Source organism: Paraburkholderia sp. RL17-337-BIB-A (assembly GCF_046025895.1).
GTDB lineage: Bacteria > Pseudomonadota > Gammaproteobacteria > Burkholderiales > Burkholderiaceae > Paraburkholderia > Paraburkholderia fungorum_C.
In genome coordinates this window covers 4,252,833-4,368,175 of record NZ_JARESY010000001.1, presented here as the reverse complement: position 1 = coordinate 4,368,175, position 115,343 = coordinate 4,252,833, and the positions used below count along the sequence as shown (strand labels likewise).

The window sequence follows — 115,343 nt, the reverse complement described above, 5'->3', positions numbered from 1 at the left end:
AGCACCGAGGCGAGCCGCGTGACGCCGGCGTTGCTGCCGGACTATGTGCCGTCGGTCGGCGCGGTAGCGGACATGCTGTCTCAGTACGTCGGCCATGAAACCGGCGATCCCGCGAAGGTGGCGCAAGTGGTACTGAAGCTCGCATATCACGATGCTTTGCCGGCCCATCTCTTACTCGGCAGTGATGCATTGCACTATGCCGGCGAAGGTGACAAGGCGCGCGCTGCAAGCGAGCAAGCGTGGCGAGCGGTCAGCATCGCGACCGACTTCTCCGCGCCGGCGCCGTTGCCGGCGTTTCCGGTCGCTGCGGCGAAAGCCTGAACACCAATCAACGCCCGCTGGCCGAGCGCGATCATGGAGCAAGCATCATGAAGGTTCTGATATTTGGCGCGACCGGCATGGTCGGACAAGGTGTATTGCGCGAATGCCTGCGAGCGGCCGACGTCGAGGCGGTCCTGACGATTGGCCGCACCGGCACCGGCCAGCTCGATCCGCGGCTCGTCGAGCTGATCCAGCCGGATCTGATGGACTACCGCGCGGCAGAGCCTTCGCTGAAGGGCTTTGACGCGTGCTTTTTCTGTTTGGGCGTCTCGTCCGCCGGCTTGTCCGAGGCCGACTATGCGCGCCTCACCTATGACCTGACGCTGGCGGCCGCGCAGACACTCGCCCGTCTCAATCCGCAAATGACCTTCGTCTACGTGTCCGGCGCGGGTACCGACAGCACAGAACGTGGCCGCAGCATGTGGGCGCGGGTCAAGGGCAAGACCGAGAACGCGTTGCGACGACTGCCGTTCAAGGCGGTCTACCTGTTTCGTCCCGGCGTGATCGAGCCGCTGAACGGCGCTCGTTCGAAGACCCGTGCGTACCGGCTGTTCTACACAGCGGCCAGACCTTTCCTGTCGACCCTGCGCGCGCTATTCCCCAACCACATTGTGAGCACCGAAGACATTGGCCTGGCAATGCTGACGGTTGCGCGGCATGGCGCGGCCAAAGCTGTGCTCGAGGTCGCCGATATCCGCGCGCTCAGCCGCCTCGCCTCCGAACCGGCGCTCGATCTGCCTGCCCGTTGAGGGTGCTGGTATCGCGCAATCCGCCGAAAACCCCATCGTCTCCTCCGTTTGACGCGTCTCGGCGTCTGGTAGGCTACCGGTTCACGGGACGCGCCTTCCGGCAGCGGCCAACCTCTTCACGCGCGTAGGTCAGCGCATGCTCGAATGCAAAACGCATGGTTACGCGCCGACCGAACATCGTGATTGCCATCAGTATCGTGGTGGCCAGCGCGATCCTTGCGATTGCGGTCTGGATATTGGCGCAGATGCGCGATGACGCGTTGCGGCGTGCACAGGACTCGGTTTTCAACGTGTCGTTGCTGATCGAGCGCGAAGTGTCGCGCAATCTCGAGATCTACGATCTGTCGCTACGGGCAGTACTCGACGGCCTGAAACAACCCGGTGTGCTGAACTTGTCGCCGGCGATCCGCCAGATGGTGCTGTTCGACAGCTCCGCCAGCGCAAAAGACCTCGGTTCGGTCCTGGTGGTCGACGCCGCCGGCAACGTCGTGTTCGATTCGCAAGCCTCTCCGCCACGCCCCGTCAATCTCGCCGATCGCGATTACTTCAAGGTGCAGCGCGACTCGTCGAACGCAGGCCTGTATGTCAGCCATCCGTTCATGCCCAAGATCACCGGCAAGGACATGAGTATTGCGCTGAGCCGGCGCGTCTCGAAGCCGGACGGAAGCTTCGGCGGCGTGGTGGTCGGCACGATGCGGCTCACTTACTTCAGGCGCCTGTTCGACGGCATGAATCTGGGCGCGGGTGGTTCGATGGCGTTGATGCTGAGTGACGGCACGATGCTGATGCGGCGTCCTTACGATCCAAAGATCATTGGTCGGAGTCTGATCGGCACCTCGAACTATTCACGCTTCGCCGTGCAGCCGAGCGGAGACTTCTTCGGCATCGCGGCGATCGACGGTGTCGAACGCTGGTACGCGTTCCGCCATATCGAGATGTATCCGCTGATCCTGGATGTCGCACTTTCGACGCGCGATATCTACACGGAGTGGCGGCGTCGTGCGTGGATTATCGGCACGCTGATCGCAGCGCTCGACGTGGCGATCATCGTGCTCGCCATGCTGTTCTCGCGGCAACCGCGACAGCGCCGCGTGGCCGTGCATCCGCCGCCGGGGTGATTTTATCCGGGTAATATATTGCGCTTTATTTATACCCGGGTATAATTCGACAAATTCATCGATCTGGAGTTTGTCATGACCCCCCATCCTGCTACCTGCACTGCCTTCGAGGGGCACCGCCGCATCGCTGCGGGCTCCTTGTCCGAGGTAGCGCTTGCTGTGCGAGCGGTGCTGGCGCGTGGCGAACAGGCACCTGTACTGATTTTCGACGACATCACGGGCCGTCTGGTCGAACTTGATTTGCGTGGCACGCCTGAGGAGATTCTGGGGCGGCTGGCAAACCAGGCGCCCGGCGAGCAACCCGCACCTACCGCTGAGGCTGAAGAAGAAGACATCCCGCGCGGCCGTGGCCGGCCCAAGCTCGGTGTGGTGGCGAGAGAGGTGACGCTGCTGCCGCGTCATTGGAGTTGGCTCAACGGGCAATCGGGCGGCGCCTCGGTTGCGCTGCGCAAACTGGTCGAAGCGGCGCGCTTGGCGAGCGAGGACAAGGACCGCAAACGCGCAGCGCAAGAAGCGGTGTATCGCTTCATGACCGCGCTCGCCGGCAATCTGCCTGGTTATGAAGATGCAACTCGCGCGCTCTACGCCAGCGATAGAACGCGGTTCGATCACATCGTCGCAGCATGGCCGGAGGATGTGCGCAGTCACACGCTCCGGCTTGCCGAAGCTGCACTCGTCACGCATCTGTAAAGTCGAGCGCACTTTGACGAGTGCGAGGCCACGAAGTGTAAGGACAAAAAAAAGCCGCTCACGCCGGGGGAGCGTGAGCGGAAAGTCGGAGAGTTACAACAACATCGCATGCGTTTACTCATGGGGTGAAACGCAGCAAACAAAGTTTAAGAGTTCGACTCGCTCCGATATATCGGACAAATCCCAATCAGTGCGCCAGCGAGCAAAGCGCATTGATGTAGCGAATCGGCCCCCTCCGCCAGGCATCCCTTACATCATCTTGTCCCGGTTATTCCCGCCATTTGTTGCTTCAAGTCTCTGCTACGGCCGCCGTAAAAGAGATGGGAGCGTCGCCACGCATCTGAGAAATCGCGAAATGTTCGCCATGGCGCAGCGACGCGATCGTCCCGTCAGGACTTTTGAAGGATGGTGAGATGAAGTGGTTTGACCGCATGACCGTATTCAGGAAGCTGCTCCTGGCATTTGCCGTTGTGATCGGATTCTGCGTCGTGATCGGCGGGAGCTCGCTGAAGACGTTGTCGTCGATGCATGACATTACCGACGCCATTTGCAACCAGCACATGAACGGCCTCTACTGGATGGAAGAGGCCAACCGCCACAAGATCGATTCCGATCTTGCCGCCGCGAATCTCGGCTACGCAACCGACGATGCCGGCCGACAAAAGTTGAAGGACGGCATCGTCGCATCGCTCAAGGAGATGCACGGCGCCTACGATCAGTATCGTGCGACCATCGCGACCAGCAAGGGTCAGGAGATGTTCGACGAAGTGCTGCGCAAGTCGGTCGTGTGGGAGAGCATCGTCCATCAGCAGATCGGTCTCGAACCGATTCCGGCCGGCGTCGACAACAACGAACTCGTGCGCCGCGCGATTGCGTCGAGCGAGGTGCTGCGCGATCGCATCACGGCGCTGATCGACTATCGCCGTCAGCAAGCCAACGAAGCACAGCAGGAGGCGAGCGCCGACTATCAGCACATGCGCATCGTGATGCTGGCGCTGGTGTTGGGCGCGATCGCGGCGGGCACGCTGCTCGCGACGATGATTGCGCGACGCCTCGCGCGTCAGCTCGGCGGTGAACCGGATTACGCAATGCACATCGCCAACCGTATCGCCGACGGCGACCTGAGCGTGCGCGTCGACACTCGTGCGGGCGACACCGACAGCATGCTGTTCGCGCTGCGCAACATGCGTGAGCGGCTGGCCGGCATCGTGTCGGGCATCAGCGAATCGAGCGAATCGATCCTGATGGCCTCGGGCGAGATCGCGCAGGGCAACACCGATCTCTCGCAACGCACCGAAGAGCAGGCCGCCGCGTTGCAGGAAACCGCGTCGAGCATGCAGGAATTGACGTCGACGGTGAAGCTGAACGCCGAGAACGCGCAGCAGGCGGGCGGCGTCGCGCATGGCGCGTCGGAAGTGGCGGCGCGCGGCAGCCACCTCGTCGGCGATGTGGTCGAGACGATGCGCGAGTTGGCGGCCGGCTCGAAGCGCATGACCGACATCATCGCGGTGATCGAGGGGATCGCGTTTCAGACCAACATTCTCGCGCTGAATGCAGCGGTGGAAGCAGCGCGTGCCGGGGAACAGGGACGCGGCTTTGCGGTGGTGGCGGGGGAAGTGCGTTCACTGGCCCAGCGCAGTGCGGTGTCGGCCAAGGAGATCAAGGAGCTGATCGAGAGCTCGACGGCGCGCGTGGGCAGCGGCGCTGAACTGGCCGAGCGGGCTGGTCAGACGATGGCGGAAGTCACGCATGCGGTGAAGCGCGTGACTGACATCATGGGTGAGATTTCGTCGGCCTCGCAGGAGCAGAGCACCGGCATCGAGGAAGTGAACCGCGCGGTCGCGCAGATGGACGACGTGACCCAGCAGAACGCGGCGCTGGTCGAGCAGGCGGCGGCTGCGGCGGCGTCGATGGCGGACCAGGCGAGGCAGTTGCAGGCGGCGGTCACGGTGTTCTCGCTGGACGCGGCACGGCACGGCTGATTGAGTGGCTGATGGTGAGCGGCGCGGCTGATCGCATAAGTTATCGTCAGTGCGTGACTGTGCGCCGGTGATGGATCAGTGGCGTGCTGCTCGCGCTGATGATCGTCGCGGGCATGGCTGCTTGTGTCGGTGATGGATCAGTGGTGTGCTGCTCGAGCTGGTGATCGTCGCGGGAGTGACTGCTTGCGTCGGTGATGGATCAGTGGCGTGCTGCTCGCGCAGGTGATCGTCGCGGGCGTGACTGCTTGCGCCGGTGATGGATCAGTGGGGTGCTGCTCGAGCAGGTGATCGTCGCGGGAGTGACTGCTTGCGTCGGTGATGGATCAGTGGGGTGCTGCTCGCGCAGGCGATCGTCGCGGGCGTGATTGTTTTGCGCCGGTGATGGATCCGTGGTGTGCTAGCTCGCGCTAGTGATCGTCGCGAGGGAGTGACTGCTTGCGTCGGTGATGGATCAGTGGCGTGCTGCTCGCGCAGGTGATCGTCGCGGGCGTGACTGCTTGCGTCGGTGATAGTTCAGGGCGGTGCGTGGTTACCTCCATGATATTCGAGGGCGTGGCGTCCGTAGCGCCCTTTGCGCGGTTTCAGGCATGCAAGTTGCCGCGCTTGCCAGGCCTGGTGGCTCTCCGTACACTCGCGCGTAATTCACCGACGGCGCAGTTCCCGGCGCCGTCCATCAAAACGCCGACAGAGGAGAACCCCCGCCATGGCCGATTCCTACTTCCCACGCTGGCGCGCCCAGCCGAACGCTGCCGAGGGCCGTATTGTCGGCACCGACGAGCGGCTTGCGTGGCCGCAGATGTTTGCAATGGGTATTCAGCACGTCGTCGCGATGTTCGGCTCGACCGTGCTTGCGCCGTTGCTGATGGGCTTCGATCCGAACCTGTGCATCTTCATGTCGGGGATCGGCACGCTGTTGTTTTTCGTGCTGGTGGGTGGGCGCGTACCGAGCTACCTCGGCTCGAGCTTCGCGTTCATCGGCCTTGTGATCGAGGTGACGGGGTATGGCGGCCACGGCCCGAACATGAACATTCCGGTGGCGTTGGGCGGGATCATCGCGTGCGGGGTGGTGTACGCGATCGTCGGCCTGATCGTCTCGGCGGTCGGCACGAAGTGGATTGAAACGCTGATGCCGCCTGTCGTGACGGGCGCGATCGTCTGCGTGATCGGGCTGAATCTTGCACCGATCGCGGTGCATGGTGTGAGCGGCAGCAACTTCGATTCGTGGATGGCGCTGGTGACCGTCTTGTGCGTCGGCGCGGTGGCGGTGTTTGCGCGCGGCATGCTGCAGCGTCTGTTGATTCTGATCGGTTTGCTGATGGCGTATGTCATTTATGCGATCGTGACGAATGGACTTGGCATGGGTAAGCCGATCGACTTTGCGATTGTGGCGAATGCTGCGTGGTTCGGTATGCCGCACTTCACGGCGCCGGTTTTCGATGTGCAGGCGATGACGCTGCTCGCACCGATTGCTGTGATTCTGGTGGCTGAGAATCTTGGGCATATCAAGGCGGTGAGTGCGATGACTGGTCAGAACCTGGATCGTTACGTCGGCCGTGCATTTCTCGGCGATGGACTTGCGACGATTGTCTCCGGTTTCGCTGGTGGCACCGGGGTGACGACTTACGCCGAGAACATTGGCGTGATGGCCGTGACCAAGATTTATTCGACACTGGTGTTTGTTATTGCTGCGGTTATTGCGCTGGTGCTTGGCTTTTCGCCGAAGTTTGGGGCGGTGATTCAGACCATTCCGGGGCCGGTGCTCGGCGGGGTGTCGATCGTTGTGTTCGGTTTGATCGCGGTGACTGGCGCGCGGATTTGGGTCGTTAATAAGGTGGATTTCTCCGACAATCGGAATCTGATTGTTGCGGCGGTGACGCTGGTGCTGGGGGCTGGGGATTTTTCATTGAAGCTTGGCGGGTTTGGGCTTGGTGGGATTGGGACCGCTACGTTCGGTGCGATCATTCTTTATGCTCTCCTGAGGAGGGAGCCGGCGCGGGGGCCGGTGGCTTGATGTTGGTTTTTTGCCTGTGCGGCGCTTGTTTGTCTGTGCTTTTATGGCGTTGGCCTTTCCTTGATTTGGTATTGGTCGATTAGCGTCGCCCCTGTGCGGGGCGGGCACCTACTTTTCTTTGCCTGCCGCAAAGAAAAGCAACCGTATTGGAAGTCAAGCGGGAACCTGTTCCTGGGTGCTGGATTTTCAATGTGGTCGCCAGTTCGTACAGGCGAGCGCAAACCACGCGAGTGATCGCGTTCAGGCACCGCATCCAGGCAAGGCTATACCGCCGGTTAATCCGTCGATGGGCTCCAGGGTGTTGAGTTATGGACCATGGCGTTGAGCGTCACGATGAGCTTGCGGATGCACGCGGTCATGGCCACCTTGAAGGGTTTGCCGGCTTTGCGCAGACGGTCGTAGAAGGCCCTGATCACCGGGTTGAAGCGCAGCGCGGGAATGCAGGCCATATAAAGCGCGCGCCGCACGATGGCACGACCGCCCTGAATGCGCCGCTTGCCGGTGTGCTTGCCGCTGTCGGAATTGAACGGTGCGACACCGGTGAGCGCGGCGATCTCGCGGCGGTTCAGTGAACCGAGTTGCGGCATGAATGCGATCAGCGTGGCCGCCGCACCGGGACCGATGCCGGGCACCGAGCGCAGCAGGTCCTCCTTCTGGCACCACGCGGGCGAAGCGCGCATGAACGAATCGATGTCCTTGTCGGCGACGGTGAGCTGCTGCTTGAGCCATTTGATGTGGTCATTCAGGCTTTCCTTCGCCGCGGCGTGAGCGCGCTCCAGGCGGGCCTTTTCGGCCACGAGCATGTCGATGAGCTGGGCACGGCGCAGCAGGAGTGCCTGCAGCTGCTCGGTCTGCACATCGTTGAGCGGACGCACGACGGGTTTGATGACGGCGGCGAAATGGGCGATGACGAACGCGTCGATGCGATCGGTCTTCGCCCGTTTGCCGGTGGCTTTGGCAAAGTCGCGCACCTGTCGGGGATTGACCGCGACCGCGCGCAGGCCGGCCTGGCAGAGCGCCCTGAGCACGGCGAGTTCGAGCTTGCCGGTGGCCTCCATGACGATCAGGGTGGGGTTCAGCGCGATCAGACGCTGGACCAGCTGGTCGATGGCGGCGGTTTGATTGTCGACACTGAAATGTTCGGTCGTGTCGTGGATGGCAACGTCGAGCGTGCTACCGCTGACGTCGATGCCGATATAAAGGGACGAAGAGGTCTGGTTCATCACGGTACCCATACTTGCAGGAAAATACGAGCTCGGGGCTCAGTCAACTGTTCGGGTTAAGAGGATGAAAAGGACAGTCGCTCAGGCTTTTCTGCGGGCTCGAGGCACTGTAGGCAGACGAGCTGACTGTCCGTGTGGCGACAACTGATCGGGTCGGCGCCACGGAGGGGAATATACAAGTAGGCAAAAGAAAGCGGCTCACACCGCTAATTCTTAAGCGGGTCCCCCGCACAGTCGCGGTAGTGGTGCATCTGGAATCTGTGCTCCCGCACATTTAGCGTGAGTGACAAGGCACTCATACTTCCCGCCTCGCCCTGCGTGCTCGCCGGAAGGAACGATCATGCAAACCAGTGGCTTTGTTCGGGGGTGGTGGGGGTCATCGGCTTCGCCTCGGCGAAATGCCGAATGAGCCAAATGAGTCAAATGAGTCAAATGAGCCGAATGAGCCGAATAAGCCGAATGAGCCGAATAAGCCGAATGAACCGACTAAGCTGATAAGCGCGAGTGGAGCGCGAACGCGAAACGCAGTAATTGGTTTTGAGAGATGCGCTTCGGCGCGCGCAGCGGCGCCGGAAGTATGACGGCTGTGTCACCAGGGCTGAATGTGCGAGGGCACGGATTCCAGATGCACCACTATCGCGACTGTGCGGGGGACCCGCTTAAGAATTTGCGGTGTGAGCCGCTTTCTTTTGCCTACTTTTCTTTGCGGCAGGCAAAGAAAAGTAGGTGCCCGCCCCGCACAGGGGCGACGCTAATAGACCGATAACAAATCAAGGAAAGGCCAACGCCATAAAAGCACAGACAACAAGCGCCGCGTAGGCAAAAAAATCAAGGAAAGGCCGACGCCGCAGGCCAAACAGAAACAAGCGCCGCGCAGGCAAACAGGTCAAGGAAGGGCCAACGCTGCAGGCATATAGAGACCAAGCGCCGCGCAGGCAAAAAAACCAACCTTCAGACGCCCATGATGCGGTAAGGCCGAAGTTTTATCCCGGCGGCGCGTCACGCCAGCGGTCAGCGGTCAGCGGCCAGCGGCCAGCTCCGCGGCGTCCAGCGAGCGCGGACAGCAAGCGTCCCCATAACGCGATGCACCGTAACAGTGCGCGCCACGCCCACAGCCGGCGCATCGCCCCTTTCACCGGTGCAATCTTTGATGCAAATTCCAACCGAATGTGCGCCACCGTGCGCATAGAGCTTGCTTAACATAGATCCATGACGCACATTTTGAGAAACGGTGCCGAGGTTGTTCGCCTCCGCGTTCGGACCGGCCCGGCTCTCGCGTGAGAGGATTGCATGACGATTGCGCAACACGAAAGGACGGCCAGCGCGCCGCATGGCTTCGATGTCGAGGTGACGTCGGGGCTCGAGCGTTTTTCAGCGCAGCATGGCGAGCTGACGTTGACCAGCGTGTTTCAACCGATTTTCAGCCTCTCGCACATGCGGGCGGTGGGCTACGAGGGGCTGCTGCGCGCGCACGATGCGCTCGACCGTCCCGTATCGCCGCTCGATGTCTTCGGCGAAGCGGCGCGTCTTGGCGACGTGCTGCAAGTCGACCGGCTCGCCCAGACTCTGCATCTTGAGAACTTCAAGGTGCTTGGCGCCGAGCGGGAATGGCTGTTCCTGAACGTCCATCCCGGCGCGCTCACCGATCCGTATCTCTCCGCCGCCTTGCTGGCCAACCTCAGACGGCTCGATCTGTCACCGCGGCGGATCGTGCTCGAGGTGCTCGAGCAGCGCGCGGAGGATCTCGAACGTCTCGCCGAGGCGGTACGTCAGTTCCGTGAGCGCGGTTTCCTGATTGCCCTCGACGACTTCGGCGCGGGCCACTCGAATGTCGAGCGGATCTGGCAATTGAATCCCGATATCGTGAAGCTCGACCGCATCATGCTGTCGCACGCCGCGCATCGTGCGGATATGGCAACGATCCTGCCGGGGCTGGTGGCGTTGCTGCACGAAGCGGGCAAACTGGTGCTGATCGAAGGCGTGGAAACAGAGCATGAAGCGCAGATGGCGCTCGCCTGCGACGCTGACTTCGTGCAGGGCTTTTTCTTCGGCCGGCCCAATCCCGGCGCGGCCGATGCGGCGCACGCCGCGACTTGCATCAGCGAAGTCACCGACCGTTATCGCGATCAGGCCGAAGCGCGCGAGCGCCGCAATGCGAGCCGTCTCACACCGTACTTGCGGGCGTTCGAGCGCGCCGCGGAGCGGCTTGCCGCTGGTGAACCGCTCGAGGAAGTGTGCTGGAATTTCCTCGCGCTCGACCATGCCGCGCGCTGCTTCCTGCTCGATGCGAAGGGCAAGCAGGCGGGTCGCAACGTCGTATTGCGCGCCGATCGCGCGGCGCATGAGACGCGCTTTTTGCCGTTGGCCGATGCGCAAGGGGCGAACTGGCTGCGTCGGCCGTATTTCCGCGCGGCGATCAATGCACCGGAACGCGTGCATGTGACGCGTCCGTATCTGTCGATCAACGAGGCGTTGCCGTGCGTGACGCTCTCGGTGGCGACGCGAGTCGGCGAGCAGACGTGCGTGCTGTGCGGCGATATCGATTGGGTTGAGGAATAGCGGCTCTCCGATGGTTCGATTGGGAGAGAGACGGTTCTGGTGGTCCAGATCGAGAAGGTGAGCGGTGGCTTGGTGGTCCAGATCGAGAAGGTGAGCGGCGGTTTTGTGGTCCAGATCAAGAGGGGCGAACAGTGGTTCTGAGATCATGTCGTTTTTAACGACACTCAGCCACGCCTATGTCCGTCCTACTCGAAGTGATCGCCACGACCGTTGCCGACGCCCGGCTTGCAGCGCAGGCGGGTGCGAACCGTCTTGAACTCGTCACCGCGATGGGCGAAGGTGGTCTGACGCCGAGCCTCGGGTTGATCGAAGCGGTGGTTGCCGCGATAGATATCCGGGCGGCTGGCGCACAGGCGGCTGGCGTCCTGGCCGCTGACGTTCCGGCGGCCGGCGTTCCGGTTGCCGGCGTCCCGGCGGCCAGCGCTCCGGTCAACGTCATCGTGCGACCGCATAGCCGCATCGTTCGTCTACGATGCGGACGATTACGCCGTGATGCTGCGCGACGTGCGCGCCGTCAAAGCGGCCGGTGCGAACGGCGTGGTGATCGGCATGCTGACGGCAGACGGTGAGATCGACCGCGAAGGCCTCGCGCGCGCAATCGATGCGGCGGATGGTCTCGCCATCACCTTCCATCGTGCGTTCGACGAAACGCGTGATCTACGAGAGGCGCTCGACGTGCTGCTCGGTTTCGATGCCGTGACGAATGTCCTGACCTCGGGCGGAAAACCATCGGTACTGCATGCAGAGTCGATCATGCGCGACCTGGTGCGGCAAGCGGCCGGGTCACACTGCACGGTGCTGGCGGGCGCGGGTCTGACGATCGATGCAGTGGCCGGCTTCGTGAGCGCGACGCAAGTTCAGGCGGTTCACTTCGGTTCGGGCGTGCGAGTCGGCGGCAACGGCCTCGCGCCGGTCGATGCGGCAAAAGTCGCGCAGGTGCGAGCGCTTCTGGACGCAAAGCATAGCTGATTCATCAGGACGACAATCAGCGCTATTGGACGCAGTGCGTAGCAAAACGATCCGGCAGAAAATCAACGCTACTGGAGGCAACGCGTAACAAATCCATCAGGCAAAAAAATGCCGCTTCGAGGTTCAACTCGAAGCGGCATTTTTCATCCACGGGCGAAAGAATTTACTTCGCCACGACCACCGGAATCCCGCGCAACTGTCCGGCGCCCTTCACCTCTTCCAACGACTTTTTCACCGACGCGCTCGTCGCCGCTTCGATCTGCAAGCGCGCAGCGAGATCAAGCTCGCCGCGCTTCACGCCCGCCAGATTCGCCAGTTTCACGTGACCGTAGCCGCGTATACGAGCATGCAGATCGGCGAGCTTCGCGACGTCTTCGAGATTGTTCGCGTTGAGCTTCGCAAAAGCACGTTGCAGCGTGGCTTCATAGTCGTCTGCAAGTTCGCGTTCCATTTTGCGTTCCAGCGTGCGGCCGAACGGATCGAACATCGTGCCACGCAGACCGCTGAATTTCGCCATCACGCCGAGCACCGGCCACATCCACTGACCGAAAGTCTTCTTGGTCGGATTGACGCCCGGTTGTGGACGCGTAAGCGTCGGCGGCGCGAGGTTGAACTTGATGCCGAAGTCCTTGCCCGCCACGCCTTCGAATTGCGCCTCCAGTGCTTCACGGAACGCGCTGTCCGTATGCAGGCGCGCCACTTCGTATTCGTCCTTCACCGCAAGCAGACGATAGAACGTCGTCGCAACCGCGCGCGTGATGCGCTCGCTCTTTGCATCCACCGCGGTTTCGGCGCGGCGCGCCGCATCGACCAACGCGCGATAGCGCTTCACGTAGCTCGCACCACCGTAGGTCTGGAGACGGCCCTCGCGATGCGCGATCAGTTCGTCGAGCGTATCGACACGCACCGGCTCCTTGGCCAGATGCCGTGCTTGCCACAGCGATTCGAGCGCGGCCGGATCTTCAGCGGCCACGCGGCCGATTGAAAACGCCAGTTGATTCATCTGCACCGCGACGTTGTTCAACTCGATCGCGCGCATCATCGCGCCGAACGAGACCGGCACGAGGCCGAGTTGCCAGGCATAGCCGAGCATCAGAATGTTTGCGCCGATGGTGTCGCCGAGGAAACGTGTAGCGAGCGCCTGGGCGTCGCACGTCGACATGCGGTCAACGCCCGCCGCGTGACGCATCTTGTCGATTAACGCGTCGGCATGCAACGTCGCGTCCGGGTTCTGCACGAAGGTCGCGTTCGGAATGGCGTGCGTGTTGACGACGATCCGCGTGCGGCCATGACGCACCGTTTGCAGCGCATCGGCGCTCGCGCCCACTACCATATCGCAGGCGAGCAGCACGTCGGCCTGTTGCGTGTCGATGCGCACCTGATTGAGCCACTCATCGCGCGCGGCGAAACGCACGAACGACAGCACCGAGCCGCCCTTTTGCGCGAAGCCCATGAAGTCGAGCACCGAGGCGCTCTTGCCTTCCAGATGCGCAGCCATGCTGATCAATGCGCCGACCGTCACGACACCGGTGCCACCTACGCCCGTCACCAGGATGTCATACGGCGCGGCATCGAGATGCGTCGCGGGAATCGGCAACGCGTCGACGCGTGCGGCGAGGGCAACAGGATCGAACGCGGCGCCTGCGGCTTTCTTCAGCTTGCCGCCTTCCACAGTGACGAAGCTCGGACAGAAACCGTTCACGCAAGAATAGTCTTTATTGCACGACGATTGATCGATGCGGCGCTTGCGCCCCAACGCGGTTTCAACCGGTTCAACCGACAAACAGTTCGACTGCACGCCGCAATCCCCACAGCCTTCGCAAACTTCCTCGTTGATGAAGAGACGCTTGTCCGGATCGGGAAACTCGCCTTTTTTCCTGCGACGCCGTTTTTCCGCCGCACAGGTCTGGTCATAGATCAGCACGGTCACGCCGTCGGTATCGCGCAATTCGCGCTGGACGGTGTCCATTTCGCTGCGATGGTGGAACGTCGTGCCCTTCGGAAACTGGTCGTGATGGCCGTCGTATTTCTCCGGCTCATCGCTGACTACGACGAAGCGCGACACGCCTTCGGCCTCCACCTGACGGGCGATTTGCGGCACGGAGATACTGCCGTCGACCGGTTGGCCGCCTGTCATCGCGACCGCGTCGTTATAGAGAATCTTGTACGTGATCGTGGCTTTCGCGGCCACCGCCTGGCGGATCGCAAGAATGCCCGAGTGAAAGTAGGTACCGTCGCCGAGATTCTGGAATACGTGGCGCGTTTTCGTGAACATCGAATGCGAGGCCCAATCGACGCCTTCACCGCCCATCTGAATCAGGCCGGTGGTATCGCGCTCCATCCACGACGCCATGAAATGACAGCCGATCCCCGCATGCGCGATCGAACCTTCAGGCACTTTGGTCGACGTGTTGTGCGGGCAGCCCGAGCAGAAATACGGCGTACGTTTCACGCTATCCGCGGCATTCGAGAGGATCTGCGGCGCTACCAGATCGACCACACGCTCGCGGCGATCCAACGCCGGCTTGTGTTTCGCGAGCCAGTTCGCGAACACCGGCAGAATGCGTGACGGCCGCAGTTCACCCAGCGACGACAGCAGCAGCGTGCCGTCTTCGGCATTCTTGCCGACCACGATCGGCCGCGCGCCTTGCGTGCGGTTGTACAGATAGTCTTTGATCTGCTGCTCGATGACCGGGCCTTTTTCCTCGATCACCAGCACTTCGGACAAACCGGACACGAACGCGTCGATGCGCGTCATTTCCAACGGGAACGACAGGCCCACTTTGTAGATCCGCACGCCGGCCGTTTCGAGATCGGCGACGGTCAGATCGAGCCGGCGCAGCGTTTCCATCAAGTCGAGATGCGCCTTGCCGCACGTGACGATACCCACGTTCGCATGCGGACTCGGCGCAATCCATTTGTCGATGCTGTTGGTGCGCGCGAAATGGCGGACGGCGTCGAGCTTTGCGTGCATCCGCGATTCGATCGTCAGGCTGGGCAGATCGGGCCAGCGGTTATGCAGGCCGCCTGCGGGCGTTTCGAAATCCTGTGGGGTCGCCCATTCGGTTTGCAGCGCGTCGAGGTCTACCGTCGAGCCGGATTCGACCGTTTCCGAGATCGCCTTGTAGCCGACCCAGGCACCCGAGAAACGCGACAGCGCCCAGCCATACAGGCCGAATTCGAGCATGTCGGCGATGTTCGACGGATTCACCACCGGCATGTGCCACGCCATCAGGGCGAAGTCGCTCTGGTGCGGCATCGACGACGACACGCAGCCGTGGTCGTCGCCCGCCACCACCAGCACGCCACCGTGCGGCGACGAGCCGTACGCATTGCCGTGTTTCAGCGCATCGCCCGCGCGATCCACGCCGGGGCCCTTCCCGTACCACATCGCGAACACGCCTTCGACGGTGCGCTCAGGGTCTGATTCCACCCGCTGCGTACCAAGCACCGCGGTGCCGCCCAGTTCTTCGTTGATCGCTGGCAAAAAGCGAATATCACTCGCTGTGAGCAGTTTTTTCGCTTTCCACAACTGCTGGTCGACCATGCCGAGCGGCGAGCCGCGATAGCCGCTGATGAAGCCGGCCGTGTTCATGCCGCGCGCGCGGTCGGCTGCGCGCTGCATCAGCGCGAGGCGCACCAGCGCCTGCGTGCCGGTCAGGAAGATGCGGCCGCGCGTGGCGGTGAGGTTGTCGGACAGCTTGTAGTCGGCGAGAGCGGGCGTGCCGTCGATGGGCAGGCGAGCGGTCATGGGTGAGTCTCCATTTGTCGATCGGAGTTAGTGCTTCAGCACTGACTCCGATCCCATGCAATTTGATTGCTGTTTGCGTCCGCGCGCAGTGGATAGGGACCAAAAGGTGACGCGGCGAAAGAGACTCTATTTTTTAGCGCCGATTGGAGTGAATTTTTTCTACTTGGCTAGGCGTTCAACGAAACAGCGCGACGAGCCACGCGTTTTAATGAAGTTTTGAGATGGATCTCCCAAACGGCGGCCGGGTTCGGGTATGCCCTGGTGTATTTCCGCACGCACGGCGCGCGACTTTAACTCCGCGACCCCGTGGCTGGTTCTGCCGCTGCGGGAGCCTGCGCCACACTCGCGGCCGGCGCAGAGTCGAGCGGCACCACCTCGTCGAAATGCGAGTAATCGATGTGACTCACACCGCCTTCCTCGCGCATGACGTCGACGAAGCGGTGTTGCCAGAGGATCTGCTCGCAAGGCCACATGTGGCGAGCTTGCATGGTCTGCGAGGTCGATTCGTCGACTCCTTCGAGCGTGAGCAGCAGCGACGCGTCGCGGCCCTTGAGCGTTTCGGCGGTTTCGCCGAACAGCGGGCTGTTTTCGTCGATGACATGCATCATGACCCAGCCCAGTTTGAACACGGGATGCTGGTCGCGTACCAGCGTCAGATCGTAGAGCTTGCGAAGCGTATAACCTTCGACGGTGGTGTCCAGCCGCATCATGCGCAGCTTCGCACGCGCTTCGGCGATGACATTCTGGCGCGCGTTGGCGGCGCGCACCATCAGCGTCATACGGCCTTCGAGCGGCCGTACGACTGCATAGCGGGCGAACATGATCTTGGCGTGCGGGCGGGAGAAGCGCGCGAAGATCAGCCCCGTCGCCAACGCGATGCTGGACATGCCGACAAAGATTTCGAGCGTCGCGATCCAGTGCGCGTAGACGGTTTGCGGGTGCATGTCGCCATAGCCCACCGTCGCGAGCGTTTCGACGCTGAAGAAAAACGCGCCGTTAAAGCCCGCTGGAAACTGATTGGCGATCGGCGCCCGGCCGAGCATGTAGAGCGCGGCAAACGCGGTGTTGAGCAGCACGAACAAAACCCCGAGCGAGACAAAGAACGTCGGCCAGCGGACGACGAGTGCACGGTGGTAGAGATCCTGCCAGAGCGGCGTCGGCATGCCGTGCGCGATGACTACGCGATCGTCCAGACGCAATTCCCGGCTGCCGCGCGCGCGACGTTTCTGCGCACGCGCTTCGTCGTCGCCGATGCTGGAAAAGCGGTCTGACGGTTCAGTAGCCATCGCGTGCTCGTGGAGAAGAAAACGCGCAAAGCGTAGCACGCTGGTTAGCGCGCGGAAGGTGATTTTCGGCGCGCTGCAGGAAGGTCGGAAGGAGCGCCTCTACGGCGTGCCGCAGGGGCGTGGGCGATGCTTCCAAGGCGTGCTTGCGGCGCTTGCGGCGCTTGCGGTGTTTCGGGCAAGCGCACGGCGAATCCTGCGATCTCGCTCGCTTAACGCACACGCCGCCATCAATGCGCTCGCCGTGGGTCTACGGAAAGGCTCGCGGCTTCGGAATGCCGGCGCCGTGTTCGATGTCGTCGACGGCTTGCTGGTGCGCTGCGGCGACGGCTTCCGCCTGGTCGCCGTAGCCGCTATCGCCACCGATGGTGGTCCACGGCTTGACGGCTTTCTCGCGATGCCGGATTTCGTATTCCGCGTCCCAGCGTGCGCCGTTGAGTTCGAGAGGGCGGACGTGAATCGAGTACACGCCGTAGAGGAAGAGCTGTTCAGCCATGATCGCCTCCAGCCGGTTGATTCAGAGGCGGCGCAGTGCGACGGGCGCGGCGCCGGGTTGCCTAGAGTTCGATTTCCCCGAGGATGCGGTGCGCGAGGGCCTTGGCTTCCTCGAGCGCTTCCTCCGGCGTGGACGAGGTGGCGTCGACTTCGTAGACCGTATTCTCCTGGTCGGCGTCGCCTTCGTCGCGGGAAAGGGTGACCACACCCTGCCACGTGTCGCTCTTTACTTCTCGTGTTGATGCGGTGGCCGTGTAGATGCCTTTGGTATAAGTGATGTCATCCATGGCGACGCTCCTTCTTCCAAAGGGTTGGGTTTTTTCATCCTAGCACGATGGTCACGCTTCGGTTACAGCAGCGCCACAACCTCATCCAATGAAGGTGCATGCGCACCCGCGTGGCGGCAAGCCGCGGCGCCGGCGGCCAAAGAAAAGGCAAGGTGCTCCGGCCACGTCCGCTGTGGCGCGGTCATCAAGCTGAACAGCAAGCCGCCGATAGAAGCATCCCCGGCACCCACGGTATCGACAACTTCAACCCGAGGCGGCCGAGCCTCCACCATCATCGCGCCGTCGATCAGCATGGACGTCTCCGGCCCGCGCGTCACCAGCGCAGTGGCGGCCGGATTCATGGCCCGCAACTGGGCAAGTGCGCCGGCTTCGTCGTCCGTCTTGAACAGCATCCGCAAATCCTCATCCGACACCTTGATCAGATCGGCCAGCGCGGCCATCTTCCGCAACGTCGGCTCGTAACCCTGCTCCATCAGGTTCCGGTAATTCGGATCGAAGCTGATCTTCACGCCACGTGCTCGCAACTCGGCAGCCAACCCGGCAAGCGTGTCGCCTAGCGGCTGACGCACCAGGCTGATGCAACCAAAATGCGCCCACTTCACCTGTTCGATCCAGCCAGCCGGCAAGCGCGCGGGATCGAAGGCCAGGTCGGCGCCGTGCTCGCCCATGAAAAAGTAGGCCGGCGGATGGGTCTGATGAACGATCGCCAGAAGGGGCGGGCGCTCCACGCGCTGCATGAAGCGCATGTCGAGCCCCGCGGCGACGCTTGCGTTCCACAGGTCGTCGGAGAAATTATCGACGCCCAGCGAGCCGGCACACGCGGTCGGCAAACCGAGCCGCGCCACGCAGCGCGCGACGTTCCAGCCGGCGCCGCCAGGACGCGAGAGCCATTGCGAGGCGCCGGTCCGTACGAGATCGGTGAGGATGTCGCCGGCCGAGACGAAGAAGGGGAATTCGGTGGTCGCGCTCAGGTTGCTCATTTTGCTTACTCCGCGGATTCGGACGCAGTGGCCGCGCTGTCAGGCAGGGCGTGCGCCAGCACCTCATAGCACGCGCCCATCGTGTGATAGTCGGTCTTGCCGGCAGGACTCTTTTCGTCGCTGTACTTACGGTTGTCGCACGTGAGGATGCGGTACCACGCGCCGTACTTATGATCGACGAAATGTGCCCAGCTGTAGCGCCAGATCTCGTCGTACCAGTCCCAGAAGCGTTCGTTGCCGGTGCGCTTGCCGAGCAGCGCCGCGGTCGCGAAGGTCTCCGCCTGGACCCAGAAATACTTGTCGTGGTCGCACACGGTGCCGTCCGGGCCGAAGCCGTAGTAGAGGCCGCCGTGATCTTCGTCCCAGGCATGCGCCATCGCGGCGTCGAATAGTTCGATCGCGCGCGGCAGCAGCCACGGCAATGGACGATAGCGCTCGAGAATCAGCAGCAGCTTGGCCCATTCGGTCTGGTGCCCCGGCTGGAATCCCCACGGACGGAAGATGTTCGAGCTGTCCTCCTCGTTGTAATGCCAGTCGACCGACCAGTCCGCGTGAAAGTGCTCCCACACGAGGCCCTGCGAGAGCTTCGCCTGACGCAGCGTGATGTTCGACGCCACCCGTTCCGCGCGATCGAGATAGACCAGGTGGCCGGTCGCCTCGTGCGCGGCCAGCAGCGCCTCGGTGGTGTGCATGTTCGCGTTCTGGCCACGGTACGAACTGACGCGCCAGTCGGGCGTCGCTTCGTCCGCGTAGAGGCCGGCGGCGGCGTCCCAGAAGCGGTGTTCCATCAACTCGAAGGTCGCGCCGATCATCGGCCTGGCTTCCTCGATGCCGGCCATCGCCGCATGCGAATACGCGAGCAGCACGAACGCGAGGCCGTAGCAGTGGCGCGTTGCGTCGAGCGTGCGTTTGTGGCCGTCGCGCCATTCGAGTTCCCAGTCGTAGCCTTCGTGCCCGGCGTCCCAATGCGCTTCGCGAAGGAAGCGCAAACCGTGGCGCGCGTACTCGAGATGCTGCGGGTCGCCGAACTGGCGATACGCCATCGCGTAGTTGAAGACGTAGCGGCACGTGCTCACCAGATGCCGCGTGGTCTTGTCGTAGACGGAGCCGTCGTCGCGGAAGAAATGGAAGAAGCCGCCGCTCGGATCGAACACGTGCGGCGCGTAAAAGCGCAGCGTGTCCTGCACATGAGAGAGCAGAAAGTCGCGGCTGCGGAAGCTGTCGACGGCCGGCACGGCGGCGCCGTCGGCGGGGTGAAGCGGATCGGATTGCGTCATGGCGTTTTCACCAAAGTACTGGCACGGGCAATGAGATGGACGGGCAAGTGGACTTCGAGTTCGGCGGGCGTGTCTTCAAGCAGCAGTTCGACGCCCCGCCGGCCGAGCGCTTCCTTGTCGACCGAAATGGTGGACAGCGGCGGCGTGGCATGAGCGGCGGCGGGAATGTCGTCGAAGCCGATGATGGCGATGTCCTCGGGCACGCGGATGCCGCGCGCGAGGCACGCGCGCAGCGCGGCGAGCGCGGCGGCGTCGTTGTAGGCGAATACGGCGTCGGGGCGCGGGCCGGGCGCGTCGAGCAAGCGGTGCATCGCGCGCGCGGCGCCGCTGTCAGGGTCGAGGCCGGCGTCGATGGTGACTTCCAGCGACGGGTCGAACAATAAGCCTGCTTCGAAAAACGCGCGCCGGTAACCGAGCGCGCGCTGGGCGATGCTGAAGTGCGCGAGCGAGCCGCCAATGAACGCGACGCGCTTGCGCTGCTGTTCGAACAGATGCCGCATGGCGAGCGTGGCGCCGGCGGCGTTGTCGAGATTCACCGAGCGCAGGCCGGGCGCCCACAGGTCGATCAGGACGAGTGGGCGTTGCATGGCCACCAGGGTGCTCAGCGTTTCAGGTTCGACAAAACCGGCGATCGCCACCGCATCCGGTGCATGCAACCGCATCTGCTGGATCACGTCTTCTGTCGGACCGGCGGTCAGCACCGAAGGGACGATGCCGCGTTCGCGGCACGCGTCTTCCACGCCGTGCAGCACGTGCGAGAAGAACGGGCTGACGGCGAAGTTGTTGTGCTGACGATGCAGCAGAAAGGTGAGGCGGCGGATGCGCGGGCGCAGTTGGGCGGCGTCATAGCCAAGCTGCCGCGCCGCTTCGATGACGCGTTCGCGGGTGGCCTCGGAAAGGCCGGGCTGGTTCTTCAATGCGCGTGAGACGGTGCCGATCGACACGCTGGCCGCGCGGGCGACGTCGCGGATGGTTGTGGCCATCGAATGAAGCGGCCGCAAGCGGGGCGGCTGCACGGTGTTTGGGTTCGAGCGATTGTATAGTAAAACGTGGCTAAAACAGCTCCATAAACACCTGATCTACACTCGGAAATACCCGTAGATGGTATATCAGGCTTGATTTATGTTGTTTAGTAAAATTCACTAAACAAGGCGTGTCGCGGCCCTGAATCGATCGTCCCGTCAGGCGGGCCGCACGCATCGGACTCGATTTTTTTTCATCTACAGGTTCGCTGCGGGCTAGTTTCGCCATGGCCACGGACTTTGCCTATGCCATCCGGCTGAGGCGACAGCGGCAGCGTTTGAGCGTGAAATAACAAAAAAAGCCGCACGAGGCGGCTTTCTTCAAATGACGCTCAGGGAGGGCGCTTATGAATGTCCTGTTTGCATTGCGCGCGTATTCAACGGCGCGCGACGGCGGCGGCGGGCCGCTCGCGCAAGGCAGCGCGGGTTTCGCCGCTCATGTCGCGAGCACCCCAGCGCTGCGAGAGCGCGGCGCACACCATCAGCTGGATCTGATGGAACAGCATCAGCGGCAAGACCACGGCGCCCACCGCATGCGAGGCGAAAATCACCTTGGCCATCGGTACGCCGGCGGCGAGGCTCTTCTTCGAGCCGCAGAAGATGATGGTGACCTGGTCGGCGCGGTTAAAGCCGAGCCGCTTGCTGACGAAAATCGTCACGGCCAGCGCGAGCGCCAGCAGCACCACGTTGATCACCAGCAGGCCCCCGAGCGCGGACAACGGGATCTGATGCCACAGGCCCTCGGTGACGGCCTCGCTGAAGGCGCCGTACACCACCAGCAGGATCGAACCCTGGTCGACGTACTTCAGCACGCCACGATTACGTTCGATCCACTTGCCGATCAGCGGGCGCAGCAACTGCCCGGCCACGAACGGCACCAGCAGTTGCAGCACGATGTTACCCACCGTATGCCACGGCGAGGCGCCGTTACTCGCAGCCTGATTGGTGACCACGAAGCTGACGAGTGCGGGGGTGATGAAGATGCCCAGCAGGCTCGAGGCCGACGCGCTGCATACGGCGGCCGGCACGTTGCCTTTACCAATGGACGTGAACGCGATCGACGATTGAACCGTCGACGGCAGCGTGCAGAGGAAGAGGACCCCCGCATAGAGCGTCGGCGTGACAAGTGGCGAAAGGAGCGGCTTAAGCGCGAGGCCGAGCAGCGGAAACAGCGCGAACGTGCTGAGCAGCACTACCAGATGCAGGCGCCAATGCGTCGCCCCCGCTACGATCGCCTCGCGTGAGAGCTTGGCGCCGTGCAGGAAGAACAGCAGGCCGACCGCGAAGTTCGTCACCCAGTTGAAGCCAACAGCGGCCTGCCCGTGCACCGGCAGGAAGCTGGCAAGGATCACGGTGCTCACGAGGCACAAGGTGAAATTGTCGGGAAGCAGTTTCGGGCGAGCCATGGCGGAATCTCGATTCAGTGATGCGTAAAGCAAAGGCATGCGCAATGCGCCTGCCTCGAGCTAGGGAAAACGCCTATTGTTGTCGAAAACCGATTGAATAGGCAAATTCATTTGCTGTATTGATTGATGAGCTTTGCGCATCGAATCGCTGCATCGATCCGCCTTGGGCGATGCCCGAGGCTAATTTCAGTATTGGCGACCACATCTGTTTGGTCCACTGCCGTTTGACAATCGGGCGAAGAAAAACGGCGGTAATTCCTCATACGCAAGGACCCTCGGCGAGCCTGAGATAGCGGCGCCAGCAAGCTGTTTGAAGGCTTTCGCGCAAGGGCTCTGTCGCGGAAAAACGTCGCAGTAACAAGGTGTTACAACAGCGCTCGAGGCCTAACACTTTTTGCCTCGACACCCTTTGCCCGCGCCCATAAATTACTGCTCAAAGGCCATCGGGATGCCCCGCGCCGCGCCAGGTATGCAGCGCTCGTGTCGGTCCCAGAAACAAGTTCACCGCAGCTCGAACGGTGGGCTTCAGGCAAGTCTTCGGGCATGTGAGTCACTGGGTGGACGGGTTGTCGAGAACGAAGCACTGGGCGTTGGGCGCGGTTATCGCTGCGCTGTGCTCGTTCGCCTATGCGAAAGGGCCGGGCATGCCGCATGGTGGCGAGGGTGGTAGTAGTCACTCGCATGCACCTGCGGGCCACGCGATAGGGTATCCGCATGCCGCTACGGGCTACGGCATGCGCGGCGATGCGCGCGACGGCGGTTATTCCTATGGCGCTGCCAATGTAAGGTCGGCTCGCAACAACGTGGCGGACGCTCCCATGCGCCTGCCACATGGCGGAGCGAACTTTGCCGCCAATGGCTTAGGCGGTTACAACCCGGGCATGCGTCGTGTCGCCGGATCGCTCGGATATCCTAACGACGGCCGCGGCGGTATGCAGTACGCCGGCGCTATTACGCCTGTCAGCGCCGAATCTCGCTCGGTTCCGCGGCCACCGGCCAATGCACCGGTTCGCGCGGGCTCGATTCGCGCCGATGTGGCCCGCTACAACGAAGAGCGCGGTGCCTCGCGCGCCATGCAGCGCCAAGGGGACGATCCGCGTCAGCCGGAAGGTTCGCCGTACCGTAACTGACGGCACCGTTTTCTCGCCTGACCGGACACCTTCGCGTCACCGGATGCCATTCGCCTCACCGAATGCCCTTCGCCTCACTGAACGCCCTTCGCCTCACCGAATGCCCTTCGCCTCACTGAATGCCCTTCGCCTCACTGAATGCCCTTCGCCTCACCGAATGCCGTCCGCCTCACCGAACGCCCCTTCGCCTCACCCAACGCCTTCGCGTCACCAAACTCCCCCGTCTCGCCAAACTCCCCTCCCACGCTTCGCTCAATCCGCTTCCCGGCTTTGAAACCGGTTTTCAGCAGCACTCGGCGTCCCTGCGGTCCAAAAAGCCCTGTCAATGTGACGTTTCGACACCACACTTTTTTGAAAACGTTCGGCAGTAAAACGCCTCCCGTCGTCAAATTTGGTCGTTTCTCCCGCGGCGCGTCATCCGTCTGTCAGCTGGACCGTTATCACCCGGTCGGGTGCAATGTCAGTAACGCTTTGCGCCGGACCACCAGGTTCGCGGCGATGCGGTGACGGCGTACACGGCCATCGCGTTATCAGGCCGATAAGCGACAAAACTAATCAGATCGCTATACCCGCAATAAGCCACGATATTTTTGTTCATAAAAATGGTCCGCAAAGATGGTCCCGCCCAGATTGGCTCGATGATCGAACGGACAACAACAATGGTTCGCGCGAGCTCCCCCCTTCGCACAGCCACCCCCTTTTTGACAAAGACAGGAGAACCCATGAAAACAAGCATCAGCAGTGCGCTGAAGACCACCCTCAAGGCAACCGCGTGTGCCGCTCTGCTGGCCAGTGCATCGTCTGCTTTTGCGCAATCGAGCGTGCAACTCTACGGTCAGGTCGACGAATGGGTCGGCGCGCAGAAATTCCCGGGCGGCAAGTCGGCTGCTGAGGTGTCTGGCGGTGGCATGTCGACGTCGTACTGGGGCTTCAAGGGGGCCGAGGATCTGGGCAACGGCTACAAGGCGATCTTCACGGTGGAAGGCTTCTTCCTCGCGCAGAACGGCCAATACGGCCGCTTCACGGGCGACACGATGTTCTCGCGCAACGCGTACGTCGGTATCGAATCGCCGTACGGCACGGTGACGGCAGGCCGTCTGACCACGCCGCTGTTCGTGTCGACGATTCTGTTCAACCCGTTCGTCGACTCGTACCAGTTCTCGCCGATGGTATGGCATACGTATCTCGGCCTTGGCACGTTCCCGGCGTATTCGACCGATCAGGGCGTGACAGGGGACTCGGGTTGGAGCAACGCGGTGTCGTACTCGTCGCCGAACTTCAACGGACTGTCGGCAACGGCGATGTACGCGCTCGGCAATACGGCGGGTGAGAATGGCGCGAAGAAGTGGAGCGGCCAGGTGCTGTATTTCCACGGTCCGTTCGCCGCGACCGCGGTGTATCAGTACGTGAACTTCAACAATGTACCGGGCGATCTCGGCAGCTTCGCTACGTCGGGCGTTCCGGGTCTGAAGAGCCAGAGCGTGGCGCAGGCCGGCGTCACGTACGACCTGAAGTTCGTGAAGTTCTTCGGCCAGTACATGTACACGTATAACCAGCAGACCATTTCGAGCTGGCATGTGAATACGGGGCAGGGCGGCGTCACGGTACCGGTTGGCCCGGGCACGGTGATGGCGTCGTACGCCTATTCGCGTGACGGTGGCGGCCTCGACCAGACCCGTCAGACGGCGTCGCTCGGCTACGACTATCCGCTCTCCAAGCGCACGGATGTCTACGCGGCGTATATGTACGACAAGATCAGCAGTCAGTCGAGCGGCAACACGTACGGCGTCGGCATGCGCGCGAAGTTCTAGGCGTGCCGGGGCGAGGCGAGCGGCGCCTGCTTGCGGGCAGCGGCTGAAGCAGCCCCGCTGAATCAGGCTACTCCAAGGTCGCCCGGCTGAATCAGGCAACCTCCCAAGGCCGCCCTGCCGAATCAGGCAACACCCCAAAGCCCACCTTCTCCGGAAGGTGGGCTTTGTCGCTTCTGGCGCCTGCAGCGCCCCGATTTGGCGACCAATTTTTGATAAACCCGGCAAAATGGCGTCGATTGATTCCTCCAGCGAGCGATTGAGATGGATACCCTCGTCAGCATGAAAGTGTTTCGCCATGTGGTCGAAGTCGGCAGCTTTGTCGGCGCGGCCGAACGGATGGAGATGTCGGCGGCGATGGCGAGCAAGCACGTGATGCACCTCGAACAGCAGCTCGGCGCGCGCTTGCTGAACCGCACCACGCGGCGTGTCGCGCCCACCGAGGCGGGCCGCGAATACTACGAGCGCCTGAGCCAGGCGCTCACCGAACTCGAAGAAGCCGGGCAGGTGGTCGGCGCGGCGAGCGTCGTGCCGCAAGGGCGCCTGCGGGTGTCGTCGCTGTCGGCATTCGGTTTGAGCCACGTGATGGCCGCGGTGGCCGACTATGCCTCGCAGTACCCGCAGGTCACCGTCGACATGACCCTGTCGGACCGCGTGGTCGAACTGATCGACGAAGGCTTCGACGTCGCGATCCGGGCTTCGCCGAGCGGGCTGAAGTCGTCTTCGCTGATCGCGCGGCAGATCGCGACCGCCCATCTGGTGTTGTGCGCGTCGCCGGCCTATCTGCGCCGGCACGGTACACCGAAGACCATCGCCGATCTGGCGCGCCACAACTATCTGCAATACGCGGGGGTGTCCGCGCTCGAAATCGCCTCCGCGACCGGCGATGGCTCGCCGCGCGTGCGGCTGTCCGGCAATCTGATCGTCAACCACCTGGAGGCGCAGCGCGTCATCGTGCTGCAGGGCGCGGGCATCGCCATGCTCGGCACCGAGGTGATCGGCGAAGATCTGGCCGCGGGGCGCCTTGTGCCGCTGCTGGTGGATGACGTGCCGCCGCGCGAGTTGCCGATCTATGTGGTCTACGCGAGCCGCCGGCATCTGTCGGCCAAGGTGCGCTCGTTTGTCGACTTTCTTGCCGAGCGGTTTGCGAACGAAGCGCTCTGGCCTTCGCTCGAGCAGATCAAGGCGCTGGCGGTGCGTTAGGCGCTCACACCCATTTGGCTATACTGGTTGCCAGCACCCATACGCGTAACGATCCGGGGGAGACATGACCGATCTGTCCACGCCGCAGCGCGCTGGCGGCCACAAGCTGCCCGCGGGCCGGCGCCTGCGCTTTGTCACCGCCGCCGCCTTGTTCGACGGCCACGACGCGTCGATCAACATCATGCGGCGCATTCTGCAAACGAGCGGCGTAGAGGTGATTCACCTCGGCCACAACCGCTCGGTCGATGAGGTCGCCACCGCTGCCCTGCAAGAAGACGCCGATGGCGTTGCCGTGTCGAGCTACCAGGGCGGCCACAACGAATACTTCCGCTATCTCGTCGATCTGCTGCGTGCGCGCGGCGGTGAGCGTATCAAGGTGTTCGGCGGCGGTGGGGGCGTGATCGTCCCTGAAGAAATTGCCGAACTCGAACGTTATGGTGTCGAGAAAATCTATTCGCCGCATGACGGCCAGCGGCTCGGCCTGCAAGGCATGATCGACGACATGATCGGGCGCTGCGCTGAAGTTGCGCGAGCCGCTGCCTCCGTACGGGCGAGTCCGGTTGGCGAGTGGGTGGCGGATCTGTCGGCGTGCGGGTTGCCGCGTTTCGAAGCGCGCGCCGAGTCGCTCGTCGAGACACGGGCCGACGATCACGCCAACGTGCGCGATGTTGCCGGCAAGACGCGACAAGCAGGCGGGTCTCTGAGCGCTAACCAGGTCGGCGACACTGCTAGTACCGCTGACACTGCCAACGCCAACGCCAACGCCAACGCCAACGCCAACGCCAACGCCAACGAACAGCCAGACCCCGCCGCCTTCACCTTCCGCCGCCTCGCGCAACTGATCAGCGCGTACGAAGCGGGCCGCGTCAGATCGGCCGAGCAGGAAATACTCTCCGTCCTCGCTGAAGCGACCGAGGTGCCGGTGCTCGGCATCACCGGCACCGGCGGCGCCGGCAAATCCTCGCTCACGGACGAGCTGATCCGCCGCTTTCGGCTCGACTATGGTGACGCCCTCACCATCGCCGTGCTGGCGATCGACCCGTCGCGCCGCAAATCCGGCGGCGCGCTGCTCGGCGACCGTATCCGCATGAACGCAATCGGCGATTGGGGCGGTGGCGCGCGCGTCTACATGCGCTCGATGGCGACGCGCGACGCATCGAGCGAAATTACGAGTTCATTGGAAGACGTGCTCACGCTGTGCAAGGCCGCGGGCTTCGATCTGATCATCGTCGAAACGTCCGGGATCGGGCAGGGCGACGCGGCGATCGTGCCGTTCGTCGACGAGCCGCTCTATGTGATGACGCCGGAGTTCGGCGCGCCGAGCCAGTTGGAAAAGATCGACATGCTCGACTTTGCCAGCTTCGTCGCGATCAACAAGTTCGATCGCAAGGGTGCGCCGGATGCATTGCGCGACGTGGCGAAGCAGGTCCAGCGCAATCGCGGCGACTTCACGAAGGCGCCCGACGCGATGCCCGTGTTCGGTACGATCGCTTCGCGCTTTAACGACGACGGCGTGACGGCGCTCTATCACCACGTTGCCGAGGCGTTGAGGTCGCATGGCTTGCGCGCCGGCGGCGGACGTTTGCCGCCGCTCGACGACTTGCGCTTTTCGAGTGGCCGCAACGCCATCGTGCCGCCGGCCCGCGTGCGCTATCTGGCAGATGTCGCGCAAACCGTCCACGCGTACCGCGAGCGTGCCGACGCGCAAGCGCGCGTGGCGCGTGAGCGCTGGCAACTCACCGAAGCGCGCCGGATGCTCGGCGAAACTGATGCAGGCACAGGCACAGGCACAGGCACAGGCACAGGCACAGGCACAGGCACAGGCACAGGCACAGGCACAGGCACAGGCACAGGTGCCGCGGCAAGCTCCGCGAACACGCCCCAAACGCAGCTCGACACCCTCATCGCCCAACGCACCGCCGCCCTCGGCGAACATGAACGCAAGCTGCTCGACGCCTGGCCGCAAACCGTCGCCGCCTATTCCGGCGACGAACACATCGTTCGCATCCGCGACAGTGAGATCCACACAGCGCTCACCGTCACGACACTATCCGGTTCCGAGGTCCGCAAAGTCGCGCTGCCGAAATTCGTGGACCACGGCGAGATTCTGCGCTGGCTGATGCTCGACAATCTCCCCGGCTATTTTCCGTTCACCGCCGGCGTGTTCCCATTTCGCCGCGAAAACGAAGACCCGACGCGCATGTTTGCCGGCGAAGGCGATCCGTTGCGCACCAACCGTCGTTTCAAATTGCTGTCCGAAGGCATGCCGGCCAAACGTCTTTCGACGGCCTTCGATTCGGTCACCCTCTACGGCGAAGAGCCGGACGAACGGCCCGACATCTACGGCAAGGTGGGCAATTCCGGCGTCTCGGTCGCAACGCTCGACGACATGAAAACGCTCTACGACGGCTTCGATCTGTGCGCGCCCGAGACGTCGGTGTCGATGACGATCAACGGCCCGGCGCCGACGATTCTCGCGATGTTTTTCAACGTCGCGATCGATCAGCAGGTCGCGCGCATGGCGCAGCAGCAAGGCCGTCCGCTCACCGAAGACGAACTCGCCGCCGCGCGCCGCACAGCACTGGAAAACGTGCGCGGCACGGTGCAAGCCGACATCCTGAAGGAAGATCAAGGCCAGAACACCTGCATCTTCTCGACCGAGTTCAGCCTGAAGGTTATGGGCGATATTCAGGCGTACTTTGTCGATCACGGCGTGCGCAATTTCTATTCGGTGTCGATCTCCGGCTATCACATCGCCGAGGCCGGCGCGAATCCGATCTCGCAGTTGGCCTACACGCTCGCGAACGGCTTCACGTATGTCGAAGCCTATCTCGCGCGCGGCATGTCGATCGACGATTTCGCGCCGAATCTGTCGTTCTTCTTTTCGAACGGCATGGACCCGGAATACACCGTGCTCGGTCGTGTCGCGCGACGCATCTGGGCGATTGCAATGCGCGAACGCTATGGCGCCAACGAACGCGGCCAGAAGCTCAAATACCACGTGCAAACTTCGGGCCGCAGCCTGCACGCGCAGGAGATCGATTTCAACGATATCCGCACCACACTGCAAGCGCTGATCGCGATCTACGACAACTGCAATTCGCTGCACACCAATGCGTTCGACGAAGCGATCACCACGCCCACTGAGGATTCGGTGCGCCGTGCGGTGGCGATCCAGCTGATCATCAACCGTGAATGGGGCCTCGCGAAGAATCAGAATCCGAATCAGGGCAGCTTCGTGATCGAGGAGCTGACCGATCTGGTGGAAGAAGCCGTGCTGACGGAATTCGATCGACTCACCGAGCGCGGCGGCGTGCTCGGCGCGATGGAAACCGGCTATCAGCGCGGGCGCATTCAGGATGAGTCGATGCTGTACGAGCATCGCAAGCACGACGGCTCGTATCCGATTGTCGGTGTGAACACGTTCTTGAGCGCGCATCCGCATGAAGCGCCGCAGCCGATTGCGCTAGCCCGCTCCACCGATGAAGAGAAGCAGAGCCAGTTGAAGCGTCTACGCGATTTTCAGGCGCGGCATCGCGACGACGCACCCGCGGCGCTTGAGAGTTTGAAGCGCGCAGTGATCGACGACGACAACGTGTTCGCGGTGCTGATGGACGTGGTGCGCGTCTGCTCGCTGGGGCAAATCACGCACGCGTTGTTTGAAGTTGGCGGGCAGTACCGCCGCAATATGTGAATCGTTGCTTGCTGTGCAGCGGCTTCGCCTCAGGCGGCGCCGCTGCAACACCGTCACTCAATCATACTCAACGAGTTACCGTGCGATGCCGAGCCGTGCTTTCGCGTCGTTGTATTCGTTTGTCAAACGCTGAACCAGCTCGCCCACGCTCGGCACATCGTCCATCAGGCCGACCCCCTGGCCTGCGCCCCAGATGTCTTTCCACGCCTTTGCCTTGTCGCTGCCGAAGTTCATCGCGGTCTTATCCGATTCCGGCAGGGCCTCCGGATCCAGCCCCGCGTTCACGATACTTTCGCGGATGTAGTTGCCGTGCACGCCGGTGAACAGGTTCGTGTAGATGATGTCCGACGCGGTGGAATTGACGATTGCCTGCTTATAGCTGTCGACCGCGTGCGCTTCCCTGGTCGCAATGAAGCGCGTGCCCATGTACGCGAGGTCCGCCCCCATGGCCTGCGCGGCGAGAATCGAGCCGCCGTTGGCGATCGAGCCGGACAGCACGATCGGGCCGTCGAACATGCGCCGCACCTCGCCGACCAGCGCGAACGGCGAGATCGTGCCCGCATGGCCGCCGGCACCCGACGCCACCAGGATCAGCCCATCGACGCCCGCTTCCAGCGCCTTCTGCGCATGCCGCAGATTGATCACGTCGTGCAGCACGATGCCGCCGTAGCTATGCACCGCGTCGACGATCTCACGGGCCGGCGCGCGCAGGCTGGTGATGAAAATCGGCACCTTGTGTTCGACGCACACCCGCACGTCGTGCTCGAGCCGCGTATTCGACTGATGGACGATCTGGTTGACGGCGATCGGCCCGATGATCGCATCGGGCTTGGCGGCCTTGTGTTCGGCGAGCTGTGCCTGGATCTGCGTGAGCCATTCATCGAGCAGTTCGGCCGGGCGAGCATTCAGCGCGGGGAACGAGCCGACAATGCCAGCCTTACATTGAGCCAACACGAGTTCGGGATAGCTGACGATGAACATCGGCGAAGCGACGACGGGCAGCGCGAGTTTTTGCAGGACGGCGGGCAATGCCATGGTGCGGGTCTCCTGATGAACGGACCGGTGCGGCGCAGCGCGCCCGGCGAATATGAGTTTAGCGGCACAATGGCCTGTGGTGCGTCGAGGCTGACGAGCGTCATGCTGCCGTCACAACCCCACCACGCATTGCTGCGGTCACTCGAAAATTTAAGAACGATCGTTCGATTATAAGTGAAGCTGCTGCGTCGTGTCTGTTTAGAACGGTTGGAAGGAGTGTTCAGTTTCTATGCTTGCGTGGGCTAACCCACCCCGCGTCGACCCAGTGCACTCCTACAATGCTTTCACTTCCAAACGACAAGAGACCCACTATGGCCTTCGAGGATTTCACGCCCTTTCGCGTCGCCGTGGGCGACGTCGATATTTTCGGAGTGAAGGGCGGGGCAGGGCCGCCCCTTCTGTTGCTGCACGGTCACCCGCAGTCGCATCGGATCTGGCAGCGGTGCGCAGCGCCACTGGCCGAACATTTCACCGTCATCGCCACCGACTTGCGCGGCTATGGCGCCTCGGGCAAGCCGCCCAGCGACGCCGAGCACACGCCGTATTCCAAACGCGTGATGGCGGCCGATCAGGTCGCCGTGATGCGCCACTTCGGCTTCGAACGATTCCTGCTGTGCGCGCATGATCGCGGCGCCCGGGTCGCGCACCGGATGGCGCTCGATCATGCCGACGCCGTCGAGCGTTTGATGCTGCTCGACATCGCACCCACGCTCGCGATGTACGAAGCCACTGACCGCGCCTTCGCGACGCTTTACTTCCACTGGTTTTTCCTGATCCAGCCGGAGCCGCTCCCGGAGACGCTGATCGGCGCGAACCCGGCCGCCTATGTCGACGCGGTGATGGGCAGCCGTCACGCGGGCCTGGCGCCGTTCGCGCCCGAAGCGCTTGACGCGTATCGCAGCGCGCTGGCGCAACCTGGCGCCGTGCATGCGATGTGCGAGGACTACCGGGCGTCGGCGAGCATCGACCTCGAACACGACCGGGCCGACATCGAGCGCGGCCACAAGATCGGCTGTCCGCTGCGTGTGCTGTGGGGCGACAAGGGGGTGATCGAGAAGTGCTTCGACGCGCTGGCGGAATGGCGTCACGTCGCGCGGGACGTGAGCGGGCGTTCGTTGCCGTGCGGGCATTACATTCCTGAAGAAGCGCCGGACGAACTGGTCGCGGAAATGCTGTCGTTCTTCGAAGCGGTCGAAGAGTAAGCCAAATCGTTTATATGCAATGCGGGCGCCGGCTCGCTCATGCGCGACGCGGCCGCCGTTCGTTCACCTACGATGGGGCCGCCGGTCCGTCTACCCGCGACGCGGCCGACGTTCCGTCTACCGCACAACGCGGCCACGGTTTCGCTCAAACGCGGGGTGACGCGACGCGGCCGCGCGTTTCGCTCAGCCAAGCGGCGGCAAACGGCGCGCAACCGGCGTCGACTTAACGATCGCGGTGCTGGTCTCCGCGCGCTCCGTGACCTTCGACAGAATCTCGTCGAGCTGGTCGATAGAATGCAGATACAGGCGACAGATGAAGCAATCGTCGCCCGTCACCTTGTCGCATTCGACAAACTCCGGAATCCGCCGGATCACGTCTTCCACCAGATGCAGCTGCCCGGGCAAGGGCTTCACGCGCACGATCGCCTGTAACGTGAAGCCGAGCGCGCGCGGATCGATCTGTACGGTGAACCGCTCGATCACGCCTTGTGCTTCGAGCCGGCGGACGCGTTCGGCCGTACTCGGGGCCGAGAGGCCGACCAGGCGCGCCAGTTCGCTGACCGGTTGGCGCGCGTCGGCCGCCAGTGCGGCGAGCAGCGCGCGGCCGGTTTCATCGAGTATCGCGGGTATGGGTGACGTAAGGCGTTTGGTCATGATGGCCTTCGATTATTAGGTTGTCCCGGGAGACGACTTAAGTTTAGCCATGTATTCGGGCGCCCGGATTAATTACACTGCTGCTCATACAGGAATCAATTCGAGGATCGGATCATGGCGTCAAACGAAATTCGCCGCGGCGCGGCCGAAATGAGCATGGCCATGCTGATGTCCGGCACCATCGGCTGGCTGGTGGTGTCGTCGCAGCAGAGCCCGTTCAATGTGGTGTTCTTTCGCTGCATCTTCGGCGGCGCGACGCTGGCGCTCGTGTGCGCGGTGCTCGGCCTGTTCAGGCGCAAGCTCTTTTCGTGGAAGATGCTCGGCCTCGCGCTGCTCGGCGGCGCGGCGATCGTCATCAACTGGGTGTTGCTGTTCGCGGCCTATTCGCGTGCTTCGATCTCGATGGCAACCGCCGTCTACAACACGCAGCCTTTCATGCTGGTCGCGCTCGGCGCGCTGGTGTTTCGCGAGCGTATCAGCGCGTCGACGCTCGCCTGGCTGGTGGTCGCGTTCATTGGCCTCGTGTTTGTGGTGAAGGTCGAACCGGCGGTGCTGGCGGTGCCGGGCCAGTATCTGGTCGGGGTCGCGTATGCCGTGGGCGCGGCGGCCATGTATGCGGTCTCGTCGATCATCACGAAGCACTTGAAGGGCACGCCGCCGCATCTGATCGCGCTGATCCAGGTGTCGCTCGGCATCGTGATGCTGGCGCCGTTCGTGCGTTTCGATGCGCTGCCGACCAGCGGCGTGCAGTGGCTCGAACTGATCGTGCTCGGTATCGTCAACACGGGGCTCATGTATGTGCTGCTTTACGGCGCGATCCAGAAGCTGCCGACCTCGATGACCGGTGCGTTGTCGTTCATCTATCCCGTCGTGGCGATCATCGTCGATCGGGTTGCGTTCGGGCAGACGCTCGCGTGGATTCAGGTGCTTGGCGCGGTACTCATTCTGCTCGCGGCCGCGGGCGTGAATCTCGGCTGGCGGATCGTGCCGCAGAAACGTCTGTCCTCCACCTGAGGCGCGCGATGTAGATGCGGTAGCGGAAAATATTACGGATTACGGAACAACTGGATGATGGGCGCATTGTTCATATCGGCGGACCAATGGCGGCCCTTTCGCGCGACTACGCGACTTCGTATCGTTGGCTGTTATGCGTTTAAAAAAGGCCGCGTCAAGCCCTTCTAGGGAAATTACTGATGCGGTCAAAAAACCGGCGCGCGTATCATTCACCTCGACGCTGATCACGTCCGACAGAATTTCCGCCGCTCGCCTTGATGGTCGAGCGGCTTTCTTTTTGTGGCGACGGATTTGGTGTTTTGCGTGTCATATGCGGCCTATGCGCGTGCCCGCGCCCCGCTTACCCGCATCCCTGCTACCTGCTTACCTGCTTACCTGCATCCCCGCTTCTCGCGCTCACCTCACCCGCGCTTTCACGCCTCGCGCGCGACGATGCGCTCGCCATCGATTACCAGCGGGCCGTTCCTGGCCGCCAACTCGTCGACGATCGTGCGGATCAGCGCGGGCCATTCGCCACGCGGCGTAAGCATGGTCGCCGCTGCGCGCATCACGGCGGCGTCGTCGAGCATTTGCAGCAACGTGTCGAAGCTCATCGCGCGGACTTCGAGCAGCTTGAACACGATCAGCACCTTCAGTGCGTTCTTCGCATTGCGCGCCGGATCGGCACGCAGCCACGCGACGCGCGAAAACGCCCGTTCAAGCGCCTGTTCGACATGGGTGAAGGGCGAACCATGGCCGGGAATCACGAGCCGCACATCGAGCTTCGCAATGGCTTCGAGCACCGCCTGTTCTTCGGCGAAACCGCTTTCACCTTCCAGCTCGGGAAAAATCACGCCAAAGCCGTTTTCCCACAGCGCGTCGGCGCTGATCAGGATGCGTTCGTCCGCGCAATACAGCATCAACGAATGCGGATCGTGGCCAGGCGCGCCAAGCACTTGCCAATCCAGCGCGCCGAGCCGCAGTTGCGCGCCGGGCGTGATCGTTTCGGTGAAGCTGAAGCGCTCGCAGCGCTGGCCGGTGGCGCGAAAGGTCAGACGGGTTTCGTCCCAATCGCGTACTGCATCGGCTTCGGATGCGGGAATCGCGGTACGGCACGGCCACGTCGACTGCAATAGCGCGTTGCCGCCGCAGTGATCCGAATGCAGATGCGTGTTGACGATCAGATCGAGCGGTCGCCCGCCTAGCGTTTTTTGCACCAGCGCGACGGTTTGCGGCGCGTGCGTTGCGTAACCGGTATCGACGAGCGCGGCACAGGTGTCGTCGACCAGCAGCACGTTGTTCGACGAAAGCCAGCCGCGTTCAAAGACCCGGATCGATTCCGGCAGTCTGGTCATGGTGCGTTTGTGTTCGTGCGTGTGTTCACGCTTGTGTCCAGGTCCCTGTCCGCGTTCGAACTCTCCGATGCCTCGGGTTTCGCCATCACCAGGATCGTCGACGTGCCAGTCAACATGGTTTCGCCGCGCTGGTTCACCACGCTCCCTTCGAGATGCGTCAGATCGCCGTTCAGACTCGGCTTCCAGTAAGCATCGCGCACGCGCCAGGTGATCGCCAGCGTGTCGTTCGCATGGACCGCCTTCTTCAGCTTGATATCGAATTCGAGGCCGAGCGGCTGCGCGTAGGTCGAGAAGTGCGTGGCCAGCAACGCCATGAAATGCGCGGTGGGTTGCGTGCCGGATGCGATCAAACCGCCAAAGCGGCTTTGCGCGGCGTACGCCTCGTCGTGATGCAGCGGGTTGAAGTCGTTGACGAGCGTGGCGAAAGATTTCACCGAGTCCGCCGATAGTTCGAGCGTCGAGTGGAACGTCTCGCCGATCGTCACGATGCGCGGTGCGGCGTTCATCGCTGCACCTTCGCCGGGTTTGTCTGCTTTGCCATGAACTGCGCGTGACGTTCCTCGATTGCGTCCCAGACTGCGCGCTTCGCGTCGTCGTCGAACAACGACCAGCCCGCGATCTCGTCGATCGTGCGCAAACAGCCTTCGCACCAACTGGTCGACGCATCCATCTTGCACACGCTGATGCAGGGTGAGGGCACGGCCGCCTCGTCGTCTTCGCTATCGATGCCCGCTGTCATGGCTTCATACCGTCTCGCGCAATGCCACGTCGATGACCGGCGCACCCGTCAACGCAATCAGCTCCTGCGTGGTCAGATTGAACACCGCATGCGGATGACCCGCGGCGGCCCACAGGCTGTCGAGCGCCAGCAGATCGGCGTCGATCAGCGTGACCGGGTCCGTGGCGTGGCCGATCGGGCACACGCCACCGATCGCGTAACCGGTTTTCTCGCGGACGAACTTCGCATCCGCACGACCGATCTCGCCAACTTGCGCCGCGACTTTCTTTTCGTCGACACGGTTCGCGCCGCTCGCGATCACGAGGACCGGCGCATCGTCTTCGCGGCGGCGAAACAGGATCGACTTGGCGATTTGTGCAACCGAGCAGCCAAGGCCGGCAGCGGCTTCGGCGGACGTCTTGCCGGTCTCCGGCAGCATCACGATCCGTCCCGCGTGGCCGCGTTCGCGCAACAACAGCGCGACGCGGCGGGCGGAGTCAGGCAACGCGGCGAGATTGTCGGAATCGAGAGAAGCGTGGTCCGTCATCGTTCTATGTCCTGAAGGGATGGCAATAGTCAAACGCAGTTGGCCTGTTCGCTGCGCGCTTTGGCGAGCAGCGCCTTGCCGGCGCGCGATACGTTCGGCCGGCCAATCGACGTCGAGATGAAATCGCCGATTGCGACGACTTGCGCAAGGTCGATGCCGGTCTCGATACCGAGGCCGTTCATCAGATACAGCACGTCTTCGGTCGCGACGTTGCCGGTTGCGCCCTTCGCATACGGGCACCCGCCGAGCCCCGCCACTGAGGCGTGATAGATCTCGACACCTTCCTGCAATGCGGCGTAGATGTTCGCGAGCGCCTGACCGTAGGTGTCGTGGAAGTGGCCCGACAGACGTTCACGCGGAAACACCCTGGTGACGGCCTCGAACACTTCGCGCGTGCGCTTCGGCGTGCCGACGCCGATCGTATCCGCGATATCGATCTCATCGCAGCCGAGCGCCGCAAAACGCTCGACCACATCGACCACCGACGCCACCGGCACTTCGCCCTGATACGGACAACCCAGCGCACACGACACGCTGCCGCGAATCCGCAGGCCATGCTTCTGCGCCGCTTGCGCGACCGGCGCGAACCGATCGATGCTTTGCGCGATGCTGCAATTGATGTTCTTCTGCGAGAACGCTTCGCTGGCCGCGCCGAAGATCACGATCTCGTCCGCGCGCGCGGCGAGTGCGCCTTCGAAGCCGCGCAGGTTCGGCGTCAGCACCGAGTAGATCGTGCCGGCACGGCGTTCGATGCCGGCCATGATATCGGCGCCGTCGGCCATCTGCGGCACCCATTTCGGCGATACGAACGACGCCGCTTCCACGTTGCGAAAACCTGCCGCCGACAAGCGGTTGATCAACTCGATCTTGATCGCGGTGGGGACGAATTCTTTCTCGTTCTGCAGTCCGTCGCGCGGACCGACTTCGACGATTTTGACGTGCTGTGGCAAGGCCATGATGTGTCTCCTGTGTCTCCTGTGTCGACGGGAGTTTGCGCTTTAGCGCATTACTCCGGTCCCATGCAATGAGCCCGCGCGTGGCGGCGCTCCTTCAGTTTGATTCGGTACTGCTCAAAACCGTGTTCGATATCCGTATCCGGTATCGGCTCGGTGTCCACGTCGAATATCCATACCTGCTACCCACGCTCAGTACCCACGCTCAATATCGACCACGCCGCTCACCGTTTCGCCGCGCATCAGCGCCGCCATTTTCCGGGCGACTTGCGCGACACTCTCTTCGCGCAACGTGAGTGCGGACACATGCGGTGTGATCGTAATGCGAGGTTCCTGCCAGAACAGATGATCGGGCGGCAACGGTTCCTCACGGAACACGTCCAGCGTCGCGGCGGCGAGCTGGCCGCTGGCGAGCGCTTCGAGCAGATCCTGTTCGACCAGATGCCCGCCGCGTGCGACGTTGATCAGATACGCACCCTTCGCGAGCTTCGAGAAAGTGCGCCGGTTCAGCACGTCGCCCGTATCCGGCGTGTGCGGCAACAGGTTGACCAGCACTTTCACGCCGTCGAGAAACGCATCGAACTGCGCAGCGCCTGCGAAGGTCGTGATGCCGTCGATTTGCCGCGCACTGCGGCTATATCCGCGCACCGGCATGCCGAAGGCCGCGACTGCTTGCGCGACATGCGCACCGAGCACACCCAGGCCGAGCACGCCGACGGTGAAGGTCTCGCGCGGATGGGCATCGAGTACTTGCCAGCGGCGCTCGCTTTGCAGCGTCTGATATTCGTCGAAGCGGCGCAGGTAGCGCAGCACGGCATGGGTGACGTACTCCGCCATCTGCGCGGCCATACCGGTGTCTTCGAGCCTGATCAACTGCGCGTTGCGCGGCAACGTGCCGGGGTGCTCGTGTTCGAGCGAGAGGATCGCATCGACGCCCGCGCCGAGATTGAAGATGGCGCGCAGATCGTCGCGGCCGGCCAGCATCTCACGCGGCGGACGCCATACGACCGCGAAATCGGCCGGTTCGGTGTCGCCTGTCTGCCATTCACGCAGTTCCGCTTGCGGCAGCGCGCGGCTAAGGTCGTGAAGCCACGCGGCGGCGTCGGAATGCGGCATGTAGAAGAGGATTTTCATACGGTCTGGAAGGCGTGTGCGTTGTCGAGTCTGATGGTGGGAAGGGCCGGGTAGGTGGGCTGCAACGCTCGCGGCGCTGAAGACGACGCTTGCGGCATGGGACCACCTCGTTTTACGGATAGGCTTCATTCTACTTTTTCGAGAGCACTCGCGCGCGTTCGTGCACGGGCGTGCGGTTTGGGCGGCAAAGCTCGCTTGCCCCCATTCCTCACCTCACCTCGGCTCGGCCGCCCCGCCTCGCACCGACTGGCGGGCCGCGGGCAAGGCAAGGGCCGCGGTTACGGCGAGGGCCATGGTTACGGCAAGGGCCATGGTCACGGCAAGGGCCGCTCCGCCGCCCATTTACCCCATAAACAAAGCACAAAAACTTGGTTCGCCCTGGCGACGCCCGGCGGGACAATCATTTCCCGGATTCCGGCAGCGAGGGACTGACATGCTTTCATGCATCAAATCGACATGGCCGCCGCGGCTCGTCACCGTTCCCGGCCTGCACGGTAGCGAGGGCGCGCACTGGCAAACATGGCTCGAACGGCAATTCGCGCGCTCGCTGCGCGTCGAACAGGCCGACTGGGACGCCCCGGACGTCGCCGTCTGGGCGAAATCGCTGCGCGATCTGCTCGCGCGCGAACGTGGGCCGTTCGTGCTGGCCGCCCACAGCTTCGGCTGCCTTGCGACTGCGCACGCGTTGCAGCAGGCTTCGTATGCGAACGATGTGGTCGGCGTGCTGTTCGTCGCGCCCGCGAGCCTGGAGAAATTCGCTTTCGCCGGGCCGTTCGACGCACGGCGTCTTGGCGTGCCGTCGATTCTGATCGGCAGCGAAACCGATCCGTGGATGCCGCTCGCCGGTTCGCGCGATCTCGCGCAGCGTTTCGGCAGCGCATTCGTCAATCTCGGCGACGCGGGACATATCAACACGGCGGCGGGATTCGGCCCATGGCCGCGCGCCAAGTATTTTGTCGACACGCTGGTGCATTGCGCGGCGCCGCTGCGCTTTCGCGAGGAGACGCTCGAGGTCGCGCAGCACGCATTCGTATGAGCGATCAGAAAGCGATCCGCTAGAATCCCGCTTCACGCTGCACGTTCGTGCGGCCGCAGCTTTTTTCATCGATAGGCGGGGATAAGATGGCAGGCAAGACGGGGACATCGCGCTGGCTGGCGGCCGGCATGACGGCAATGACGCTCGCGCTCGGCGGCGTACCGGCAGCGCACGCGGACACATCGCTGCTCAACGTGTCGTACGACGTGACACGCGAGTTGTACAAGGACATCAACGCCGGCTTCATCGCGGCATACAAAGCGAAGAGCGGCGAGACCGTGTCGATTCGCCAGTCACATGGCGCGTCGAGCGCGCAGGCGCTGTCCGTGTTGCAAGGACTGCAGGCTGACGTCGTGACGATGAACCAGCCGAACGACATCGACCTGCTCGCCGAAAAGGGCCAACTCTTGCCCGCCAACTGGCGCACGCGCCTGCCGGACGACAGTGTTCCGTACACCACGACGATGGTGTTCCTCGTGCGCAAGGGCAACCCGAAGCACATCAAGGACTGGGACGATCTCGCCAAACCCGGCATGCAAGTGGTGATCGCCAACCCGAAAACCTCGGGTAATGGCCGCTACGCCTATCTGGCGGCATGGGGTTATCGCAAGCTGCACGGTGGCACCGACGCGCAGGCGATCGACTTCGAGAAGGCGATCTTCAGGAACGTGCCGGTGCTGGACACAGGCGGGCGCGGCGCGACGACGACCTTCACGCAACGCGGTATTGGTGATGTGCTGGTGACGTTCGAAAACGAAGTGTCGTTGATCGCCACGGGCGTCGGCGACGGCAATTTCGAAGCGGTGTATCCGTCGGTGAGCCTGCTGGCTGCGCCGCCGGTGGCGCTTGTCGACAAGGTGGTCGACAAGCGCGGCACGCGCAAGGAAGCGCAGGCGTATCTCGACTATCTGTGGTCGCCGGCCGCGCAGGAAATCATCGCACAGCATCATCTGCGTCCGCGTGACAAGAATGTGCTCGCCAGGCACGCGGCTGAGTTCAAGCCGATCAAGACTTTTACGGTCGAGGACATCTTCGGCAACTGGCAGAAAGCGCAGCAAACGCATTTCTCTGATGGTGGGACGTTCGATCAGATCATCGTCGACAAGAAGTAAATCTTTGCCTCAGAAGTAGAAGGGCCGCCTCGTTTCCGAACGGCACCCCAGATCGTTGGACCATGTCCAACTTCAGGGGGCAGTTCTTTGCGAGGCGGCCTTTTTTGCGCGTGTCTATCACGCGCGGTTGATACTTTGATTCTTTAGTTCGGCGCGCCGTGCTTATCGCAGCCATGCTCGCAGCCGCTCTGATCCAGCGGCATCTGTTGCGCCGCTTCCGCGCGAATGCCGAGGCGTTCGAGCAGCTTGCGGTCCGCTTCGGCTTGCGGGTTGCTCGTGGTCAGCAACTGATCGCCGTAGAAAATCGAGTTCGCGCCAGCGAGGAAGCACATCGCCTGCAGCGCTTCGTCCATCTGCTCGCGGCCCGCTGACAGACGTACCATCGCGCGTGGCATCGTGATGCGGGCAATCGCGATCGTACGGACGAACTCGAACGGATCGATGGCTTCGGTGCCGGTCAGCGGCGTGCCTTCCACCTGCACCAGGTTGTTGATCGGCACCGATTCCGGATACGGCTCCATGTTCGCGAGTTGCGCGATCAGGCCGGCGCGTTCGCGGCGCGATTCGCCCAGGCCGACAATACCGCCGCAGCACACATTGATGCCCGCTTCGCGCACGCGTTCCAGCGTGTCGAGACGATCCTGATACGTGCGCGTCGAAATGATCTGGCCGTAAAACTCGGGCGACGTATCGAGGTTATGGTTGTAGTAGTCGAGGCCCGCTTCGCGCAGACCTTGCGCCTGATGCGTCTCGAGCATGCCGAGCGTCACGCAGGTTTCGAGCCCCATCGCCTTCACGCCGCGGATCATGTCCTTGATCGGCTCGAGGTGGCGGTCCTTCGGATTGCGCCACGCCGCGCCCATGCAGAAGCGCGTCGCGCCGTTGTCCTTGGCGACCTTGGCGGCGGCCAATACTTCATCGACCGGCATCAGCTTGTCGGCTTGCAGGCCGGTGTCGTGATGCACCGACTGCGGACAGTACGCGCAGTCTTCTTCGCAGCCGCCGGTCTTGATCGACAGCAGCGTCGACAGTTGCACGGTGTTGGCGTCGAAATGTTCGCGGTGGGTTTGCTGCGCGCGGAACATCAGGTCGTTGAACGGCAGTTCGTACAACGCGACGATGTCGGCGACGCGCCACTTGGCGACCGGCTTGGCGCCTGCTGCTGCGTGGTTGGCATTGTGGTTCGAAGCAGCCGTATCGGCTGGCGTCGGAGCGATGTTCAGTTGCGTCATGTCGTCGATCCTCATGGATGGATGTGATGGGTTCTCAGCGCTGCGCGTGGCGCAGCGTCTGCAGGAGTCGGTTGATGTCGAGTTGCACGGCCGCGAGTTCGGGCGAAGCCGGAGTCAAATGCGGCACGATGCCGAGCAACGGCGCGTCGTATTCACGCGCAAGATGCTCGCGGATCGAGGCGATGTTTTCGTCGGGGAACGTCATGTCCGGATCGATGCGATTCGCCACCCAGCCGGCAAGCGTCAGCCCACGCGCGGCGATCGCTTCGGCGGTGAGTAATGCGAGGCTGATGCAACCGAGGCGCATGCCGACCACCAGCACGACCGGCAGCTTCAGCGCGACGGCGAGATCGGCGGTGTCCTGCGTCGCGGTCAGCGGCACACGAAAACCGCCGACGCCTTCGACCACGACGATCTCGGCTTGCTTCAAAGCTTGTGCATGACACTCGACGATGTGGTCGAGATCGAATGTGACGTTTTCCAGCGCGGCGGCGATGTGCGGTGCGGCCGGTTCCTTCAACAGATACGGCGTGCGAATCTCCGGCGGCAGCAGGACGCTCGACGCGGCGTCGAGTTGATCGGCGTCTTCGTTATGCAGCACACCGTTCAATTCGAATGCGCCCGCGGCGATCGGCTTCATCGCCGCGGCTTGCAGTCCTTCGCGAACGAAACCGCGCAAAAGCGCTGCGGAGACGAAGGTCTTGCCGATTTCCGTATCGGTGCCGGTGACGAATAGGGACAGCGCCGCGCTCATGCCGCTTTCGCCCCGAGTTGTTGCAAGCCCGCTTCGAGCCGGTCCAGATCCGCTTGCGAGTGCGCAGCGGAGAGCGAAATGCGCAGCCGCGATGTCCCCGCAGGCACCGTGGGCGGACGGATCGCCGGGACCCACAAGCCGGCGCGATCGAGCGTGGCCGCGATGTCCAGCGTGGCGTCGTTTGCGCCGATGATCAGCGGCTGCACGGCGGTGTGCGAATCGACCGGCAACCACGGCGTCGCCTTCAACATCGCGCGCGTGCGTTCGATCAACTGCTGAAGATGCGCACGCCGCGCGTCGCCTTCTTCGCCACCGATGATGCGCAGACTCGCGGACACCGCATGCGCCGCGGCGGGCACGGAAGCCGTCGTGAAGATGTACGGACGCGCGCGCTGCACGAGCCATTCGATCACGGTCTCATGCGCGACGACGAACGCGCCCGACACACCCGCCGCCTTGCCGAGCGTGCCGATCGAAATCAGATTCGGCGAACGTAGCGCGGCTTGTGCAACCGCGCCACGTCCTTGCGGACCGAGCACGCCGAAACCGTGCGCATCGTCGACGATCAGCCATGCGCCATGCTGTTCCGCGAGTTCGAGCAGACGCGGCAAGGGCGCGATATCGCCGTCCATGCTGAACACGGTATCAGAGACGATGACTTTGACGTTCGCGTCCGACGCGTCGAGCATCGCGCTCAATGCGTCCATGTCGCAGTGCGGATAGATCTGCACATCGGCGCGAGACAGGCGCGCGCCATCGATCAGCGACGCGTGATTCAACGCATCGGAGAAGAGCGTCGTGCCGCGGCCCGCGAGCGCGGTGAGCGTGGCGAGATTCGCCATGTAGCCGGTGCTGAAGTAAAGCGCGCGCGCATTGTCGACGAAGCCGCCGGCGAATTCAGCGAGATCGTCTTCGAGCTGCGCGTGCGCGCGCGAGTGGCCGCCGAGCAGATGCGAACCGCCGCTGCCCGCGCCATAACGCTGCGCGCCCTCCGCGATAGCCGCGATCAGTTGCGGATGTGCCGCGAGCCCGAGATAGTCGTTACTGGCGAAGCCGATGATCTCGCGGCCGTCGACGGTCATGTGCGCGGCGCACGGCGTCTCAGCCGTGCGGCGGCGACGGCGCAGGCCGCGCGCGTCGATTTCCTTGAGGCCTTCGGTGAGTGTGTCGAGCAGGTGCATTAGCGCGTCTCCGCGAGCGTGGCTTCGAAGGTTTCGCGCGTGCGCGAGGCGAGCAGCGCGATTTCTTCGTCGTCGAGGATGTAGGGTGGCATCAGATACACCGTCGTCGAAATCGGGCGCAACAGCAGTTCGCGTTGCAACCCGTTTTCGAAGAAGCGGCGCGAGAATGTTTTGGCTTGCTGAGCGTCGTCGATCGCTGCGTCGAATGCGAAGATCGTTCCGCACTGACGCAGATTACGCACCTGCTCGTGGTCGGCGAGCGGCGCGAGCGCGGACTTCAGCTTCGCGGACTTCTGCGCGTTGACGGCGAGTACGTTGTCGCTGGCGAACAGATCGAGCGTGGCGAGCGCCGCGCGGCACGCGAGCGGATTGCCGGTGTACGAGTGCGAGTGCAGGAAGCCGCGCGAGGTGTCGTCGTGATAGAAGGCTTCGAAAATTTCATCGCGCGACAACACGATCGAGAGCGGCAGATACCCGCCGCTGATGCCTTTCGACAGACACAGGAAGTCCGGCCAGATACCGGCTTGTTCGCAGGCGAAGAAGGTGCCCGTGCGTCCGCAGCCGACGGCGATTTCATCGGCGATCAGATGCACGCTGTACTGATCGCAGAGCGCGCGCAATCCGGCGATATACGACGCGTCGTGCATCGCCATGCCGGCCGCGCATTGCACGAGCGGCTCGACGATCAGCGCGGAGATTTTCGTGGCGCGTGCTTCGAACAGTGAGCGGACCTGATCGAGTGCACGGCGCGCGACATCGACCGAGGTTTCACCGGCTTGCGCGAGGCGCGCATCGGGCGAAGCGACGACGTGCGCGTTGCGGATCAGCGGATCGTAGGCGTCCTTGAAGAGAGCGACGTCGGTGACGCCGAGCGCGCCGATGGTTTCGCCGTGATAGCTGTTGGCGATGCAGACGAATTCCTGCTTGTCCGCGAAGCCGCGATTGCGCCACGAGTGGAAGCTCATCTTCAGGGCGATTTCGACGGCGGACGCGCCATCGGATGCGAAGAAGGCGTGGCCGAGCGTGTTGTTGGTGAGCGCGCTGAGGCGCTCCGCGAGTTCGATGGCGGGCTCGTGCGTGCAGCCGGCGAGCATGGCGTGTTCTAGCGTGTCGAGCTGGTTTTTCAGCGCCGCGTTGATGCGCGGGTTGGCGTGGCCGAAAAGGTTGACCCACCAGGAGCTGATCGCGTCCAGATACCGGTTGTTTGTGCGGTCGTAGAGCCATGCCCCTTGGCCTCGCGCGACGGCGATGAGCGGCAGGTGCTCGTGGTGTTTCATCTGGGTGCAGGGGTGCCAGACGGCACGCAAGCTGCGGGTGATCCAGTCTTCAGGGGATGCTGACTTTTCCAAAAGGTACTCCGAGGTGCTTTTTTGCCGTTGCACGGCTGGCTTTTTTAGGGCCTTTTCATTCGCGATGCGTGGTTTTCTTTGCGCTGCGTGCGGCCTTTGGGAGGCTTGCGGGGGTGAGATTAGCGGTTTATTTCGTGCTGCGCACTAGGGGCTGGGGTTCCGTTTTTGCCTCCGGCGCAGGGGTTTGGTGCTGTTCGATGCAGGTGGTTTCAGATTCGGTCCGAAGGGCGCTGATCGGCGGAGTTGACGACGGCAAAGTAGTTGGACCTTGTGGGCGGGAATTGGGGGGAGATGCCTGCGGCGGTGAGGGCTGGTTTGGTTTTTTGCCTTCGTGGCGCTTTTTGTCTGTACGCCTGCGGCGTTGGGGTTTTCTTGATTTGGTTGGCTGCTCGCGCTTGTTTCTGTTTGCCTGCGGCGTTGGGCTTTGCTTGATCTGGTTGCCTGTGCGGCGCTTGTTGTCTGTGCTTTTATGGCGTTGGCCTTTCCTTGAATGATATTGGTCTATTAGCGTCGCCCCTGTGCGGGGCAGGCACCTACTTTTCTTTGCCTGCCGCAAAGAAAAGTAGGCAAAAGAAAGCGGCTCAAACCGCTAGCTCATAAGCGGGTCCCCCGCGCAGTCGCGGTAGTGGTGCATCTGGAATCTGTGCTCCCGCACATTCAGCGTGAGTGACAAGGCACTCATACTTCCCGCCTCGCCCTGCGTGCTCGCCGGAACGGACGATCATGCAAACCAGTAGCTTCGTTTGGCGCGGCGGGGGCCATCGGCTTCGCCTCGGCGAAATGCCGAATGAGCCGAATGAGCCGAATGAGCCAAATGAGCCAAATGAGCCAAATGAGCCAAATGAGCCAAATGAGCCAAATGAGCCAAATGAGCCAAATGAGCCAAAAATGAACGGAATAAGCCGAATGAACCGACTAAGCTGATAAGCGCGAATGGAGCGCGAATGGAGCGCGAATGGAGCGCGAACGCGAAACGCAGCAATCGGTTTTGAGAAATGCGCTTCGGCGCGCGCAGCGGCGCCGGAAGTATGACGGCTGTGTCACTAGGGCTGAATGTGCGAGGGCACGGATTCCAGATGCACCACTACCGCGACTGTGCGGGGGACCCGCTTAAGAATTAGCGGTGTGAGCCGCTTTCTTTTGCCTACTTTTCTTTGCGGCATGCAAAGAAAAGTAGGTGCCCGCCCCGCACAGGGGCGACGCTAATAGACCAATAACAAATCAAGGAAAGGCCAACACCGCAGGCAACCAGATACAAGCGCCGCGCAGGCAACCAGATCAAGGAAAGCCCCATGACGCAGGCAACCAGACAAAATCGCCGCGCAGGCAAAAAACGCCTTAACCGTCAATTCCGGCTAGCAATAGCCCGCCGCCCATTATCAGCCCCCGAAGGGGAGGAGGAAGAGGAGGAAGAAGAATCCGCCGTCTGCGAAGACCCACTCCCCCATACAACGGAGTTATCAACAGCATACAACCGGCAAGGCGCCGAACTCTGCTTCTGGCAATTAGCAATAGCAACCGACATCGGATTATCACCACCTTCAGCCCATGACCAGGCACCCGAATCCGACACAGCAAAAGCCCGGCTAGGATACTGATGCAAAAAATTCCGATATCCATTGCGACCAGCTTCATCCACAAACGGCACAGAGTCGACCGCATCGACAGCAGCAAACCCACTCGCCTTCGGCGCCGAAGGATCATCGACCCGATATTGCACGCCAGTAGGCATCCCCGCCTGAGCAAGGAAAGCCTCGACCGCAGGCCACCACACATGCACGCCATCGCGATCGCCCACAAGCCGATGCGCGTCATTCTTGTAGTTGCCGAAATCCACCATCTTCGCGCTCGCACCGTGCGCGGCATACGCGGCAAACATGCCGGCCACCAGCGGTGCGGTCCACACTGAATCGTTATCGCCATACAACCACAGCGACGGTACCTTGGTCTTCTCGCCATATGCGCCGAATGCGCGCGTCAGATTGGTCTGCCAGTCGGTGCACGCGTCCTGCCGCAAACCGCCCGAAAAATTGATCAAAGCCCGCACGCCCGGTGCGGCCTCGGAGCCGTAAGCCATCGTCGCAAGGCCGCCGTGCGACGTGCCGGCCACCACGATGTGCGTCGCGTCCACGTAAGGCTGCTTCGACATGAAATCGATCGTCGCGGCCACGTCGCCGGCCTGGCCGACGCCGTTACGTGCGACATCGCAACCATCCTGCTGATAAGTGCCGTCGGAATGGCCGAAGCCCTGGCGGTTCGGCGCCACCACCACGTAGCCGCGGCGCACGAATTCGCGCGCGAACGGCAGCGGGTCGCTGCGCTCCTGTGCGCGCGGGTCGCCAGGAATCTTGCCGTGGTTGAAAACAATCATCGGAAACGGGCCTGGACCGTTCGGTTTGTAGATCGTCGTTTCGAGCGTGACCGTGCCGGCAGCGTCGACCGGCACGCGGATGATCTGTTCATTGAGGCCGGCGCTGGGGAGATAGACGTCGTCGTCGAGCGCGATGCGCGGCACGTGCGCGCGAGTGAGAGGCCCCGCCTGGATGTCGGCGAGCGGGTCGGCATGCGCAAGTGCGACAGCGCATATCGCCGTTGCACACGTCACCGCACACTTCGTCAGAACCTTGCTGAACACCATTGACGCACCTGCCTCCAAAACCTGCCCTGAACACCGTGATGCCTTGTCTGTCGAATGTCATTGCTGACAACTACCTTTCGGCGGTGTTCTCGACACACAAAAACACACTCGCGTACGGAATGCGCCAGGCGCACGCACGCTAATCGAGATCGCACGGGATGAACCCAAACGGCCGACGCGACCCCACGCGCCGATGATGAGCGCCACATCTGCCGCCGGAACCGCTGCCGAACCCCCACTGGAGGGCTATCGGCAGGGCGCCTGCGCATTTGCGGAAGCGGTATGGACCACTCCTCGCAACGTGACGTCATGAACCTACGGCCTCATCCTGGCACGACAATTTTGTTTTGTGCAATCAAGGAGAACCCGCGACGAAAAAATCTCCGCGTGGGAAGCACGCCACGTCCGCCCCCCGGAAAGCGGCAAAACGCCCGTCGCGCGGCGCTTGGCTGCACGAAGTAATGTGTCGCAACACACGCGCTGTGGCGTTGAGCCAACACGAAAAAAAGCCCTCGTTTGAGGGGCATATGTGATCACGGCGCGATCTGCGTCGTTGAGTTGTGTAAGGCTTTGGAAGGATTGGGCTATTCGCTCACGTCGCCATCGACATAGCGCCAGCGTGCGTCCTCGCCGCGTACGAAGCGGCTCAACTCGTGCAGCCGGTGGGCGCGGCCGCCTGCCTTGTATCGTGCGACGAATTCGACCGTGGCATGATCGGCGTCAATTTCAGCGAAGGCCTTGATCTGCAGTCCGAGCCAACGCGGCGCGTCGGGGGCGGCAGGGTCCGCGTCGAGATCCGTGGGGCAGGTGTGCGGTGCCCAGGTGGCACGCAAATAATTGGTTGCGCCGACAACATAGGCGCTGTAACGCGAGCGCATCAGTTCGAGCGCGCGCGGCGCCGTTTCTCCGCCGTCGATGTAGCGCCCACAGCATTGTTCGAAACGCGGCGGTTTGGCGCCGTTGCGCTGATCAGGCGCGGCCCCGCCGCAGGGGCATTCGGATGGTCGTTGCGTTGACAACAGTTGCTTAGTCATCAGACTTTCAGCCCAGACCGCGCGCGATCAAAATTTTCTGGATGTCGCTGGTGCCTTCGTAAATCTGGCACACGCGCACATCGCGATAGATGCGTTCGACGGGGAAGTCGCTCAGATAGCCATAGCCGCCATGAATCTGCAAGGCCGCCGAGCAGATGCGCTCCGCGGCTTCGGAAGCGAACAGCTTGGCCATCGCGGCTTCCGTCAGGCAGGGCTGGCCGGCGTCTTTCAGTGAGGCCGCGTGCCAGATCAACTGACGTGCTGCTTCGAGTTGGGTTGCCATATCGGCGAGACGGAATTGCACGGCCTGGTGCGAAAACAGCGGCTGGCCGAAACTCTCGCGCTCCCTGGCATAGCCCAAAGCCGCCTCGAACGCGGCGCGCGCCATGCCGACGCTTTGCGCTGCGATTCCGATGCGTCCGCCTTCGAGCCCCGATAGGGCAATCCGATAGCCTTCGCCTTCCGCGCCAATCAGATTCGCGGCCGGCACGCGGCAATCCTCGAAAATAATCTGCGCGGTGTCCGACGAATGCTGGCCAAGCTTGTCTTCGACGCGCGCAACGACGTAACCCTTCGCATCGGTGGGTACGATGAACGCGCTGATGCCGCGTTTGCCGGCGGCCTTGTCGGTCACGGCCATCACGATCGCGACGTTGCCGTTCTTGCCGCTCGTGATGAACTGTTTGACGCCGTTCAGCACGTAGCTGTCGCCATCGCGTGTCGCGGTGGTGCGCAGCGCGGATGCGTCGGAGCCCGCTTGCGGTTCGGTCAGGCAAAACGCACCGAGCATCTCGCCACGCGCGAGCGGCGTGAGCCAGTCGCGTTTCTGCGCGTCGTTGCCATAGGTCAGCAGAATGCTGCACACCGGGCAGTTGTTGACGGAGATCGCGGTCGAGGTGCCGCCGTCGCCTGCCGCGATTTCCTCGAGGATCAGCGCGAGCGCCAGCGCGTCCATGCCGGCGCCGCCATACGCTTCGGGCACCAGCACGCCGTAGGCGCCGAGTTCGGCGAGCTGGCGATGCACGTCCTTCGGGAAAGTGCGCTCGCGGTCCCATTGCGCCGCATGCGGCATAACGGCTTCGCGCACGAACGTGCGCACCGCATCGCGGACCATCAGATGATCCTGATCAAGCACCATGGCCCGGTCTCCTTGTTAGTCTCGCCATTTGTCTGCTCACCAGTCGAGCGCCGTGCCGTCGTATTGATAGAAGCGGCCGTTGAACGCCTCATGCGATGCCGCGGCCTGCGCGAGCACATCACGCATGCCGGTGACGCTGCGCGCCGGATCGATCGCCGCTTGTGCGCCGCCCATGTCGGTGCGCACCCAGCCAGGATGCAGCGAAATACAGGTTGCGCGCCGTGCTTCCAGCGAGGCGATTTTCAACGCGTCATTCAGCGCGGCCTTACTTGCCCGGTACAGCCAGCCGGTCGTGCCGCTTGCGTCGCCGATGCTGCCCATCTTGCTCGAAATCACCGCGAATACACCGCCGGCTTCTTCGACGAGCGGCAGCAGGATCGGCATCAACTGCATCGGTCCGCGCACGTTGGTATGCATGACCTGGTCGAAGTCTTCGGCGGTGATCGTCTCGAGGCTTTCGGTGCGCGGGCCGTATACGCCCGATACCAGTATCGCCGCGTCGAGCCGTTCACCGTCGAGCTTCCAGCCGAGCGCGGCGATTTCCTCGGGTGCGGTGACGTCGAGTGAAAAGGTCTCCGCGCCGAGCGCCTTCAGCGCGTCGAGCGCGGCGCCGTCGCGCGCGGTGGCGAGCACGCGCCAGCCGCTCTTCTTGTACTGATGCACAAACTCCTGACCGATGCCGCGCGATGCACCGACGATCAACACTGTCTTCATCGAATCACCTCAAGCCCTTAAACCCTCAAACGCCTGCAAACAGCGCGTTAAACCAGTTCAATGCCCATCGCCGTTGCTTCGCCGCCGCCGATGCACAGCGTCGCGACGCCGCGCTTCAGACCGCGCTTTTTCAACGCGCCGATCAGCGTGACGAGAATCCGCGCGCCTGATGCGCCGATCGGGTGGCCGAGCGCACAAGCGCCGCCGTTCACGTTGACCTTGTCATGCGGCAGCTGATGCTCTTTCATCGCCGCCATCGTGACGACCGCGAACGCTTCGTTGACTTCATACAGGTCCACTTCGTCGGCGCGCCAGCCGTTCTTCTCGAACAGCTTGCGAATCGCTCCGACAGGTGCCGTGGTGAACTTTGCCGGTTCTTGCGCGAAGGTCGAATGGCCGACCACACGGGCAAGCGGTTCGACGCCGAGACGCTTCGCGGTCGATTCGCGCATCATCACGAGCGCCGCTGCGCCGTCGGAAATCGACGACGAGTTCGCCGCCGTCACCGTGCCGGTTTTGCTGAACGCGGGCTTGAGCGTCGGAATCTTGTCGAGGTTCGCTTTGAACGGCTGTTCGTCGTGATCGATGGTCACGTCGCCCTTGCGGCTTGCCACCTTCACCGGTGCGATTTCCCAGCCAAACGAGCCGTCTTCATTCGCGCGCTTCGCCCGATTCAGGGACTCGACGGCGAACGCATCCTGCGCTTCGCGCGTGAAGTCGAACGACGCCGCGCATTCCTCGGCAAACGTGCCCATCAAACGGCCCTTTTCGTAGGCGTCTTCGAGACCGTCATAGAACATGTGGTCGATCACCTGGCCGTGCCCCATGCGCATGCCGTTACGCGCCTTCGGCAACAGGTACGGCGCGTTGGTCATGCTCTCCATGCCGCCTGCGACGATCACGTCGACCGAGCCCGCGGCCAGCATGTCGTGCGCGAACATCGCCGCGCGCATGCCGGAGCCGCACATCTTGTTGACGGTGGTGCTGCCGGTGCTCAACGGCAAGCCGGCGCCGAGCGCGGCCTGACGCGCGGGCGCCTGGCCGAGGCCGGCGGGCAGCACGCAACCCATCACGACTTCGTCGATTTGCCCGGGCTTCAAACCGGCGCGTTGCACCGCGGCTTCGATTGCAACCGAGCCCAACTGCGGCGCGGTCAACGAAGCGAAATCGCCCTGAAATGCCGCCATCGGCGTGCGGGCCACCCCTACGATTACGATCGGATCAGACTTTGTCTCGCTCATGTTTGCCTCACTCTTGCGGGTTTATTCATGCTTAAGTTCTTTGATCACACCTTCGACGATGGCCGGCACGTCGCCGAGCTGGGCCGCGTCGGCGGCGACCATATCGTTGTCCGCTTTATGCGCGCCGCTCGCCGACACCGCCGCAACGCAGTTCCTGTAGGTCGCATCGAGTGCGGCAGCGTCGCTAATCGTCATGCCGAGGTTGCGCACCTTGCCGTCGTGCACGCCATACACCCAGCCATGCACGGTGAGTTCCTGCCCGCGCGCCCACGCGTCGTTGATGATGGTGGTCCGACATACGTTCATGACCTGTTCGATCGCATTCAGTTCGACCAGACGCCGATGGCGTGCCTCACCTAACGGCCACTCCTCGATCAGCGCGGCGTGTTTGGTGCGCACGTCCTGCACGTGATGCAGCCAGTTATCCGCCAGACCCACGCGCCGGCCGTGCAGCGCCGCGCCGACGCCCGAGCAGCCATAGTGGCCGACCACCATGATGTGCTTGACCTTAAGCAGATCGACAGCGAACTGGATCACCGACAGGCAGTTCAGATCCGTATGCACCACCACGTTGGCGATGTTTCTGTGCACGAACACTTCGCCTGGCGGCAGGCCGATGATCTGGTTGGCCGGCACGCGCGAATCGGAACAGCCGATCCACAGATATTCGGGTGTCTGCTGGTGCGCGAGACGTGAGAAGTACTCCGGGTCTTCGGACAACTTGCGGGCCACCCATTTGTCGTTGTTGTCGAACAGATGGGCCAGCGGATTGGCGGCGGGAGAAGCGTTTGTGTTCATGGTGAGTCTGGCGGTTGCTCGACCGATTGACGGGTCGATGTCGTTACATGAGGTTCGGACGATGCAGTCAACAATGCGAGCGGCGCATGAGGCTCATGCCGCGCGCACGGTGCGTTCATTCGCCGGGTTCTCCGACAGGCCGGACGCCGCATCGGCGAATCGTTCCGGGTAGCGGATGCAGAAGCGCACGCTGCTGTCGTACGGGAAAAAGTCGGGCAGTTCGCCTTTCAATAGATGATCCTTGTGCCGTTGCCATAGCACGGGATCGAAGAAGTCCGCGTGATGCTGCATAAAAGACCGGCGCACGCGTGGGTCGCCGAGCAAAAACGTGCCGTATGTCTCCGGGAAGATGTCGTGCGGGCCGACCGAGTACCACGGCTCGCCGGACATTTCGTCTTCCTCGTTGCGTGGCGCCGGCACCGCGCGCACGTTGCATTCCGTCAGGTACTCGATTTCATCGTAGTCGTAGAACACCACGCGACCATGACGTGTCACGCCGAAGTTCTTGTACAGCATGTCGCCGGGGAAGATGTTGGCCTGCATCAATTCCTTGATCGCGTTGCCATATTCCTTGATGCCGTGATCGACGTCGTCGTCGCTGCCGTTTTGCAGGAACAGATTGAGCGGCACCATACGGCGTTCGATATACATGTGACGAATCACCAGGTTGTCGCCATCGCGTTCGATCAAGGACGGCACTTCCTTTTCGAGTTCGCGCAGCAGTGCTTCGTCGAGCCGCGAGATCGGCAGCGCCACGCTCGAATATTCGAGCGTGTCAGCCATGCGGCCTAACCGGTCATGCCGTTTGACGAGCTGATACTTGCCCTTGATCTGCTCGCGCGTGGTTTCCTTCGGCGGCGGGAAGTGGTCTTTGATCAGCTTGAATACATACGGAAACGACGGCAGCGTGAACACCAGCATCACGAGCCCCTTGATGCCGGGCGCAATGATGAACTGATCGCTCGAATGTTTCAGATGATGCAGCAGATCGCGATAGAACAGATTCTTGCCCTGCTTCTGCAAACCCACTGACGTATAGATTTCCGCCTTCGGTTTGCCCTGCATGATCGTGCCGAGAAACTCGACGTAAGCGGACGGCACTTCCATATCGACCAGGAAATACGAATGCGAGAAGCTGAAGATAATCAGCAACTGGTCGCGTTTGAGCAGCACCGTATCGAGTGCGAGCACACCCGGCTTCACATGACGTAGCGGCACTGCGAACGGCAACAGCAAATCGCCGTTGATGATCCGTCCGACGATATACGCCGACTTGTTTCGATAGAACAGCGACGAGAGTACGTGGATCTGGAAGTTGGGCGCTTCGTCGAACACGCCGAACGCATCCTGGATCGTCTGCATCACGCACTCGACGTCGCGCTTCAGATCCTCGAACGGCGGCTCCAGCTGGAAATTGGTGACGATGCGCTCGAGCGTCGCGGCAAGACCGTCCCTGGCCGGGTAATACGCGCGATAGGTCGGCTTCGCGGCCGGTTCGTCGTTCTCGATGTATTCGGTCGAGATCGCCGGACGCACAAAAATGAAGTCGTTGTTGAAATACGAACGGTGCAGGATCTTGCAGCACACCGAATTGAAGAACGTCTCCGCGCATTCGGGTTGGCGGTGCGTGGTCAGGAGGCCGATATAGTGCAATTTGATCTGCTGCCAGATCTCGTTGTCGATATTCTCGGCGTCGTATTCGTCTTCGAGCAGTTCGACGCATTCCTCGACGCGATCGTCATACGAGGTAATGCGCTCGCGCGCCAGCGTTTGCAGGCCGTGCCAGTCGCCGGCTTCAAAAAGGGCTTTGGCATGGATCGCGGCGTCGCGGAAGATCCGATAGTGCCGATCGAATCCTTCGAGCATCGTCTGGGCGACGTCAAAGCCGATCTGCGACGACAACAGTTTGGGGAAGTGATTCATGTCGACCGTGCATTCGTACCATGTCGTGAAGACACCCGTGATTGTATCGTTCGGGTGGGCCCGCGACGCATCGCGCCGCTCGGCGTGTGCCCTGGCGTCTCCTGGACGTTGGTAGGCATTCGCCGACTTTCAGACTATCTCCGCTCAATGTCCCGGTTTGGCATGCCTTAATCGGCGCAACTTTCTGCAAAAAATATTTGCCTGATCGCCGCTTACGCGGACTTGATGTCGCGTGCCCCGCTCTCCAGCAGCGCGCGCGCCTGGTTTTCATATTGCGCGAGGTCTTCGAGCGTCGCGTTCAGATCTTCGAGCTGACGTTCGAGTACCTCGCGATGGCGCGCCACCGTGGCAAGGAAGGCGTGCAATTGCGGCACGGTATCGGTCGGCGACTCGTAGACATCGAGCAGATCGCGGATTTCCGACAGCGTGAAGCCGAGCCGCTTGCCGCGCAGCGTGAGCTTCAGGCGGGTGCGGTCGCGGCCGGAATAGACACGCCGCAACCCGCTCGATCCCTCACGGCTGGGCGAGAGTAAACCCTGGTCTTCATAGAAGCGGATCGCTCGCGGCGTGACGTCGAATTCCCGCGCGAGCTCGGTGATCGTATATTGCGTGTTCATCAAGGCGTGCCGTGGCCGGGCAGAAAATCGGATTGAACGATAGAATCGACGTTTACGTTATCGTCAACTTGATCGGAACGCAACTGCAACGCAATTGCAACGCAACTACTGCGCAATACGGCACCGGTATGTCCCGACCGGGCCGCAACCACGCCGTGCGGCATCGCATACCTCGCCATGCCGGACGGCCGACGGAGGAAGACATCCACAATGAATGCACTCGAACATCAACTCGATTACCCGTTCAACGACACCTTGCCGGAAGCGGGCCATGCGATGGAAGTCGCCCCTGGCGTGTTCTGGCTGCGCATGCCGCTGCCGTTCGCACTCGATCACATCAATCTGTGGCTGCTACGCGATGAAATCGACGGTCAGCAAGGCTGGACGGTAGTCGACTGCGGCATTGCATCGGACACGATCAAGGAGAACTGGGAGAAAGTGTTCGACTCCGTGCTCGGTGGCTTGCCGGTGCTGCGCGTGATCGTCACGCATTGCCATCCGGACCACATCGGCCTCGCGCACTGGATTTGCGCCGGCGGCGACAAGAAACGCTGGGACGTGCGCTTGTGGACGACGCTCGGCGAATACATGCAGGCCCGCGTGATGGCGGCCGGAGACGGTTCGAATGCGGGCGGCGAGGGCGCCGCGCGGCACTTCGCGCGTCATGGTTTGAGCGATCAGGAGTCGCTCGAAAAGCTGCGCAATCGCACGAGCTACTACTCGACCCTCGTACCGGCGCTTCCCGGGCAGTACCGCCGTCTGCGCGAAGCCGACGGCGTAAAGATCGGCGGCAAGACGTGGCGCGTGGTGACGGGCTTCGGCCATTCGCCGGAACACTGCGCGTTGCATTGCGAAGAGACCGGCACGCTGATCTCCGGCGACATGGTGCTGCCGCGTATTTCGACTAATGTCTCAGTGTTCGACATGGAGCCGGAAGGCACGCCGCTCGCGCTGTATCTGGAATCGCTCGGCCGCTACGAGACGATGCCCGAAGACACGCTCGTGCTGCCGTCGCATGGCAAGCCGTTTCGCGGCGTGCGTACGCGTATCAAGCAACTGCGTGAGCATCATGATGCGCGTCTGGCTGAAGTGCGCGAGGCCTGCGCGGCGAAGCCGCAGAGCGCCGCGGATATCGTGCCGATCATGTTCAAGCGCCAGCTCGACATCCATCAGATGACGTTTGCGATGGGCGAGGCGTTGGCGCACTTGCATTTGCTGTGGCTCGCAGGCGAGTTGAAGCGCGCGCAGGATGCGGATGGGGTGATCCGGTTTTCGGCGGTTTGATTGCAGTGGTGTGTAGGAATTGAAGCCCGCGGACGCGGGCTTTAATTGGCAGACGCCACGTTAATCAGGCAGTGCTCCCAATGGCTACTTGTCATCCTGTGTGTCGTCTACCTTGGTGATCTTCCAGATGCCATTCTCTTTGCGTAGGAATGCAAGAATGGTTTTCTTCTCCGTCGATCCGAACGTAACGGGAACAAGCGCAACATCATCAAGCAGGATCATCGGATGCGGCGCAATATGCGCGAGCCAATCTTCCCGGTCGTAATCCTGTATTTTTGTAAAGTACTCGGCCCTCTCAGCAAACTTGTTGTGCTTATATTCGGCCCTCAGGAAGTCGACTGTTGGCTTTGACACATAGCGATAGACCTCTTTGTCCATGAGTGCATAGTCGCGGTCTTCAGAGTCCCGCTTTATGAACCATGTGTAGAACGCCTTTGTGCTGGCTTCTGGCGTCGTCGCCTGGTGCACTTGCGCGATCGCAAACGGTTGAAAAAAGGCGCTTAGAACAACAGCGAGGGTTGAAATAAGAAGAACTATGGATTTCCGCATGATTTGCGCTCAGTCGTGACGGTAGATCTTATAGGAAGGACGTGCGCTTCTATACGCAGGACCAGGGTAGAAGCCGTGCTGTTGTTTGAAGTCGGAAATCCAGATCGCTCCGTCATACATTGCCATATGCCCGTCGGGATGATTCATAATGGCCTGGATCACGACAACATCCCCTTTCTGCGGATTTGCGTCGCTTACCTCATAAAAGCCCGTGCAGATTAATGAAGAGCCATAGTTCCTCGCGGAGTACGTGAGCATAAGTGAAATTCCTCCGCGCTGGATCGCCTCTCGCACGTACCTTGCACAATGCCCTTGACTTGCAGATTCGGCATGCCACTGAAGATAGCTAACAGCGGCGTTCTTGTCCCAATAAGACATAAAATAGGTATCCAAAGTAAATTGGAAAAACATCCTAGCGTTATTTATCGGGGCCGCGTTGAAAATTTAACAACTGTTTAACCTTTTCGATGGTTAAAGTAATCTCTGAAAAATATTCTTTATCGAGATACCCGCAATGCATACTGTATCGCTTGAATCCGAGAGCAATATCACGATGCTTGCGACAAAAAAAGCCCGGTGCTTTCGAACCGGGCTTTCTAACGTACATCCAGACGCAGACACGATTACTGCACCACCACCGTCCCAAAGTTCTGTCGTCCAAACGGACTCACGTGATAGCCGCTCACGTTCGTGCGCGCGATCGCCGCCGCAGTCGGATAACCCAGCGGAATCCAAAGCGCCTGATCGTGGATGATCTGCTGCGCCTGTTCATACGCCTTCGCGCGTTTGGCCTGATCCGGCGTTGCCTTGCCGTCGGCGATCAGCTTGTCCAGATCCGGATCGCAGAAGCGCGCGAAATTGATCCCCGACTTCACTGCATTGCAACTGAAGAGCGGCGACAGATAGTTATCCGGATCGCCGTTGTCGCCGGCCCAACCCATGAACAGCGTGTCATGCTGTCCTTGTTTGGCCTCCTTGATCAGCTCACCCCATTCGATCACCTTCACATCCGCCTTCACGCCGATCTTTGCGAAGTCGGCTTGCAGCAGTTCGGCGCCGGCCTTCGGATTCGGGTTCAGCACGCTGCCGTTCGGACGCACCCAGATCGTCGTCTCGAAGCCGTTCGGATAGCCCGCGTCCGCGAGCAGCTTCTTCGCCTTCGCCGGATCGTACGGCCACGCCTTCACGGCCTTGTCGTAGCTCCACGTGTTCGGCGGATACGGATTGACCGCCGGTGTCGCGGTGTTGTCGAAGATCGCCTTCAGGTACGTGGTGCGATCGAACGCCATGTTCAGCGCGGCGCGCACCTTCTGGTTGTCGAGCGGCTTCTTCTGTGTGTTCAACGCGACGAACGCAGTCATGAACGCGGGCGTCTGCACGATGGCGAGCGACTTGTCGCCCTTCGCTTCGGCGAGATCTTGCGGCTTCGGCGACAACGCGATCTGGCATTCGCCGGCCTTCACCTTTTGCGCGCGCACGGTGGCGTCCGGCGTGATCGCGTAAATCAGGCGGTCGATCTTCGGTTTCGGGCCCCAGTAAGTCGGGTTCACGTCGTAGCGGATCACGGCGTCTTTGGTATAGCTCTTCAATTCGAACGGACCGGTGCCGATCGGCTTCGAATTCAGGTCGATCTGCTTGCCGGCCTTGAGCAACTGATCGGCGTATTCAGCCGAATAGATCGAGGCGAAACCCATTGTCAGGATCGACACGAAGGTCGCGTCCGGCGCGTTGAGTTCGAACTTGACGGTGTTGTCGTCGACCTTGCTGATCGACTTGATCAGCTTCGGCAAGCCCATCGATTGCGCATGCGGGAAGCCGCTCGCGCCTGCTACCTTATGCCACGGATTGCTGTCGTCGAGCATGCGGTCGAATGTGAAGACGACGTCGTCGGCATTCAGCGCGCGAGTGGGTTTGAAGTAGTCGGTAGTCTGGAACTGCACGTTCGGGCGCAGATGGAACGTGTAGGTGAGGCCGTCGGTGCTCACTTCCCACTTGTCGGCCAACGCGGGCACCACTTTCTTCGCGGCCTCGTCGTACGAGACCAGCGAGTTGAAGATCACGTCGGCTGACGCATTGGTCGTCACGAGCGAATTGAACTGCACGACATCGAAGCCGTCGGGGCTCGACTCGGTGCAGACGGTCAGCGGCTTGGCGAGCACGAGCGCGGGCGCCGTGAACAGTAAGGCGGCTGCGAGCAGTTTGAAGCGCATAGGATCTCCCATAACAAGCGCAGTCAGGCACTGCGTCTGGTGGTGTGGTTGTATTCGGTTGACGGGTGAACGCACCGGTGATCGGTGGCCGGTCTGGCCGTCGTCTTTATTGTGATACGTTTCCGGCGCTGGCGCATGGTTTGGCTGCTATAGCCCATGCGCGTCTCGGCCTTCGCGAAAGCTTATCGAAGGGTGGTTGCGGCGACAACAAATTAATCCGCATATCCATATGGGCAGCGGGAGTCGCTGTGCGGGGCACGGCCTCGCGCAGTGGCTTCCCCAAGGTAGTCTCCAGGCGGCGTGTGGCAGTGGCTTCGCCCAAGGTCGTCTCAAGGCTGCGTGCAGCAGTGGCTTCGCCCAGGGTCGTCTCCAAGCGGTGTGTGGCAGTGGCTTCGCCCAAGGTCCTCTCCAGGCGGCGTGCGGCAGTAACGCGGCTAATGCGAGCGTCAGGCGGCGCTACTCGGTGGCCAGGGCTTTGCGCCAGCGCTCATGATGCGACCGCGCGCCCGAGCAGATAACCGATGCCGTCAATCGCGCGCACGCCGTACCACGACACCAGTTCCCCATCGATCAACTCAATGCGCTTGCCGGCGAGACGCGGATCGCGCTTCAGCGCGTCGCAATGCGCTTGCGTGAAGCGATACGGCTCGCTGGAGAGCAGTATGCGATCGATGCCGGCTAGCCACGGCGCGTGATCGAAGTCGAGCGTGGGATAACGCGCGGCGCCTGCCGGTCCGCCTTCCACATCAGGTAGCGTCTGCCAGTTCACGAGCCGCAGCATCGCCGAGATATAGGTATCGCGTGCGACTGTCATCCACGGCTCGCGCCAGATCAGATACAACACGTTTTGCGTGGGAAACGCCTGCGCGGCGGCTTCGCGCAGACGCGCTTCGAGCGCCTCGCTCAAGCGCTGCGCCTCTTGCGCGCGGCCGAAAATCGCGCCCAGCAATGAGTACAGCGAGAGATTGTCCTGCGGCGTTAGCGGATGGGTGACGACGATATGCGGCACGAACGCGCGCAACTGCTCGACGGTATCGCGCTCGTTCTCGTCGATATTGACGATCAGATGGGTGGGCCGCAAAGCACGAATCGCATCGATGTTGACGGCCTTCGTGCCGCCGACCTTGCGCACCTGCCGCACCTTGTCGTGCGGATGCACGCAAAAACCGGTGCGCCCGACGATCTGCCTGTCGAGCCCCAAAGCGAACAGCAATTCGGTGATGCTCGGCACCAGCGAGACGATGCGGACATTGGCGCCGGAGGGGGGCGCGCCGCGCGTATCGACGCCCGACCCAGGAGCGCCGCGCGTATCGACGCCCGACGCATAGGCGCCCGCCATTTCGTGCGCGACGCCGGCTGCATCGACCGCACGCGGCTGCATGATTTATTCGGCGACGACGCGGGGCTTGCGCGGCGCGCGTTCGAACGCGAGGTCGTAGAGCCGGCGCGGCAGCACATGCAGCAGCGCCGCCACGATGCGCATCTGCCACGGAAACACGGCGAAGCGCGTCTGCCGTTCGACCGCGCGGGTGACCTTCACCGCGAAGCGCTCGGCGTCCATCAGGAACGGCATGGTGTACGGGTTGTGCTCGGTCATCGGCGTGCGGATATAGCCGGGCGCGATGGTGACCACGCCGACGCCCAGCGGCCGCATCTCGACGCGCAACGCTTCCAGATACTTGAGCGCGGCCGACTTCGACGCGCTGTACGCGCCCGACCCCGGCAAGCCACGCACGCCGGCGACGCTGGCGATCCCGACCAGCGTGCCTGTCTTCGCGGCGGCCAGCGCGGCGGCGAACGGCTCGAAGGTGGCGACCATGCCGAAGTAGTTGACGTCCATCACTTCGCGGAAGGTGCGCAGATCGCCGTGCCCGGTGACCGCGCCGCGGCTGATGCCGGCATTGGCGATCACGACGTCCGGCAAACCGTGTTGCGCGATGAACTGCGCGGCCGCTTCGGCGAGCGCCTCGGCGTCGCGGACGTCGACGGAATAGATGGAGATGGAATGCTGCGGATGGGACTGCTGGAAAGCGGCGAGGGCGTCGCCGCGGCGGGCAACCAGGCCGAGAATCGCGCCGCGCCGCGCATATTCGGCGGCGAGCGCGAGGCCGATGCCACTCGAGGCGCCGGTAATGAAAACCTTCAGGGGTGAACTCATTCCGGCGTCTCGGCTATTACATCTTCTTGGCGCGGATCTGCTGCACCAGATAGTCGAGGACCTGGATCGTGCCCGGCAGGCTGTCGGTCGCGGCCGGGCCGGTTTCGTACTTGCCCTGCACAGCCAGCGTCGGCACGCCGTCGATCTTGTAGTCGTCGAGCAACTTCTTGTCTTTCTGCAGCGCGCTTTGCGTGGAGAACGAGTTGTACGCGTCCATGTACTTCTTCGGATCGACGCCGTTCTTCGCGAGGAATTTGGCCTGATCTTCCGGAGTCAGCAGGTAGTCCTTGTTGACGTGGATTTCATTGAAAACCTTCGGCGTGAGTTGAGCAGCGAGCCCGAATGCGTCGAGCGCGTGGTACATCTTCGAGTGCGGAATGAAGTCGTCGCGGAAGGCAACCGGTACGCGCTTGAACACCACGTCCGGACCTTGCTTCTTCGCCCATGCTTCGAGGAACGGGTTGAATTCATTGCAGTGCGGGCAACCGTACCAGAAGAATTCGGTGACTTCGATCTTGCCGGCCGGCACGTCCGTAGGTTGCGGCGTGGGCAGCACGGTGTAGTCCTTGCCGGATACCGGCGCGGCAGGCGATGCATGCGCCGTGGCAGCAACCAGGCCCAGCGAGAGGAACAGAATGCTCAGCAGTTTTTTCATGTGTTGTCGATCCAAGTAGGCGGTAAAGCGGTGACGCCACGCAATGCCCGTCACCGTTTCCAGATTCGGCGTTAGACGCTCTAGTCGTCCGTTGTGCTTGTGACACGCGCCGCACGCCGATGGTTCGGCGGCGGCGCGTCCCTGCAAATCACCGTTGTTTATTGTTGGTTTATTGCTTCGTGAAGCGGATCACCGCGGTATCCACGCCCGCGTCGGACAGACGCTGACGGCTCGAATTCATGTCTTCGAACTTCGAGAACGGCCCGATGCGCACACGGTAATACGTCACGCCGCCTGCATCGCGCTGCGTAACCTTCGATTCGAAGCCCTGGAAGGCGAGACGCGCACGCTGCTGCTCGGCATCGGCCGACGTCTTGTAGGCGCCCACTTGCAGGAAATAGCCGGTGTTCGCATCACCAGGCGCCGGTGCCGCGCCCGAACCCGCCTTGGCGTTGGCAGCCGCGCTGGCCGACGTGTTCTTCGGCGCCGAGCCTGCCGCGGTGGCGGCCGGTGCGCTGGAGACCTGCGGCTTTTTCGCCGGCACGGCGGCCGTGCCGTTGTCGTTTTCCGGCGCGGGTTTCGGTGCGACTGCCGTACCGTTCGCATTGCCGCTTGCGTTGCCGTTTGCCGGCGGCACTTCGACGATCTGCGGTTCTTCCAGCATGCCGGACTGCGTCTGCGGGTTGGTTTGACCCGGTGCGGTGTTCGGCGGCGCCGGTTGTGCGGCTTGCGGCACCGGCAGGCCCGGCGTCTTGCCTTGCAGCGGACGGTTCGGGTCGTATTGCTGCGCCTGGCTCGCGCCGGTGTCGGGCGTTGCCGGCGGCGCGACCTTCGAGACGAACGGCGTGGGCGCACGGGTGATATACAGCGCCACCACTACCGCGATCGCGAGACCGACGATCAGGCCCAGCACGATGCCGAGAAAAGTCCCCCCGGTTTGTTTCGATTGCGATTGCTTTGTTGTGCGGCGTGGTTTTGCCATCGTATGAATCACCTGCAAAAAGAATCCAGGAACGGCCGTCGATTATAACGACGGCCGCATGCATGTTGCGCCGGAGGACTTACATCTTGACGGGAGCGGAGACGCCGATCGTCGCGAGACCGTTGGCCAGCACCTGGCGCGTGGCCGCAAGCAGCGCGACGCGCGCATTGCGCTCGGCGGCGTCGTCGACCAGCACGCGTTCGGCTCTGTCATTGTAGAACGAGTGGAATTCCCCGGCGAGGTCGCGCAAATAGAACGCGACCGCGTGCGGCGCGAGTTCGTCGGCCGCATGTTGCAGCATGTCCGGGAACTCGGCGAGCTTGTTCAACAGGGCCATGGCGCGTTCGCTGGTGAGCGGCGAGACGTCCACCTCCGCCAGCGTGCTTTCGTCCGTGTTGTAGCGCGCCCTGGATTCGGCGATGACCGAGCAGATCCGCGCATGCGCATACTGCACGTAGTGCACTGGATTTTCGTCGTTCTGTTTCAACGCCAGGTCAATGTCGAACACGAATTCCGTATCGGCCTTGCGCGAAATCAGGAAGAAGCGCACGGCGTCGCGGCCGCGGCGAATTGTCTCTTCGTCGATCAGATCGACGGCGGCTTCCGAGCCCGGCGTCGCACCGCCTGACCATTCGATCAGGTCGCGCACTGTCACATAACTGCCGGCGCGCTTCGAAATCTTCACCTCCTCGCCGTTGCGCATCACCGTGACCATCTTGTGCAGGATGTAGTCGGGATAGCCCTTCGGAATACCTATGCCGAGACCTTGCAGGCCGGCGCGCACGCGCGCGATCGTGCCGTGGTGGTCCGAGCCCTGAACGTTGATGACCTTGGTGAAGCCGCGCTCCCACTTGGCGACGTGATAGGCGACGTCCGGCACGAAGTACGTGTAGGTGCCGTCGCTCTTGCGCATCACGCGGTCTTTGTCGTCGCCGTCGTCGGTGGTGCGCAGCCACAGCGCACCTTCCTGTTCGTAGGTCTTGCCGGCGGCGATCAGCGCCGCGACGGTTTTCTCGACGCGGCCTTCCTTGTACAACGACGACTCCAGGTAGTACTGGTCGAACTTCACGCCGAACGCCTGCAAGTCCATGTCCTGCTCGCGGCGCAGGTAGGCCACCGCGAAGCGGCGGATCGCTTCGAGATCTTCGACGTCGCCCGCGCCCGTGACGGGCTCGCCGTCGCTCGCGGCAACCGTGGCGCCATTCAGATAGTCTTTCGCGATATCGGCGATGTACTCGCCGTTGTACGCCGAGGCCGGCCAGCCTTGGTCGCCCGGGGCGATGCCGCGGGCACGCGCCTGGGTGGACACGGCGAGCGTGTGAATCTGCACGCCGGCGTCGTTGTAATAGAACTCGCGGTGGACGTCATAGCCTTGCGAGGCCAGCACGTTCGAGAGCGCGTCGCCGAGCGCGGCCTGGCGGCCGTGGCCGACGTGCAGCGGACCGGTCGGGTTGGCCGAGACGAATTCGATCAGCACGTGCTTGCCGGCGTCGCGCTGCGAGCGGCCGAAAGCATCCTTTTCAGCGAAGACGGCGGCGATCACCGCTTGCTTGGCGGCCGCCGCGAGGCGCAGGTTGATGAAGCCGGGGCCGGCGACTTCGGCGGCCTCCACGAGACCCTTGGCCTGCGGCTGCGCAAGCAGCGCGTCGACGATCTGTTGCGCCAGCTGGCGCGGGTTGGCACGCAGCGGCTTGGCGAGTTGCATTGCCACATTGCAGGCGACGTCGCCGTGCGCGGCGACCTTGGGACGCTCAAGCGTGATGGTGGGCGAGACGAAGGCGGCTTCGCTCGCGCCCTGGGACGCAAGCGCCACTTGTTTCACCGTGTCGGCGAGCAGTGTTTCGAGGGTATGTTTATGTGCGGGCAGCATGCTTGTTGCGAGTCCAGTGAGGCAATCCGGTGATGCGGAAGAGGCGCCGGCCGCGCGCGAGGCGCAACCGATTCGTCAGAAGCGTGGAAAGCGGCGATACACCCGCCGGGACGCGCCGGGGCACATTGGGCCGTCATCAGGCACGTTGCGTGCAACGCTTTAGCGCGGTGCGGCGACATGACGAGACGCTTGCTGCTGCGGCCTGGCGCGGCGGCATGTGGGTTGCGGCCAACCGGGCCAGCCATGCCGCCTGCGTTACGCCGCGCGCAGTGCATTGCGGCGCGCTTTTCCGTCCAGACGGATTTTAGCAGGTGCTAATATGTTCAATGAGATGCCCAACAAGGGCCGTGGCCGCCGTATCTGATCGGTGTGTCAACGTAACGCGCGCCGGCCGCCGATTTCGGGCTGCCCGAGCGTCGATCGAACATAACGAAAAAGGGAACAGTCATGTTGATTACTTTCAAATGTCGGGCCTGCCCGGACGTGATGATGCTGGAGAACCTTGCCCAGTACCTCGTCGGCATCGTCGGCAAGCGGCTGGGTGAACGTGGCGTGATTACCCACGACGAACTTGCCGTCGCGATCAGCAAACTCGAGGCGGCGATCAGCTTCGACAAACAGGAACGTGCCGAGCACGATGGCCATTTCCACGAAGGCGAAGACGGCCACGAGCATCATGAAATTCCGCCGGGACTCGCGCAGCGCGCGTATCCGTTCCTCGACATGCTGCGTGCCGCGCAGAAGGAAAACTCGGATATCGTCTGGGGCATCTGATGCTGGCGTTGCACGCGTGCGGTGGCGCCCGCCACGCCGGCAGGGTGAGGCAGCGCTGAGCGCGGGAACCCAGAGCGAGCCGTGCTCAGGCAGCCTCGATGCAATTTTGACGCACCCATGAAAAGAGCCCACGCTGAGCGGGCTCTTTGTCGTTTACCGCACTGGATCGACCGACGTGGCCGTCCTGCTTACTGGCTGGCGGCGTCCGCCGGGGCGGCCACCGGAGCCGACGCACCCTTCTTCATTTTCGTCTTCTTCGGTTTCTTGACGTGCTTCGCGACCGGCGGCGAATACGAACTGACCGCACTGGAACCGGCAGGCGCGGCCGGTTGCGCCTGCGCGACCGAAGCGCCAGCGGCAAGCGAAACAGCAGTCAATAACAGCGTCAGCTTCTTCATACGATTCTCTCCGTTGACGATTGCAATTAGATAAGCCGACGCATTTTGGCCGCGTCTGGCGGGTTGAAACCATTTTCAGTCTACAAAGCCGAAAATTACACTGCCGCAAATCTTCAGCCTAGCGTGCCCGATATAGTAGGTTGCCCGCCCAGCAAGGCTTACAGCAAAGGTGCCAAGGCTCGTTCAGCGTCTGTTTTCGACAGCGACATGCGGTTTGCGTAATCTTCCAACTGGTCCTGGCCGATCTTGCCGACCGAGAAATAGGTGCTGTCCGGATGCGCCAGATAGAAGCCGGACACGCTTGCCGCCGGCAGCATGGCCAGCGATTCCGTCACGCTCATGCCGATTTCGGTGGCTTGCAGCACGTCGAACATGTCGCGCTTCACGAGGTGATCCGGGCAGGCCGGATAGCCCGGCGCCGGACGGATGCCACGGTACTTTTCGGCGATCAGGTCTTCGTTCGAGAGCGTTTCCGCACTCGCGAAGCCCCACAGGTCGCGGCGCACGCGCGCATGCAGTGCTTCGGCGAAGGCTTCGGCGAAGCGGTCGGCGAGCGCCTTCAGCATGATCGCGCTGTAGTCGTCGTGATCTTTTTCGAACTGCTTTTCCTTCACGTCCACGCCGAGCCCAGCCGTGACCGCGAACATGCCGATGTAGTCGGCCACGCCCGAATCCTTCGGCGCGATGAAGTCGGCGAGCGACCGGTTCGGCCGCATCACGCCGTCCACCACCGGCCGCACGCTTTGCTGGCGCAGGTTGCGCCACGTGAGCGCAACTTCCGAGCGTGATTCGTCCGTGTAGATTTCGATGTCGTCGTCGTTCACCGTGTTGGCCGGCAGCAGCGCGATCACGCCGTTAGCTTGCAGCCAGCGGCCCTGGATCAGGCGCGAGAGCATCGACTTGCCGTCCAAAAACACGCGGCGCGCCGATTCGCCGACGATCTCATCGTTCAGGATCGCAGGGTACGGGCCGGCGAGGTCCCAGGTCTGGAAGAACGGACCCCAGTCGATGTAGTTCGCCAGCTCGTTCAGATCGAAGTTCTTGAACACGCGGCGGCCGATGAACTTCGGCTTGACCGGCTGGTAGCCTGCCCAATCAACCTTGGTTTTGTTCGCGCGGGCTTCGGCGAGCGTGACCATGGGCAACGCTTTCTTGTTGGCGTGCTGATCGCGGATGCGGTCGTAATCGGCCTTCAGATCTTCCACGTATTTGGCCGCACCTTCGTCGGACAGCAGGCTCGACGCCACGGAAACCGAGCGCGATGCATCCGGCACGTACACCACCGGGCCTTCATAGTGCGGCGCGATCTTCACGGCGGTGTGCACGCGCGAGGTAGTCGCGCCGCCGATCAGCAGTGGAATCTTCTTCACGCGGAAGTAGTCGTCGCGCTGCATTTCCGAGGCGACGTAGGCCATCTCTTCGAGGCTCGGCGTAATCAGTCCCGAGAGGCCGATGATGTCCGCGCCCTCGACCTTTGCCTTTGCGAGAATGTCGTTGCACGACACCATCACGCCCATGTTGACCACTTCGAAGTTATTGCACTGAAGCACCACCGAAACGATGTTCTTGCCGATGTCGTGCACGTCGCCCTTCACGGTGGCGATGACGATCTTGCCTTTCGCGCGCACGTCGGCGCCGGCTTCGGCGAGCAGCTTCTTTTCTTCTTCGATGTACGGGATCAGATGCGCGACGGCCTGCTTCATCACACGCGCCGACTTCACGACTTGTGGCAGGAACATCTTGCCCTGACCGAACAGGTCGCCGACGACGTTCATGCCGTCCATCAGCGGGCCCTCGATCACGTTGATTGGACGGCCGCCGGCCGCGGCGATCTTCGCGCGCACTTCCTCGGTGTCTTCGACGATGAAGTTGGTGATGCCGTGCACCAGCGCATGCGACAGACGCTTCTCGACGGGCTGGTTACGCCATTCGAGGTTCTCTTCCTTCTTCGCGGCGCCGGTCTTGAACTTGTCGGCGATTTCCAGCAGACGATCGGTGCCGTCTTCACGGCGATTCAGCACCACGTCTTCAACACGCTCGCGCAACTCCGCATCGAGATCGGCATACACGCCGAGCTGACCCGCGTTGACGATGCCCATGTCCATCCCCGCCTGAATCGCGTGATAGAGGAACACAGTGTGGATCGCCTCGCGCACCGGATCGTTGCCGCGGAACGAGAACGACACGTTCGAGACACCGCCGCTGATTTTTGCGTACGGCAGGTTTTCCTTGATCCAGCGCGTCGCGTTGATGAAGTCGACCGCGTAGTTGTTGTGCTCTTCGATGCCGGTTGCAATCGCGAAGATGTTCGGATCGAAGATGATGTCTTCGGGCGGGAAGCCGACTTCGTTCACGAGGAAATCGTAGGAGCGCTTGCAGATCTGCGTCTTGCGTTCGAACGTATCGGCCTGGCCTTGCTCGTCGAAGGCCATCACCACCGCGGCCGCACCGTAACGGCGGATCAGGTTCGCGTGATGGCGGAACGCTTCTTCGCCTTCCTTCAGCGAGATGGAATTGACGATTGCCTTGCCTTGCACGCACTTCAGACCGGCTTCGATCACTTCCCATTTCGATGAGTCGATCATGATCGGCACGCGCGCGATATCCGGCTCCGAGGCAATCAGATTCATGAAGCGGACCATCGCCGCTTTCGAATCGAGCATGGCCTCGTCCATGTTGACGTCGATAATCTGGGCGCCGTTTTCGACCTGCTGCCGCGCGACCGCGATTGCGTCGTCGAACTGGTCGTTCAGGATCATTCGCGCGAACGCCTTCGAACCGGTCACGTTGGTGCGCTCACCGACGTTGATGAAGAGCGTCCCTGAGGTGACGTTGAACGGCTCGAGGCCGGAAAGACGCATGGTGTGATCGGTCATGGCGTAGGTACGTTTCGGTTGCGTGCGTTTCGGTTGCGTGCGGTCACGTGCGTCGGGTTCGATCGCGGAAGAGCGGCAGCTCGAGAACGAGCCGTCGGACTCAGGCTGCGTCGCGGTATTGGGTCGACCATTGGCGCGGCTTTATTTCGGCCAGCGCCTTGGCAATGGCCGCAATATGCTCCGGCGTCGTGCCGCAACATCCGCCGGCGACATTCACGAGACCTGCCTGGGCGAACTCTTTCAGCAATCCCGATGTATCCGCCGGCAGCTCGTCGAAGCCCGTATCGCTCATCGGATTCGGCAAACCGGCGTTCGGATAGCACGACACATAGGTGTCGCACAGCTTTGCCAGTTCCGCAATGTACGGGCGCATCAGCGCCGCGCCCAACGCGCAGTTCAGACCGAACGTGAGCGGCCTGGCATGACGCAGTGAGTTCCAGAAGGCCTCGACGGTTTGTCCCGAGAGAATCCGGCCCGATGCATCGGTGACGGTGCCCGAGATCATGATCGGTAGACGCTCGCCGGTGTCTTCGAACAGTTCGTCCAGCGCGAACAGCGCGGCCTTGGCATTGAGCGTGTCGAAAATCGTTTCGACGAGGAACAGATCGCAGCCGCCGTCGAGCAACGCCTTCGCCTGCTCGTAGTACGCGGCGCGCAGTTCGTCGAAGGTCACGTTGCGCGCGCCCGGATCGTTTACGTCAGGGGAAATGCTCGCCGTTTTCGGCGTCGGTCCAATCGCGCCGGCGACAAAGCGTGGCTTGTCCGGCGTCGAGTATTTGTCGCAGGCGGCGCGCGCCAGCTTCGCGGATTCGAGATTCATCTCGACGGCAAGGTCTTCCATCCCGTAGTCGGCCTGCGCAACCGTGGTGGCGCCGAACGTGTTGGTCTCGAGGATGTCCGCGCCCGCCGCGAGATACTGCTCGTGAATCTCGCTGATGATCTGCGGTTGGGTAATCGACAGCAACTCGTTGTTGCCTTTGATGTCGCGCCCATAGTCCTTGAAGCGCTCGCCACGATAGCGGGCCTCGTCGAGTTTGTAGCGCTGGATCATCGTGCCCATTGCGCCGTCCAGGATCAGGATGCGCGACTTGAGCAGCGCGGGCAACGCCGCGCCGCGCGTGTAGGCGGCGTCGGGACGGACTGGCGTGGCGGTTTGAGCAGGCTGGTTCATGGCGGACGTGGGCTTGCGCCGGCTTTTTCGGGTTTTCGGGAAACCTGTCATTGTAGCCGCTGCGGGGTGGTTTCGCCGGGCGCGGGCCGGAGAGCGGCGTGGCTGTGGCCGTTATGGCATGAGACGGTCAGCAAAGAAAACGGCCCAGTCAGGTGAAAACCTGCTGGGCCGTGTCATTACAGCTGACCGACTTGTAAATGCCGCCGGCTGAGCCGGTCGGCGCGGTCGATATATGTCGCCAAACCGTTACGCCAAACCCTTCAGTTAGTGAAGGATCACCGGTTGATGCATCAAGCTGTCGAACTGCCCGAGGAATTCGTCTACTTCATCCAGCGACGGTTCCTCTTCGATCAACTTTTGCACATGCTCGCGAAAACGCGCCGCCATTGCGCCGTCAATGTAGATTTCGCGCTGCATGTTCTTGTCGACGATCTCGTAGCCACCCGACTTCATGGCCAGCGGACCTTCCTGTGGCGGGAACTCGACGACACAATAGTTGGGGCTGTTGTAGATCATTTGCATGGCGACACTCCTTATTTCCGTTGGCTCCTGGCCATTCCTGCGCCATAGGTGGAGCTTGTGGTGTGGAATTCAAGGGGTGGGTCCGGATTGACGCTTGTAAAGTTCCGAACCTACCGGTTAGACCGGCCTTTCAAGAAACGTTTCAAGCAGTGCAGCAAAACGGTGAGATTGCTCGATGGGCGCAAGATGAGCGGCCTCGAGCAGTTCGAACTGCGCGCCTTCGATGGCGTCTGCTATTGCCTGCGTAGCAGCAGGTGGCGTGCCCGTGTCGTGACGGCCCGCCACGGCCAACGTCGGGCGACGGATTGTTCCCAGCTTACTGCGTACATCGAAATCGCGCAGCGCTTCGCACGCCATGGCGTAGCCTTCTGACAACGTATGGCTTAGCACATCACGGATCTGCTCGACTGCTTCGGGATGCGCTGCCTGAAAATCAGGTGTCAGCCAGCGGCTCAATGTCGCGGGCACCAGTGATGTCACGCCGTTCGTGCGCACCGCCGCTGCGCGTTGATCCCATACCGCGCGGGCCTCAGGCAAGGTTGCGCCGGCGGTGTCGGCAAGGGTCAGCGTATCGATGCGCGACGGATGGTCCAGCGCGAATTGCTGCGCGATCATGCCGCCGATCGACATGCCGACAATATGCGTGGTGGGTGCGTCAAGTGCATCGAGCAACTCGACGAGATCACTGGACAGATCGGCAATGGCGAAAGGCTCGCTCGCTACCGCTGTTTCGCCGTGGCCCCGCACGTCGTAGCGCAACACGGTGTAGTCGTCGCGGAAATAGCCGGCGAGCTGGTCCCACACAGACAGATCGCCGCCGAGTTGATGAATGAACGTCAGCCACGGGCCGCCGCCCTCATTGCTCAGTACATAGCGCGTCTCGATGCCGTTGATTTTCACTTGCATGCGGGCTCCTTGGAGGGGAACGCAGTGGATGGGCCGTTTGCGCGCGCTTCTGCCGTCGTCACGAGATATACGCGGCGGCGACCGCGCGAACGGTTGCAGCTCTTGTGCGAGTGAGTCCTGTCGCGGAAGTTTCAGCGACCTGTTCGAGACCCTACTCGCTGTCAGGGCTTCTCGGGCTGATTGCCGGGAACGGTTTCGGGCGTATTTGCGGGGGTGGCGGTGGGGGGCCGGGTTGTCGAATTGTCTGGCGAAGAATTGCCGGCGTTATCGGTGCTGCCAAGGCCATTAGAGCTACCAGAGCTACCAGAGCTACCAGGACCAGCAGCGGCACCAGAGCCGCTGGTGCCTTCGGCGCTGGTCGCCGGACTACCGGCGTCGTCCGCATTGAGCTTGCCGCGCCACACCAATTCAAATTCTGTGCCGTTCGGCTCAGTCTGCATGATGCGCGCGGGCAGCCAGCCGAGCGACGGCGCGAGCCATACGTCGATGCGACGTAGATCGCCGTCATGGCGAGGCAAGCGTTTGAAGTGGCGCGTCTCGAGGTAACCCTGCGCGGTGCGGATCGTCTCGTCGCCGATCGTCTCGACGGGCCAGTTCTCGCCACTGTTGCTATCTACCACGAAGAATTGCCGCGTCACGCCCGGCTTGTAGGCGGCGGGGTCGCCGCGCACGAGGCTGGCGAGTTGCATCACCATGCTGAATCGGTCTTGTGCGCCGTCGGGCAGCGGCAGCGAGGCCGGTGTCCGCGTGAAGGCGATCTTTTTGTCGGTGCGATTGAAAATCGCCACGTCTTCCGGACGATGGCCGCGCTTTTCGATGTACTGATCCGGCGCGAGGCCGAATGCGTCGATGCGGCCATGGCTCGAATACACGAACGTGCCGACGAACGGCAGCGGCACGGAGACGACCATCTCGTAGCTCTGGGCGTTGCTCGTCCAGTGGATCGTGCCGGGCTGATTGCGCACGCCGTTGTAAAACGTGTCATATGCCAGTTCTCCAGATGGCGGTACGGAGAATTTCACGCCCGCTGAAGCCTGGGGCGCGCTGGCGGCGGGGGCGCTGGCTGCGCCGGTGGCGTTTGCGCCCGCATTGGCGTTGACATCGGGGGGGCTCGCTGCGGCCGATGCGCTCGCGGCGGCATCCGATGCGGCCACGACCGCGGGCGTCTGCCTTGCCGGTTGCGTCGCCGTGAGCACATGTTCACGCGGCTTGCTCGCGGCGGGCTTATGCGCCGGGACTGGCGTCGCGGGTTGCGGCACGTCGGCGGCGGGTTTGCGCTCGATGCGTTCGGGTGTCAGCAGTGCGACCTGCACGGGGACGCGTTCCTTGTCCGACGGATTCAGCGTCGCGCGGTTGCGCTCGACCCATTGCGCCGCAATCCAGTGCAGGACGGCCACCACCAGCAGAACGGCAAGCCATCGCCACACCCGCAAACCGGCGCGCGGCCCGGCGGGCGGCGTGCGATCAGAGCGGCGTGTGGCAGAAGGTGAGGACATGGGCGAATGAATTCGAACGGACGGTTGGTAACGGGATAGGCCGGAGGTGCTCACGGAGCGCCGCGCGTGGCGGCAACCGTAAGAGCCGTCGAGCAGGAGCGCCGAATAGGCAGCGATCGGTTTCGACCGCCCGCCGGCGAACGATGTTCCCGGACTCAGTCCATCCTCAGCGCATCGGCATATCGGCATTGGCGCATCGGCGCATCGGCATCAGCACATCAGCGCGGCGCCGCACTATAGCCCAGTTCGTACGAAAGCTTCTGCGCACATTCGCGCAGCGCTGAATCGATCTCGCCACCCCAATGGATGTCGAACGCGCCTTCGTGACCGAGCGCGGTCAGGCCGAGCGCGAGGTCGCCGGTCGAGTCGAACACCGGCATGCAGAATGCGTGGATGGTCGGCAGCAACATGCCTTCCACACGCGCTGCTTCGTGCTGCCGCACGTCGGCCAGCACCCGTTCGACCTCGTCCCGCGTGCGCGGGCCGCCCATGTGCGAGGAACGGCGCGAATCGGCCAATTCGCGCTCGAGCATCGCGGCGGTCTTGCTCGCCGGCAGATAGGCGGCAAACAGCAGACCGGTGGCGGAGCTGAGCAGCGGCATCACGTCGCCGAGCTTGAGCGACGCCTTGGCGGGATGGCTCGATTCCATCCAGTGAACCATCGTTGGCCCCTGATTGCCCCACACTGCGATGCCCACTGTCAGATCGAGCCGGTCGCGCAGTTCGGCAAGCGCAATGCGCGCGAGCTTCACGCCATCGACGCGGGCAAGCCGCGCGAGCCCCAATTGCAATGCGAAGCCGCCCAGTTCGTAGCGACCCGACAGCGGATCCTGCGCCACGACGCCGAGGCGCAGGAAACTCACGAGGTAGCGGTGTGCTTTCGCCGGACTCATGCCCGCACGTTGCGCCAGATCGCGCAGCATCATGGCGCGCGGTTCGTGGGTCAGCACCTCGAGCAATCTAAAGCCGACTTCGATCGACTGGATGCCGGAGCGCAGCTTTTCCTCGCCAGTCTCGACGTTTTCGTCATCGGATTCGGGTGCTTCGAGCGGTTCGGCGGAGCCGGTGTCGGTACGGATCGCGCCGGAGCGGGCAATTGGAGGCATGAGCGAGGCGCATGGAGCGCGTTCAAAAGACAGTGAGAAAGGAGTGTCGGGCGAGGCTCCCCGTCGAGCCCGGCTACCGGGTTTGCGACCGGACCCGACAAGCAGACCCGACAGCCTGGTCTGGCCGTCGGCCATAAGTGGAGTGCGGCAGCCACCGCCGCCGCAGTCCAACACGTCCACTGGACGACACTACTTGGGCCGCGCCGATTCACCATCGTAGAATAGATTCCTTCTATCGTCACTAACGGTTCACTCCTCTATGAAACTTGCCACGCTGAAGGACGGCACGCGCGACGGCCAGCTGATCGTCGTGTCCCGCGATCTACACACCGCGGCCGTCGCCGACGCGATCGCGCCCACCATGCAGCGCGTGCTCGACGACTGGGCCTTCTACGCGCCGCAACTGCAGGACCTGTACGACGCGCTCAATCAGGGCCGCGCGCGCAACACTTTCCCGTTCGAGGCCAAGGAATGCATGGCGCCGCTGCCGCGCGCGTTCCAATGGGCCGACGGTTCGTCGTACGTGAACCATGTGGAGTTGGTGCGCCGCGCGCGTGGCGCGGAAATGCCGCCGGAATTCTGGACCGATCCGTTGATGTACCAGGGCGGCAGCGACGACTTCATCGGCCCAAAAGACGACGTACTGTGCGCATCTGAAGAATTCGGCATCGACTTCGAAGCGGAAGTCGCCGTGATCACCACCGACGTGCCGATGGGTGCCACGCCCGATCAGGCACTCCGGAGCGTGCGTCTGGTGACGCTCGTCAACGACGTCTCGCTGCGCAATCTGATCCCCGTCGAGCTCGCGAAGGGCTTCGGCTTTTTTCAGAGCAAGCCGGCCACGTCGTTCGCGCCGGTCGCGGTGACGCCTGACGAACTCGGCGAGAGCTGGCGCGAAGGGCGCGTGCATCGGCCGATGATCGTCCACTGGAACAACAGGAAGGTCGGCCAGCCGGACGCCGGCACCGACATGGTGTTCCACTTCGGCCAACTGATCTCGCATGCGGCGAAAACGCGCAACCTGCGCGCCGGCGCGATTGTCGGCTCGGGCACGGTGTCGAACAAGGATGCGAAACGCGGCTACTGCTGCATCGCTGAAAAGCGCTGCCTCGAGACCATCGAGCACGGCGCGCCGCAGACCGAATTCATGAAGTTCGGCGATACCGTGAGAATCGAAATGTTCGATGAAGCAGGCAAGTCGATTTTCGGTTCGATCGATCAGGGCATCGCGCCGCTGGATTGAGGCGCTGGTTTTGCGCGGTACGCGGAGCCAAGATCGCGACCCCACGCGCTTCGCCCTCTACGAAAGGGTTTCGCCCGATGCCGCCGCCACAACGCGCCGCTACACTGACTGGCGCGGCGGCGGCGGCCTCGGGGTAGCGACTGTCCGTTGAGTGCGAAACGAGTGTGAATCAGGGCGAACCAACGTGAACCAACGCGAAGCAGCACGTACACCGCGAAGCGGCACGTAATTAGAACCCAGGCAGGATACAAGCAGCACAGCAGGACACAAGCAGGACGGCAGGACACAAGCAGGACGGCAGGACACAAGCAGGACGGCAGGACACAAGCAGCAGATCGGCAGTCCATCAAAAACGAAAAACCGACGTGAGGAGACAGCATGCCGCGATTTGAATCCTTTGAACGAAAAACCCAACGCGCTCGCGCATCGAACGTACGCGCAACAACGACTCGCGCATCGAACAAGCGCGCCACGACATTGCGGCGTGGCATCGCCCGCCTGGCCGCCGCGCTGTGTGCCACGCTACCCGCCATCGCTCTCGCGCAAGTGAAGATCGGCCTTGTGCTGTCGCTGACCGGACCGGCCGCGTCGCTCGGCATTCCCGCGCGCGATACCGCCACGCTGCTGCCCAAACAGATCGGCGGCCAGAGCGTCGAGTACATCGTGCTCGACGACGCTTCCGACACCACGCAGGCCGTGCAGGACACCAAGAAGCTGATCTCCGAGAATCACGTCGACGCGATCATCGGCTCGTCGATCACACCGAATTCGCTTTCGATGATCGATGTGGTGGCCGATGGCGAAACACCGATGATCTCGCTGGCCTCGTCGGCGAAAATCATCGAACCGGTGGATGCGAAACGCCACTGGGTCTTCAAGACTCCGCAGACCGACGCGATGATGGCATCGGCGATCGCCGAGCACGCCAGTGCGCACGGCGTCAAAACCATCGCGTTCATCGGTCAGGCGGATGCGCTCGGCGAGACCTTCTACACCGAGGTCGCCAAATTCGCGCAGTTGCATCACATCAGCATGGTGGCGAGCGAGCGCTTCAATCGCACCGATCCGAGTGTGACCGGCCAGGTCCTGAAGATTCTCGCGACCCATCCGGATGCGGTGGTGGTCGGCGCGGCCGGCACGCCGGCCGCGTTGCCGCCGAAGACGCTCAGGGAGCGCGGCTACAAAGGGCTGATCTATCACAATCATGGCGTCGGCAATAACGACTTCCTGCGCGTATGCGGCGCCGATTGCAACGGCACGTTCCTGCCCGCAAGCCCGGTACTGGTCGCCGCGCAACTGCCGGCAGACCATCCGGCCAAGCGCCTCGCGCTCGACTACATCACGCGCTTCGAAGCATTGCGCGGACCGGGCAGCGTGTCGGCGTTCGGTTCGTACACGTGGGACGCCGGTATGCTGCTCGGCAACGCGATCCCGATCGCGCTCAAGGCCGGCACGCCCGGCACGCCGGAATTTCGCCGTGCATTGCGCGATGCGCTGGAAGCGACACACGGTCTCGCGGATACTAATGGTGTGGTCAACATGAGCGCCACGGATCACCTCGGGCTCGATCAACGGGCGCGTGTGATGGTCGAAATCAAGAATGCGAAGTGGGTTTATCAGCCGCGCTGAGTTTGCACTGAATAGGCGCCGGTTTCGTGTTGACGTAGCGCCGAATGTGCCGAAATGTGCCGAATGCACCGAATGCACCGAATGCACCGAATGCACCGAATGCACCGAATGCACCGAATGCGCGGAATGCGCCAAAGTGCCACTAGGCCAACGGTTTCAACAGACGTACCGATAGACGGATTGCATACCATGTCTCAGGCACCACACCGTAACGACGCGTTTTACGCGCACTACCAGTCGCTGCAACTGCACCGCCATCCACACGGCGTGCTCGAAGTCGTGATGAGCGGCGAGGGCGCGAACAAAAGCGGACTTGCCACCGCCAACGCGCGGATGCACTTCGAACTCGCCGAAGTCTGGCGCGACATCGATCGGGATCCCGAAACACGCGTGGCGATCATTCGCGGCGAGGGTAAGGGCTTTTCGGCCGGCGGCGACCTGCAACTGGTCGAAGACATGGCGACTGATTTCGACGTCCGCGCACGCGTGTGGCGTGAAGCGCGCGATCTGGTCTACAACGTGATCAATTGCAGCAAGCCAATCGTTTCGGCGATGCACGGGCCGGCCGTCGGCGCAGGCCTCGTCGCCGGACTGCTCGCCGATATCTCGATCGCAACGAAATCGGCGCGCATTATCGACGGTCACACGCGTTTGGGGGTCGCCGCCGGCGACCACGCGGCCATCGTCTGGCCACTCCTGTGCGGCATGGCGAAAGCCAAGTATTACCTGCTTCTGTGCGAGCCGGTAAGCGGTGAAGAGGCCGAGCGGATCGGTCTCGTGTCGCTTGCCGTCGACGAAAGCGATCTGCGGCCCAAAGCATTCGAAGTCGCGCAAAAACTGGCCAACGGCTCGCAAACGGCGATTCGTTGGACCAAGTACGCGTTGAACAACTGGTTGCGCTCGGCAGGGCCGGCATTCGATACGTCGCTGGCGCTGGAATTCATGGGTTTCGCCGGGCCCGATGTGCGCGAAGGCGTGAACTCGCTGCGCGAGCGGCGCGCGCCGGATTTTGGCGGCGCGGACCCGTGGCGTGGGCAACCGCGGCACGCGCCGGGCGATGGGCGTTCCTGAAACCGGAGACCGGCGCGTATTGCGCAAAGCCCCGCCGGTCGGCACCTGAGCTGCGGCGCGAGTGGGCAAACGGCAGCCGAAACTAAGCGCGGTTCGCAGCGCCACGCGCGGTATGATCGAATCAGACGCGCGCGGGATGGCGCTATTTCCTTCCCCTTATGCAGCGAGGCGACAAGCATGACCGATACACCTGGCACTACGCCGCCGTTTCCCGGCTTTCCCGGTTTTCCGCCCGCTGAAATGCTCGAACAGATGTGGGGCATGATGCGTCTCTCGCCGTTCGGTTCGGCATTCTCGGGCGCGCAGGCTGGCAGCAGCCTCGGGCCGTCGCTGTCGATGATGTCCGACATGATGGCGCCGCTGACCAACGTCGAAGAACTCGACAAGCGCATCACCGACATGCGTGCCGTCGAGCAGTGGCTCAAGCTGAATCTGAACATGCTGCAGTCCGCCATTCAGGCGCTCGAAGTGCAGCGCGCCACGCTCGCGACGCTGCGTGCGTTCGGCGCGTTCGCACAGTCGTCGATGGCGCAGCCCGCTTCGGCGACTGCCGCGCCGAGTCCCTCGCCGACTGGCTGGCCGCATCCGGAAGCCGCATCGGCTTCGACCGGTGCGAGCTCATCGGCCGCGCCCGAGCCGGCAGCCGACGAAGGCGAGGCCGCCGCCGCGACGCCGCCGTTCGACGCCTCCGCCTGGTGGAATCTATTGCAATCGCAGTTCAATCAGATCGCCCAGTTTGCGGTGGCGCAGCCAGGTGCGGCAGCCGCCGTATCAGGCGATTCGGACACGGACGCGCCGGAAGGTGCGTCCGGCGCTTCGGCCGCGGCAGGCAAGGCGGCCGAGGCGCCGGATCAGGCTGCGGCAGACGCAGGGCCCGCAACCAGACGGCCGGCGGCGAAGCGGGCCGCGACATCGACTTCAACGTCCGCGAAGCGCACAGGCAGTTCGAGCGCTGGCCCGCGGGCGGCGAAAAAATCTATTTAGCGGCGGGAATGGAGTCAAGCAGCGCCACCCACCCGGCGGGCGGCGCAGAGACCATTGGTCTGGGCGGCGCAAACGAGTAGAATTTGCCGCCTGTCATGGTTTTGACCCCGATCGTCGGCGACACTCCGCGGAACGGGTGGTTTATTGAGAGAGGTCAATCGGGCGCGGGAATTGCTGCTCTTGGGGCAGGGATTCGTAAAGTCAGCGTGCTATCATTGTGTAAGCTTCATTTGGCTTTTGGGCGTGCGCGAAAAACAACCAATCCAGCCGCCCTTGCTCCATTTCGCCGCCGGTTACCCGGCGCAGGGCTGGACGGTGCGGATTCATCGCAACCTGGCTCGACTTCAGGCATAGGGTATCCCTCACCCACGGTTGGCCGCGTAGCGCGTAACTTCTGGTTAGCAGCGCCGCGCAAACGGCTGGACTTCTTTGCCGTCCGGTGCATCTAGCCGGCAGATTACCGCGTAAAATTGAATGCTTGGCCGATAAACGGCGCACAACACGGTGCGTTTAGTTCGTCATCAGCAAAAGTACTACACGTAGTAGTTACAGACACAGACAGTATGCGCAGAACAGGGGTGGGACTATGAACACCATGCTTTATCCGGAACTTTATAAATCGCTCGAATCCGTTCGATGGGACATGGAGAAAGACATTCCCTGGGACAAGTTCGACGCATCGCTATTGACCGACGAGCAGGCCGCGACGATCAAGATGAATGCGATCACCGAATGGTCGGCGTTGCCCGCCACGGAAATGTTCCTGCGTGACAACCATCACGACAGCGATTTCTCCGCGTTTATGAGCGTGTGGTTCTTCGAGGAACAGAAGCATTCGCTGGTGCTGATGGAATATTTGCGCCGCTTCAAGCCGGAAATGTGCCCGACCGAAGAAGAACTGCACGCAGTGCGCTTCGAATTCGATCCAGCGCCCCCGCTCGAAACGCTGATGCTGCACTTCTGCGGCGAAATCCGCCTGAATCACTGGTATCGCCGTGCGGCCGAATGGCACACCGAGCCGGTCATCAAGGCCATCTACGAAACCATTTCGCGCGACGAAGCGCGTCATGGCGGCGCGTATCTGCGCTACATGAAGAAAGCGATGGTGCAAACCGGCGATATCGCGCGCGCTGCGTTCGCCAAGATCGGTGTGCTGATGGCATCGGCGCGCCGCACCGAAAAGCCGCTGCATCCCACCAACCTGCACGTGAATCAGGCGCTGTTCCCGCGCGACACGATTCAATCGCGTTTGCCGGATCCGGAATGGCTCGAACGCTGGCTCGACGAACAGATCCGTTTCGACGACGGCTGGGAAAAGAAGGTGGTCGAGCGGATTCTGCACAACCTGTCAATTCTGTTCGAGCGCACGTTCAATACGGCGCAGGAATTGAACCGTTATCGCAAGGAAGTCGTCGCGCGCTTGCAGGCCGCTCAGAAGTCGGCGGAACAGCCGGCTTGATGGGTTCCGGTTCGCGGGGTTAAGTCTGCGGTTTGAGTCCGATCCGGCGCTAGCGCCGCGAACCGGTTAAGGTTTTTAAGAACGGCCCGGCAGGCGTGAGCTTGCTGGGCCGTTTTGCTTCATGCCGTTCGTCGTGTATCGTGGCGGCACTTCTATTTTCTTCGCGACTCCGTCATGGCCGCCATTTTTGAACGCAAGATTTTTTCGCGAGATGGGTTGGTGAAGCTTCGCGCTTCGATGCCTGCGCCGGTTGTATTTACCAACGGCGTGTTCGACATCCTGCATCGCGGGCATGTGACTTATCTTGCCGATGCGAAAGCGCTCGGCGCTTGCCTGATTGTCGGCGTCAATAGCGATGCTTCCGTGCGCATGCTGGGCAAAGGGGACGACCGGCCAATCAACAACGAGGCCGATCGGATGGCGTTGCTGGCGGCGCTGGAGAGCGTCGATTACGTGGTTTGTTTTGGCGAGAAGACGCCCGTGGAGCTGATTTCGGCGCTGCGGCCGGACGTGCTCGTCAAAGGTGGCGACTACGACATGGATGTGTTGCCCGAATCGGCCATTGTGCGAGGCTGGGGCGGCAAGGCTTTGGCGATTCCCTTCGAGCATGAGCGCTCGACCACCGCGTTGCTGAAGAAGGTGCGGGCGCAGGGGTGATCTTTACTGCGACAGCGCCGATGCCGCTACCGGCGCAGCCGGCACCGGGCCGCCTACTACCGCCTGGTCGGCGGCTTCGGCAGCTGTAACGGGCTGCACCTTTAACCATTCTGCATGGAACTGGCGGTTCAGATGGTTCGGCTCGCGGCCGCCGGCTGTGGGCGTCGGGCCGAATACGCCGCGCATCGCGACGAATGCCAGCATGTTGGCAAGAAACAATATGGCGATCAGCCAGCGCAGCATCGTTAGTATTCCCCGTCCATAAGTTCAGCTGTCGTTATCCGTATAGTCGCGGCTCAGGCGTCGCGTTCCATCGCGCGTTCGGCAGCAATCAGCGCAAGTCCCGACAGCACCAGCGAATCGTGGCGAGTATGCGGCACTTTGAGCGCACTTGTCACTTCGTCCACCGCGCCGCCGTTCACCACGAGGCGCACCGGCACCTGCCATTCGTCCTGCAAGTCGCGCCACATGCGCTCGATCAAACCGGCTTGCGCCAACGTGCATCCGGCCGACAACGACCGCGGCGTGTCGGTCGCGAAGAATGGGCCGTCGCGTTCCCGCTCCGACGGCGTGGTCGCGTCGAGCAAGCCGCGCGCCGCCGTGGCGTCGAGTGTCGGCAGTTGCGCCGTGTGCTCGCCGAGCGAGCGCATCATCAAGGTCCAGCCAGGCGCAATCAGGCCGCCGACAAAGCAGCCGTCCGCACGCAGCGCTTCGAGCGTGGTGGCGGTGCCGAAGGTCGCAATGAGCAGATTCTCGCCGGGAAATGCCGCATGCGCCCCGATCAGGCCGGCCCAGCGGTCGCTGCCGAGCGCATGCGGCGTTGTGTAGCGATTAGTCACACCACACTGCTGCGCGCTGGCGCGGATCGTCGTGCGCGGCAGGTGCGGCCAGCGAACGTCGAGGAGTGCGGCAATCCGCGCAGCGACACTTTCGCCCGCGACGTTCGATATCCACGCGCTGTCCGGAGCCGGCACATTCGACCAGTCAGGCTGGTCAGCGCCGCCGTGCGTGAGCGCCCCGGCTACGATTGGCGCACCGTCCGGCTGAACCAGCGCCCACTTGATGCGGCTATTGCCCGCGTCGATCAACAGATAAGGCGCGCCGCTCGTCATGCAGCACCGTCGGCCAGACGCAGCGAGACGTCACCGGTCGCGACGCTCAGGCGGCCCGCCGCCGTGCTGAGCAGCAATTGCCCGAGTTCGTCGACACCCGTCGCCACGCCGCGCGCCAGTTCCCGGCCTTGTTCCAGCAGCACGACTTCGCGGCCCGCATAGGCGTGCACGGCGTTCCAGCGCGCCTGGAACGGCGCGAAGCCTTCCGCGCCGAAGCGCTGCAATGCAGGTTCGAGCGCGTTCAGTTCCGCCGCCAGCGTGTCGGTGAGGTTCGCATTCGGCAGCGCGCGTTGCAGCGCGGTGGGCACGGTGCCGCGCGCTTGCGCCGGCACGTTCGCGTTCAGCGCGCCGACCTTGGCGGCGAGTTCGTCCGCGCCCTTCACATTGGTACCGATGCCGATCACCACGGCGCTCGCGTCATCCGTGCTCCATGCGGTTTCGATCAGGATGCCGGCCAGCTTGTCGCCTTCGAGCAGGACGTCGTTAGGCCACTTCAGTGCGATCTGTCCAGGACCCGCGACCGGCAACGAGCGCAATCCGTCGACCAGCGCCACGCCCACCGCGAGACTCAATCCCGCCAGCCCTTCGAGCGGACGCGGCAGCACGCACGCCACCGAAAACAGCAGCGCATTGCCCGGCTCCGCGTACCATGGGCGGCCACGCCGGCCGCGGCCGGCGGTTTGCAGATACGCGACCCGCACGATCGGCCTTGGCAGCGCGTCGGCTTTGCGCGGCAATGCCTTGACGCGCGTCATCAGGTCGGCGTTGGTCGAGCCGGTTTCCTCGACGATTTCGATCGGCCAGTCGTGCGCATGCGGACCGAATAGCGCGACGGCGCGCTCGCGGTCGATACGCCAGTCGGAAGCCGCGGCGGCTTGGGGTGGGGTCTTGGAAGCGTTCATGTCTCATATTGTAGCGACAGCGAACGCTGCGAGCCCGCGAGCACGGTTCATCCGCCGCGCCTTCGTTACAATGGCCTCAATCCGATAACCAGATTCTCGCGATCCTTGAACTACGACACTCCGCCCGGCCTCGACGTCGCGGCAGGCAGCCAAGGCAAGATCGTCCGGCTCTCGGGCCAGTGGACGGCGCTCGCGCTCGCCCGCGACAAGGCCACTGGCCACGTGATTCCGCTGTTGCGCTCGCTGATCGGTGCCGAAGGCATCCGCCAGTGGGACCTGTCGCGTATCGACCGGATGGACCACGTCGGCGGTCAGGCGCTGTGGCGCGTGTGGGGCCACAAGATGCCGCCGGACACCACGCTCACCGACACGCAACGCGACATTTTCGAGCGCATCGCGCTGCTCGACACGGTGCGTGAAAAGGCCGAGCCGGTAATCAAGTTCGATCCGTTCACCCGGTTGGGCCTCGCGATTTTTTCGTTTTTCGAGCACCTGTACGGCGGATTCGGCATGCTCGGGCAGGTCGTGATCGATCTCCTCGCGATCCTGCGCAAACCGAAGATCACGCCATGGACCGAAATCTCCGCGAACATCTATAACGCCGGCACCAAGGCGCTGCCGATCACCGCACTGGTCGCGTTCCTGATCGGCATCGTGTTGAGTTATCTGTCGGCGCAACAACTGCGGCTTTTTGGCGCGAACCAGTACATCGTCAATATTCTTGGGCTGTCGGTGATTCGCGAACTGGGACCGGTTCTGTCGGCGATTCTGGTGGCGGGCCGCTCGGGCTCGGCGATTACCGCGCAGATCGGCGTAATGCGCGTCACCGAAGAGCTCGACGCCATGCGCGTGATGGGCATCCCACATGGGTTGCGGCTGATTTTGCCGCGCGTGGTCGCGCTCGGCGTGGCCATGCCGCTGCTGGTGATGTGGACCAATATCATCGCGCTGACGGGCGGCGCGCTCGCCGCGAAGATCGTGCTCGGCATCGACATGAGCTACTTCGCACGCGCGTTGCCGAGCGTCGTGCCGGTCGCCAATCTCTGGATTGGCCTCGGCAAGGGCGTCGCGTTCGGTATGCTGATCGCGATCGTCGGCTGTCACTTCGGCTTCCGTATCAAGGCCAATTCGCAAAGCCTCGGCGAAGGCACGACGACTTCGGTGGTGACCTCGATCACCATTGTGATTCTCGCGGACGCGGTGTTCGCGATCCTCTTCCAGAACGTGGGGCTCGGATGATCGCGCCACTCACCCAGGCCGTGCGCGGCCAACCGATGCCCGAGATTGCGGAGCCGGTGATCGAGGTGATCGACATCACCAAGCGCTACGGCCGCAACATCGTGCATCAGCATCTGAACTTCGACGTGCGGCGCGGCGAGATCGTCTCGATAGTGGGCGGATCGGGTTCGGGCAAGACCACGCTGGTGCGGCAGATTCTCGGGTTGGAGCGGCCGTCGTCGGGAACCATCAAGCTGTTCGGTGAGGACATTGCCACCATTTCGCCCGAAACCGCGCTGCTCATGCGCAGCCGTTCCGGGATGCTGTTTCAGCGCGGCGCACTGTTCTCGTCGCTCTCGGTGTTCGACAACGTCGCGCAGCCATTGCGCGAACTCGGCAAGGTGCCCGAAGACCTGCTGCGCGACATCGTGATGCTCAAGCTCGAGATGGTCGGCCTGCCGTGCAAGCACGCGTCAAAGATGCCGTCGGCGCTCTCGGGCGGCATGATCAAGCGCGTGGGCATCGCGCGCGCCATCGCGCTCGAACCCGAGCTGCTGTTTCTCGACGAACCGACCGCCGGGCTCGATCCGCAGGCGTCCGACGAATTCGTTGAACTGATCTCCGCGCTGCATCGCGCGCTCGGCTTGACGGTGGTGATGGTCACACACGATCTCGATACGATGATCGCGCTGTCCACCCGCGTCGCCGTGCTGGCGGATCGCAAGGTGCTGGTCGCCGCGCCGGTCGAGGAGGCGGCGGCCGTCGATCATCCTTTCATCCGCGAATATTTCCTCGGCCTGCGCGGGCGTCGCGCGTTGCAGGCGTTGCCGCCGGAACGCCGCGCGAAATTGCCGCGCGCGGCGCTCGCATCGGCATCGTCCGAATTGCCGCTGTGAACCAGGGAACCTGACAATGGAAAACAAATCACATGCCTTCTGGGCAGGGATCTTCACGGTGGCCTTGCTGGCAGCGATCGCGGTGGCGGCTTTTTTGTTCAACGTCGACCGTTCCGTGCGGGTGCCGTACGATCTGATTGCGCGCACCAACGTAACTGGCTTGTACACCGACGCGGCGGTGCGCTATCGCGGGCTCGACGTCGGCAAGGTGCAGTCGATCAAATTCGATCGGGATCATCCCGGGCAGATTCTGATCCGCATCCTCGTCGACACGCACGCGCCGATCACGCACTCCACGTTCGGCAGCCTCGGGTTCCAGGGCGTGACGGGTATCGCCTTCATCCAGCTGGATGACAATGGGCGCGATCCGACGCCGCTCGCGTCGTCGGCGAAACAGGTCGCGCAATTACCGATGCGGCCGGGCTTGCTCGATCAGTTGCAGCAGCGCGGCGACGTCTTGCTGCGCAAACTCGAAAAAGTCACCGACGACGTCGACACGTTGCTGTCGCCGGAAATGGTCAGCCAGTTGCATGGCACGGCGGCGAGCATCCAGAAGGCCGCCGACGGCGTCGCCACCCTGACCCAGCAGATGGCGCCGGCTGCCGGCAAGCTGCCCGCCACGATCAACCAGCTGGATCGCACGCTGGCGTCGACCAATCAGTTGATCACCAGTCTGAACCGCCCGGACGGGCCGTTCGAGATGAACCTGAACAAGGTTGGGACGGCGGCGCAGCAAGCGGGCGATGCGCTGGCGTCGATGGATAGCTCGATCCAGGAGTTGTCGGCGCGCGTGGGCTACGACACGTTGCCGCGCGTCAGTTCGCTCGCCGAAGACGTGCGCTCGGCGGCCCGTTCGGTGGACCGCGCCGCTGATACGTTCAGCAACAATCCGCGCAGCGTGTTCTTCGGTGCGCCGAGCGCGGAGCCGGGCCCAGGCGAAGCCGGCTTCACATGGCCCGCCGCTGCGCCCGCAGCTAAATGAAATGATTTCGAGGTTTGAAGAAAGGAAGATTGACATGTCACGCTTGACTCACCGATTGACGTCCTCGAGCGCCGCGCTTGCGATGCTGCTCGCCTTCGGCGTGCTGGCTGCCGGATGCGCAGGCAACCCCGCGGCACTCTCGAACATCCGCTATGACTTCGGGCCGCCGAATCCGGCCGCCTCGGCCGGCACGCAACCGCCCGTGAAGGTGCTCGACGTCAGCGCGCCCGACACGCTCGAGTCCGACAAGCTGATCTACCGCCTCAGCTACGCGGACGCGCAGCAGACGGCGTCCTACGCGAACAGCCACTGGACCATGGCGCCGTCGCAATTGCTGACACAGCGGCTGCGCAACGCGCTCAGTTCGCGCGGTACCGTGCTGACGGGCGCCGACGGCGTGCGCGCCCCGGTGCTGAAGGTCGAACTGAGCCAGTTCGAACAGGTCTTCGATAGCCAGTCGGAAAGCCACGCCGCGGTCACGGCGCGTGCCACGTTGACGCAAAACGGCAAGGTGCTCGGCCAGCGCACGTTCATCGCGCGCGCGCCGTCCAGTTCGGCGGACGCCGCCGGCGGCGCGCAAGCGCTCGCTGCGGCCAGCGATGAACTCGTCTCGCAGATCAGCGCGTGGCTCGGCGTGCAGGCGCTGGTCGCCGCGCAATGACCGGCATGCAGCGCACGCAACGGAGCGCTGCATGAGCGTTGTTAAACCGTGGCAGCGTCGGCCTTCGGCGCTCGCCCGGCGCGCGCTGGTGCTGTACACGGCGCTGATCGTCTACGGTTCGTGGTATCCGTTTTCCGGCTGGCGTTCGCTCGGCCTCGGTCCGTTTGCGTTTCTGTCCGATCCCATGCCGCAGTACCTGACGGCGTTCGACGTCGTCACCAACGTGCTCGGCTATATGCCGTTCGGCGCGCTGGTGGTGCTCGCCGTGTATCCGCGCTGGCGCGGCACGCTGGCGGTCGCGTTGGCCTTCGTGCTCGGCGGGTTGTTGTCGGGCGTGATGGAAGCGGTGCAAACCTATCTGCCGACGCGCATTGCCTCCAACCTCGACCTGGCCGCCAATGCGCTCGGCGCGCTGCTCGGCGCGGCGATCGTGTCGCCGGCCACCGGCGCGCTGCTCGACCGCGGTTTGCTGCGGCGCTTGCGGCTACTGTGGTTCGAGCGTGACGCGGCAGCGCTCGCGTGTCTGGTCGCCTTGTGGCCATTCGCGACGATGTACCCGGCGCCACGCCTGTTCGGTCTCGGCAACTGGCCACGCGAGCTGTGGCTGCGTTTCGATTCGACGACGCAAGACGCGTTGCTCGCATGGACGCCGCCAGCCTGGCACGTCGGCGCGTGGCCGGCGCTGGTTGCCGCGTGGCTGCCGGATGACATCTGGGAAGCCCTCATTACCACGCTCAACCTGTTCGCCGCACTCGCGCTGGCTTCGCTGCCGGTGCGCCGCCATGCGCCGCTCGTGCGTCTGTTGATGGTGTTCATCGTCACGACCTTGTGCGTCAAGGCGGGCGCAACGTTTCTGCAATCGCAATCCGGTCTTGCGTTCGATTGGGCGACGCCTGGTGCGCTGGCAGGGCTCCTGTGCGGCACTGTCGCGGCACTGCTGGCGCTGCGGCTGCGGCGCAGGTCGCGTGCGGCGCTTGCGGCCTGCGCGCTCACGGTCGCGCTGGTGTTCGTCAATCTGTTGCCGGTCAATCCGTATTTCGACGCCGTGCTGGCCGACTGGCGCCAGGGCCGGTATCTGCACTTCAACGGTCTCGCGCACTGGATCGCGTGGATCTGGCCGTATGCGGCGCTGGTGTGGCTCGCCTATCTCGTCGAACAGGCGTGGCTCAAGCGGCGCGCCAAGCGCGCATGACGCAAGAGCTGCACACCCAGCCCGACCGCATACCACCGCCCGTCCGCCGTTCAGCGACTGCCTGCCCCGCTCGCTATAATCGTCCGCACAACAGGCGCGCCGCAACGCTCCCAGCGCCATTTCCTACTCTTACAGTCTCGCCCCCGGACATCATGGACGCCTTCTACAAGTACCACGTCTTCTTCTGCCTCAATCAGCGCGACCCCGGCGCGGAACGCCCGAGTTGCGCGAATTGCAACGCGCAGGAGATGCAGGAGCACGCGAAAAAGCGCGTGAAGAAACTGGGCCTCGCCGGTCCCGGCCAGGTGCGCATCAACAAGGCCGGCTGCCTGGATCGCTGCGAACTCGGCCCCGCGCTGGTCGTTTATCCCGAAGGCGTCTGGTACACGTACGTCGACGAAAGCGACATCGATGAAATTGTCGATTCGCACCTTGTGAACGGCAAAATCGTCGAGCGTCTGAAAATCGATCAATAAGCCTCGCCATGAACGTACATACAAAGAAGTATCTGATCGACGGCCCGGTCGGCAAGATCGAAGTCGCGCTGGATCTGCCCGACGAAATGCGCGAGAACGGCGCCGCGCCTCGCGGCATCGCGCTGGTCGCGCATCCGCATCCGCTGTTCGGCGGCACGATGGACAACAAGGTCGCGCAGACGCTCGCGCGCACGCTCGTGCAGTTGAACTACGTGACCTACCGCTCGAATTTTCGGGGTGTCGGCGAAACGCAAGGCGAGCATGACGCCGGCATCGGCGAGCGCGACGACCTGCGTGCCGTGCTCGATCACATGCGCGCGCAACCAGGGCAAGGCGAACTGCCCCTCGTGCTGGCGGGTTTTTCGTTCGGCACCTTTGTGTTGTCGCACGTGGCGGCGAAGCTGCGCGAAGAAGGCCAGGCGATCGAGCGGATCGTGTTCGTCGGCACGGCAGCAAGCCGTTGGGAAGTCGCACCCGTGCCGGAAAACACGCTTGTGATTCACGGCGAAACCGATGACACCGTTCCCATTCAGTCGGTTTACGATTGGGCGCGGCCGCAGGAACTGCCGGTCGTCGTGATTCCGGGGGCAGAGCATTTTCTGCATCGCAAACTGCACGTCCTGAAGCGGATCATCGTCGACGCGTGGCGTTGATGGGCATACGCGGGGCATACGCGCGGCACACGCCGCAAAACACGCGGGCGCGCCGCGCGTGTTTTGCGGGGTACAGGTACGTGCAAACGCAAATTAATCGCTGCCCTGCGAGTCAGGATACCAGGATAGCGCGCGTATAATGGGCGCTCTTTTTTGGGCGCAGCATCGCCCACCCGGCAGTTCGCGCGACGCGTAGCTTCTTTCTCGCGCGCAGCGGTGCCGGATGCGAGGCGTGCTGCGCGAACCGATCGCGTGGCCGGAAGTCCAATGGGCGCCGCGCCGTTTTTACGGCCCGACGCTCGCCGACCGGCTCCTCCAAACTATGCGCCCTGCGCACGATGTATCTTTCCGCACGAATCGACCCTATGCGTTTCTCCACCTCCGGCCGCACGTCATTCCCGTCAATTTCTTCTTTCGTTCCCCCTACGCTGAGCCGTGCCGTGACCCTCGGCATCGTGCTGCCGGCAACGCTCGTGGCCAGCACGGCGTTCGCGCAAGTGCCGCCGCCCGCGGTGAACGCGCGCTCGTGGGTGCTCGTCGACGCCACCAGTAATCAGGTGCTGGCGTCGGGCAATGCCGACGAACGCGCCGAACCGGCCTCGCTGACCAAGCTGATGACCGCGTACCTCGTCTTCGAAGCACTGCAGACGAAGAAGATCACGATGGACCAGACGGTGATGCCGAGCGACGCGGTGCGCCGCGTGCGCACCGACGAATCGCGCATGTTCATCGAAGCGAACAAGCCGGTCACCGTGCACGATCTGGTGTACGGCATGATCATCCAGTCGGGTAACGACGCGGCGATCGCGCTGGCCGAACTGGTGGGCGGCAGTGAAGCGCAGTTCGTCAACATGATGAACACCGAAGCGCAGCGCCTCGGCATGAAGCACACGCATTTCGCCGACGTGAACGGCATGCCCGACCCGCAGCACTACACCTCGGCGGGCGACCTCGCGGTGGTGTCGGCACGTCTGATCCGTGACTTCCCCGACTACTACAACATCTTCGCGGTCAAGGAATTCACGTACAACAAGATCAAGCAGCCGAACCGCAACCGTCTGCTGTGGATCGATCCGACGGTGGACGGCCTGAAGACCGGTCACACGCAAGCCGCGGGCTACTGCCTGATCGCCAGCGCGAAACGTCCGCTGCCGGGCACGACCGACGGCTCGCGCCGTCTCGTCGTGGTGATGATGGGCGAGACCAAGGAACACGACCGCGTGCAGGACGGGCTGAAGATGCTGAACTACGGCTACACCGCGTATGACACGGTGCGTCTGTACAAGGCGAATCAGGTGGTGGGCACGCCGCGCGTCTACAAGGGTTCGCAAGACACCGTGCAGATCGGCGTGAAGGGTGACCAGTACATCACCGTGCCGAAGGGCATGGGCGACAAGGTCAAGCCGCAAATCGAGCAGATCGATCCGCTGATCGCGCCGATCGCTAACGGTCAGCAGGTCGGCACCGTGAAGCTCGTGGCCGACGGCAAGGTGCTCGCGCAGTTCCCGGTGGTCGCGTTGCAAGCCGTGCCGCAAGCCGGCGTGGTCGGCCGCGTGTGGGATTCGCTGATGCTCATGTTCAACAAGAAAAAGTAAGAGTTCAATTGCGATGACTGCTGTTTCCGATGTTTCGCTCGACCCGATCGTCTATCTGAACGGCGAGCTGGTGCCCTTGTCCGAAGCGCGCGTGCCGGTGCTCGATCGCGGCTTTATTTTCGGCGACGGGATTTACGAAGTCGCGCCGTTGTATCAGCAAGCGGGCGGCGGCCGTACCGCGTTTCGCTTCCGGCATCATCTGGCGCGCCTCGCGCGTTCGCTGGACAAGATCGGCATCGTCAATCCGTTCGACAACGCCGGCTGGCGCGAGCTGATCGAGCGAGTGGTCGCCGCCAATGAGGCGGACGCCGGGCTGCGCGCCGACCAGGATGCGATTGCCTACGTTCAGATCACGCGGGGCGTCGCGAAGCGCGGCCACGCATTTCCGGCCGGCGTCCAGCCGACTGTGTTCGTGATGGTCACGCCGGTGAACCTGCCGGACGCGACACAGCGCGCGCAGGGCGTGCGCTGTGTCACCGCTGAAGACCGTCGCTGGCTCAATTGCGACATCAAATCCGTGTCGCTGCTCGGTAATGTGCTAATGGCGCAATACGCGGCCGAAAACGATGCGTTCGAGACGATCCAGTTTCGCGACGGTATGCTGACCGAAGGTTCATCGTCGAATATCTGGATGGCGAAGGACGGCGTGTTGTACGCGCCGCCCCGCAGCCACAAGATCCTCGAAGGGATTCGCTACGGTCTGATCGAAGAACTGACGAGCGAATGTGGCATCCGTTTCGAAGCGCGCGAGATCGCCGAAGCAGAACTGCGCACCGCCGACGAGGTTCTGGTCAGTTCCGCCACCAAGGAAGTGCTGCCGGTCACGCAGATAGATGGCCAGCCGGTTGGCGACGGCAAGCCGGGCGCGGTGTTTGCGGCGTTGTACGCGGCTTATCAGCGTGCCAAGGCGAAGGAAGCGCAAGAGGCGCAGCAAGGAGTGGAAAGTGAATCCCGCGAAAGAATCATTGCTTGAGTTTCCGTGCGACTTTCCCATCAAGATCATGGGCAAGTCGCATCCCGAGTTCGCCGAGACGATTGTCACGGTGGTTCGGCAGTTCGATAACGAAGTCGACCCCGCTCGCGTGGAAACGCGGCCGTCCAGCGGTGGCAATTACACCGGTTTGACGGTCACGGTGCGCGCCACGAGCCAGGCGCAGCTCGACGACATCTACCGCGCGCTCACCGGCCATCCGATGGTGAAGGTGGTGCTTTGACGCACTGACCGGGCAGGCACCGACCTTGACCTTGGTGCTCGCTTTGCCGGCCGTGTGAATGATGTCTCGTATCAAGGCGTGACTTTGCAGGCCGTGTGAATGATGTCTCGTATCAAGGCGTGACGCGCGATGCGTCCGCCGCGAAGCCTGCGCTTGCCGCGGGTCCCGCCTCGCAAGCCCGCTCGAAAAGCTGCTTGAATCGCCCCACTTCCTCGAATACCCAATCGCGGAACGCCCTGACCCGCGCGGTTTCAAGCATCTGCGGCGGGCAAATGAAGTAGTACTGCCACGGGCTCGGCCCATCCACGTCGAATAGCCGCACCAGGCGGCCCGCTGCGATCTCGTGCATCGCCAGCGAACGGCGCGTGAGCGCGATCCCCTGGCCGTCAATGGCCGCCTGCAGCAGATTCGACGAATCCTGATACAGCACGCCGCGCTTTGGTTCCGGCCAGTCGGCGAGTCCGGCGGCGTCGAACCATGGGCGCCAGAGCTCGTCGTCCGAGCGCAGCAGCGGGGCTTTGGCCAGCTCGGCTGGGGTTTGCGGCAGCTTGCCGCCGTTGAAATCCGGCGCGCAGGCCGGAAAGAAAATCTCCTCCAGCAGCAACTCCGCGTGCAGCCCCGAATATTTGCCGTAGCCGAAGCGGATCGCCACGTCGACGTCGTCGCGTGCGAAGTCCGTTAGCGCGTTGGTGGACAGCAATTCGAGGTCCCATTGTGGATGCGCCTCGATAAAGCTGCCGATACGTGGCGTCACCCAACGCGCCGCGAACGATGTGAGCATGGAGACGACCAGCCGTCGCTCGCGGTCGCCGGCGCGGATTTCGCGCGTGGCGTCGGCGAGCGCCATGAGCGCGGTGCGCACGCGCGTGGCATAGCGACGGCCGGTATCCGTGAGCCGTACGCGCTTGCCGTCGCGGGCGAACAGCGTGATGCCCAACTCCGCTTCCAGCGCGCGAATCTGGTGGCTGACGGCGCCGTGCGTGACGAACAGTTCGTCCGCGGCGCGCGAGAAGCTCTCGTGGCGGGCGGCGGCTTCGAACGCCTTGATCGCATTCAATGAGGGGAGGTGCCGGAGGTCCATCGCAATATTTCTCACATAGAGGTGAAAATAGATCGTTTTGCGTAAACCCTTGCTACGCCTAGGATTGTAGTCATGAAACGAACTTTGGCGAGGGCATCATGCGAGAAATTTCCTCTAGTATCGCTTTTGAAATCCGCAGCGGCGAAGCCGTTCCCATGAAGGTAGCACGCAGCACCAAGCTCGTTGTGCGTGGCGGCGCGGTGTGGGTCACGCGCAGCGACGACACGGAAGACTACTGGCTGCAGCCCGGCCACACGCTGCGGTTGCGGCGCGGCGAACGCTTGTGGTTGAGCGCCGAAGGCAATACGCAGGCAAAGGTCGCGTTTTCCGTGCCGACCCGCTGTGACGAACGTGCGCTGAACTGGTTCGCGCGGGTCGGAGAACGGCTGGCGGCCCGGATGCGTGGGGGCTGGAGGACGGTGTGAATGCAGCAGGCGCCGCCGTGCCGCGGATGAGCGCAGTTGAAAGGCGCAGGAGATGAGAGCGGCGCTCCGGGCGGAACAGCGTGGCATTGGCAGGATGCCTGGCCGGCGCCACGCTGCACCAATGCAATGGTCTGGCGTGAAGGCATAGCGACGCTGATACGCGGTCGCGAGTCACTTCCGGCGGGGATTCCCAGATTTCGGTAAACTATCGGGATCATGTGCGCCGCCCCGGTTTCCCCGTCTCCCTTGCCCGCCACGGCGCCGCTCACGCTGCGCCGGCTTGGCAGCGAGCCCTACGAAGCCAGTTTCGAAGCGATGCGCGCGTTCACCGACACGCGCACTGCCGATACACCCGACGAAATCTGGCTGGTCGAACACCCCCCCGTCTTCACGCTCGGCCAGGCCGGCGACCCGGCGCATCTATTGGCCGCCGACAGCGGTATTCCACTTGTCAAGGTCGACCGGGGCGGGCAGATCACCTACCACGGCCCTGGGCAGGTGGTTGCCTACCTGCTGCTGGACCTGCGCCGCCGCAAGCTGATGGTGCGCGAGATGGTCACGCGGATCGAGCAGGCCGTGATCGATACCCTCGCGGCGTATAATCTCGCCGGAGAACGCAAGGCGGGCGCCCCTGGCATCTACGTGGCGCCCGGGCCGCACGCCGGGCTGCATGCCGGCGCCAAGATCGCCGCGCTGGGTCTGAAAATCCGCAATGGCTGCAGCTATCACGGCGTGAGTCTGAATGTGAACATGGACTTGCGGCCGTTTCTAGCCATCAACCCATGCGGCTACGCGGGGCTCGAAACAGTCGATATGGCAACGCTGGGCGTTGCGGCCGGCTGGGACGACGTGGCCCGTACCTTTGCAGCAAGCCTCACCGCAAACCTCGACGGCAGTCCCGCGGCCGTCGCCCAACCGCAGGCCGGTGCTCTCACCGCTTGACTGGACCGAACGAATGACTGACGTTACCGCGAACCTCGCAGCTTCTCCCGCTCCCGATGCCGTGCCGGCTTCCGCCGCTGCCTACGACGCCACCGCGAAGCAGAAAGCACAAGCCAAAACCGCTCGTATTCCGATCAAGATCGTCCCGATCGAAAAGCTGAAAAAGCCGGACTGGATCCGCGTCAAAGCGGCCACCGGCAATTCGCGCTTCTACGAAATCAAGCAGATCTTGCGCGAGCACAACCTGCACACGGTGTGCGAGGAAGCGAGCTGCCCGAATATCGGCGAATGCTTCGGCAAGGGCACCGCGACGTTCATGATCATGGGCGACAAGTGCACGCGCCGTTGCCCGTTCTGCGACGTCGGCCACGGCCGCCCCGATCCGCTCGACGTGGATGAGCCGGGCAACCTGGCTCGCACCATCGCCGCGCTGAAGTTGAAGTACGTGGTGATCACGAGCGTCGATCGCGACGATCTGCGTGACGGTGGCGCGGCTCACTTCGTGGAATGCATACGTCAGACGCGCGAGCTGTCGCCGGAAACACGCATCGAAATTCTGACGCCGGACTTCCGCGGCCGTCTGGATCGCGCGATCGGCATTTTGAACGCAGCCCCGCCCGATGTGATGAACCACAACCTCGAAACGGTACCGCGTTTGTACAAGGAAGCGCGCCCCGGTTCGGACTACGCGCATTCGCTGAAGCTGCTGAAGGACTTCAAGGCGCTGCATCCGGACGTCGCGACCAAGTCGGGCCTGATGGTCGGTCTTGGCGAAACCGAGGAAGAAATCCTGCAAGTGATGCGCGATCTGCGCGAGCACGACGTGGACATGCTGACGATCGGCCAGTATCTACAACCGTCGGAACACCATCTGCCGGTGCGTTCGTATGTGCATCCGGACACGTTCAAGATGTACGAAGAAGAGGCGTACAAGATGGGATTCACGCACGCAGCGGTGGGCGCAATGGTTCGCTCGAGCTACCACGCCGATCTGCAGGCGCATGGAGCAGGGGTGGTCTGAACACTTTAGTGTGTCGCCAGTTTGAAAATGCAAAGCCCGCACGTGTTGCGGGCTTTGTTTTTTGGGGTGCGGGAGTGATCTGTTCAGCAGCTCGGCTCGGCGATCTGCCTGCGCTGGCTAACGGTAATGGCGCGCGAGCAGACTGCAAGTAACCGATATGATGCCGCCGATGATCGTGAACGGATAGAGAAAGAGGATGAAGCGATCGCGAAATGCGTCGTCTCCGATGAGGCGGTCGATCAAATTGGGCATGTTGAATCTCCTTGTGAGACTAGGGTGAAAAGTATATCTCAGCACGCTTGGATTAGTTAGGTAAACGAATAATGAGATGCGGAAAAGGAGACAGCAACCACGGCGGTTACGAGCAAGGAAAACCACATCAACCTTCCGCCGCGCCCCTGTTCTCTCGCATGACGGGCTGCACGAGTCGTTGAAGGAGCCGCTGCATCGGCCGCGCCCAGACACACCAGTATTGACGCTACGACGATAAAGAGCACGTGCCAGAGAAGCGCGGCCAGCATGAGCGCTAACGTGCTGTGCGTCGGCGCTTCGCTCAAAGCACAACCAATCTCGTAGCATGCGCTCGCACACATCGAAATGACGACCCAGAAAAGCTGGCCATCCTGAATGGATCGCCGCGTAATGTCTTGCGCCACGTGCCGGTAGTGGCGCGAAAAATTCAGCAGGGGAAGTAATGCAATCGGCGCAAAAAAAGGCACGCCGACATTGAAAAACAACCAGCTAACGCGGCTAATAAAATCGACCATAGGAATGCGAATTGAAGGTAACCCGCCGATCATGCCGTTGCCGCGGCACCACGACAATCCGCCGAACGGCCAGCTTGCGCTAAGGCATCCAAAGCGGTCATCATTCGCTGGAACGCACCCACTGCGAACCGCAACAGTCGCGCCGATGCAGCTCAGCGTGAAAAGCAATGCTCGAACAGCGTCATTAGTAATCCTGGATTAATTAGAACCGCGCGCGGACAAACTCCCTATAGTCGAAAGCCTCCCGGACAACACACACTAAAGGGGCTTCCCGATGAATCGCTTACTTCGTCCGCTCGCCGCGTTCGCAACGCTACTCGCGCTGTCCGCGCCGTTTTCGACCGCCGCACTCGCCGACACCAAAGAAGTCGCGATCGCGTATCAGGACATGGTCGTGCCGTGGCGTTATGCGCAGGCCACGGGCGAAGTGGAGAAAGCCACCGGGTACAAGGTCACCTATCGCAAGCTCGGCAGCGGCGCCGACGTGATTCGCGCGCTCGCGTCGGGCTCGGTCCAACTCGGCGAAGCAGGGTCGAGTCCGATCGCAGCCGGGCTGTCGCAAGGTGTCGATATTTCGCTGTTCTGGATTCTGGACAACATCAACGACGCTGAAGCGCTGGTCGCGCGCGACGGTTCCAACATCACCAGCGTCGCCGGTTTGAAGGGCAAGAAGATTGGCGTGCCGTTCGTGTCCACGTCGCACTTTCACACACTGGTCGCGTTGCAGAACGCCGGCGTGAATCCGTCGGATGTGAAGATCGTCAACCTTCGTCCGCCTGAAGTCGCGGCGGCGTGGGAGCGCGGCGACATCGACGCGACTTACATCTGGGACCCGGTGCTCGCGAAGGTGAAGAAGAGCGGCAAGGTACTGATCACATCGGGTCAGGTTGCGCAGCAAACCGGTAAGGCGACTTTCGACGGCTTTGTGGTCGATCGCAAGTTCGCTAGCCAGAACGCCGAGTTCGTCGCGCGCTTCGTGAAGGTGCTGGCCGCGACCGATGCAAGCTACCGCGATCACACATCGGCATGGACCGCGACGTCGCCGCAGGTCGAGGCGGTTGCGAAGGCGTCGGGCGCTACCGCACAGGAAGTGCCGGCGAGCCTCGCGCTGTATGCGTTCCCGACGCCGGCCCAGCAGGCCTCGAATGCATGGCTTGGCGGTGGTGCGCAATCTGGTGCGGCCAAATCGCTGGCCGCGACAGCCGCGTTCCTGAAGACGCAAGGCACGATTCAGAACGTGCTGGCCGATTACTCGACTGGCGTCGATCCGCAGTTCGTGCAGCGTGCGGCGCGGTAACTTCGAGCAGGCCTGCTTGCTCACCCATCAGCATCACGAGGCACGGCGATGAGCGGTCTTGAGATCCGGCGGCTGCATGTCGCCTACGAAGGCGCACGCGGCGCGGCGCCGCACATCGCGCTTGCCGATGTCGATCTGCGCATCGAACCGGGTGAGTTTGTCGTCGCGCTGGGTGCGTCCGGTTGTGGCAAGACGACCTTGCTGAACTGCATCGCCGGATTCATTCAGCCCACCGGGGGCGAGGTGCGCCTGAACGGCGAACCCGTGCTTGGGCCCGGCGCGGACCGCGGTGTCGTGTTCCAGAAGTACGCGCTGATGCCCTGGCTCGACGTGCTCGACAATGTCGCACTCGGCCTGCGCTTTCAGCGCGTGCCGAAGGCGCAGCGCGAGCGCATCGCGTTGGAGATGCTGAGCCTGGTTGGCCTCGAGCAGCATGCGCGCTCGCGGGTCTACGCGCTGTCGGGTGGCATGCAGCAGCGCGTGGGCATTGCACGCGCGTTGGCGAGCGATCCGCAAGTGCTGCTGATGGACGAGCCGATGGGCGCACTTGACGCGATGACGCGCGAGTCGATGCAGGAGCTTGTGCTGGACGTCTGGGGCCGCACGCGCAAGACGGTGTTTTTCATCACGCATAGCGTGGAGGAAGCGCTGTTTCTGGCGACACGTCTGGTCGTGATGACTCCGGGGCCGGGCCGTATCGCCGAGAGCTACGACCTGCCATTCGCGCGGCGCTTTCTCGAGACACGCGACGCGCGCGCGGTGAAGTCGTCGCCGGATTTCATCGAATGGCGCGAACGGTTGGTGCGCCGTCTGCACGAACGCAATGAGCGCAACCCGCAGAATCCGCGGAATCAAGAAGAGGTGCTGTCGTGACGGCTTCGCGTGACTCTTTGGGCAACGTGCCGCTGACCCAGGCAAGCAAGCCGCCGCGACGTAAAGCGCGCCCGCTGCGCGGCTGGCGCCTGCCGGGCGAAGGCCCGACCGCCGCACTAAGCGCGGTCTCGGTCACGACGCTCGCGGCGCTGTGGTGGCTGGCCACGCATCTGCACTGGCTGCCTCCGTTATTTCTGCCGACCCCCGAGGCGGTCTTGGCCGCGTTTCTGGACGCCTGGCACGGACGTATTCAAGGCGGCTTGCCGCTCTCCGAGCATCTCGCGTGGAGCGCGCTGCGCGTGTTCGGCGCGTTCGCGCTGGCCGCGGTCACGGCGGTGCCGCTCGGGATTCTGATGGGCATGAGCCGGGTTGCGCGCGGCTTGCTCGATCCGCCGCTGGAGTTCTACCGGCCCTTGCCGCCGCTTGCGTATCTGCCGCTGGTGGTGATCTGGTTCGGGATCGACGAGACGGCGAAGATCGTCGTGATCTACCTTGCCTGTTTCGCGCCAATTGCGATGGCGGCGCGCGCCGGCGTACGCAGTGCGACCATCGAGCAGATTCATGCGGCTTATTCGCTGGGTGGCGGCTTCATACAGATCGTGCGCTATGTAGTCCTGCCGGCGGCGTTGCCTGAGATCCTGACTGGTTTGCGGATTGCCATCGGCTTTGGCTGGACCACCCTGGTTGCCGCCGAGATGGTCGCGGCCACTGCCGGCTTAGGTCAGATGGTGCTCAACGCGTCGAGCTTTCTGCGTACCGATGTGGTGGTGATGGGCATCGTGCTGATCGGACTGATCGCGTGGCTGTTCGATCTCGGCATGCGCGCGCTGGAGCGGCGGCTGGTGCCGTGGAAGGGACGGGTGTAGTTGTTGCGGCATAAGGCGGTCCAGTGGCGGTCGCAAGCGGCAAGCGGCAAGCGGCGAGAGGCGAGAGGCGAGAGGCGAGAGGCGAGAGGCGAGAGGCGAGAGGCGCCTGGGGTGCCAACGGCAAGCGGTCAGCGGAAGCCGCCCGCCGCTCAGGCAGATCGCAGCCAGCCCTCAGCGAAATAATTCGATCACCGGCCAGCCGCGCTCCGTGGCAATGGCGCGCAGCCGCGGGTCGGGATTGGTGGCGACCGGATGGGTGACACGCTCGAGCAAAGGGATGTCGTTGATCGAATCGCTATAGAACCAGCTCTGCGGGAAATCCTGCAGCCGCTGGCCGAGCGAAGCCAGCCAGCTCTCCGTACGCGTGATCTTGCCTTCGCGGAAGGTCGGCACGCCGATCGCGTTTCCGGTAAAGCGCGCCAAAGGGTCGCCACCTTCGGTGCCGAGGTCGATGCCCAACAGATGGTCGAAGCCGAGTGCCTTGCCGATCGGCTTCGTGATGAACACATTGGTCGCGGTGACGATGCAGCACAGGTCGCCCGCTTCGATATGACGTTGCACGAGTTCGCGCGCGGCCGGCAGGATGGCCGGCGCAATCACCTTCTCCATGAACTGAGCGTGCCATGCGTCGAGTTGTTCGCGGGAGTGGCGAGCCAGGGGCGCCAATGTGTAGTTCAGATAGGCCGCCATATCGAGCGTGCCGGCCACGTATTGCCGATAGTAATTGTCGATTTCTTCCGCGTGCCGCGCAGCGCCTTCTATACCTAATCTGGCGATGAAGTGAGCCCACGCCTGATCACTGTCGAGCGGCAGCAGCGTATGGTCCAGGTCGAACAGCGCAAGGTTGCGGCTCATCCAGAGTCCTCGTGATGACGTGGGCAAAACAAAGTGATCGAGTGGATCGTGTTTCGGACGATGAGCCGGTACACCGCAAGCTGACACACAGCAATCTACAGTTTGCACGAGGCTATATTTAAAAGCACAAAATTACAATATGGCAAAAATGTGCAACACTACTGTCATAAACATCCCGGGTGCCGGCTCACGCGGCATGCGGTTCGGGTCATGGCAGCAGGACGGATGCGCAGTGCCTTATGTTGATTCTCCTTAACCTTCTAGCGGGTGTGGCGCTCCTCGTGTGGGGCTCGCACATCGTACGTACCGGCATCCTGCGCGTGCTCGGGACCGACCTGCGCAGCGTCCTCGGGCACAGCACCAGCAGCCGCTGGCGTGCCTTCCTCGCGGGCGTCGGCGTCACGAGTCTCGTGCAGAGCAGCAATGCAACGGCGGTAATCGTCACGTCGTTCGCTGCGCAAGGTCTGCTGCCGCTTACCAGCGGTCTCGCGATCATGCTTGGCGCCGACGTCGGCACCGCGCTCATGGCGCGGGTGCTCACGCTCGATCTGTCATGGCTGTCGCCGATCCTGATTCTGTTCGGCGTGCCGCTCTTTCTGTCGCGCAAGCAAACCCGCCTCGGCCAGGTCGGCCGTACGCTGATCGGGCTCGGCTTGATTCTGCTGGCGCTGCATCTGATCGTCGAAGCCGCGCAGCCGATGATGCAAGGCGCCGGCGTGCGCGTGATGTTCGGTGCGCTGACCGGCGACACCATGCTCGACGCGCTAGTCGGCGCGGCATTTGCGGTGCTGTCCTATTCGAGTCTCGCGGCGGTCCTGCTGACGGCGACGCTTGCCTCGTCCGGCGTGATTTCACTGAAGGTGGCGTTGTGTCTCGTGATCGGCGCGAACCTCGGCAGCGGCCTGCTCGCGCTGATGGGCACGGTCGCGCAGAACGCGGCGGCGCGGCGCCTCGCCTTGGGCAGTCTGGCGTTCAAGCTGGCCGGCGCTTTGCTGATCCTGCCGTTTGCGCCGCTGCTTGCACGCGGGCTGCCGGTGCTGATCGCGAATCCGCGCGAGGCGGTGGTTGGCTTTCATGTGATCTACAACACGCTGCGTTGCTGCGCATGCCTTTCGCTGGTCGATCCGGTGGCGCGCATCTGTACGCGGGTGTTGCCCGACCGGCCGCTGCCGAACGGCGAACTGCGGCCGCTGCATCTGGATGCCGCAGCGCTTTCCACGCCCACGCTCGCACTCGCGCATGCCGCACGGGAGGTGCTGCGCATCGGCGACATCGTGCGCACCATGCTCGATAACGTCGCGGAACTGATTCATCAAAACAGCATCGAGAAGGCGCGCGAAACGGTCCGTATGGACGACGACGTGGACGAGCTCTACGCCGCGGTCAAAAGCTATCTGACGCTGATCTCTCGCGAGCAACTCGACGAAGCCGACAGCCGCCGCTGGACCGACATCATCGCGTTGACGATCAATCTGGAGCATGCGGGCGACATCATCGAACGGATCGTCGGCGATATCGAGGAAAAGAAGATCGCGCACCGGTTGTCGTTTTCGGAGGAAGGGCTAGGCGAACTGGACGACCTGCAGGCTAGGCTCGTCAGCAATCTGCAGCTTGGGCTGTCGGTGTTTCTGAACAACGATCTGCGGTGTGCCGAACGGCTGCTGGCGGAGAAGGAGCGCTTTCGCGACCTGGAGCGCGCGTATTCATACAAGCACCTGGACCGGCTTGCCGGGCAAACCTTGCGCAGCATCGAGACCAGTGCGTTGCATCTGGATCTGATCAGCGACATGAAGCGGCTCAACTCGCTGTTTTGTTCAACGGCCTATCCGGTGCTCGACGCAGCCGGCGCGTTGCATGACACGCGCCTGCGCAAGCGTGTGCTCGATACGATGCATGTGAAGGAGTAGGGCGAGGCCTACGCCTACGCCAGAACGATCTCTTCCAGCTTCTTTTTGAGCGACGCAAAGTCGGCGGCTTCGGCCGCCTTTTTGTTGGTGACGAGTACATCGATCCGATCGACCGGACAGTACGAGATCCGGCTGCGCTGACCGATCTTGCTGTAGTCGGCGAGGATCACCACGCGGTCTGCGTTGGCGACCATGGCGCGCGCCACTTCGGTTTCAGCATGATCGTAGTTGGTCGCGCCATGCCGGTGATCGATGCCGACCGGCGAGAGCAAGGCCATATCCGCCCGATAGCGTTGGATGTCGAGCACGGTAGTGGCGCCGCTGGTCGCCATGGCGCGATCGCTGATCGAACCGCCCAGCAGGATCACTTCGTTGGCGGCTTCCGTTTGGTCCACGGCGCCGCGCATTTTCAGCGCGACGTCGATCGAGTTGGTGACGATCGTCAGGTTCGCCAGCTTCGCCAGCTCTTCAGCGAGTGCCGCCGTGGTGGTGCCCGCATCGATGAAAAGCGTCTGGCCGCTCGCGATCAACCCCGTGGCCGCCTTGGCGATCGCCGTTTTGGATTTGACACGCATGTGGGCGCGCTCGGCGATTGGCGCTTCGTCAGCGGGTTTGATCGCGCCGCCATGCACGCGCCGCAATTCACCCAGCGCTTCCAGGTCGAGCAGATCGCGCCGCACGGTTTCGCGCGACACCCCGAGATCCGCCATGATCCGTTCGGTCGACACGCGTTGAAGCGTGGACAGCAACGCGCGAATTCTCTGATGACGGTCTTCCTGCCACATGCATTTTCCCTTGGATGTGAACGCGCGCTCACACGGCTTGTTTTTGATCGTGTCATCGTGGCCATGGATGTGTGTCCGGACGATGTCAAGCGTACTACTTTAGCCGATTGTGTTGTATTTTTTTGGCAGCTTGCAAGTTTGTGTATTTCACCTTAGCCTTCGCAGATCGAAGCACGGCGCCATTTTCGAACATCAAATGTTCGGAAAGGAATTTGAAATGTCCGATTCCGAGCATTTTGCGACGCTTTTTGGCAATTTGATTGACTCGTGCCGACGCCATAATGGATCTTGGGATCCGCCGCCTGAACCATTTGCTGCAGCGCGCGACGCTGCCTGGAAGCCGCACGGTTCGGCATCCTGACAATAAGATTGCTGGGCGGACGCGCCGCTGACCGTCGCGATGCGGGCGTGGCGCTGGCCATATGGCCAGCTACCGCAGCGTCGCCCTTGGCGCGATACTACGCACGGGGCTCACGCGTAAACGCTGCACGATGCTGTAGTGGGATGGCGGCAGTGGCAGCCGGGAACGTGTCGAGAGCATACTTAACCCGCTCTAACTGGAAGGTAACGAGACGTGGGAAACGGGATTGATCGCACCTTATCCGCAGACTGGCCTTATCCGAAGCTGGTTGCGCATCGTTGCGGCGGCACGCTGGCGCCGGAGAACACGCTGGCCGGTTTCGACGCGTGCGTGCGCTACGGCTACCGCATGGTCGAATTCGACGCCAAACTCTCCGCCGACAACCAGCTCTTTCTGCTCCACGACGACACGCTGGAACGCACGACCAACGGCCAAGGCGCCGCTGCTGAACACACGTGGAAACAACTGGCCGCGCTCGATGCCGGCGCCTGGTTCGGGCCGCAGTTCGCCGGCACGCACCTGCCGACACTCGCCGAGGCGGCTGGGCGTTGCGCACGGGATGGTCTTGCCGCCAACATCGAAATCAAACCTTGCCCGGGCCGTGACGAGATCACCGGGCGCCTCGTCGCAAGCGGTGCACTGACTCTATGGCAAGGGCAGACGCCGCCGCTGCTTTCATCGTTTTCGTTCGAGGCGCTCGCAGCGGCGCGCGATGCGGCGCCCTCGCTGCAACGCGGCATGCTGTTCGAAGAAGTGCCGGCTGACTGGCTGCGCATCGTGCGGGAACTGGACTGCGTGTCATTGCATGCGAGCCACCGGTATTTGACCGAGCCTCTGGTCGCTGAGATCAAGGCGGCCGGGTTGCGCATGCTGGCCTACACGGTGAACGATCCTGAGCGGGCGCGGCTGCTCGCACAATGGGGCGTCGACATGATTTGTACGGATCGCATCGACAGACTGGAACACGCGATGTTTTGAGCGCTGGGGAACTGGAACCCGGCGCATACCATGGGTTAAGCCCCGGAGAACCCGGCCCGGGCACTCGCCATGTTTTAGGCGCCGGTGAATCCGGACCGAGCATGGCGCGAATGCGCGCTTGCGGGGGCGTGTGCCAACAGAGCTAGAAACTAGAAATTTTCCAAACGTAGCAATTTCGGCAAAGGATGGGGAAGACTATGAAGCGCACCGCGTTAGCTCGTTTACTTTCGATGTCGGCCGCTGCGGGTGTCGCCGCAGCAGGCGTGAGCAGCGCTTCGGCCGCGCCGCTCGACGCACTGGTCGCAGCCGCCAAACAGGAAGGCCAACTCACCGTGATCGCGTTGCCGCACGACTGGTGCAACTACGGCGAACTGGTGGCCGGCTTTCAGAAGAAGTACGGCATCAAGATCAACGAGCTGAATCCGGATGCGGGTTCGGGCGACGAAATCGAAGCCATCAAGGCGAACAAGGGCAATAAGGGTCCGCAAGCGCCTGACGTAATCGACGTGGGTCTGTCGTTCGGTCCGAGCGCAAAGGCCGAGGGTCTGCTGCAGCCGTACAAGGTTGCGTCGTGGAACTCGATTCCGAAAGAGTCGAAAGATGCCGATGGCTATTGGTATGGCGATTACTACGGCGTGCTGGCGTTTGAAGTGAACGCCGACATGATCGACAAGGCGCCGTCCGACTGGAGCGATCTGCTCAAGTCAGACTATAAAAATGCCGTCTCGCTGTCCGGCGACCCGCGTTCGGCCAATCAGGCGATCCAGGCCGTGTTTGCCGCGGGCCTCTCGCAAAGCAAGGGCGATGTAAGCAAGGCGGACAAGGCCGGCCTCAAGTACTTCGCCGATCTGAACAAGAACGGCAACTTCGTGCCGGTGATCGGCAAGGCCGCGTCGCTCGCGCAGGGCACCACGCCGATCGTCGTGCGTTGGGACTACAACGCGCTGGCCGACCGCGACACGCTCAAGGGCAATCCGAAGGTGCAGGTGGTGATTCCGAAAACGGGCGTGGTCGCCGGTGTGTACGTTCAGGCAATCAGCGCCTATGCGCCGCATCCGAATGCCGCCAAGCTCTGGATGGAATACCTGTACTCCGACGAAGGCCAGATCGGCTGGCTGACCGGCTATTGCCATCCGATGCGCTATAACGAACTGGTGGCACAGAAGAAGGTGCCGCAGGCGCTGCTCGACAAGCTGCCGCCGCCGTCGTCTTACAAAAACGTGGTGTTCCCGACATTGTCCCAACAGGACGCCACCAAAGACACCATCACGAAGCATTGGGACGAAGTGGTCGGTGCGAACGTCAAGTAGTCGGCGTGGCGCATGTCCGCGAACGGATCGGGTTCGTCGCGCAAGCTGCCACGGCGACGAATTAGCGACCGCGTCCAGCCACGATTGATGAGCAAAAGCGGTTGCGGCCGCAGCGGAGCAGCGAGCATTTGCAAGCTGCTGCACGAGCCGCCGCGCCTAACCGAGATGTGTAGTTTCCAAGGTAGCGCGTCGCTCAACGAGAGCGGCGCGCCTGGCGTTAGCCGGAAAAAGCCCCAAGGGTGAGCTATGAGTGCTTCATCGGATGCTGGATCGGTGCAGCCGGAATTGCTGGTTCCGCCTGTGCCCACGCCAACGCCTCGCGTCGACGGTCCGGGCCGCGCGTCGCAGTTCCTTGCGTGGCTCGGCGTGGTGCCGTTTTTTACCTTCGCGTTGTTGTTCCTGATTCTGCCGACCGGCTTTCTGATGGTCGGCGCATTTCAGGATTCGCAAGGCCACTTCACGCTCGCCAATTTCCGTGATCTGCTGCAGCCCACGGTGATGGACGCCTACTGGATCAGCTTCAAGGTGAGCGCCGCCTCCGCGCTCGGCGGCGCGTTGATCGGCTCGCTGCTCGCGTGGGCGGCGGTGCAAGGCAAACTGCCGGGCTGGATTCGTCCTACGTTGATGACGTTCTCCGGCGTCGCTTCGAATTTCGCTGGCGTGCCACTTGCATTCGCCTTCATCTGCACGCTGGGGCGCGTCGGTCTCGTCACCGTGTTGCTGAAGAAGTACCTCGGCTTCAATCTGTACTCGACGGGCTTCAGCGTCTTGAGCTTCTCGGGGTTGACGCTGACCTACCTGTACTTCCAGATTCCATTGATGGTGCTGATCGTCACGCCCGCGCTCGACGGCTTGAAGCGCGAATGGCGTGAAGCCTGCGACTGCCTCGGCGGCACGGCCTTCCAATACTGGCGCCACGTGGCGTTGCCGGTGTTGTGGCCGAGCGTGCTCGGCGCGACGCTGCTGCTGTTCGCCAATTCGTTCGGCGCGGTCGCCACGGCTTATGCGCTGACCGGCAGTTCGCTGAACATCGTCACGATCCTGCTGTACGCGCAGATTCGCGGCGACGTGATGCACAACGCGAATCTCGGCTACGCGCTCGCCCTCGGCATGGTGCTCGTGACGGGTCTGTCGAATGGCGGCTATATCTGGTTGCGTTCGCGCGCTGAAAGGGGGCGTCGATGAAAGGCCAATCGCGTGTGGGCGCGTGGACCGCGATGATTGTCGGTTCGCTGTACTTTCTGATTCCGTTGCTCGCCACGTTCGAATTCAGCCTGCGCATGAAGCGCGGCGTCTATAGCTTCGAAGCGTATAGCGTCGTGCTGGGCGATCCGCGGTTTCAGGCCTCGTTCGGCTACTCGATCCTGATGGCAGTGCTGACGATCATTGTCGGCGTGTTGCTGGTGGTGCCGACCGCGTACTACGTGCAATTGCGGTTGCCGAAGCTGCGGCCGGTCGTCGAATTCATCACACTGTTGCCGCTGGTGGTGCCGGCGATCGTGATCGTGTTCGGTTATCTGCGGATCTATAACAGCAGCTCGATTCTGCCGCTCACCGGCAACGAACGCGCGACCGACCTGTTACTGGTGTTCGGTTACGTGACACTCTCGCTGCCCTATATGTATCGCGCGGTCGATGCCGGTTTGCGCGCGGTCGACGTGCGTTCGCTGACCGAAGCTGCCGAATGTCTCGGTGCGAACTGGCCGACGATTCTGTTCAAGGTGATCTTCCCGAATATCCGCTCGGGCATTCTGTCCGGCGCGTTTCTCACCTTTGCCGTGGTGATCGGCGAATTCACGTTGGCGAGTCTGCTGGACCGCCCCGCGTTCGGCCCATATCTGCAACTGATCGGTGCGAACCGCGCGTATGAACCGTCGGCGCTTGCGATCATCGCGTTTGTGATTACGTGGGCGTCGATGGGGTTGATTCAGGTATTCGGCTCGGCCCGCGCGCTTAGCGGCCAGAAAATTTGACGACTAAGTTTGATGACTAGGTTAGACCACTGAGTTTGACCACTGAGGCAGCGAATCATGGCATTCCTTGAGATCGAAAATCTGCATAAGGCCTTTGGGGCGAACACGGCGCTGCATCACTTCGACATGAAGATCGAGCGCGGCGAATTCATCACGTTCCTTGGGCCGTCCGGTTGCGGCAAGACCACGGTGCTGCGGATGATCGCCGGCTTCGAAACGCCGACGCGCGGCACCATCCGGCTGGATAACAAGGACGTGACGCATTTGCGCACGCGGCAGCGCAAGGTCGGCATGGTGTTTCAGTCGTATGCGCTCTTTCCGAACATGACTGTGGCCGATAACATCGGCTTTGGATTGAAGATCACGCATCGTCCGCAGGCGGAGATCAAGAAGCGCGTCGAGGAGATGTTGCAACTGATCAAGCTACCGCATCTCGGTGAACGGTATCCGTGGCAATTGTCCGGTGGTCAGCAGCAGCGTGTGGCATTGGCGCGCGCACTTGCCGGCAAGCCGCAAGTGCTGTTGCTCGACGAACCGCTGTCGGCGCTCGATGCGAAAATTCGCATTTCGTTGCGGCAAGACATTCGGGCGCTGCAGCGGGAGTTGGGCATCACGTCGATTTTCGTGACGCACGACCAGGAAGAGGCGTTGTCGATTTCGGACCGCATCGTCGTGATGAATGAGGGGCGTGTCGAACAGATCGGCTCGCCTTTGGAGATCTACAACTATCCTCGCACGCGTTTTGTCGCGTCGTTCGTCGGCACGCTCAATATTCTGGCGGGGCATGTGATCGACCCGAAAACCGGCAAGATGGCCGTCGACGGTCAGGAACTGACCACCACGCAAGAACTGCCGGCAGACGACGCCGGCAAGAAACGCATGCTCGCATTACGGCCCGAGGCAATTGTGCTGGAGCCGGCTGCGCCGGGCCGCAACACGCTGAACGCAACCGTCGAAGAAGTGAATTTCCTGGGCGCGGTGGTGCGTATCAGAACGCGCGTGAAGGATGCGGTCATTTCGCTCGATGTGTTCAACGATCCGAATCGCGGTTTGCCCGAGCGGGGGCAGCCGGTGTCGCTCGGATTCTCGCACGAGAACCTGCTGGTGCTGGAAGAAGGCGGCGCATAGAAGCCGGACAGCAGCACCTGAAGCGAGCGAAAGCGACGCCCAGAAGCCAGAATTGTGACGCCCGGAGTGCGCGAAACCCGCAGCACAAAAGGCTCCGCGGGTTTTCCCGAGGTCGCCGCCCGAAGGATTCCGGATTCCCCGACACCCCTCGTCCGGATTTCCGGAATCCCGGACAGCGCACGCCGTAACACACCAAAAAACCTATAAAAATCAAAGCGATTCGCCGTGCATCAAGCTGGCATCGACCTTGCGATTTAAAAGACGCGGCCGCCTCGGTCCGACAACTAAAGCAAGGAGACAACGATGTCTGATTTCCCTCCCCGGTATTTCTGAATTCGTCGTCTTGTCGCGGCCTTATGCCGTGCACAGGCGTGACGACTTTCGTTCGCATGATGCGCAGCGTGGCAGGCCTTGAGCTCACCCATATCGCAGGAAACATCGTGAAGAAACCTATCCACAAAGTGCTGTACGTCCAGGTGATCGTGGCGATCATCATCGGCATTGCGCTCGGCCATTTTTCACCGGACTTCGCCGTCGACATGAAGCCGCTCGGCGATGGCTTCATCAAACTGATCAAGATGGTGATCGGGCCGATCATCTTCTGTACGGTGGTGACAGGTATCGCCGGTATGGAAGACATGAAGAAGGTCGGGCGCGTCGGCGGCAAGGCGCTGTTGTACTTCGAAGTCGTCTCGTCGTTCGCGCTGGTGCTCGGTCTGATCGCAACCCACGTGCTGAAGCCTGGTGTCGGCTTCAACATCGACCCGGCCACGCTCGACGGCAAGGCGGTCGCTTCGTACGCCGCCAAGGCACATGGCCAGACCACGGTCGACTTCCTGATGCACCTCATCCCGGACACGCTCGTGTCCGCGTTCGCACAGGGCGAAATCCTGCAGATCCTGCTGATCGCGCTGCTGTTCGGCGCGGTGCTGGCCACGGCCGGTGAGAAGGGCAAGGTCGTCACGAACTTCATCGACGGCCTCTCGCATGTGCTGTTCGGCGTCGTGCGCATCATCACGAAGCTCGCGCCGATCGGCGCGTTCGGCGCGATGGCGTTCACGATTGGCAAGTACGGCATCGGCTCGCTGCTGCCGATGCTCAAGCTGATCGGCACGTTCTATCTGACTTCGATCGTGTTCGTGGTGGTCGTGCTCGGCATCATCGCGCGCGCGGTGGGCTTCAATATCCTGCGCTTTGTCGGCTACATCAAGGAGGAGATGCTGATCGTGCTCGGCACGAGCTCCTCCGAAGCTGCGCTGCCGCAACTAATGCTGAAGCTCGAGAAACTCGGCTGCTCGCGCTCGGTGGTGGGCCTCGTGGTGCCGACCGGTTACTCGTTCAACCTCGACGGCACCAACATCTACATGACGATGGCGGTGCTGTTCATCGCCCAGGCCACCAACACCGACCTCACGTGGACGCAGCAGCTCACCCTGCTGGCGGTGACGATGCTCACCTCGAAGGGCGCGAGCGGTGTGACGGGCGCAGGCTTCATCACGCTGGCCGCCACGCTTGCCGTGGTGCCGACCATTCCGCTGTCGGGCATGGTGCTGATTCTCGGTATCGACCGCTTCATGAGCGAATGCCGCGCGCTGACGAACATCGTCGGCAACGGTGTGGCGACGGTGGTGGTGTCGGCATGGGAAAAGGAACTGGACCGCAACAAGCTGAACGCCGCATTGCGGGGTGACGTCGCGGTTAAAGAGCCGGCTGGCGCTTAAGCCGCGCAACGGCCACGACTTCCGCCACCCTCCCGATCACGGCCGCGGACGCCCACCGATGAAAGCGGCGGCCGCGCACCGGGACCCCGCGCCGCCGGCCGACCAAGCTCGCGCCGACGGCGCGCCGCCTTATGCCACAATATCTGATCCTCACCGATCGGATATTGCCAACGTGACGCGCCGCCTGCTGATCCTCTTCGCGCTCGTGGCTGGGCTCGTGGCGGCGTGCGGGCTCACGTACAGCGTCGCATGGCAGCGCGGCATCGACAATTTGCGGCACAACGCCGCGGTGCGGGTCGATCGCACTACGAGCGCGCTGAAAAGCACGCTCGAGCGCTACGAATCGCTGCCTTATCTGCTGGCCGAACATCCCATTGTGCAAGACGTGCTGGTCAATCCCAGTCCAGCCAACGTCGAACGCGCCAATCTCTATCTCGAAGACCTCAACCGCCACGCGCGGGCCACGGTCACCTACATCATTCCGCTCGACGGCTATTGCGTCGCCGCGAGCAACTGGCACGGGCCGGGCAGCTTCATCGGCGCGGGCTATCAATTCCGGCCGTATTTTCTCGATGCGGTGAAGGGCGGCGTGGGCCGCTTCTTCGGTATCGGCACGATTTCGCAGGCGCCGGGTTACTACATCTCGCAGCCGGTGCGGCGCGAGGGCAAGATCGTCGGCGTGGCGGTCGTCAAACTCGATCTCGAATGGTTCCAGGGCGTGGACGCGTCCGAGCCTCTGGTTGTCGCCGACGACCATGGTGTGATCTTTCTGTCGTCGATGCCGGCGTGGAAATACCACACGATCCGGCCGTTGTCGGGGCAGGTGGCCGATTCGATCTATCAAGCGCGCCAATATGCGCAGCAACCGATCGCGCCGCTGCCGGTGACCATCGAGCGCACGCTCGAAGACAACGCGCAGATCGTGCGCATCGGCGGTGGCCGCTATGCCCCGCGCTATCTGGCGTCGCGGCGCGGCATGGGCGAGCCGGACTGGCATCTGATTACGATGTCACCCGTCAATCCGGTCGATGCCGACGCGCGCAATGCAACCATCGTCACCGGCTTTGGATACGTGTCGCTGGTGTCGCTCGCGTTCTACTGGAGAATGCGCCGCGCCCGCGTGCGTGAGGTGATGCGCAGCCGCTCCCTGCTGCAGAAGGCCTACGCTGAGTTGAACCAACGCGTGGCCGAGCGCACCGTGGATCTCTCGCAGGCAAACGAGCAATTACAGAAGGAAGTCGCCGAGCGTACGCGCGCCGAACAGGAACTGCGCGCGGCCCACGACGAACTGATCCAGGCCAGCAAGCTCGCCGCGCTGGGTCAGATGGCGGCGGGCATCACGCATGAATTGAATCAGCCGCTCGCGGCGCTGCGCGGTTTCTCAGACAACACGCGCGTGCTGCTTGAACGCGGCGACCAGGCGGCGGCGCGCGAAAATCTTGAAGCGATCGCGGCGCTCACCGAGCGCATGGGCAAGATCACCAATCAGTTGAAGCTGTTCGTCGGCCGCGCGCGGCCGCGCAGTGCGCGTGCGCCGATCATGCGGGCGTTGCGCAACGTGATCGCGTTGCTGCAAAAGCGTTTGCAAGGCGTCGAAGTCGAGTTCGTTTTGCTCGATGCCGACACCGGCGCGCGTACGCCGCTGAAGCCCTCGGACGATCATCCCGAGCTGGTTGCTCATTGCGACGATTTGCGGCTCGAACAGGTGCTGATCAATCTGCTCGGCAACGCGCTCGACGCAACCGCGGAGATGACGCCGCCGCGCATTTCGATTGAGATTGAAGCGGCTGACACGAGCTTGTCGTTCGCCGTGCGCGACAACGGCCCAGGCATTCCCGACGACGTGCTGCCGCGGCTGTTCGAACCGTTCTTCACGACGAAGGAAATGGGCCAGGGGCTGGGGCTCGGTCTCGCGATTTCATCGTCGATTGCACGCGATTGCGGCGGCACCCTGGTGGCGCGCAACGCACCGGACGGCGGTGCATTATTCGTGTTGACGCTGCGGCGCGCGCGCGTGCAGACGAGCCATACATCGGACCCGCTCACCACGGGCTCCTGAATCAGATGAGAACGACATGCTGAACCACGGCTTGCAAGTGCTGTACATCGAAGACGACGAACTGGTGCGGCGCGCCAGCGTGCAGAGTTTGCAGCTGGCGGGCTTCGACGTGATCGGCCATGCCTCGGCGGAATCGGCGGCAAAGATGATCAGCGCGGATTTCTCCGGCGTGGTGGTCAGCGATATTCGCTTGCCCGGCGCGAGCGGTCTCGAACTGCTCGCGCAGTGCCATGAGCGCGCGCCCGACGTGCCGGTGATTCTGGTCACCGGTCATGGCGATATTTCGATGGCCGTGCAGGCCATGCGTGACGGCGCCTATGACTTCATCGAAAAGCCGTTTGCATCCGAGCATCTGATCGAAACCGTGCGACGTGCGCTGGAGCGCCGCAAGCTGGTGCTGGAGAACCTCGCGCTGCGCCGTGAGCTGGCCGGGCAGAACACGGTGGCACCGCGCATTATCGGCCGCAGTCCGGCGATCGAGCAGGTGCGGCGGCTGATCGCGAATATCGCGCCGACCGACGCGTCGGTGCTGATCAACGGCGACACCGGCGCGGGCAAGGAGTTGATCGCGCGCAGTCTGCATGAGCTGTCGCCGCGACGTGACAAGCCGTTTATCGCGGTGAATTGTGGCGCGCTTCCAGAGCCGATGTTCGAGTCCGAAATGTTCGGCTACGAACCCGGCGCATTCACCGGCGCGGCAAAACGCCGGATCGGCAAGCTCGAACATGCTTCGGGCGGCACGCTGTTCCTCGACGAAATCGAGAGCATGCCGCTCGCGTTGCAGGTCAAGCTGCTTCGCGTGTTGCAGGACGGCGTGCTGGAACGGCTCGGCTCGAATCAGCCGATCCGCGTGAATTGCCGCGTGGTGGCCGCCGCCAAGGGCGACATGGCCGAGCATGTCGCGGACGGCTCGTTCCGTCGCGACTTGCTGTACCGGTTGAACGTGGTGACGATCGCGCTGCCGCCCTTGGGCGAGCGTCGCGAGGACATTGTGCCGTTGTTCGAACACTTCCTGCTGGACGCTGCGGTGCGCTACCAACGCCCTGCGCCGATTCTCACGGACCGGCAGCGTGCGAGCCTGATGCAGCGCGAATGGCCAGGGAATGTGCGCGAACTGCGCAATGCCGCCGACCGCTTCGTGCTAGGGGTCGCCGAGGATCCGGTCATGTCTTTCAACGACGAGGGCGTCGCGACGCAACCGTTGAAGGAACGTGTCGAACAGTTTGAGCGGGCGGTGATCGCGGAGGCGTTGGAGCAGGCCGGCGGTGTGGTCGCAGCTGCGGCAGACAGGCTGCAGCTAGGCAAGGCGACGCTCTACGAGAAGATCAAGCGATATGGCCTCGCGGCCAAAGGGGAAGGGGAGCGGTGAGGATTTGGAGCGCCGGCGGCGAGGAGGTATGACTCCGGCGCCGGCGTGTTTGAATCAGGGTGCTTTTCAGGCTTTTCAGGCTTTTCGTGGCAATGAGGCGGCAACCACGTGGCAATCAGGCCGCGTTCAGCGCTTTTTCAAGCAACTGGTCGAGTTCCGCGAATTGCGGTTCGCCGACGTAGCGCTTCAGAATCTTACCGTCCTTGTCGACCAGGAATGTAGTGGGCGTGAGCTGGACGTTGCCGAACTGCCTGGCGGCCGAGCCGTCGTCCATCGCCACCTTGAATGGCAACTGGCGGGTTTGCGAGTAGTTGGCCACGTACATCGGCGCATCGTAGTTCATCGCGACGGCGACGAATTCGAGCCCTTTGCCCTTGAAGCGGTTATAGGTCTGGACCATTTGCGGCATTTCCTTCATGCAGGTGTCGCAGCTGGTCGCCCAGAAATTGACCAGATAGACCTTGCCTTTCAGGTCGGCGGTCGAAATTTTCTGGCCCGACAGCAAAGTGAAGGTTGCATCGGGCACGCGCTGTTGGCCCGCGAACGCGAAATAGCCAGCAATCGCAATCGCGACGGCCACCACGGCGATGATGATGGTGCGAATCGGATTCGCGCGCCGTGCGGCGGTGGACGGAGTGGAGCTCATGAGCGGAACCTCGAGAGTCGCGCGGAACGCGCGGGACAGTGCGTTGGTCTGGATTGCGTTTGGACTGTTAGATCCGGGTGCGGCCTAGCGTAGCTATTGTAGCCCCATTCCGGCCGCGCGGCAGAGCGCAGGCCGGGAGGGGATAATAGGGCTTTACGTTCCTGTCAGTCCGATCTTCCGTCTCCATGCTCCGAACTGCGTTTCGCTTCCTCGCCCGAATTCCCGTAGCCTTGCAAATCACGCGAATCACGCGAATTCCCATCACCCCGTTTGGCCGCTCCGTTAGCCGTTCCTCACGTTTCTCTCTCGCCCACGGTCGCGCGGCCAGCGCCGCTTCTCGCGTGCCTCGCTCGCAGCGGGCGCGTGCTGTACTTGGCACGATGGTTTGCGCGCTCGCGTTGGGCGGCGCGTTGACAGCCTGTTCGCCGACCTTCGACTGGCGGACCATCATGAACAACGACAACGGCTACACGGTCGACCTGCCGGCCAAGCCGGGCAATGACCAGCGCGCGGTCCAGATCGACGGCAAGCCGATGCAGATGGCGATGCAGACAGCCGAAGCCGGCGACGCCGTGTTCGCGGTCGGCACCGTCATGCTGCCTGATGACGACCAAGCGACCCAGCGCGCCGCCCTCGAATTCTTGCGCACGGGCCTCGCCCGCAACGTCGGCGCCGCGCCAGACGCGCACGCGGTGCAAATCCCACTCGCCGCCGGCGGTCAGGTGCCCGGTCTGGAAATGAAGCTGAGCGGTGAGGCCGGTT

102 protein-coding genes and 2 pseudogenes (2 of these 104 cut by a window edge) are annotated in these 115,343 nt (G+C 62.7%); 50 read left to right on the top strand and 54 right to left on the bottom strand.

Annotated features, from left to right (window positions below; all coding sequences use genetic code 11):
- The 6 genes and pseudogenes from P0D84_RS19495 to P0D84_RS19470 form a co-directional block, all read left to right on the top strand.
- Positions 1–321: the 3' end of an SDR family NAD(P)-dependent oxidoreductase gene (locus P0D84_RS19495; protein ID WP_408339047.1), read on the top strand. 555 nt of this gene lie to the left of the window's left edge; 321 of the gene's 876 nt are visible here — the last part of the coding sequence; the start codon falls outside the window, past its left edge; it ends in the stop codon at positions 319–321.
- A gap of 47 nt (positions 322–368) precedes the next feature.
- Positions 369–1,070: an NAD(P)H-binding protein gene (locus P0D84_RS19490; protein WP_408339045.1), complete on the top strand. Its 702-nt coding sequence runs from the start codon at positions 369–371 to the stop codon at positions 1,068–1,070.
- A gap of 155 nt (positions 1,071–1,225) precedes the next feature.
- Positions 1,226–2,167 (top strand): annotated as a pseudogene (locus tag P0D84_RS19485) (diguanylate cyclase); the annotation flags it as partial.
- Between the two features lie 96 nt (positions 2,168–2,263).
- Positions 2,264–2,878, top strand: coding sequence for a DUF2239 family protein (locus P0D84_RS19480; protein ID WP_408339043.1), 615 nt, complete (start codon positions 2,264–2,266; stop codon positions 2,876–2,878).
- Between the two features lie 413 nt (positions 2,879–3,291).
- The gene (locus tag P0D84_RS19475) at positions 3,292–4,860 is read left to right on the top strand and encodes a methyl-accepting chemotaxis protein (RefSeq protein WP_408339041.1); all 1,569 of its coding nucleotides are present in this window, start codon (positions 3,292–3,294) and stop codon (positions 4,858–4,860) included.
- 703 nt (positions 4,861–5,563) lie between these two features.
- Positions 5,564–6,871, top strand: coding sequence for a solute carrier family 23 protein (locus P0D84_RS19470; RefSeq protein WP_408339039.1), 1,308 nt, complete (start codon positions 5,564–5,566; stop codon positions 6,869–6,871).
- A 275-nt stretch (positions 6,872–7,146) separates the two neighbouring features.
- On the opposite strand, the gene P0D84_RS19465 is transcribed toward P0D84_RS19470, so the two are convergent.
- Positions 7,147–8,094, bottom strand: coding sequence for an IS110 family RNA-guided transposase (locus tag P0D84_RS19465; RefSeq protein WP_408339037.1), 948 nt, complete (start codon positions 8,092–8,094; stop codon positions 7,147–7,149).
- Positions 8,095–9,384: 1,290 nt separating this feature from the next.
- Between P0D84_RS19465 and P0D84_RS19460 the strand changes: the two genes are divergently transcribed.
- A complete protein-coding gene (locus P0D84_RS19460) occupies positions 9,385–10,653 on the top strand; it encodes a sensor domain-containing phosphodiesterase (RefSeq protein ID WP_408339035.1) in 1,269 nt (422 codons plus the stop codon).
- 176 nt (positions 10,654–10,829) lie between these two features.
- Positions 10,830–11,622: pseudogene (locus P0D84_RS19455) on the top strand (copper homeostasis protein CutC).
- Positions 11,623–11,785: 163 nt separating this feature from the next.
- On the opposite strand, the gene P0D84_RS19450 reads toward P0D84_RS19455, so the two are convergent.
- The 8 genes from P0D84_RS19450 to P0D84_RS19415 all read right to left on the bottom strand — a co-directional run bounded on the left by P0D84_RS19450 (position 11,786) and on the right by P0D84_RS19415 (position 22,123).
- A complete protein-coding gene (locus P0D84_RS19450; protein WP_408339033.1) occupies positions 11,786–15,373 on the bottom strand; it encodes an indolepyruvate ferredoxin oxidoreductase family protein in 3,588 nt (1,195 codons plus the stop codon).
- A 290-nt stretch (positions 15,374–15,663) separates the two neighbouring features.
- Entirely contained in the window at positions 15,664–16,659 is a 996-nt protein-coding gene (locus P0D84_RS19445) for an ion channel (RefSeq protein WP_408339031.1), read from the bottom strand.
- 247 nt (positions 16,660–16,906) lie between these two features.
- Positions 16,907–17,152 carry a hypothetical protein gene (locus tag P0D84_RS19440; RefSeq protein WP_408339029.1) on the bottom strand — a complete coding sequence of 82 codons (246 nt, stop codon included), beginning with the start codon at positions 17,150–17,152 and terminating at the stop codon, positions 16,907–16,909.
- A 61-nt stretch (positions 17,153–17,213) separates the two neighbouring features.
- Positions 17,214–17,438 (bottom strand): hypothetical protein, encoded by a 225-nt coding sequence (locus tag P0D84_RS19435; RefSeq protein WP_408339027.1) that lies wholly within the window; start codon positions 17,436–17,438, stop codon positions 17,214–17,216.
- Positions 17,439–17,500: 62 nt separating this feature from the next.
- Entirely contained in the window at positions 17,501–18,418 is a 918-nt protein-coding gene (locus P0D84_RS19430; RefSeq protein ID WP_408339025.1) for a carbohydrate kinase family protein, read from the bottom strand.
- 5 nt (positions 18,419–18,423) lie between these two features.
- Positions 18,424–19,695, bottom strand: a complete 1,272-nt coding sequence (locus P0D84_RS19425; protein ID WP_408339023.1) for an AGE family epimerase/isomerase — start codon at positions 19,693–19,695, stop codon at positions 18,424–18,426.
- On the bottom strand, positions 19,692–20,678 hold the full coding sequence (locus P0D84_RS19420) for a LacI family DNA-binding transcriptional regulator (protein WP_408339021.1): 987 nt from the start codon (positions 20,676–20,678) through the stop codon (positions 19,692–19,694). Before P0D84_RS19420 ends, P0D84_RS19425 begins: the two co-directional genes overlap by 4 nt.
- A 416-nt stretch (positions 20,679–21,094) precedes the next feature.
- Positions 21,095–22,123: a bile acid:sodium symporter family protein gene (locus P0D84_RS19415; RefSeq protein ID WP_408339019.1), complete on the bottom strand. Its 1,029-nt coding sequence runs from the start codon at positions 22,121–22,123 to the stop codon at positions 21,095–21,097.
- A gap of 557 nt (positions 22,124–22,680) precedes the next feature.
- Here P0D84_RS19415 and P0D84_RS19410 point away from each other — a divergent pair.
- On the top strand, positions 22,681–23,253 hold the full coding sequence (locus tag P0D84_RS19410; RefSeq protein WP_408339898.1) for a hypothetical protein: 573 nt from the start codon (positions 22,681–22,683) through the stop codon (positions 23,251–23,253).
- A 460-nt stretch (positions 23,254–23,713) separates the two neighbouring features.
- On the opposite strand, the gene P0D84_RS19405 is transcribed toward P0D84_RS19410, so the two are convergent.
- On the bottom strand, positions 23,714–23,851 hold the full coding sequence (locus tag P0D84_RS19405; protein WP_408339017.1) for a hypothetical protein: 138 nt from the start codon (positions 23,849–23,851) through the stop codon (positions 23,714–23,716).
- A gap of 124 nt (positions 23,852–23,975) precedes the next feature.
- Between P0D84_RS19405 and P0D84_RS19400 the strand changes: the two genes are divergently transcribed.
- The 3 genes from P0D84_RS19400 (at position 23,976) to P0D84_RS19390 (ending at position 29,958) form a co-directional block, all read left to right on the top strand.
- Positions 23,976–25,064, top strand: a complete 1,089-nt coding sequence (locus tag P0D84_RS19400) for a porin (RefSeq protein WP_408339015.1) — start codon at positions 23,976–23,978, stop codon at positions 25,062–25,064.
- Between the two features lie 261 nt (positions 25,065–25,325).
- Positions 25,326–26,264 (top strand): LysR family transcriptional regulator, encoded by a 939-nt coding sequence (locus P0D84_RS19395; RefSeq protein WP_408339013.1) that lies wholly within the window; start codon positions 25,326–25,328, stop codon positions 26,262–26,264.
- A 64-nt stretch (positions 26,265–26,328) separates the two neighbouring features.
- Positions 26,329–29,958, top strand: a complete 3,630-nt coding sequence (locus P0D84_RS19390; protein WP_408339011.1) for a methylmalonyl-CoA mutase family protein — start codon at positions 26,329–26,331, stop codon at positions 29,956–29,958.
- A gap of 75 nt (positions 29,959–30,033) precedes the next feature.
- Here P0D84_RS19390 and P0D84_RS19385 read toward each other — a convergent pair whose 3' ends face one another.
- On the bottom strand, positions 30,034–30,993 hold the full coding sequence (locus tag P0D84_RS19385; RefSeq protein ID WP_408339009.1) for an NAD(P)H-dependent flavin oxidoreductase: 960 nt from the start codon (positions 30,991–30,993) through the stop codon (positions 30,034–30,036).
- A gap of 311 nt (positions 30,994–31,304) precedes the next feature.
- Here P0D84_RS19385 and P0D84_RS19380 point away from each other — a divergent pair, with 311 nt between their 5' ends.
- Positions 31,305–32,195, top strand: coding sequence for an alpha/beta fold hydrolase (locus P0D84_RS19380; protein ID WP_408339007.1), 891 nt, complete (start codon positions 31,305–31,307; stop codon positions 32,193–32,195).
- Between the two features lie 183 nt (positions 32,196–32,378).
- Here the strand turns inward: P0D84_RS19380 and P0D84_RS19375 are convergent, their stop codons facing one another.
- Positions 32,379–32,849, bottom strand: a complete 471-nt coding sequence (locus tag P0D84_RS19375) for an Lrp/AsnC family transcriptional regulator (protein ID WP_408339005.1) — start codon at positions 32,847–32,849, stop codon at positions 32,379–32,381.
- A gap of 114 nt (positions 32,850–32,963) precedes the next feature.
- Here P0D84_RS19375 and P0D84_RS19370 point away from each other — a divergent pair, with 114 nt between their 5' ends.
- Complete coding sequence (locus P0D84_RS19370) at positions 32,964–33,863, top strand: DMT family transporter (protein WP_408339003.1); 900 nt, start codon at positions 32,964–32,966, stop codon at positions 33,861–33,863.
- A 413-nt stretch (positions 33,864–34,276) separates the two neighbouring features.
- Here the strand turns inward: P0D84_RS19370 and P0D84_RS19365 are convergent, their stop codons facing one another.
- From P0D84_RS19365 to P0D84_RS19340, 6 genes are all read right to left on the bottom strand, one after another.
- The gene (locus tag P0D84_RS19365) at positions 34,277–35,197 is read right to left on the bottom strand and encodes an MBL fold metallo-hydrolase (RefSeq protein ID WP_408339001.1); all 921 of its coding nucleotides are present in this window, start codon (positions 35,195–35,197) and stop codon (positions 34,277–34,279) included.
- Complete coding sequence (locus P0D84_RS19360; protein WP_408338999.1) at positions 35,194–35,703, bottom strand: MaoC family dehydratase; 510 nt, start codon at positions 35,701–35,703, stop codon at positions 35,194–35,196. Before P0D84_RS19360 ends, P0D84_RS19365 begins: the two co-directional genes overlap by 4 nt.
- Positions 35,700–35,936 carry a DUF1289 domain-containing protein gene (locus tag P0D84_RS19355; RefSeq protein WP_408338997.1) on the bottom strand — a complete coding sequence of 79 codons (237 nt, stop codon included), beginning with the start codon at positions 35,934–35,936 and terminating at the stop codon, positions 35,700–35,702. The genes P0D84_RS19360 and P0D84_RS19355 overlap by 4 nt, the downstream gene beginning before the upstream one ends.
- 4 nt (positions 35,937–35,940) lie before the next feature.
- Complete coding sequence (locus tag P0D84_RS19350) at positions 35,941–36,462, bottom strand: YbaK/EbsC family protein (protein WP_408338995.1); 522 nt, start codon at positions 36,460–36,462, stop codon at positions 35,941–35,943.
- A 29-nt stretch (positions 36,463–36,491) separates the two neighbouring features.
- Positions 36,492–37,418 (bottom strand): hydroxymethylglutaryl-CoA lyase, encoded by a 927-nt coding sequence (locus tag P0D84_RS19345; protein ID WP_408338993.1) that lies wholly within the window; start codon positions 37,416–37,418, stop codon positions 36,492–36,494.
- A gap of 189 nt (positions 37,419–37,607) precedes the next feature.
- A complete protein-coding gene (locus tag P0D84_RS19340) occupies positions 37,608–38,549 on the bottom strand; it encodes a 2-hydroxyacid dehydrogenase (RefSeq protein WP_408338991.1) in 942 nt (313 codons plus the stop codon).
- A gap of 433 nt (positions 38,550–38,982) precedes the next feature.
- On the opposite strand from P0D84_RS19340, the gene P0D84_RS19335 reads away from it, so the two are divergent.
- Positions 38,983–39,585: an RBBP9/YdeN family alpha/beta hydrolase gene (locus tag P0D84_RS19335; protein WP_408338989.1), complete on the top strand. Its 603-nt coding sequence runs from the start codon at positions 38,983–38,985 to the stop codon at positions 39,583–39,585.
- A gap of 86 nt (positions 39,586–39,671) precedes the next feature.
- A complete protein-coding gene (locus tag P0D84_RS19330) occupies positions 39,672–40,697 on the top strand; it encodes a sulfate ABC transporter substrate-binding protein (protein WP_408338987.1) in 1,026 nt (341 codons plus the stop codon).
- A gap of 143 nt (positions 40,698–40,840) precedes the next feature.
- On the opposite strand, the gene bioB is transcribed toward P0D84_RS19330, so the two are convergent.
- The 12 genes from bioB to P0D84_RS19270 form a co-directional block, all read right to left on the bottom strand.
- Positions 40,841–41,929 carry a biotin synthase BioB gene (bioB, locus tag P0D84_RS19325; RefSeq protein ID WP_408338985.1) on the bottom strand — a complete coding sequence of 363 codons (1,089 nt, stop codon included), beginning with the start codon at positions 41,927–41,929 and terminating at the stop codon, positions 40,841–40,843.
- Positions 41,930–41,963: 34 nt separating this feature from the next.
- Entirely contained in the window at positions 41,964–42,683 is a 720-nt protein-coding gene (bioD, locus tag P0D84_RS19320) for a dethiobiotin synthase (RefSeq protein ID WP_408338983.1), read from the bottom strand.
- Positions 42,680–43,864, bottom strand: a complete 1,185-nt coding sequence (gene bioF, locus P0D84_RS19315; protein WP_408338981.1) for an 8-amino-7-oxononanoate synthase — start codon at positions 43,862–43,864, stop codon at positions 42,680–42,682. The genes bioD and bioF overlap by 4 nt, the downstream gene beginning before the upstream one ends.
- Complete coding sequence (gene bioA / locus P0D84_RS19310; protein WP_408338979.1) at positions 43,864–45,213, bottom strand: adenosylmethionine--8-amino-7-oxononanoate transaminase; 1,350 nt, start codon at positions 45,211–45,213, stop codon at positions 43,864–43,866. The genes bioF and bioA overlap by 1 nt, the downstream gene beginning before the upstream one ends.
- Positions 45,214–46,558: 1,345 nt before the next feature.
- Positions 46,559–47,851 (bottom strand): dienelactone hydrolase family protein, encoded by a 1,293-nt coding sequence (locus tag P0D84_RS19305; RefSeq protein WP_408338977.1) that lies wholly within the window; start codon positions 47,849–47,851, stop codon positions 46,559–46,561.
- 584 nt (positions 47,852–48,435) lie between these two features.
- Positions 48,436–48,885 carry a YchJ family protein gene (locus P0D84_RS19300; protein WP_408338975.1) on the bottom strand — a complete coding sequence of 150 codons (450 nt, stop codon included), beginning with the start codon at positions 48,883–48,885 and terminating at the stop codon, positions 48,436–48,438.
- 7 nt (positions 48,886–48,892) lie between these two features.
- Complete coding sequence (locus tag P0D84_RS19295; protein WP_408338973.1) at positions 48,893–50,023, bottom strand: acyl-CoA dehydrogenase family protein; 1,131 nt, start codon at positions 50,021–50,023, stop codon at positions 48,893–48,895.
- 36 nt (positions 50,024–50,059) lie between these two features.
- Positions 50,060–50,737: an SDR family oxidoreductase gene (locus P0D84_RS19290; protein ID WP_408338971.1), complete on the bottom strand. Its 678-nt coding sequence runs from the start codon at positions 50,735–50,737 to the stop codon at positions 50,060–50,062.
- A 47-nt stretch (positions 50,738–50,784) separates the two neighbouring features.
- Entirely contained in the window at positions 50,785–51,978 is a 1,194-nt protein-coding gene (locus P0D84_RS19285; protein WP_408338969.1) for an acetyl-CoA C-acetyltransferase, read from the bottom strand.
- A gap of 21 nt (positions 51,979–51,999) precedes the next feature.
- A complete protein-coding gene (gene can, locus P0D84_RS19280; protein ID WP_408338967.1) occupies positions 52,000–52,776 on the bottom strand; it encodes a carbonate dehydratase in 777 nt (258 codons plus the stop codon).
- A 93-nt stretch (positions 52,777–52,869) separates the two neighbouring features.
- Positions 52,870–54,699, bottom strand: coding sequence for a bifunctional isocitrate dehydrogenase kinase/phosphatase (aceK, locus tag P0D84_RS19275; RefSeq protein WP_408338965.1), 1,830 nt, complete (start codon positions 54,697–54,699; stop codon positions 52,870–52,872).
- A gap of 212 nt (positions 54,700–54,911) precedes the next feature.
- Positions 54,912–55,316, bottom strand: coding sequence for a MerR family transcriptional regulator (locus P0D84_RS19270; RefSeq protein ID WP_408338963.1), 405 nt, complete (start codon positions 55,314–55,316; stop codon positions 54,912–54,914).
- 210 nt (positions 55,317–55,526) lie between these two features.
- On the opposite strand from P0D84_RS19270, the gene P0D84_RS19265 reads away from it, so the two are divergent.
- Positions 55,527–56,600: an MBL fold metallo-hydrolase gene (locus P0D84_RS19265; protein WP_408338961.1), complete on the top strand. Its 1,074-nt coding sequence runs from the start codon at positions 55,527–55,529 to the stop codon at positions 56,598–56,600.
- An 84-nt stretch (positions 56,601–56,684) separates the two neighbouring features.
- Here P0D84_RS19265 and P0D84_RS19260 read toward each other — a convergent pair whose 3' ends face one another.
- The 8 genes from P0D84_RS19260 to argS form a co-directional block, all read right to left on the bottom strand.
- A complete protein-coding gene (locus P0D84_RS19260; RefSeq protein ID WP_408338959.1) occupies positions 56,685–57,149 on the bottom strand; it encodes a DUF3828 domain-containing protein in 465 nt (154 codons plus the stop codon).
- A 9-nt stretch (positions 57,150–57,158) separates the two neighbouring features.
- On the bottom strand, positions 57,159–57,527 hold the full coding sequence (locus tag P0D84_RS19255) for a CHAP domain-containing protein (RefSeq protein WP_408338957.1): 369 nt from the start codon (positions 57,525–57,527) through the stop codon (positions 57,159–57,161).
- A 245-nt stretch (positions 57,528–57,772) separates the two neighbouring features.
- On the bottom strand, positions 57,773–59,359 hold the full coding sequence (locus P0D84_RS19250) for an ABC transporter substrate-binding protein (RefSeq protein WP_408338955.1): 1,587 nt from the start codon (positions 59,357–59,359) through the stop codon (positions 57,773–57,775).
- Positions 59,360–59,846: 487 nt separating this feature from the next.
- The gene (locus P0D84_RS19245) at positions 59,847–60,740 is read right to left on the bottom strand and encodes a cobalamin-binding protein (protein ID WP_408338953.1); all 894 of its coding nucleotides are present in this window, start codon (positions 60,738–60,740) and stop codon (positions 59,847–59,849) included.
- Positions 60,741–60,743: 3 nt separating this feature from the next.
- Positions 60,744–61,517 (bottom strand): SDR family oxidoreductase, encoded by a 774-nt coding sequence (locus P0D84_RS19240; RefSeq protein WP_408338951.1) that lies wholly within the window; start codon positions 61,515–61,517, stop codon positions 60,744–60,746.
- A 16-nt stretch (positions 61,518–61,533) separates the two neighbouring features.
- Positions 61,534–62,172: a thiol:disulfide interchange protein DsbA/DsbL gene (locus tag P0D84_RS19235; protein ID WP_408338949.1), complete on the bottom strand. Its 639-nt coding sequence runs from the start codon at positions 62,170–62,172 to the stop codon at positions 61,534–61,536.
- Between the two features lie 169 nt (positions 62,173–62,341).
- Positions 62,342–63,172: an SPOR domain-containing protein gene (locus P0D84_RS19230; RefSeq protein ID WP_408338947.1), complete on the bottom strand. Its 831-nt coding sequence runs from the start codon at positions 63,170–63,172 to the stop codon at positions 62,342–62,344.
- 61 nt (positions 63,173–63,233) lie between these two features.
- A complete protein-coding gene (gene argS, locus P0D84_RS19225; protein WP_408338945.1) occupies positions 63,234–65,024 on the bottom strand; it encodes an arginine--tRNA ligase in 1,791 nt (596 codons plus the stop codon).
- A gap of 447 nt (positions 65,025–65,471) precedes the next feature.
- Between argS and P0D84_RS19220 the strand changes: the two genes are divergently transcribed.
- Positions 65,472–65,798 (top strand): DUF1840 domain-containing protein, encoded by a 327-nt coding sequence (locus P0D84_RS19220; RefSeq protein ID WP_408338943.1) that lies wholly within the window; start codon positions 65,472–65,474, stop codon positions 65,796–65,798.
- 188 nt (positions 65,799–65,986) lie between these two features.
- On the opposite strand, the gene P0D84_RS19215 is transcribed toward P0D84_RS19220, so the two are convergent.
- The 7 genes from P0D84_RS19215 to P0D84_RS19185 all read right to left on the bottom strand — a co-directional run bounded on the left by P0D84_RS19215 (position 65,987) and on the right by P0D84_RS19185 (position 74,273).
- Positions 65,987–66,196, bottom strand: coding sequence for an acid-shock protein (locus P0D84_RS19215; RefSeq protein ID WP_408338941.1), 210 nt, complete (start codon positions 66,194–66,196; stop codon positions 65,987–65,989).
- A gap of 158 nt (positions 66,197–66,354) precedes the next feature.
- On the bottom strand, positions 66,355–69,135 hold the full coding sequence (gene metH, locus P0D84_RS19210; RefSeq protein ID WP_408339896.1) for a methionine synthase: 2,781 nt from the start codon (positions 69,133–69,135) through the stop codon (positions 66,355–66,357).
- 37 nt (positions 69,136–69,172) lie between these two features.
- Positions 69,173–70,243 carry a homocysteine S-methyltransferase family protein gene (locus P0D84_RS19205; RefSeq protein ID WP_408338939.1) on the bottom strand — a complete coding sequence of 357 codons (1,071 nt, stop codon included), beginning with the start codon at positions 70,241–70,243 and terminating at the stop codon, positions 69,173–69,175.
- Positions 70,244–70,507: 264 nt separating this feature from the next.
- Positions 70,508–70,765: a BTH_I0359 family protein gene (locus P0D84_RS19200; protein WP_007179533.1), complete on the bottom strand. Its 258-nt coding sequence runs from the start codon at positions 70,763–70,765 to the stop codon at positions 70,508–70,510.
- A gap of 117 nt (positions 70,766–70,882) precedes the next feature.
- Positions 70,883–71,671: an alpha/beta fold hydrolase gene (locus tag P0D84_RS19195; protein ID WP_408338937.1), complete on the bottom strand. Its 789-nt coding sequence runs from the start codon at positions 71,669–71,671 to the stop codon at positions 70,883–70,885.
- Positions 71,672–71,832: 161 nt separating this feature from the next.
- A complete protein-coding gene (locus tag P0D84_RS19190) occupies positions 71,833–73,167 on the bottom strand; it encodes a DUF3108 domain-containing protein (protein ID WP_408338935.1) in 1,335 nt (444 codons plus the stop codon).
- A gap of 218 nt (positions 73,168–73,385) precedes the next feature.
- The gene (locus tag P0D84_RS19185) at positions 73,386–74,273 is read right to left on the bottom strand and encodes an IclR family transcriptional regulator (protein ID WP_408338933.1); all 888 of its coding nucleotides are present in this window, start codon (positions 74,271–74,273) and stop codon (positions 73,386–73,388) included.
- Positions 74,274–74,532: 259 nt separating this feature from the next.
- On the opposite strand from P0D84_RS19185, the gene P0D84_RS19180 reads away from it, so the two are divergent.
- The 6 genes from P0D84_RS19180 (at position 74,533) to rfaE2 (ending at position 81,316) form a co-directional block, all read left to right on the top strand.
- Positions 74,533–75,516 (top strand): fumarylacetoacetate hydrolase family protein, encoded by a 984-nt coding sequence (locus tag P0D84_RS19180; RefSeq protein ID WP_408338931.1) that lies wholly within the window; start codon positions 74,533–74,535, stop codon positions 75,514–75,516.
- A gap of 378 nt (positions 75,517–75,894) precedes the next feature.
- Positions 75,895–77,145 carry an ABC transporter substrate-binding protein gene (locus P0D84_RS19175; RefSeq protein WP_408338929.1) on the top strand — a complete coding sequence of 417 codons (1,251 nt, stop codon included), beginning with the start codon at positions 75,895–75,897 and terminating at the stop codon, positions 77,143–77,145.
- Between the two features lie 189 nt (positions 77,146–77,334).
- Positions 77,335–78,216: an enoyl-CoA hydratase/isomerase family protein gene (locus P0D84_RS19170; RefSeq protein WP_408338927.1), complete on the top strand. Its 882-nt coding sequence runs from the start codon at positions 77,335–77,337 to the stop codon at positions 78,214–78,216.
- 177 nt (positions 78,217–78,393) lie between these two features.
- On the top strand, positions 78,394–79,200 hold the full coding sequence (locus P0D84_RS19165) for a PhaM family polyhydroxyalkanoate granule multifunctional regulatory protein (RefSeq protein ID WP_408338925.1): 807 nt from the start codon (positions 78,394–78,396) through the stop codon (positions 79,198–79,200).
- Positions 79,201–79,786: 586 nt separating this feature from the next.
- Positions 79,787–80,659: a ferritin family protein gene (locus tag P0D84_RS19160; protein ID WP_408231716.1), complete on the top strand. Its 873-nt coding sequence runs from the start codon at positions 79,787–79,789 to the stop codon at positions 80,657–80,659.
- 174 nt (positions 80,660–80,833) lie between these two features.
- Positions 80,834–81,316: a D-glycero-beta-D-manno-heptose 1-phosphate adenylyltransferase gene (rfaE2, locus tag P0D84_RS19155; protein ID WP_408338923.1), complete on the top strand. Its 483-nt coding sequence runs from the start codon at positions 80,834–80,836 to the stop codon at positions 81,314–81,316.
- 3 nt (positions 81,317–81,319) lie between these two features.
- On the opposite strand, the gene P0D84_RS19150 is transcribed toward rfaE2, so the two are convergent.
- The 3 genes from P0D84_RS19150 to P0D84_RS19140 are packed head-to-tail and all read right to left on the bottom strand — an operon-like array spanning position 81,320 to position 83,330.
- Positions 81,320–81,559 carry a hypothetical protein gene (locus tag P0D84_RS19150; protein WP_408338921.1) on the bottom strand — a complete coding sequence of 80 codons (240 nt, stop codon included), beginning with the start codon at positions 81,557–81,559 and terminating at the stop codon, positions 81,320–81,322.
- A gap of 53 nt (positions 81,560–81,612) precedes the next feature.
- Positions 81,613–82,428 (bottom strand): type III pantothenate kinase, encoded by an 816-nt coding sequence (locus P0D84_RS19145; RefSeq protein ID WP_408338919.1) that lies wholly within the window; start codon positions 82,426–82,428, stop codon positions 81,613–81,615.
- Positions 82,425–83,330: a biotin--[acetyl-CoA-carboxylase] ligase gene (locus P0D84_RS19140; protein WP_408338917.1), complete on the bottom strand. Its 906-nt coding sequence runs from the start codon at positions 83,328–83,330 to the stop codon at positions 82,425–82,427. Before P0D84_RS19140 ends, P0D84_RS19145 begins: the two co-directional genes overlap by 4 nt.
- A 105-nt stretch (positions 83,331–83,435) precedes the next feature.
- On the opposite strand from P0D84_RS19140, the gene P0D84_RS19135 reads away from it, so the two are divergent.
- The 10 genes from P0D84_RS19135 to P0D84_RS19090 all read left to right on the top strand — a co-directional run bounded on the left by P0D84_RS19135 (position 83,436) and on the right by P0D84_RS19090 (position 92,217).
- Positions 83,436–84,569, top strand: coding sequence for an MlaE family ABC transporter permease (locus P0D84_RS19135; RefSeq protein ID WP_408338915.1), 1,134 nt, complete (start codon positions 83,436–83,438; stop codon positions 84,567–84,569).
- Positions 84,566–85,444 carry an ABC transporter ATP-binding protein gene (locus tag P0D84_RS19130; RefSeq protein WP_408338913.1) on the top strand — a complete coding sequence of 293 codons (879 nt, stop codon included), beginning with the start codon at positions 84,566–84,568 and terminating at the stop codon, positions 85,442–85,444. The genes P0D84_RS19135 and P0D84_RS19130 overlap by 4 nt, the downstream gene beginning before the upstream one ends.
- 16 nt (positions 85,445–85,460) lie before the next feature.
- Positions 85,461–86,426 carry an MlaD family protein gene (locus P0D84_RS19125; protein WP_408338911.1) on the top strand — a complete coding sequence of 322 codons (966 nt, stop codon included), beginning with the start codon at positions 85,461–85,463 and terminating at the stop codon, positions 86,424–86,426.
- 34 nt (positions 86,427–86,460) lie between these two features.
- Positions 86,461–87,087: an ABC-type transport auxiliary lipoprotein family protein gene (locus tag P0D84_RS19120; RefSeq protein ID WP_408338909.1), complete on the top strand. Its 627-nt coding sequence runs from the start codon at positions 86,461–86,463 to the stop codon at positions 87,085–87,087.
- Between the two features lie 31 nt (positions 87,088–87,118).
- Positions 87,119–88,279 carry a VanZ family protein gene (locus P0D84_RS19115; protein ID WP_408338907.1) on the top strand — a complete coding sequence of 387 codons (1,161 nt, stop codon included), beginning with the start codon at positions 87,119–87,121 and terminating at the stop codon, positions 88,277–88,279.
- 152 nt (positions 88,280–88,431) lie between these two features.
- Positions 88,432–88,755 (top strand): (2Fe-2S) ferredoxin domain-containing protein, encoded by a 324-nt coding sequence (locus tag P0D84_RS19110; RefSeq protein WP_408338905.1) that lies wholly within the window; start codon positions 88,432–88,434, stop codon positions 88,753–88,755.
- Positions 88,756–88,763: 8 nt separating this feature from the next.
- On the top strand, positions 88,764–89,408 hold the full coding sequence (locus tag P0D84_RS19105) for an alpha/beta hydrolase (RefSeq protein ID WP_408338903.1): 645 nt from the start codon (positions 88,764–88,766) through the stop codon (positions 89,406–89,408).
- A gap of 365 nt (positions 89,409–89,773) precedes the next feature.
- Complete coding sequence (locus P0D84_RS19100; RefSeq protein WP_408338901.1) at positions 89,774–91,003, top strand: D-alanyl-D-alanine carboxypeptidase family protein; 1,230 nt, start codon at positions 89,774–89,776, stop codon at positions 91,001–91,003.
- 13 nt (positions 91,004–91,016) lie between these two features.
- Positions 91,017–91,976: a D-amino acid aminotransferase gene (locus tag P0D84_RS19095; RefSeq protein ID WP_408338899.1), complete on the top strand. Its 960-nt coding sequence runs from the start codon at positions 91,017–91,019 to the stop codon at positions 91,974–91,976.
- Positions 91,948–92,217, top strand: coding sequence for a DUF493 family protein (locus tag P0D84_RS19090; protein WP_054035680.1), 270 nt, complete (start codon positions 91,948–91,950; stop codon positions 92,215–92,217). The genes P0D84_RS19095 and P0D84_RS19090 overlap by 29 nt, the downstream gene beginning before the upstream one ends.
- Before the next feature lie 112 nt (positions 92,218–92,329).
- On the opposite strand, the gene P0D84_RS19085 is transcribed toward P0D84_RS19090, so the two are convergent.
- Positions 92,330–93,298, bottom strand: coding sequence for a transcriptional regulator GcvA (locus tag P0D84_RS19085; protein ID WP_408338897.1), 969 nt, complete (start codon positions 93,296–93,298; stop codon positions 92,330–92,332).
- Between the two features lie 98 nt (positions 93,299–93,396).
- Here P0D84_RS19085 and P0D84_RS19080 point away from each other — a divergent pair, with 98 nt between their 5' ends.
- The 3 genes from P0D84_RS19080 (at position 93,397) to lipA (ending at position 95,686) form a co-directional block, all read left to right on the top strand.
- Positions 93,397–93,723, top strand: coding sequence for a DUF2917 domain-containing protein (locus P0D84_RS19080; protein WP_408338895.1), 327 nt, complete (start codon positions 93,397–93,399; stop codon positions 93,721–93,723).
- A gap of 216 nt (positions 93,724–93,939) precedes the next feature.
- Positions 93,940–94,665, top strand: a complete 726-nt coding sequence (gene lipB, locus P0D84_RS19075; RefSeq protein WP_408338893.1) for a lipoyl(octanoyl) transferase LipB — start codon at positions 93,940–93,942, stop codon at positions 94,663–94,665.
- Positions 94,666–94,678: 13 nt separating this feature from the next.
- Entirely contained in the window at positions 94,679–95,686 is a 1,008-nt protein-coding gene (lipA, locus tag P0D84_RS19070; protein ID WP_106302258.1) for a lipoyl synthase, read from the top strand.
- Positions 95,687–95,803: 117 nt separating this feature from the next.
- Here lipA and P0D84_RS19065 read toward each other — a convergent pair whose 3' ends face one another.
- Together P0D84_RS19065 and P0D84_RS19060 are read right to left on the bottom strand one after the other, a co-directional pair.
- Positions 95,804–95,938 carry a hypothetical protein gene (locus P0D84_RS19065; protein WP_408338890.1) on the bottom strand — a complete coding sequence of 45 codons (135 nt, stop codon included), beginning with the start codon at positions 95,936–95,938 and terminating at the stop codon, positions 95,804–95,806.
- Positions 95,939–95,994: 56 nt separating this feature from the next.
- Complete coding sequence (locus P0D84_RS19060) at positions 95,995–96,621, bottom strand: hypothetical protein (protein WP_408338888.1); 627 nt, start codon at positions 96,619–96,621, stop codon at positions 95,995–95,997.
- 106 nt (positions 96,622–96,727) lie between these two features.
- Here P0D84_RS19060 and tauA point away from each other — a divergent pair, with 106 nt between their 5' ends.
- Genes tauA through P0D84_RS19045 form a run of 3 tightly spaced genes read left to right on the top strand, consistent with a single transcriptional unit; the run spans position 96,728 to position 99,489 of the window.
- The gene (gene tauA / locus P0D84_RS19055; RefSeq protein ID WP_408338886.1) at positions 96,728–97,750 is read left to right on the top strand and encodes a taurine ABC transporter substrate-binding protein; all 1,023 of its coding nucleotides are present in this window, start codon (positions 96,728–96,730) and stop codon (positions 97,748–97,750) included.
- Between the two features lie 48 nt (positions 97,751–97,798).
- Positions 97,799–98,623, top strand: a complete 825-nt coding sequence (locus P0D84_RS19050; protein WP_408338884.1) for a taurine ABC transporter ATP-binding protein — start codon at positions 97,799–97,801, stop codon at positions 98,621–98,623.
- Positions 98,620–99,489, top strand: coding sequence for an ABC transporter permease subunit (locus P0D84_RS19045; protein WP_408338882.1), 870 nt, complete (start codon positions 98,620–98,622; stop codon positions 99,487–99,489). Before P0D84_RS19050 ends, P0D84_RS19045 begins: the two co-directional genes overlap by 4 nt.
- A gap of 171 nt (positions 99,490–99,660) precedes the next feature.
- Here P0D84_RS19045 and P0D84_RS19040 read toward each other — a convergent pair whose 3' ends face one another.
- Positions 99,661–100,344 (bottom strand): histidinol-phosphatase, encoded by a 684-nt coding sequence (locus tag P0D84_RS19040; RefSeq protein WP_408338880.1) that lies wholly within the window; start codon positions 100,342–100,344, stop codon positions 99,661–99,663.
- A gap of 239 nt (positions 100,345–100,583) precedes the next feature.
- Here P0D84_RS19040 and P0D84_RS19035 point away from each other — a divergent pair, with 239 nt between their 5' ends.
- On the top strand, positions 100,584–102,251 hold the full coding sequence (locus P0D84_RS19035; RefSeq protein WP_408338878.1) for a Na/Pi cotransporter family protein: 1,668 nt from the start codon (positions 100,584–100,586) through the stop codon (positions 102,249–102,251).
- Positions 102,252–102,265: 14 nt separating this feature from the next.
- Here the strand turns inward: P0D84_RS19035 and P0D84_RS19030 are convergent, their stop codons facing one another.
- Positions 102,266–103,036: a DeoR/GlpR family DNA-binding transcription regulator gene (locus P0D84_RS19030; protein WP_408338876.1), complete on the bottom strand. Its 771-nt coding sequence runs from the start codon at positions 103,034–103,036 to the stop codon at positions 102,266–102,268.
- Between the two features lie 574 nt (positions 103,037–103,610).
- On the opposite strand from P0D84_RS19030, the gene ugpQ reads away from it, so the two are divergent.
- The 8 genes from ugpQ (at position 103,611) to P0D84_RS18990 (ending at position 113,935) form a co-directional block, all read left to right on the top strand.
- Positions 103,611–104,375, top strand: a complete 765-nt coding sequence (gene ugpQ / locus P0D84_RS19025) for a glycerophosphodiester phosphodiesterase (RefSeq protein ID WP_408338874.1) — start codon at positions 103,611–103,613, stop codon at positions 104,373–104,375.
- A 197-nt stretch (positions 104,376–104,572) separates the two neighbouring features.
- Positions 104,573–105,685 (top strand): ABC transporter substrate-binding protein, encoded by a 1,113-nt coding sequence (locus P0D84_RS19020; protein WP_408338872.1) that lies wholly within the window; start codon positions 104,573–104,575, stop codon positions 105,683–105,685.
- 246 nt (positions 105,686–105,931) lie between these two features.
- Positions 105,932–106,870 carry an ABC transporter permease gene (locus tag P0D84_RS19015; RefSeq protein WP_408338870.1) on the top strand — a complete coding sequence of 313 codons (939 nt, stop codon included), beginning with the start codon at positions 105,932–105,934 and terminating at the stop codon, positions 106,868–106,870.
- Complete coding sequence (locus tag P0D84_RS19010) at positions 106,867–107,658, top strand: ABC transporter permease (protein WP_408338868.1); 792 nt, start codon at positions 106,867–106,869, stop codon at positions 107,656–107,658. Before P0D84_RS19015 ends, P0D84_RS19010 begins: the two co-directional genes overlap by 4 nt.
- A gap of 57 nt (positions 107,659–107,715) precedes the next feature.
- Positions 107,716–108,786: an ABC transporter ATP-binding protein gene (locus tag P0D84_RS19005; RefSeq protein ID WP_408338866.1), complete on the top strand. Its 1,071-nt coding sequence runs from the start codon at positions 107,716–107,718 to the stop codon at positions 108,784–108,786.
- Between the two features lie 440 nt (positions 108,787–109,226).
- A complete protein-coding gene (locus P0D84_RS19000; RefSeq protein WP_408338864.1) occupies positions 109,227–110,507 on the top strand; it encodes a dicarboxylate/amino acid:cation symporter in 1,281 nt (426 codons plus the stop codon).
- 58 nt (positions 110,508–110,565) lie between these two features.
- On the top strand, positions 110,566–112,566 hold the full coding sequence (locus P0D84_RS18995; protein ID WP_408338862.1) for a sensor histidine kinase: 2,001 nt from the start codon (positions 110,566–110,568) through the stop codon (positions 112,564–112,566).
- 16 nt (positions 112,567–112,582) lie between these two features.
- Entirely contained in the window at positions 112,583–113,935 is a 1,353-nt protein-coding gene (locus tag P0D84_RS18990; protein WP_408338860.1) for a sigma-54-dependent transcriptional regulator, read from the top strand.
- A 115-nt stretch (positions 113,936–114,050) separates the two neighbouring features.
- Here P0D84_RS18990 and P0D84_RS18985 read toward each other — a convergent pair whose 3' ends face one another.
- Positions 114,051–114,581 (bottom strand): TlpA disulfide reductase family protein, encoded by a 531-nt coding sequence (locus tag P0D84_RS18985; RefSeq protein ID WP_408338858.1) that lies wholly within the window; start codon positions 114,579–114,581, stop codon positions 114,051–114,053.
- Positions 114,582–114,766: 185 nt separating this feature from the next.
- Here P0D84_RS18985 and P0D84_RS18980 point away from each other — a divergent pair, with 185 nt between their 5' ends.
- Positions 114,767–115,343 carry the 5' portion of a hypothetical protein gene (locus P0D84_RS18980; RefSeq protein WP_408338856.1) on the top strand. 137 nt of this gene lie beyond the right edge of the window, so 577 of the gene's 714 nt are visible here — the first part of the coding sequence; its start codon is at positions 114,767–114,769; the stop codon falls past the right edge of the window.

Bases quoted from the DNA above. Each gene is read 5' to 3' on its own strand.
- P0D84_RS19435 (WP_408339027.1), bottom strand. From the start codon at position 17,438: ATGGATGACATCACTTATACCAAAGGCATCTACACGGCCACCGCATCA.
- P0D84_RS19460 (WP_408339035.1), top strand. From the start codon at position 9,385: ATGACGATTGCGCAACACGAAAGGACGGCCAGCGCGCCGCATGGCTTC.
- P0D84_RS19125 (WP_408338911.1), top strand. From the start codon at position 85,461: ATGGAAAACAAATCACATGCCTTCTGGGCAGGGATCTTCACGGTGGCC.
- P0D84_RS19295 (WP_408338973.1), bottom strand. From the start codon at position 50,023: ATGGTGCTTGATCAGGATCATCTGATGGTCCGCGATGCGGTGCGCACG.
- bioD (WP_408338983.1), bottom strand. From the start codon at position 42,683: ATGAGCGCGGCGCTGTCCCTATTCGTCACCGGCACCGATACGGAAATC.
- P0D84_RS19450 (WP_408339033.1), bottom strand. From the start codon at position 15,373: ATGACCGCTCGCCTGCCCATCGACGGCACGCCCGCTCTCGCCGACTAC.
- P0D84_RS19305 (WP_408338977.1), bottom strand. From the start codon at position 47,851: ATGGTGTTCAGCAAGGTTCTGACGAAGTGTGCGGTGACGTGTGCAACG.
- P0D84_RS19160 (WP_408231716.1), top strand. From the start codon at position 79,787: ATGAACACCATGCTTTATCCGGAACTTTATAAATCGCTCGAATCCGTT.
- P0D84_RS19350 (WP_408338995.1), bottom strand. From the start codon at position 36,462: ATGACGGACCACGCTTCTCTCGATTCCGACAATCTCGCCGCGTTGCCT.
- P0D84_RS19095 (WP_408338899.1), top strand. From the start codon at position 91,017: ATGACTGCTGTTTCCGATGTTTCGCTCGACCCGATCGTCTATCTGAAC.
- P0D84_RS19050 (WP_408338884.1), top strand. From the start codon at position 97,799: ATGAGCGGTCTTGAGATCCGGCGGCTGCATGTCGCCTACGAAGGCGCA.
- P0D84_RS19370 (WP_408339003.1), top strand. From the start codon at position 32,964: ATGGCGTCAAACGAAATTCGCCGCGGCGCGGCCGAAATGAGCATGGCC.
- P0D84_RS19330 (WP_408338987.1), top strand. From the start codon at position 39,672: ATGGCAGGCAAGACGGGGACATCGCGCTGGCTGGCGGCCGGCATGACG.
- P0D84_RS19300 (WP_408338975.1), bottom strand. From the start codon at position 48,885: ATGACTAAGCAACTGTTGTCAACGCAACGACCATCCGAATGCCCCTGC.
- P0D84_RS19250 (WP_408338955.1), bottom strand. From the start codon at position 59,359: ATGCGCTTCAAACTGCTCGCAGCCGCCTTACTGTTCACGGCGCCCGCG.
- P0D84_RS19395 (WP_408339013.1), top strand. From the start codon at position 25,326: ATGGATACCCTCGTCAGCATGAAAGTGTTTCGCCATGTGGTCGAAGTC.
- rfaE2 (WP_408338923.1), top strand. From the start codon at position 80,834: ATGGCCGCCATTTTTGAACGCAAGATTTTTTCGCGAGATGGGTTGGTG.
- P0D84_RS19355 (WP_408338997.1), bottom strand. From the start codon at position 35,936: ATGACAGCGGGCATCGATAGCGAAGACGACGAGGCGGCCGTGCCCTCA.
- P0D84_RS18985 (WP_408338858.1), bottom strand. From the start codon at position 114,581: ATGAGCTCCACTCCGTCCACCGCCGCACGGCGCGCGAATCCGATTCGC.
- P0D84_RS19065 (WP_408338890.1), bottom strand. From the start codon at position 95,938: ATGCCCAATTTGATCGACCGCCTCATCGGAGACGACGCATTTCGCGAT.
- P0D84_RS19235 (WP_408338949.1), bottom strand. From the start codon at position 62,172: ATGAAAAAACTGCTGAGCATTCTGTTCCTCTCGCTGGGCCTGGTTGCT.
- P0D84_RS19335 (WP_408338989.1), top strand. From the start codon at position 38,983: ATGCTTTCATGCATCAAATCGACATGGCCGCCGCGGCTCGTCACCGTT.
- P0D84_RS19115 (WP_408338907.1), top strand. From the start codon at position 87,119: ATGAGCGTTGTTAAACCGTGGCAGCGTCGGCCTTCGGCGCTCGCCCGG.
- P0D84_RS19255 (WP_408338957.1), bottom strand. From the start codon at position 57,527: ATGTCTTATTGGGACAAGAACGCCGCTGTTAGCTATCTTCAGTGGCAT.
- P0D84_RS19470 (WP_408339039.1), top strand. From the start codon at position 5,564: ATGGCCGATTCCTACTTCCCACGCTGGCGCGCCCAGCCGAACGCTGCC.
- P0D84_RS19345 (WP_408338993.1), bottom strand. From the start codon at position 37,418: ATGGCCTTGCCACAGCACGTCAAAATCGTCGAAGTCGGTCCGCGCGAC.
- argS (WP_408338945.1), bottom strand. From the start codon at position 65,024: ATGCTGCCCGCACATAAACATACCCTCGAAACACTGCTCGCCGACACG.
- P0D84_RS19430 (WP_408339025.1), bottom strand. From the start codon at position 18,418: ATGAGCAACCTGAGCGCGACCACCGAATTCCCCTTCTTCGTCTCGGCC.
- P0D84_RS19360 (WP_408338999.1), bottom strand. From the start codon at position 35,703: ATGAACGCCGCACCGCGCATCGTGACGATCGGCGAGACGTTCCACTCG.
- P0D84_RS19365 (WP_408339001.1), bottom strand. From the start codon at position 35,197: ATGACCAGACTGCCGGAATCGATCCGGGTCTTTGAACGCGGCTGGCTT.
- P0D84_RS19220 (WP_408338943.1), top strand. From the start codon at position 65,472: ATGTTGATTACTTTCAAATGTCGGGCCTGCCCGGACGTGATGATGCTG.
- lipB (WP_408338893.1), top strand. From the start codon at position 93,940: ATGTGCGCCGCCCCGGTTTCCCCGTCTCCCTTGCCCGCCACGGCGCCG.
- P0D84_RS19145 (WP_408338919.1), bottom strand. From the start codon at position 82,428: ATGACGAGCGGCGCGCCTTATCTGTTGATCGACGCGGGCAATAGCCGC.
- P0D84_RS19130 (WP_408338913.1), top strand. From the start codon at position 84,566: ATGATCGCGCCACTCACCCAGGCCGTGCGCGGCCAACCGATGCCCGAG.
- P0D84_RS19290 (WP_408338971.1), bottom strand. From the start codon at position 50,737: ATGAAGACAGTGTTGATCGTCGGTGCATCGCGCGGCATCGGTCAGGAG.
- P0D84_RS18990 (WP_408338860.1), top strand. From the start codon at position 112,583: ATGCTGAACCACGGCTTGCAAGTGCTGTACATCGAAGACGACGAACTG.
- P0D84_RS19440 (WP_408339029.1), bottom strand. From the start codon at position 17,152: ATGGCTGAACAGCTCTTCCTCTACGGCGTGTACTCGATTCACGTCCGC.
- P0D84_RS19480 (WP_408339043.1), top strand. From the start codon at position 2,264: ATGACCCCCCATCCTGCTACCTGCACTGCCTTCGAGGGGCACCGCCGC.
- P0D84_RS19445 (WP_408339031.1), bottom strand. From the start codon at position 16,659: ATGGCTACTGAACCGTCAGACCGCTTTTCCAGCATCGGCGACGACGAA.
- P0D84_RS19080 (WP_408338895.1), top strand. From the start codon at position 93,397: ATGCGAGAAATTTCCTCTAGTATCGCTTTTGAAATCCGCAGCGGCGAA.
- P0D84_RS19170 (WP_408338927.1), top strand. From the start codon at position 77,335: ATGTCTCAGGCACCACACCGTAACGACGCGTTTTACGCGCACTACCAG.
- P0D84_RS19175 (WP_408338929.1), top strand. From the start codon at position 75,895: ATGCCGCGATTTGAATCCTTTGAACGAAAAACCCAACGCGCTCGCGCA.
- P0D84_RS19040 (WP_408338880.1), bottom strand. From the start codon at position 100,344: ATGAGCCGCAACCTTGCGCTGTTCGACCTGGACCATACGCTGCTGCCG.
- P0D84_RS19015 (WP_408338870.1), top strand. From the start codon at position 105,932: ATGAGTGCTTCATCGGATGCTGGATCGGTGCAGCCGGAATTGCTGGTT.
- P0D84_RS19020 (WP_408338872.1), top strand. From the start codon at position 104,573: ATGAAGCGCACCGCGTTAGCTCGTTTACTTTCGATGTCGGCCGCTGCG.
- P0D84_RS19185 (WP_408338933.1), bottom strand. From the start codon at position 74,273: ATGCCTCCAATTGCCCGCTCCGGCGCGATCCGTACCGACACCGGCTCC.
- bioF (WP_408338981.1), bottom strand. From the start codon at position 43,864: ATGCACCTGCTCGACACACTCACCGAAGGCCTCAAGGAAATCGACGCG.
- P0D84_RS19100 (WP_408338901.1), top strand. From the start codon at position 89,774: ATGCGTTTCTCCACCTCCGGCCGCACGTCATTCCCGTCAATTTCTTCT.
- P0D84_RS19200 (WP_007179533.1), bottom strand. From the start codon at position 70,765: ATGCAAATGATCTACAACAGCCCCAACTATTGTGTCGTCGAGTTCCCG.
- P0D84_RS19245 (WP_408338953.1), bottom strand. From the start codon at position 60,740: ATGCAGCCGCGTGCGGTCGATGCAGCCGGCGTCGCGCACGAAATGGCG.
- P0D84_RS19010 (WP_408338868.1), top strand. From the start codon at position 106,867: ATGAAAGGCCAATCGCGTGTGGGCGCGTGGACCGCGATGATTGTCGGT.
- P0D84_RS19490 (WP_408339045.1), top strand. From the start codon at position 369: ATGAAGGTTCTGATATTTGGCGCGACCGGCATGGTCGGACAAGGTGTA.
- P0D84_RS19285 (WP_408338969.1), bottom strand. From the start codon at position 51,978: ATGAGCGAGACAAAGTCTGATCCGATCGTAATCGTAGGGGTGGCCCGC.
- P0D84_RS19465 (WP_408339037.1), bottom strand. From the start codon at position 8,094: ATGAACCAGACCTCTTCGTCCCTTTATATCGGCATCGACGTCAGCGGT.
- P0D84_RS19110 (WP_408338905.1), top strand. From the start codon at position 88,432: ATGGACGCCTTCTACAAGTACCACGTCTTCTTCTGCCTCAATCAGCGC.
- P0D84_RS19140 (WP_408338917.1), bottom strand. From the start codon at position 83,330: ATGAACGCTTCCAAGACCCCACCCCAAGCCGCCGCGGCTTCCGACTGG.
- P0D84_RS19405 (WP_408339017.1), bottom strand. From the start codon at position 23,851: ATGAACAAAAATATCGTGGCTTATTGCGGGTATAGCGATCTGATTAGT.
- P0D84_RS19180 (WP_408338931.1), top strand. From the start codon at position 74,533: ATGAAACTTGCCACGCTGAAGGACGGCACGCGCGACGGCCAGCTGATC.
- aceK (WP_408338965.1), bottom strand. From the start codon at position 54,699: ATGAATCACTTCCCCAAACTGTTGTCGTCGCAGATCGGCTTTGACGTC.
- P0D84_RS19260 (WP_408338959.1), bottom strand. From the start codon at position 57,149: ATGCGGAAATCCATAGTTCTTCTTATTTCAACCCTCGCTGTTGTTCTA.
- can (WP_408338967.1), bottom strand. From the start codon at position 52,776: ATGAACACAAACGCTTCTCCCGCCGCCAATCCGCTGGCCCATCTGTTC.
- P0D84_RS19265 (WP_408338961.1), top strand. From the start codon at position 55,527: ATGAATGCACTCGAACATCAACTCGATTACCCGTTCAACGACACCTTG.
- P0D84_RS19165 (WP_408338925.1), top strand. From the start codon at position 78,394: ATGACCGATACACCTGGCACTACGCCGCCGTTTCCCGGCTTTCCCGGT.
- P0D84_RS19375 (WP_408339005.1), bottom strand. From the start codon at position 32,849: ATGACCAAACGCCTTACGTCACCCATACCCGCGATACTCGATGAAACC.
- P0D84_RS19005 (WP_408338866.1), top strand. From the start codon at position 107,716: ATGGCATTCCTTGAGATCGAAAATCTGCATAAGGCCTTTGGGGCGAAC.
- P0D84_RS19105 (WP_408338903.1), top strand. From the start codon at position 88,764: ATGAACGTACATACAAAGAAGTATCTGATCGACGGCCCGGTCGGCAAG.
- P0D84_RS19380 (WP_408339007.1), top strand. From the start codon at position 31,305: ATGGCCTTCGAGGATTTCACGCCCTTTCGCGTCGCCGTGGGCGACGTC.
- bioB (WP_408338985.1), bottom strand. From the start codon at position 41,929: ATGACGCAACTGAACATCGCTCCGACGCCAGCCGATACGGCTGCTTCG.
- P0D84_RS19035 (WP_408338878.1), top strand. From the start codon at position 100,584: ATGTTGATTCTCCTTAACCTTCTAGCGGGTGTGGCGCTCCTCGTGTGG.
- P0D84_RS19385 (WP_408339009.1), bottom strand. From the start codon at position 30,993: ATGGCATTGCCCGCCGTCCTGCAAAAACTCGCGCTGCCCGTCGTCGCT.
- P0D84_RS19240 (WP_408338951.1), bottom strand. From the start codon at position 61,517: ATGAGTTCACCCCTGAAGGTTTTCATTACCGGCGCCTCGAGTGGCATC.
- P0D84_RS19030 (WP_408338876.1), bottom strand. From the start codon at position 103,036: ATGTGGCAGGAAGACCGTCATCAGAGAATTCGCGCGTTGCTGTCCACG.
- P0D84_RS19425 (WP_408339023.1), bottom strand. From the start codon at position 19,695: ATGACGCAATCCGATCCGCTTCACCCCGCCGACGGCGCCGCCGTGCCG.
- P0D84_RS19150 (WP_408338921.1), bottom strand. From the start codon at position 81,559: ATGCTGCGCTGGCTGATCGCCATATTGTTTCTTGCCAACATGCTGGCA.
- lipA (WP_106302258.1), top strand. From the start codon at position 94,679: ATGACTGACGTTACCGCGAACCTCGCAGCTTCTCCCGCTCCCGATGCC.
- P0D84_RS19190 (WP_408338935.1), bottom strand. From the start codon at position 73,167: ATGTCCTCACCTTCTGCCACACGCCGCTCTGATCGCACGCCGCCCGCC.
- P0D84_RS19340 (WP_408338991.1), bottom strand. From the start codon at position 38,549: ATGAAAATCCTCTTCTACATGCCGCATTCCGACGCCGCCGCGTGGCTT.
- tauA (WP_408338886.1), top strand. From the start codon at position 96,728: ATGAATCGCTTACTTCGTCCGCTCGCCGCGTTCGCAACGCTACTCGCG.
- P0D84_RS19390 (WP_408339011.1), top strand. From the start codon at position 26,329: ATGACCGATCTGTCCACGCCGCAGCGCGCTGGCGGCCACAAGCTGCCC.
- P0D84_RS19085 (WP_408338897.1), bottom strand. From the start codon at position 93,298: ATGGACCTCCGGCACCTCCCCTCATTGAATGCGATCAAGGCGTTCGAA.
- P0D84_RS19475 (WP_408339041.1), top strand. From the start codon at position 3,292: ATGAAGTGGTTTGACCGCATGACCGTATTCAGGAAGCTGCTCCTGGCA.
- P0D84_RS19120 (WP_408338909.1), top strand. From the start codon at position 86,461: ATGTCACGCTTGACTCACCGATTGACGTCCTCGAGCGCCGCGCTTGCG.
- P0D84_RS18995 (WP_408338862.1), top strand. From the start codon at position 110,566: ATGAAAGCGGCGGCCGCGCACCGGGACCCCGCGCCGCCGGCCGACCAA.
- P0D84_RS19205 (WP_408338939.1), bottom strand. From the start codon at position 70,243: ATGAACCAGCCTGCTCAAACCGCCACGCCAGTCCGTCCCGACGCCGCC.
- P0D84_RS19270 (WP_408338963.1), bottom strand. From the start codon at position 55,316: ATGAACACGCAATATACGATCACCGAGCTCGCGCGGGAATTCGACGTC.
- P0D84_RS19415 (WP_408339019.1), bottom strand. From the start codon at position 22,123: ATGGCTCGCCCGAAACTGCTTCCCGACAATTTCACCTTGTGCCTCGTG.
- P0D84_RS19400 (WP_408339015.1), top strand. From the start codon at position 23,976: ATGAAAACAAGCATCAGCAGTGCGCTGAAGACCACCCTCAAGGCAACC.
- P0D84_RS19215 (WP_408338941.1), bottom strand. From the start codon at position 66,196: ATGAAGAAGCTGACGCTGTTATTGACTGCTGTTTCGCTTGCCGCTGGC.
- P0D84_RS19420 (WP_408339021.1), bottom strand. From the start codon at position 20,678: ATGGCCACAACCATCCGCGACGTCGCCCGCGCGGCCAGCGTGTCGATC.
- P0D84_RS19195 (WP_408338937.1), bottom strand. From the start codon at position 71,671: ATGCAAGTGAAAATCAACGGCATCGAGACGCGCTATGTACTGAGCAAT.